Genomic DNA, 113465 nt, shown 5'->3' on the forward strand with positions numbered 1-113465 from the left:
GGCCTCCGGCAGGATCAACCGGAATGTATAACCTCTGAACCTGGTTCCCGGCTCAGAGGGGGTGTTGGCGGGTTTTGACTTGCGATAAGTCAAAACACCATTGCATGGTCTATGTGGTGTCCGGGTCAGCCAGCGATCTGGATGACACCGAACTACCACGGCTCACATCAGATTTCCTCTTACGCCGGAGCGCAGGGGGCGAAATCCTCATATCGGTGAGTCGGACGAACCGACTCTACGAAACCGGGCCGAGTTGAACGGCCCGAATCCGCGATGCGTTCTTCGCGTCTTGACCGAACGGGCTTATACACTTAAGCACGTCGGAACGCTTCGACCGGCCGCGGTGCGGCCGGCCGTCGTCCCCCACGCCGGGGGACCTTCGCATTCATCACGAACCCCGGCTTGTACTTAACCCCGTCGAACCATCGCCGCCACGTCATGCGGTTTCATTGGGATCGGTTGCCACGACGAATCGTGGACCGAAAGCGTTCGGACGGGTTCATCCGAGGACGTTCGGTCGAGCTGCAAAAGGCAGATCCGCTCGAACCTATCTGGATTCTGTCAGTGGGTGGACCGGAGATCGCGGACGGATCACGGGGACCGTCTCACGCCCGCGAAGACGAGACCGGTGTTCTCTATTTCGCGTCGGACGCGACCCGCATCGCTATTTCGCATCGGACGCGACCCGCATCGTTCCGATCCCAAAGACGAGCGCTCCGATCGCGGAAGGACGGAGCGAAACCGGACGAGCGGTTCGTTCTCGGCGGAGAGACGCCACTCGTCTCGGACTCGTCCAGTACTCGTCCCCGGTCGCGTGCGCGCGATCAACGACGATATTGCCGCTGGAAGGTGGATTGAGACGACAGAGACCCGCGAGCGAGCAAAAGGAAAGTAACCAGAAACACGCCGCGAGCGAGCGGTCGTTTATACCACGGGCGTTTATAAGGGAGGGGGACGCATATAAAAGCGAACGATGACGAACCCTGCTGATTCGATCGAGATCCAGAACGTCGTTGCATCGACCGGGATCGGCCAAGAGCTCGACTTGGAAGCGCTCGCAGAGGACCTCCCGGGCGCCGATTTCAACCCGGACAACTTCCCCGGACTCGTCTACCGGACCCAGGAACCGAAGGCGGCCGCGCTCATTTTCCGGTCAGGGAAAATAGTCTGTACGGGCGCGAAGAGCATCGACGACGTGCACGAGGCACTCGGGATCATCTTCGAGAAGCTTCGCGGACTCCAGATCCCGGTCGAGGAAGACCCGGAGATAACGGTGCAGAACATCGTATCGAGCGCCGATCTCGGTCACAACCTCAACCTCAACGCGCTGGCGATAGGGCTCGGCTTGGAGGACGTCGAGTACGAGCCGGAGCAGTTCCCCGGACTCGTCTATCGAATGGACGAGCCGGAGGTCGTCATTCTGTTGTTCGGCAGCGGGAAGATCGTCATCACCGGTGGGAAGCGGACGGACGACGCCGAAGAGGCCGTCGAGGAGATCGTCGAGCGGATCGAGGGACTCGGCCTCCTCGGCTAATCGCTCGCTCGATCGGATCGGCTCGATCGTGATCGGCTCGATCACGCCCGGACGACGACGGGTAAACCGGTTGATCGTCGGCACCGCGGCGGCTACGCCGCGCTGTCCTCAGTCAGTACCTCCTTGACGACGCTCGGATCCTCGAGCAGTTGGTGTTTCGTGTAGCTCCCCTCCGCGCTCCCGCCGCTGTGTTTCGACTGTTCGATGATATCGAGGAACGCGTGCTCCTTGAGGAGATCGCGGACGCGTCGGAGAGAGAGACTGTCCGAGCCTTCCTGCCGGCAGATGTTCTCGTAGATCTCGTACACGTGACTGGTTCGGAAGCCGTCCTGTCGCCCGTTCGAGAGGGACAGCAGCGCGAGCGCCTGGAGGACGTACCGGGAGTGCGGCGTCGATCCGCGAATAAGTTCGCGGAACCGGTCCGTTTCGGCGCGCTGGCGCGCCTGCGTGACGAACTCCTCGCGGACGGTGGGCTCGTCGTTCCCCTGTGCGATCTCGCCGGCGTATCTGAGGATGTCGATCGCTTTCCGCGCGTCCCCGTGCTCCCGCGCCGCGAGCGCCGCGGCACGCGGAATAGTGGACGGGTCGAGAACGTCGTCGTGGAACGCGTCCGCCCGCGCCTGCATGATCTCTCGGAGCTGGTTCGCGTCGTACGGCGGGAACACGAACTCGCGTTCACAGAGGCTGGACTTGACTCGTTCGTCCATTCGGTCTTTGTACTGGATCTTGTTGCTGATCCCGACGACGCCGAGCTTGCAGTCGGTGATCTTCCCGGCCTCGCCCGCCCGAGAGAGCTGCATCAAGATCGCGTCGTCGTCGAGCTTGTCGATCTCGTCGAGGATGATGAGCACGACGTCGTATCGCTGGTCGAGGATGCGCCAGAGTCGCTTGTAGTAGGTCGACGTCGACAGTCCCTTGTCGGGGACGTTGATCCCGGTGGCGTCGGGATCGTTCACGCCGTCGGCGATCGTCTGTACGGCCTGCGTCTCGGTCGTGTCCTGCGCGCAGTCGACGTACGCGAAGGTGGCGTTGACGCCCTCCTCGCCGGCGGTCGAGACGAGCCGCTTCGAGACGTACTTCGCGCAGAGCGACTTCCCGGTCCCCGTCTTTCCGTAGATGAGCACGTTGCTCGGGCTCTGGCCGAAGATGGCCGGGTTGACCGCGTTCGCGAGGTCGGCGATCTCGTCGTCTCGACCGACGATCCGCCCCTCCCCGGGGAGATGACTGATCTCGAGGAGTTCCTTGTTCGCGAATATCGGGTCCTCCCGAGTGAAGAGGTCGTCCGCTGCGTCCATGGGATCGACACCGGGTTTCCGGTGAAATGCGTTCCGTTTCGAGCGTGTGCCGAAGTAGGGCGATTGAGACACACACCGTGTTTCCGGTGAAATGGGGTGGATGGGTGGGTGGTGTTCGGCGGGGGTGGGATGGAGGAGCGAAGTAAGAGGCGGGACCGAAGTAAGAGCCGGGAGCGGAGTAGGTGTGAAGGAGCGGAGGAGCGGAGTGAGAGACAGAAGTGGAGTAAGGAATGGGTGGAGTGAGAGACGAGAGCGAAGCGAGGATCGGAGCCATCGTGACGTTCGAATTCACCGGAAACACGGTGTTCGCTCATAACCTCTTGCCGTCGGGACAGAGATTTAAACGCCAAAGAGCCGGAACTGACGACTTCATTTCCGGTGAAAAGTCTCTCCACATTCTGTGGTGATGTCTCTCCACTATTACTGGCAATGGACTGTACTCAAAACTAGTTTATAATTCTTTATAGAGTGGTTGAGACGAATGTCAGTGGGTCGGGAGATAGTCCGGAGCCCTCCCCCGACCGCATCCGCCACACTCCCCGTTTCACCGGAAACCCGGTGTGTCACTCCCCTCCTTGACGGGAATCCCTCTGGACCGAGCGACCACGACGGTCGCCGGTCCCCCCAGACCGTCAATTGTAACGAACAGAGCCTCAGCGATCGGAGGGATCGGCGGCGTCCGACTGCGACGATCCGGAAGCCCCCGGATCGAGATCTCTGTGAAGGAGTGCGAGTTCGGGATCGATCCCGCCGAGCGTCGAGACCTCGTAGGCGATGCGGTACGAACGGGTGAGAACCTGTACCGGCAACAGGAGAACGAGTAGGGTCACAACCCCCACAAGCGCCGTGATTGCGAGCGCCGCCATCCCGGCCGTGGTCCCGACGAGCGCACCGAGCCCGCCGAGCGCGGCGGCCACGAGCAGGAGCACAAGGCCGCCGACCGTAGCCACGAGCGCGAACGCGAACGCGGCCGCGATTCCCGCGACGACCGAGAGCCCCAGCGAGACGACGACGTGGACGAGGAGATACACCAGCAGTTCCGTCCACTCCGCGCGCAGCATGTCCCAGAATCGACTCCACCCCCCGAGGACACCGGTCTCCCCGACGATCATCGTCGGCACGACGAACTCGTAGGTGAAGCGGAGCGCGAGGACCGCGACCGCGACGAGCACCGCGCCGAGGAACCCCAGAACGATCGTCGTACCGACCGACAGCGAACCGAACGTTCCGGCGAGCGCGTCGACCGGCCCCCACCCCATCGGAGCGTCCGCGGCGACCGCGACGAGGACCGCGAGCGCGACGGGCGCCGCCGCCGCGACACTGAGCGCCGCGGTGAACAGGAACAGCCCGACCGACTGACGGAGCCGCGCGAGGAACGGCCGCCAGATTCGGACCTCGTTCGTGCGGAGGGCGTCGTAGAAGACCAGTCGCAGCGACAGCGAGGCGACCGAGAGAGCGACGACCAACAGGACGATTCCGACGGCGACGACCGCGAGCGTCTCCGAATCGACCGCCCCGACGATCCCCTCAGGGGTCACCGCGCCGGGATCGACGCCGCCGGAACCCGGACCCACGCCGCCGGAGCCCGGACCGACGCCGCCGAGGCCCGAGTCGGTCCCCCGAGGCGGCGTCACGCCGGCGTCGGAGACGACGGAGACGGAGGCGTTCGCGCTCGCGCCGCCGCCGCCCATCAGGAGCACGAGGAGGGCGAGCTTCGTCCAGCGAACCAGGCTGAACGGGAACAGGAACCGACGCGTGGCGTCGACCGCGTCGTCGAGGGCGTCGATGGCGTGCCAACTCATGTCCGGCGGTTCTCACGGATCGCCTATATAATATGTCGGAGGAGCGGGTCGGGGCGTCGCACTCGGCCCGACCACAGCCCTTTACGCCGGACGGTGCGAGGCTCCGAGTATGAAAGTCCGCGGCGAACGGGAGTGCCAGGAATGCGGCGCCCGGTGGTCGTACTACGAGACGGGAAGCGTCGAGTGCCCGGACTGCGGGAGCCTCCGGAGCGTCGGCGTCGACGACCGCACGGCCCACACCGACGCGCCCGCGTCCCTCGACCTCAGCCCCCATCGCACTCGGTTCGGAGACGCGAGCGGGACCCTCCCCGCGGAGGGAGTCGACGACCTCAAATCGGACCTCCGCGAGTACGTCCGCAAGCGTGGGTTCGTTCGCGGCGGCGAGCTGCTCCCGCTAGACACCACGTACCTCGCGGCCCGAGAGCTCCTAGAGGCGGTCGACTGCTACGACCGGCTCCGCGATCCCACCGACGCCGACCGCGAGTACCTCCTCGATCTGCTCGCCGGCGCCGACGCGGGTGACCGCCCCGAGACCGAGCGCGTCCCCGAGCGACTCCGCGAAGCGCGCGGTATGGCGGCCGCGCGCGCGGTCGACGAGTATCGGAGCGATCTCCTCGCGTTCCTCGACGAACTCGACACCGAGACAGACGACGAACTCGACTCCGAGACAGAAACTGACTCCGAGGCTGAACCCGACCCCGAGACAGACGCGCCAACGGTCAGGGTCGCCGGCGGCGACCCGCAGTCACGGATCGCTCCGGCCAGGGAGCTCTTGGAACGCCTCCGCGACCGAGCGAAACGCGTCGAGGCGCTCAACGGCGACGTTCCAGCGGCGGACGCCGACGCGCTCGTCGACGCCGCCGACGCGCTCGGCGAGTACGTCCGGACCGGCGACGACACCCCGATCGAACGGGCTCGGTCGCGACTGGACGAACGGGACGTCTGAGGGCCGAACGAGACGTCTGAGAGCCGAACGAGACGTCTGAGAGCCGAACGAGACGTCTGAGGGACGAACGGGACGTCAGAGGGGCGTCGGACACGCCGGAATCACCCATGATACTCGCGGGGGCACATTCAACCTCCGCCTCGCCGACCCCCAACCATGTCGCGGTTCGACGTCCACAACCACCGCCACGCGCTGAAACAGCTCAGAGACACCGGCTCGACGGGACTCTGGGAGAACCGAAAAGACGTCCCGTGTCCCGTCTGTAACGACCCGTTCGATCGGCTGTTCACGACGCGAGAGACGGGAACGACGTTCCCCGAGAACGACGGGGCTCGCTTCTGTCTCCTCCGCGACCACGACGCGATCCACCTGTTCCGGCACTGACCGTCCGTCCGGCCGAAATCCGGCCTGACGGGACACAGACGCTCAGTCGCTCGCGCGACGGAATGCCGACGCTCAGTCGCTCGCGACCGGGTCGACGTCGTGCTCCGGCTCGTCGATGTACCGCTCGGTCCACGTCCCCCGGGCGAACCACGCGACGCCGATGACCGCGCCGAGGACGTTCCCGAGCGCCATCCCGACCCAGATACCGGTCTCGCCCCACCCGGCCACGAAGACGAGGTAGCCGACGCTGGCGACGCGGCCGACCCAGAGGGTGAGTATCGATATCACCATCGCGGTCTTCGTGTTACCGGCGCCGCGGAACGCCCCGAGGATCACCTGCGAGACGCCGATGAAGGCGAACTCCACCGAGCGGATCCGGACGTACTCGACCGCGTAGCCCACCGTCGCGGGCGCGTCCGGCACGTCGCCGAGGAAGACCCCGACGATCGGTTCCGTGAACGTCACCGCGACGACGGCGACGAGGAACATCACGCCCGCCCCGGTCGTGGCAGCGATCTTCACCGACCGCCCCGCGCGGTCCGCCCGGTCCGCGCCGAGGTTCTGCCCCACCATCGTGTCGATCGCGCGCCCGAGCCCCATCGCGGGGAGGAAGACGAGCGAAATGAGCCGGTTCCCGAGGCCGTACGCCGCCACCACCGGCGGCGAGAACGTGACCACCATCGCCGTGAGGGTGATCATCGCGAGCGCGCTGGTCGTCTGCTCGACGCTGGAGGGGAGCCCGAGACGGAAGATGTCGCGGATGAACCCGATGTCCGGAGCGAGGTGGCTCACCGAAACCGCCGGACCCAACTCGGTGCCGAACAGCAGCCAGATGCCGATCGCGGTGGCGACCCCTCGCGAGAAGATCGTCGCTATCGCCGCCCCCTCGATCCCGTAGCCCGTGAATCCGGTGAACGCGAACAGCGAGGCCTCCAGCGCGACCGGGTCGAACGCGCCGACGCCCGGGACCCCCGCGAGCCACTCGAACAGCGGGTTGTCCGCGAACCCGAAGATGAGGAACGGGTCGAGGAACACGTTCAGGACGACGGAGACGAGCATCACCGCCATCGGCGTCCGGGTGTCGCCGTAGCCGCGCATCAGCGCGGAGAAGACGAAGAAGCCGAACATCAGCGGGATGCCGGCGAAGATGACCTCCATGTAGTCGGCCGCGAGGGGGATCACCGTCGCCGCCGTCGCGGGGTCGCTCGGGAGGAGCTCCAGGGCCGGCCGCGTGTAAAAGTACCCCGCGATCCCGATGAACACCGACAGCACGGAAACCGTGAAGAGGGTCTGTCCCGCGACGAGTCCCGCCGACCGGTCGCCGTCGGCCCCCGTGTACTGCGCCACGAGGATGGCGCCCGCGGTGGTGAACCCGCCGGCGACGGCGATGAGCAGGAAGATCAGCGGGAACGCGAGGCTGATCGCCCCGACGGCCTCCGCCGACAAGCGACCGAGGTAGAGCGTGTCGACCACGTTGTACGTCACCTGTAACAGCTGGATGACGACGATGGGCCACGCCAGGTGGAACAGCGGTCGCACTAGGCTCCCCTCGGTGATCGACTCCTCGGGAACGCGTTCGTCGCCGTCGCCGCCGCCGGAATCGCCGGTATCGTCGAACCCGTCACCGCGGCCGGAACCGTCGCCGCCGCCGGAACCGTCGTCATCGGGGAGATCGCTATCGTGAGAACCGTTTCCGTCGACCCCGGGCGGGGAATCCGGTCGGTCCTCGGAGGGCTCGTCGCTCACTGATTTATAAGTGAACGGCTCCGTCAATCAGGCTTCCGATTCCGGCGGCCTGCGTGGCACGACGGTATCAGACCCCGTCTCCCCCGGTCGCGCGGTCGCTCTCGGGAGCGTCACCGACGAGGCCCGTACCGCCCGCCCGATCGTCTTCGGGACCGTCGGCCGGAGAATCGTCGGCCGGAGAATCGTCGCCCGAGGGGCCACCGGCCGGGGAGTCGGCGTCGGCCGTCCGACCGCCCCGCGTGCCGTCGTCGTCCGGCTTGTCGCCCGCCCGCTCGCCCGGCGGGCGTCCGTCCTCCGGACCTCCAACCCGCGCGACGCCGGAGGTATCGTCGAAGACGAGGTGGCGGTGGGGGTACGCCATCTCGACGTCGGCGTCGGTGAGACGCTCGCGGATGCGCGTGTTCACGTCCGACTGCACCTTCGCGAGCTTGTACGGCTTCTTCACCCAGTACCGGAGCCGGAGCAGGATACCGTCGTCGCCGAACTCGTGAAGGCGACAGTCGGGGCTGGCGGTGTAGCGCGCGACGCCGACCCGAATGTCGGGGCCGCCGTTGATCACCGCGTCGCAGTCGCGAGCCGCGCGCTCGATCAGCCGGCGGCCTTCGGAGATGTCGCTCTCGTAGGTGACGAGCACGTCGATAGTCCGCCGCGTTCGCTCGTCCTCGGCCGAGAAGTTGGTCACGTCGCGCTCGCGCATCGTCCCGTTGGGAACGACGATGAAGGTGTTATCGAGCGTGAATATCTTCGTGTACCGGATCGTGATGTCCTCGACGAATCCCGTCGTCCCGTTCTCCAGCTCGATCATGTCACCGATCTCGAACGGCTGGTCCGCGAGGATGAACACGCCGTTGATGAAGTTCCCGACGAGCGGGGCGAGAATGATACCGATAACGGCCGAGAACACCGCCGTCCCGACGAGCAGGTCGGTGAACTGGAACCCGGCCGCCCTGAGCCCGAACAACAGCGCGATGACGACCGTCCCGACCCGGACCCCGCGGACGATCGTCTGCGCGACGCTCTGTCTCGACACCCGCCGAGCCACCGGGCGGCCGATGAGCCGGACGAGGAACTTCGAGAGGAGCGCACCCAGCGCGACCGACAGAATCACTATCAACAGTCGCGAGCCGGGAAGCGACGCCAGCCGCGAGACGGCGTTCGTCACCGGATCGAGGACCTGTCCCACCGCGGGGCCGAGGACCCGTCCCAGCGCCGGATCGGGGGTGGTCCCCGAAACCGATGCCGCGCCCGCGGACTGTGCCATAGCCAATCCGGCGTCGCCCACCGGAAAAAGGGTTTCTCCCTCCGGGCGAAGTCCGGACGGTGTTCGGGTCGATCGAGGTCGCGAACTGGGCAACCACTATCACCCCGCCGAACGAACTGGGTAACATGTCCGAGACGCCGCCCACCAGACCCTCTTTCAGCGTCGCGCACGATTCCACGCCGAGCGACGTTCTCGTCGCCGGCTTCTCGTCGTTCGGCCTCGCCGGACTGACCGCCGTGGACTACCTGGTCGACGACCTCGACCTCGAGGAGACCGGACACGTCGGGACCGAGGGCCTACCGTCGATCACCCCGTTCGCCAAGGGTCGCCCACGCCACCCGATCCGACTGTACTCCGCGGAGGACGTCGACGTCACCGTGCTCGTGGCCGAACAGTTCGTGCCGCCCGCGCTCGGCGAACTCCTCTCGACGTCGATCCTCGACTGGACGGAAGGGGCCGGCGTCTCGGAGATCGCCGTGTTGTCGGGGGTGCCGATCCCACACGGTCCGGACGCTCACCGGACCTTCTACGTCGCGACGGACGACTACCGCGAGGCGCGGCTCGCGGACGAGACGGTTCCGCCGATGGAGGCGGGCTTCCTCGACGGGACGAACGCCTCCCTGCTCGAACGGGGGATGGGATCGCCGCTCGGCGTCGGCCTGTTCATCACGCCGGTCCACGCGCAGGCGCCCGACGTTGAGGCCGCGGTGCGGCTCGTGGACACGGTCGACGACACCTACGACCTCGGCGTCGACTCCGAGCCGCTGGCGTCGTTCGCGGAGGAGATCCGCAAACACTACGAGGGGCTCGCCGAACGGATGGAGGAGCGCGAGCCGGAGGGAGGGTACGACCGGATGTACATGTGAGTACGACCGGACGTACATGTGAGTACGACCGGATGCACATGTGACGGCGACCAGTTCGGCCCGTCGTCTCGAGGGATCCGGCTCTGAAAACGCGTGCAACTCGTCTCATAGTAAAAACCTATATCCGAGGGACGTGTCGGCTCCTGCATGACGGACGACCTCCGCGACACCCTCGACCACGTCGGGGACCGGTTCAACCTCGGCGAGTACGAGATAGACGCCTACCTCGCGGTGTTGGAACACGGCGAACTGACGGCGAGCGACATCGCCGACCGAACCGACATCCCGCAGCCGCGCGTGTACGACACGGTTCGGAGCCTCTCGGACCGCGGGCTGGTGGAACTGCGCGAGTCGCGGCCGATGAAGATCGTCGCCGTCGACCCGGACGACGCGTTCGGCGATCTCCGGTCGTCGTTCGCCGAGATGGTCGACGAGCTGGAGGCGCGGTACACCGCGCCGACCCGAGAGACCGAAGCCGTCTCGCTCGTGAAGTCGCGGTCGACGATCCTCCGGTACCTGGAGGAGGTCATCGCGGGCGCGGAGTACGAGCTCGCGCTCTCGCTCACCCCCGGCCTGCTCCGTCGCTTCCGCGACGACCTCGCGGCGAAGGTGGCCGCCGGCGTCAGCGTCGAACTCCTCGTCACGCCCGCCTCGAAGGCCCCGGATCCGGACGAGTTCGACTACCTCGAGGTCGCGACCATCGCCCGCGCGCGCCGCGGGATCACCACGCCGATCCTCGCGGTCGCCGACGGCGAGTACTCCGTCTACGCCACCCAGGACGCGCTCCGCGACGACCGCGAGCGCTACGGCGTCATCTTCAACCGTTCCGCGCTCGGCTTCCTCGTCTCGGGGTTCTTCGGTACCGTCCTGTGGACGACGGCCGAGACGCTCGCGACCGACGGGGCCGCGCGCCCGTTCCCGCGCCGCTACGCGTCGATCCGCCGGGCGGTCAAGGACGTCAAGGAGTTCGGCGACGAGGAGTTCTACGCCACCGTCGAGGGGCGCGACATCGAGACGGGCGAGTCCGTCACCGTCCGCGGCCGCGTCGTCGACCTCGCGTTCGAGGAGTCCGAGGAGGTCGCCTCGCTGGTGGTCGAAACGACCACCGGGCGCGTCGAGATCGGCGGCCGCGTCGCCGCCCTCGAGGACGTCGAGGGACAAGAGATCGTCATCGGCCGCGGCGAACCGCCGGCGCTGTAGGGCGGCCGGCCGGTTCCGCTCGGGAACCCGTCGCCGCGCAGTCGCCCCGATTTATTAGTCGGGCGACCGCCCGATCCGTATGGAGTACACGACGCTGGGCGACACGGGAGCGAGCGTCAGCGAGCTCGCGCTGGGCTGTATGAGCTTCGGGAGCGAGCACGACTGGATGCTCGACGAGGATGAGGGACGCGAGCTCGTCGAGCGCGCGATCGAGCTCGGGATCACGTTCTTCGACACCGCGAACGTCTACTCGAACGGCGAGAGCGAGGCGATCCTCGGCGACGTGCTCGCCGAGTACGACCGCGATCGGTTCACCGTCGCCACCAAGGTGTACGGCGAGATGGACGAGTCGAACCCGAACGCGAGCGGGCTCTCGCGGAAGGCGATCGAACAGGAGCTCCAGAACAGCCTCGATCGGCTCGGGATGGACACGGTCGACCTGTATCAGATCCACCGGTGGGACTACGAGACGCCGATCGAGGAGACGCTGGCGACGCTCGACGACGCCGTCCGCCGCGGCGACGTGCGATACGTCGGCGCCTCCTCGATGTGGGCCCACCAGTTCGCCGAGGCGCTCCACGCGAGCGACCGCGAGGGGTACGAGCGGTTCGTCACCATGCAGAACCTCTACAACCTCGCGTACCGCGAGGAGGAGCGCGAGATGGTCCCGCTGTGCGAGAGAGAGAACGTCGGTATGATCCCGTGGAGCCCGGTCGGCGCCGGCTACCTGGCGCGCCCGTACGAGCGCGATGACGCCACCACGCGCGGGGAACACGAGACCGCGCTCGGGCGCCCGTACCGCGAGGGCGGCGGCGAGGAGATCAATCGCCGCGTTCAACAGCTGGCCGACGAGAAGGGCGTGAAGATGGCCCAGATCGCACTCCGCTGGGTGGCCGGAAAGGACGTCGTCGACGCCCCCATCGTCGGCACGTCGAGCGTCGAACACCTGGAGGACGCGGTCGAGGCCCTCGACGTCGACCTCTCCGCGTCGGACGTGGAGTGGCTCGAGGAGCCGTACGAGCCGGTCCGGGTCTCCGGTCACGAGTAGTCTCGACGGGCGCGGTCGATTTTCGCACCACGGCGTCCCCGATCTCACCCCTGTGTCAGCGTAACACACTTAACAGATCGCTCTGTAGTAGGAGTCAGTGGCATCCCGACAGGGCGGGCCGGGAGACGCGGAGTCATCCCGTCCCGGATCGACGGAGCGTCGGACCGCGTCCACGACCGCGCCGGGGGGATCTCGTCGGCGGACGGCGAGGGCGGACTCCCTCCCGTTCGACCCCGAAACGGGCGGCTCGCGGCGCCGCGACCCCGCACCGGACCGGCGGTCCGCGGTCGCGCGAACCGCGGAGGACCCGCCGATCCGCGACCCCGGGCTCTACGCCCTCACCGATCACTTCCGCGAGCGGCTCGAACAGCCCGGACGCTACGTGTCGACCCGCACCGTGAGCGACGCGATCCGCCGGGGGCAGCTCCGCTGGAACCGCACCGACGGCTGGCGGTTCGCCCTCGTCGAGGGCGGGATCCGGTTCGTCGTCGTCGTCGGCGACACGGAGACCAACTCCCCCGTCGTCGTCACCGGCTGGACCGAGGTGGCCGACCGCGAGGCCGCCCTGGACGCCCGCCGGTGGGACCCCGTCGACGTCGACACCATCGCCGTGCGGGCGGCGCTCAGCGAGTCCGCCGCGACGCCGATCCCGGACCGGATCCGCCCCCGAACCGTGACCCGGCCGTTCGTCGTCGGCGACCACCGCCTGAAGACCGACCCGGGCGAGCCGTACGTCCGGTGCGCCGACTGCGGCTGCCGGTTCCGCTCGAAGGACGCGATCACCTCTCGCGGCTGTCACGGACGCTCCGGTCGGTGAGATCGCGCCCCGTCTGTCCCCCTCCTCTCCTCCGGCCGCGGACGCTACCCATTTCAGCGTCGCGGCCGAACCGGACGCAATGACCGACGACCCCGGCGAGTCCGGCGAATCGGGGGACTCCGGCGACGAGGCCCGTACAGCGGCCGCCGCCGACCTCTCGCTCGACCGCTTCCACGAGGCGCTCGAGGCCGAGGAGCGCCCGATCGCGACCGCCAGCGAGGTCGCCCGCCGGCTCGGCACGACGCAGTCGGCCGCCCGCGACGCGCTGGCGGCGCTCGTCGACCGCGGCGACGTGGACAGGCTCGACGTCGAGAGCGACCCGGTCGTCTTCTACCCCACCGACTGGGGCCGGCTGGCGAGCCGCGAACGCGTCGTCGCGTTCCCGAACCGCCGCGAGATAGTCGTCGACCGCCCGACGCAGTACACCCGGGCGCGGCTCTCGCAGTTCGCGCACCTCGTCGACACCACCGGGACGGAGCCCGGCACCCGCGGGTACCTCTACCGGATCCGCCAGGAGGACGTGTGGGCCGCGCCGTTCGACGACGCCGACGCGCTAATCGCAAGCCTCCGGTCGGTGCTCCCGCGTCGGTACGAGCACCTCGAGGAGTGGATCCGCGACCAGTGGCGCCGCGCGCACCGCTTCCGCCTCTACACCCACGAGGACGACTACGTCGTCCTCGCGGCCGCCTCCGAGAGCCTGATGGGCAACGTCGCGGACCAGCACCTCGACGACGACCACCTCCGGGCGCCCATCTCGGAGACGGAGGCGTGGGTGAACGAGGGCGCCGTCGCCGAGGTCAAGCGCGCCCTCTACGACGCGGGCTATCCGGTCGAGGACGACCGCGACCTCGACGTGGGCGACCCGGTCGACGTCGAGCTCACTACCGACCTCCGCCCGTATCAGGAGACGTGGGTGGAGACGTTCCTCGAGCGCCGATCCGGGGTGTACGTCGGTCCGCCGGGATCGGGGAAGACCGTCGCCGCGATCGCGACCATCGCGGCGGTCGGCGGCGAGACCCTCATCCTGGTCCCCTCCCGCGAGCTCGCCGGCCAGTGGCGCGAGGAGCTGCTCGAACACTCCACGGTCGATCCCGCCGACGTCGGCGAGTATCACGGCGGCGAAAAGGAGATCCGCCCGATCACGATCGCGACGTACCAGACCGCCGGGATGGACCGGCACCGCTCGCTGTTCGACTCGCGGAAGTGGGGGCTGATCTGCTTCGACGAGGCGCACCACATCACGGCCCCGGTGTTCTCGAGATCCGCGGAGCTACAGGCGAAACACCGCCTCGGTCTCTCCGCCACTCCGGTCCGCGAGACCGGCAGCGAGGAGGAGATCTACACGCTGATCGGCCAGCCGATCGGCGCCGACTGGGACGAGCTGTTCGAGGCCGGCTTCGTCCAGGAGCCGGAGGTCGAGATCCGCTACGTCCCGTGGCGCGACGAGATGGCGCAGAACGAATACGCGAGCGCCGACGGCCGCGAGCGACGACGCCTCGCCGCCGAGAACCCCGCGAAGATCGAGGAGATACGGTACCTCCTCGCGGCTCACCGCGACAAGAAGGCGCTCGTCTTCATCGAGTTCCTCGATCAGGGCGAGGCGATCGCGGACGCGCTCGGCGTCCCGTTCATCAGCGGCGAGACGCCGCACCGCGAGCGCGCGGAGCTGTTCCGACGGTTCCGCGAGGAGGGGGGCGGAGACCGGAAACAAGCCGGTTCGGACGGCGACGACCTCGACACTCTCGTCGTCTCCCGCGTCGGCGACGAGGGGATCGACCTCCCGAACGCCGAGGTCGCCATCGTCGCCAGCGGGCTCGGCGGCTCCCGCCGGCAGGGCTCGCAGCGCGCCGGGCGGACGATGCGTCCCGCCGGCTCCGCGCTCGTCTACGTGCTCGCCACGCGCGGGTCCAGCGAGGAGGAGTTCGCGCAGCGCCAGATGCGACACCTCGCGCGCAAGGGCGTGCGGGTGCGCGAGACGAACGTCGCGGAGTAGGTCGCGGCGGAATAGGTCGCGACGGAGGAGGAGAACCGTACGCCGAATCACTCCAGCGCGTCGCGGAGCACTCTCGCGCCTCGTTCGATCGACGCGATCGGGTCCGCGGGCTCGTCGTGCTCGTAGACGAGCCACTCCGCGTCCGCTCGCCGAGCGCTCGCGACGACCGCGTCGAGGTCCACGTCGCCCTCGCCGAGCGCGACCGATTCGCCGCGGTCGACGTCGACGTCCGCGGCGTGGACGCGCGTGATCCGGTCGGCGTGGCGGTCGATCAACGCGGCGGGGTCCGCGCCGCCGGCCAGCGCCCAGCCGGCGTCGACCTCGAAGCCGACCCGATCGTCGGTCCGATCGATCAGCCGCTCAAACGCGGGCTCTCCGTCGACGGTCGCGAACTCCTGGTCGTGGTTGTGGTACGCGAGCCGGACGCCCTCGTCGTCGAGGGCCGCCGCGAGGTCGTCGAGCCGCGTCGCGACCGCGTCGACCGCGGCCGCGCTCTCGAACTGCTCCGGGTCGAGCCACGGGACGACGAGCGTGTCGACGCCGAGCCGGTCGTAGCGGTCGACGGTCTCGTCGAACTCGTCTTCCAACGCCTCGGCCGGAGTGGCTTCCAACGCCTCGATCTGGACGTGCGCGGACGCCGCGTCCAGATCGTTCCGGTCGAGCGCCGCGAGCACCTCCTCGGTCGGCGACTCGCGCACCCGGTAGGCGAACTCCACCCCGTCGTAGCCGACCTCGCCCACGCGGTCGAGCAGCTCCGGAAGCGGCGCGTCGAGCGAGCGCAGCGTGTACAGCTGGACCGCGATGTCGACCATATCAGCCGTCTCTCGCCGAGCGACGTATCGGTTCGGATGCCTCGCGCCCGCGACGATACCGAGTGGCCGGAGGCCCCGGCCCCGCCGAAGCTTTCAACACCCGCTCAGTCGACTGCGCGGTATGGACACTAGCGACTCCCCGGGCGGTACGGATCCGGGCGCCCCCGCCGCCCCGACCGTCGCCGAGGCGGTCGTCGACCACATGCTCGACCGCGGGGTCGACGTCGCCTTCGGGATCCCCGGGAAGCAGACGCTCCCGCTCAACCGGGCGCTCGCCGACCGCGACGCGCGGTTCGTCGTCGCGCGCCACGAGACGGCCGTCACCCACCAGGCGTGGGGGTACGCCGAGACGAGCGAACCGGGCGCGATGGCGGCGACGGTGGTCGTCCCCGGCCCGGGCGACACCAACGCGATGAACGGGCTGAAGAATGCCCTGAACGACTGCGTCCCGCTCCTCCATCTCGCCGTCGAGACCGAGCGCGAGGTGCGCGGCGGCGACGGGATCCACGAGACGCGGCCCGAGACGTACGACACGGTCGTCAAGGAGAACGTCCTCGTGGACTCCCCCGCGGGCGCCGTCCCCGCCGTCGCCGACGCGATCCGCGTCGCCCGCGAGCACCCGCAGGGACCCGTCCGCGTGGGAATCCCGAAGGACGTCCTCGCGAGCGAGACGCCCCAGCCCGCGGTCGGGAAACGCTCGCCGAGCGCGCCGCCGGCCCCGCCCGCCGAGGCCGTCGAGCGCGCCGCGGAGCTGCTCGCGGCGGCCGACGCGCCCGTGGTGCTCGCGGGCGGCGGCGTGCGGCGCGCCGGCGCGAGCGACGCGCTTCGGTCGGTCGCCGAGGCGCTCGACGCGCCCGTGGTGACCACGTACAAGGGCAAAGGGACGCTGCCGGAGGCCCACCCGCTCTCCGCCGGCGTCCTCTGCGGCGGGTCGAGCACGGCGCTCCGCGAGTTGCTCGCCGACGGCGACGTCGGGTTCGTCGTCGGCTCCGACCTCGACGCGGTCGCGACCGCCTCGTGGTCGGCCCCGATGCCGGACCGGCTCGTCCACGTCACCCTCGACGGCGACGACATCGGGTTCGGCTACGAGACGGACCTCGGGGTCGTCGCCGACGCGGACGCGTTCCTCCGGGCGCTTCGCGACCGCCTCGACGCCGACGAGATGGCGGATCCGATGGCGACGGCGGAAGCCGGCGCCAAGCGCGCCGGGGCGGTCAGGTCGGCCGACGAGGAGCGGTTCGCGGCGCTCGCCGACGACCGCGCCCCCGACGGGCCGCTCCGCTCGGTCGAAGTCCTGAACGAAGTCCGCGAGGCGCTCCCCGAGGAGACGGTCGTCACGGCGGACGCGGGCGGCTTCCGGCTCTGGACGCTCGTCTCCTTCCCGGCGGCGGGCCCCCGCTCGTACGTCAACCCCGGCTCGTGGGCGACGATGGGGACGGGTCTCCCGTCGGCGATCGGCGCGAAGCTCGCGAACCCCGACCGCGACGTCGTCGCGCTCACCGGTGACGGCGGGCTCATGATGTGCGTTCACGAACTGCACACGCTCGCCGCCGAAGACGTCGACGTGACGGTCGTCGCGCTCAACAACGACGACTACGCGATCATCAGCGAGGAGGCGTCGCGCTCGTACGGCTTCCCCGAGGGCGCCTACGGGTGGGAGGACGCCGGCCTCGACCTCGTCGCCGTCGCGTCCGGCATGGGCGTCCCCGCGGAGCGCGTGACCGACCGGGACGCGGTCGGGGACGCGGTCGACGCGGCCCGGCGACGCGACGGCCCCGCGCTCGTCGAGGTGGTCACGGACCCCGCGGAGCCGCAGGCGAGCGAGTGGATGACGCGGGACCGGTGAGCGAAACCGACGGCGCGGTGACGTCTCGCGCCGGTATCGTTCGCGTGAATCGGAACGTGAACCTTAACAACTTTCGTTGTGAATCGCGTCTATGACTCACGCGAACGACGTCGCCGTCGGCATCGTCGGACTCGGCGGGATCGGAAACCACCACGCGACGAAGCTGACCGAGCGCGACGCGAACCTCGTCGGCGGCATGGACATCGACGGCGACGCCCGGCGTCGGTTCCACGAGGAGTTCGGCGTCCACGCGTACGGGGACGAGGCGGCCCTCTACGAGGAGTGCGACGCGGTCCTGATCACGACGCCGAACCGGTTCCACGAGGAGTACGCGGTGTCGGCGCTGGAGGCCGGACTCGACGTGCTCTTAGAGAAGCCGCTCGCGCACACGGTCGAGAGCGCGGAGCGCATCGCGGCGGCCGCCCGCGACGCCGAGGGGTTCTGCATGGTCGGGTTCAACAACCGGTTCGCGGAGCCGGTGCAGGTGATCAAGGGGTATCAAGACGAGGGACGGTTCGGCGAGACGACCCACGTCGAGGCGAACTACGTCCGCCGCCGCGGGGTCCCCGGCCGCGGCTCGTGGTTCACGTCGGGCGACGTCGCCGGCGGCGGCGCGCTCATCGACATCGGCGTCCACGCCATCGACCTGGCGCTGTACTTCCTCGATCACCCGGAGGTCGTCGAGGTGTCGGGCGAGACGCGCACCGAGTTCGGGAACCGCGACGACTACGCGTTCGTTCACATGTGGGGCGACGACAACGGCGCCGACGGGTTCGACGTCGAGGACTCGGCGTCGGCGTTCATCCGCGACGCCGACGGCAACACGGTGTCGCTGGAGGTCGCGTGGGCGACGAACCGACCGACGAACGACGAGTTCGTGATCCGGGGGACGGAGGCGGGCGCGACGTTCGACCGCGGCAGCGACGAGCTCGCGATCCACGAGGCGCGGAGCTTCGACGGCGACCAGCACCACTTCTCCGACACCGAGATCGAGACCCGCGAGGGGAACAGCCACGGCGCCGAGCAGGCGGCGTTCCTCGAGGCGGTCGCCGCGGGCGAGGCGCCCGCGATCAACACGATCGACGAGGCGCTCTCCGTCCAGCGCGTCATCGACGCCATCTACCGTTCCTCGGAGCGCGGCGAGGCCGTCCGGCTGGACTGATCGGACGGTCGGACGGGCTGCCGGTTCGCTGCGTCGACCGCTCACGCTATCCGAACCTATTCGGTCCTCCGGTCCCTCCTCGGAACCAATCCGTGACACGCGACGCCGGCCCGACCCCGCCCTCCGAACGCATCGTCAGCCTCGACGCGCTCAGAGGGTTCGCCCTCCTCGGCATCTTGGTCATCAACATCTGGGTGTTCGCGATGCCCGAGGCGTCGCTGTTGAACCCCACCGTCTACGCCGACACCGCCGTCTACGGCGACTTCACCGGCGCGAACTACTGGGCGTGGTTCGCCGGCCACGTGTTCGCGCAGTCGAAGCTCATCACGCTGTTCTCGGCGCTGTTCGGCGCCGGAGTCATGCTGTTCGTCGAGAGCAAAGAGGAGAAGGGCCAGGACGCGGTCCGGCTCCACTACCGACGGACCGCGGTGCTCATCGCGATAGGACTCGTGCACGCGTACCTGCTGTGGTACGGCGACATCCTCGTCGCCTACGGCTTCACCGGCCTGTTCCTCATCACGGTTCGCGACATGGAGGCGAAACGGCTCGCGGCGCTCGGCGGGCTCTTCCTCCTTTTCGTCCCGGCGACGGAGCTGTTCGCCGCGGTCAGCATCGGCGGCGACGCGATCGCGGCGCAGTGGGCGCCGAGCGAGGCCGCGCTCCGCCAGGAGGTGGCGACCTACCGGAGCGGCTGGCTCGAGCAGATGGACCACCGCGTTCAGTCCTCCTTCCAGCGGCAGACGACCGGCTTCATCGGGTCCAGCTTCTGGCGCGTCGGCGGCGTGATGCTGCTCGGGATGGCGCTGTACCGCTGGGGCGCGCTGACCGGCGAGCGCTCGGCGCGGTTTTATAAGCGGCTCGTCGCGGGCGGGGTCGCCGGCGTTGCGGTCGTCGTCGCCGGCGTCGCCTACATCGAGGCGAACGACTGGAGCGCGGGCGCGGCGCTGTACTGGCGGCAGTTCAACTACTGGGGGAGCCTCCTCGTCGCCGGCGGCTACCTCGGGCTCGTCATGCTGTACGCGAAGCGGCGGCCGGACGGTCCGGTAACGAGGACCTTCGCCGCGGTCGGCCGGACCGCGTTCACGAACTACCTGCTCCAGACCGTGCTCGCGACCTCGATCTTCTACGGCCACGGGCTCGGCCTGTTCGGCTCCGTGACCCGCGTCGAGCAGTACGGGATCGTCCTCGCGATCTGGGTCGTACAGGTCGTGTTGTCCGTGGTGTGGCTCAAGTACTATCGGTTCGGTCCGGTCGAATGGGTCTGGCGGACGCTGACGTACGGGGAACGGCAGCCGATGCGAAATCCGGAGTGATCGAGCTATAGGGAGCGTCTCTTCGTCGGTTCACCTGCAGTTCGTTCTGTTACTGCCAGCGACACGGTGAACACCGCCAAAGCCCCGGCCGCTCGCTTATAAATAGTTGACTAGAGATCGCCGACGAACGCGTCCAAAGCCCCAGTCGCGACGGCTCGCGTGACTCGCTGTCGTTCGAGACGCCAAAGGCGTCTCGTGATGACGAGAGAGCGAAGCTCTCTCGAACCACGGTCCTCGGTCGCTCGTTTCACTCGCTCCCTGCGGTCCTTGCGTCGTCATGCGTCGCCCTCGCGACTGCCCCTTTGAGTCCCGCCCCGTACCGCACCGCACAGCACCTCACGCCTCCCCAGCCTCGTCAGTCGCCGTCGCTCCGCTCGGCGACTGACTCCCTCGCGCGTGCTCCTCGGCCGCGAGGCGGCCTCACAGGCACGCGCCACCGCACACTCGATTTTAAAATGTCCCCGCTTACGCCTCGTCGACGACCCGATTCGACAGCGTCCCGACGCCCTCGTAGGTGATCTCGACGCGCTCGCCGGGCTCGACGAGCCCCGGGTTCGCCGGGCTGCCGAAGGCGACGCAGTCGCCGGGCTCGAACGTGAACCGCTCGGAGAGGTACGAGACGATCTCGTGGGGGCCGAACAGCATCAGCTCGGTGTTGGCGTCCTGGCGCTGCTCCCCGCCGACCGTCGTCGAGATGTCGAGGTTCGTCGGGTCGACGTCGGTCTCGATCCACGGGCCGAGGGGTGCGGAGCCGTCGAACGCCTTGCGCGCGGTCCGGCCCTGCTGGTCGAGCGCGTCGACGTCGTTCATGACCGTGTAGCCGCGGACGACGTCGGGGACCTCCTCGGGGTCGAGGTCCCGACAGCGCTCGTCGATGACGGCGACCAGCTCGCCGGCGTACGTCAGCTCGTCGGTCCACTCGGGGTACGCGATCGACTCGCCGTGCGCGAGCAGGCTCGCCGGCGGCTTGATGAAGAAGTCGGGCTCCTCCGGGCGCTCGTACTCCATCTGGTCGAGCGTCTCGACGTAGTTCCGCCCGACGCAGTAGAGCGCGCTCGGGTCGCACGGCGGGAGGAGCCGCCCGTCGCGCCCGACCTCGTAGCGGCCGTCGTCGGCGACGATCGTCCCGTCCTCGTAGCGTCCGGAGACCGGTCCGTCCGGCGTGAGCAGGCGTGCGAGTCGCATGCCGGCACGTCCGCGCGGGGGCGTCGAAAAGGCGTCGGTCGCAGTCGGTCGTCGTCGCGCTTAGTCGCAGTCAATGGTCGTCCCGCTCAGCCGCGGTCAGTCGTCGTCGCGCTCGCTCGCGGTCCCGATCACGACCCCCGACCGGATCTCCAGCGCGGTCTCGTACTCCTCGCGCCGCGTCCGTCCCGACCCCGCGCGCTCGACCGCCGTCTCGTGGGCGCGTGCGACGGCGTCGCGCTCCCGGTCCGAGAGTCCCAGCCGATCCCCGATCTCGTCCCAGTGGTCGGGTTCCACGAGGAACGTCTCGCGGTCCGGTTCTTCGGCGATGCGCTCGTACCGGCGGCGGTAGTCGTCGATCCGCGGGCCCAGGTCCGCCTGCACGCGGGCGAGGAGGGCGGGGAGCCGCTCGGCGGGAACGCTGGCGAGGGCCGCCGTCTTCACGAGGGCGGGGCCGTCGATCGGGTAGTCGCCGTCCGGCGACGCCGACTCCGCACTCGGTGACTCCGCGCCCGACGACTCCTCGTCGCCGGCCATCAGCCGCCGGCCCGCATCGCCTTCTGCCTGTACTTCGGGAGGAGCTCCGACAGCGCCTCCGGGTCGCCGACGAACTCGGCGGTCACCTCGGTGAGCTCGATCGCGGCCGCGGCCGTCACCTTCTCGGCGCTGAGCGCGACGCGCCACCCGTCGCCGTCGATGCGAGTCGCCTCCGCCGGGTCGTCCGTGCCGACGAGCTCCCCGCCGAGATTGACGAGGTAGTGGGCCGCGAGCCGCCGCGAGATCCCCCGGTACGCGACCGTCTCGTGCTCCCACCCCTCCTCCGCGGGGGGCAGGCCGTCACCGGGATCGCCGCCGGCTTCCGTCTCGCCGTCCGCGGTCATGCGCCACCCGCGACCGGCGGGAACACCGAGAGGCGGTCGCCGTCCTCTAAGCTCGTCTCCAACCCGTCGAGGTGGAGCACCTCGCGACCGTTCTTCAGCACGTTGATCTGGGGCGCGAGGCCGCCGTCGACGATCAGGCGACCGGCCATCCCCTCGTACTCGCCCTCCAGCTCCCGCAACACGTCCCCGACGCTCGAGCCGTCCGCGAACTCCGCCTCGACGATCTTCCCGCCGGCGGCCTCACGAAACGTCGCGAAGAACCGCAGTTCCAGTTCCATACCGGTGTATCAAGCCCCCACGGCTTAAAAACGGGCGGCTGCGGGGATCGCTGCGGGTCCGACCGGATCGCCCGCAACGAAAAACGGCGGGTCTCTCGCGGCGAAAAACGGCAAGTCGCCTACAGATCCGAGAGCCGGATCCCGTCCTCGACGAGCCGGAAGTTGCGCTCGCGACCCAGTTCGTCGCCGAGCCACTCGTGTTCGTACAGCTGACCGATCAGCTCCACGTAGAGGTTCCGCCACGCGATGGCGTAGATCGGCGACTGCCCCCACGCGCGCAGCTCCGGGACGAACTCGTGGTACGTGCTCGCCTGCGCCTCCATGCGCTCGACCGCGTCGGCGACGACCTCGGCCGCCTCCGCGGGCTCGGTGTCCTCGATCTCCTCGTTGATCCGCGACTGGATGCCGGCGATGGCGCGCCGCATGTCCTGTTCGGCGGTGCCGTCCTCCTCGGGGAGCGACTCGACGACCCCTCGCGGCACGCCGAGCTCTATCTCTGGCATGTCCGCATCTCCGGTCGGGACGGTCAAAAACCCACCCGACTCACGGCGTCGGCGCGGCCTTCTGGAGGGCCGTCTCCGCGATGTTGCCGCCGTAGTCGGCCGACCGGAGCACGGAGTCGACCACGAGCCCGAGCAGTTGCGCGCGCGCGGGGTCCAGGTCGCGGAGGAGCTCGTCGATCGCGCGTACCCGCTCGTCGATCGCCCTGACGCCGGTGCGGGCGTCGTTCGCCAGCCGCGTCGCCTCGTCGCTGTCGTCGGCGAACAGCGCGTCCATCGCGGTGTCGATCACCTCGACGGCGTCGCCGTGGAGCTCGCTGACCGCCTCGACGACCTCGTCGGGCAGCGGCTCGTCTATGCTGAGCGTCAGGTGGCCGATCTTCGTCGCGTGGTCGCCGATCCGCTCCAGCTGGCGGGCGCTGGAGTGGTAGTCGAAACACTCCTCCCGCGGGAGTCCGAGCTCCTCGGCCGCCTTCGGCGTGCGCAGCGTCGCCCGGAAGATCCGGGAGACGACGAGCCACAGCCGGTCGAGGTCGTCGTCGCGACCGATCACGTCGCGGGCGAGATCGTGGTCGAGGTCGGAGAGCGCGGCGATGGCGTCCTCCAGCATCGACAGCGAGATCAGCCGCATCCGGGTGACGGCGTTGTGGATCGACAGCTCGGAGGAGTCGAGCAGGTCCTGGATGACGACGCGGTCGCGAGTCTCCTCTAACACCTCCAACCCGACGAGGCTCTGGACCGCCTCGCGTATCGCGGAGCGCTGCTCCGTGGTGATCTCGGCGCCCTCCAGCTCGATCACGTCGAACCCGCTGACGTACATCGTCGTCACCGCGCGGGTGAGCGCCTGTCCCGAGAGGTCGCTGACGTCGAGGGTACCGCGGGTGCGCTCCTCCTCCGACCGCGGCGTGAGGAACAGCGAGTCGCCGTCCGGGAAGAACTCGATCTCGGTGCCGGCCTCCACGTCGTTCTCGGTCGCCCACGTCTTCGGGATCGAGACCGTGTACGTCGAGCCGCCGGTGACCTGCACCTTCCTCGTTTCCATGCCTACGTGTCGCACGCGATCTCCCTTAAGCTTGTCCAAGATATATACTAGCGTTCAGATAACCACAGGTGGCCTCAGAAGGCATTTTTGTACCGCTCGTACCAAATTTCGGCCGACGACGGAGCGTCAAAACGAGTCGAGACCACTGATTTATATATTCCTATATATTCTCTCGGAGAGGCGTTCTCCCGTCGGCGTATCCCGGCGGCGACGCGTCCGAATTCGGAGACCGGAACCGTGCCGATACGTCCCACGGTGACGGGAGTTGAGAAGAGTTAAATCGGATGCGGCACAAGCGGAAATCGCGCTCGGTTGGTGTAGTCCGGCCAATCATGTTGGCCTTTCGACGGATGCGGCGCGACGGTGCGCCGGTTCGGAAGTCAGCCGACGACCAGGGTTCAAATCCCTGACCGAGCACTTCTCGCGAACCCACACAGCGAGCAGCGGTGCCGCCGTCTCGTCTCTGCCTCCGATGCCGTCGGTTCGTCCCTGCTCCGAAGGGGAAGAATCACGGCGCTCGCCGACGACGCTCCGGTATGACCGAGCAGTCCGACGACGACGCGACGGTACGCGACGGCGACCGTTCTCGCTTCGAGACCCGCGCGATCCACGCGGGGCAGGAGCCGGACCCCGAGACCGGCGCGCTGATGACGCCGATCCACGCGAACTCCACGTATAAGCAGGACGCGCCGGGCGACCACCGCGGCTACGAGTACAGCCGGACCGGAAACCCGACCCGGACCGACCTGGAGGCGAACCTCGCGTCGCTGGAGTCGGGGAGCCACGCGCGCTGCTTCTCTTCGGGGATGGGGGCGATCAACACTGTGTTGAACCTGTTGTCCGCGGGCGACCACGTCGTCGCCGGCGACGACGTGTACGGCGGCACCCACCGCATCCTCACGCAGGTGTACGACGAGTACGACGTCGACACGACCTTCGTCGACACCACCGACCACGACGCGGTCCGGGAGGCGATGCGCGAGGAGACGGAGCTGGTGTGGGTCGAGACGCCGACGAACCCCCTGATGAACGTCAACGACATCGGCGCGCTCGCGGAGATCGCCCACGCCAACGACGCGCTCTGCGCCGTCGACAACACGTTCGCGACGCCGTACCTCCAGCGCCCGCTCGAACACGGCGCGGACGTCGTCTGCCAGTCGCTGACGAAGTACCTCGGCGGGCACTCCGACACGATCGGCGGCGCGCTGATCGTCGACGACGACGGGCTCGACGAGCGGCTCGGCTTCTACCAGAACTCGGTGGGCGCGACGCCCGGCCCGTTCGACTCCTTCCTCGTGCTCCGCGGGACCAAGACGCTCCCGGTGCGGATGGACCGCCACTGCGAGAACGCCATGGCGCTCGCGGAGTGGCTGGAATCCCACGACGACGTGAGTCGCGTCTACTACCCCGGCCTCGAGAGCCACCCGGACCACGAGCTCGCGGCCGAGCAGATGGACGCCTTCGGCGGCATGCTCTCCTTCGAGTTCGACGGGACGCTCGACCAGGCGTCGACCGTCGTGAGCGAGACCGACGTGTTCACGCTCGCGGAGTCGCTCGGCGGCGTCGAGAGCCTCATCGAGCAGCCGGCCGCGATGACCCACGCCGCGATCCCGCGCGAGGAGCGCCTCGCGGCCGGGCTCACGGACGGGCTCATCCGCGTCTCCGTCGGCCTCGAACACGTCGACGACATGAAGGCCGACCTGCAGGCCGCCTTCGACGCGGCGCTGGAGTGAACGAGGGCGGGCCGTCGGGTCCGTCTCGCGTCGGCCGCCGCTCCCCGCGCCGAAGCCGGCACCCTTCGCCGCACGGGCACCCTTTATAAGGGTCGCGCCGAGTGGCGTCGCCATGAGCGATCCAGACGTACTCGTGCTGCGACAGACGATCCACGGATCGGACGCGTCGGACCTCGTCGCGTCGCTCCGCGAGCGACTCCCCGACCGCGAGATCGCGCTGGCGCGGACGCCGGCGGAGGAGCGCGAGCTGATCGCGAGCGCCCGCGCCGCGGTCGGGCTCCACATCGACGAGGAGCTGCTGGCCGCCGCCGAGGAGCTCGAGCTGTTCGCCTGCGTGTTCGCCGGGACCGGCCACCTCCCGAGCGACGCGCTCGCGGACCGCGGGGTCGCCGTGACGAACGCCTCGGGCGTCCACGGGCCGAACATCGCCGAGTACGTCGTCGGGTCGATGATCACTCACGCCCGCCAGTGGCCGCGCGCGCACCGGCAGAAGGCCGAGCGCGAGTGGCGCACCTACGAGACGACCGAGGTGTACGGCTCGACGGTCGCCGTCGTCGGGCTCGGCGCCATCGGCCGGACGGTCCTCGACCGGCTGGAGGCGTTCGACGTCGACAGCGTCGGCGTCCGGTACTCCCCGGAGAAGGGCGGGCCGGCAGACGCGGTGTACGGCTTCGACGAGTTCCACGAGGCGATCGCGGACGCGGAGTACGTGGTGCTCGCGTGCCCGCTCACCGAGACGACGCGGGGGCTCGTCGACGAGGAGGCGCTGAAGACGATGCGCTCCGACTCCGTCCTGATCAACATCGCGCGCGGGCCGATCGTCGACACCGACGCGCTCGTCTCCTCGCTCCGGAACAGCCGGATCCGCGGGGCCGCGCTCGACGTGACCGACCCCGAGCCGCTCCCCGAGGACCACCCGCTGTGGGGGCTGGGCAACGTCACGATCACCCCGCACAACGCGGGGCACACCCCGTACTACTACGACCGCGTCGCCGACATCCTCGCCGGCAACCTCGACCGGCTCGACGGCGGCGAGGAGCTGGAGAATCGGGTGGTGTGAGAAGCCCGCCGGGGCGGTTAGTGCCAACGCTTCGCACGGATCTCCTCGACAACGTCGACGGGACGCTCACGAACCAGTCGGTCGCCGAACGGTGCGCGCCGGCCGCCTCGCGCGCCGCCAGTTCGGGCGGACGGGATCGTGGATAACTTATACGCTCGTGGCGTCCAAATCGCGATTCGATGAGAGGCGACTCCCTCCAGCGGCTCGCTATTCTGTTGGGCGTGATTGCTTGCTTCGGGGCGATCCGGGTCTATGGGCAGGGGTTCGGCCTCGTCTGGCCGTATACGGTCCTCCTGTGGATCTCGGGGATCGTCGGACTGTACGGGTACTACCTGTCCCGTGGAGAGGCGTCGACCCGGTGAACCGCCCGAGCGCGACATCGGCGATCGTCGGCGGTCGCGCTCGGGAACAGTCGCTGACGCGCGCGACAAGCCGATTGGCTCGTTCGAAAACGGGGGAGGCGGATCCCCCGACGGGGATCTCCGCGGAGACGACTCCGCGAACGGAGTCCTACTCGTCGACGGTGAGCTGCTCGATCTCGACCGTGTCGCGGGGCTCGTCGCGGCGGTCGGTCGGCACGGCGCCGATCTCCTCGACGACGTCCATCCCGTCGATAACCTGGCCGAAGACGGCGTGCTTGCCGTCGAGGTGCGGCGTCGCGTCCAGCGTGATGAAGAACTGCGAGCCGTTGGTGTTCGGGCCGGAGTTCGCCATCGAGAGGATCCCCGGGCCGTCGTGGGTGAGGTCGTCGTGGAACTCGTCGTCGAACTGGTAGCCGGGGCCGCCGCGGCCGTTCTCCTGCGGGTCGCCGCCCTGGATCATGAAGTCCTCGATGACGCGGTGGAAGACGTTCCCCTCGTACAGCGAGTCGCCGCGGACCTCGCCCGAGTCGGGGTCCGCCCACGTGTTGGTGTCGCGCGCGGGGTCGGCGTCCGCGGCGGGGTCGTGACGCGCCAGTCCGAGGAAGTTCTCGACCGTCTTCGGGGCGCGGTCGGCGAACAGCTCGACGACGACGTCGCCGTGGTTCGTGTGGAGCGTCACCTGCGGGTTGTCGGGATTGGAAACCTCTCGTGCCATGTCGCCGTGGAGGGACGCGCGTCGGAAAACCCTACCCATCCGAGTCGTCGCGGGCGCCGCCGGGAGCCTCGGCTTCCGAACGCCGATCCGGCCGGTATCGTTTTGCACCCGGCCCGAGCAGTGTCGCGTATGTACGACGACATCCTCCTCCCCGTCGCGCCCGGCGGCGAGGCGAACGACGCGGTCCCGCACGCGGCCAGCCTCGCCGAGCGCTACGACGCGACCGTCCACGTCGTGAGCGCGGTCGACACGCTCGCCCGGACGCTCCGCGGACCGCACGCCGGCGCCTTCGCCGAGCGCGTCGAGTCCGCGGCGCAGGAGCGCGTCGAGGCGGTGACCGCGGAGCTGGAGGCCGCCGGCGTCGACGTCGTCGGCTCCCTCCGACAGGGGGAGCCGGTCGACGTCATCGAGAACGCCATCGCGGACGCGGGCGCCGACATCGTCGTGATGCCGAGTCACACCCGCAGCGGCCTCCGGCGAGTCCTCCTGGGGAGCGTCACCGAGAAGGTGGTCCGGGTCTCGCCCGTTCCCGTCGTCACCGTTCCGATGGCCGACCCCGACGACGAAGTGGACGAAACGGCCGCGAGCGCCGACGACGGGCAGGCCGCCGACGGGACGTGACCGCCGCCGCGACGACCCGCGCGTTCCGGGTCGCGTACGACGGACGCGAGTACGCCGGCTTCCAGCGTCAGCCCCACGCGACGACCGTCGAGGGGACCCTCCTCCGGGCGCTCGCCGAGCACGGGATCCTCGACCGCGGCGACGGGCCGACGCACGCGACGCCCCCGGGGTACGCCGCGGCGGGACGCACCGACGCCGGGGTCGCCGCCGTCGCGCAGACGGTCGCGTTCGAGGCGCCGGCGTGGCTCACGCCGCGGGCGTTCAACGGCCACCTCCCCGGATCGGTGCGGGTCTGGGCGGCCGCCGACGTCCCGAACGGGTTCCACGCGACCCACGACGCGGTCAGGCGAACGTACCGGTATCACCTCTACGCGCCCGAGTCGGGGACCGCGTCGGCGGACCCGACCCACTCCGTGGAGGACGACCGCGTCCGCGACGCCCTCGACCGGCTCTCGGGGCGACACGACTTCCACAACCTGACGAGCGACGACGCGGGAACCGTCCGGGACCTGACCGCGACCGCGACGCGGGACGGCGATCTGCTCGTGATCGAGGTCGCCGCCGACGGCTTCCCGCGCGCGCTCGTCCGGCGGCTCGTCGCCGCGGTTCGGTCGGTCGGTCGGGGGCACACCGAGCCGTCGCGGATCGACCGCCTCCTCGACGCGGAGCCGGTGCCGGGCGAGATCGGAGTCGGTCCCGCGCCGCCCGAGCCCCTGGTGCTGTGGGACGTCGCGTACGACGGGGTCGCCTTCGGCGTCGACCGGGAGGCCGCCGAGAGCGCCCGCGTCGCCTTCGGGGAGCGGTACCGAACGGCCCGCCACGTCGCGGCGGCGACGGGATCGATCCGCGACCGGATCGCGGTGAGGGGCCGGGGCGGTCCCGAGGAGCGACGCGACGACGACACCGCTTAATCGGCCGCGCTCACGTCGGCCGCGTCGGCGGCCGCGGTCTCCATCCCGTCGACGCGCAACAGGAGGGTGTTGCCGTCGACGTGCGTGGCGTCGACGGTCCCCGAGAGCCGGAGCCCGGCGGCCGGCGTCGGGCCCACGGTGACGCGGTCGCCGGCCTCGAAGGAACCGACCGGGCCCCGGATCACGAGCTCCGCGCGGCAGAGCTCGGGGTTGGCGACGCTGGAGAGGTCTATATCCTCGACGTTCACCCCCTCTACCGGCTCGCCGTCGACGGCGACCGGGGTGGTCTCGGCGTCGTCCATCCGCTCGACGCCGAGGGCCTCGTAGGCGCCGTCGGTGGGGACGTAGCCGCCGTTGGGACCCGGAACCCCCTCGACCAACCTGAGGTCCCGGAGGCTCTGCATTCGATTTCGGACCGTGCCCGCGTTGCGGTCGATCGAGTCGGCGATCTCGCTCCCGGACACCGGCCGATCGGTGTTCTCCGCGAGGTTTACGAGCGCGGTCAACACGCGTTTCTGACTCGACGTGAGCCGTATCGTCGACATGACCGAAAGCAGCAAACATAGATTGATAAATGTTTTCTTCTCCGCACCTTATATTCTCGTTACAGTAAATTTCTAGTTCATAACCTGACGAACGTCTTGTATCTGGCGGCGAGAATATGTGAATAAGAATCTTGATGGGGTTCGAGAGGATCAGTAACGTATGTGTGCGGTATTTCGGGCTATAAATCTGCATTTGGTCAGGCTAAATCCAGAATTATGACGTATATAGAAAAGAAAGCGTAATACCTTATACAATCTACACAGTGAGTATTTACCCGTTCGTTCGGAAGCGGCGGGTGATCATGAACCGTCGAACCGACGACCGACTGCGGCCGCGTCGCCCCCGATGCGCGGAACCCGACCGCACCGTACGGTGGAGTCGCCGAGCGACGACCCGAGCGACCGACCGGGGTGCCGGCGGATGAGCGAGCGCGGATCCCCGGCCTTCGAGGGCGACGCACTGGACGACCGGGTCGCGAGCGCGGTCCCGTCGAGAGCACGCGACGAGGGCGGAACGGCCGACGGAACGTCCCCCGACGCCGCCGCCGACCGCGACCTCGGGCTCCGGAACCCCGGCGGCGAGCGCGACCGCATCCGATCCTTCGTCGAGTCGTCGGTCGCGGCCGCCGGCGCGGAGGGGGTCGTCGTCAACATGAGCGGCGGGCTCGACTCGACGGTGACGGCGGCGCTCGCGGTCGAGGCGCTCGGCGCCGATCGAGTCTACGGTCTGATCCTCCCGTGTAACAAGGTCGGCGCGCACCACGCCCGCGACGCGGAGGCGCTCGCGGACGCGCTCGGGATCGACCACGACACGGTCCACCTCCACCCGCTGTTCGCGCAGCTCGGCGCGGTCGCCCCCGACCGCTTCGATCTCCACGACGAACCCGTCCTCTCCGGCAACGCGGTCGCGCGGCTCCGGATGACGCTCGCGTATCTCGCCGCCAACGCGACGGACCGGCTCGTCTGCGGCACGGCCAACCGGAGCGAGCTGCTGCTCGGCTACTTCACGAAACACGGCGACGGCGGCGCGGACGTGCACCCGATCGGACACCTGTACAAGACCGAGGTCCGCGCGCTCGCGGCCGAGCTCGACGTCCCGGAGTTCGTCGTCGAGAAGCCGCCGACCGCGGGGTTCCTCCCCGGCCAGCGCGACGCCGACGACCTCGGCGCCCCGTACGAGGTCATCGACCGCGTGCTCCGACTCGGCGTCGACCGCGGGCTCGACGCCGCGTTGATCGCGGATCGGCTGTCGGAGGGCGAGGACGCCGGGGTCGACGTCGACGAGGGGACCGTCGCCGACCTGCTCGCCCGACACCGGGCCACGGCCCACAAGCGCACGACTCCGGACGTGCCGACCGGTCGCGGGCGGTAGTCGCTCCTTCGGTAACCGGCGCTACTCCCAGCCGTCGGGCCAGAGGTCGGCCGCGCGCATCCCCGTCTCGAAGTCGGCCTCGCGGAACTCGGCGACGAGACCGTCGCGGTCGAGCCGGGGCACGTCGCGCTCGGGCGCCGCGAACTCGCAGACGAGTAGGGCCGTCAGCATCGCGTGCTCCCGGACGTTGCGGTCGTCGACCTTGTCCCGCGTGTCGGCGCGCGTGTGGCCCCACCCCCGACCGCGGTCGCCGGAGTCGCTGTGGAGCTGGAGCGCCGGCACTCCGCGGCGGACGAACGGCCACTGGTCGGAGAACGGGTGCGGCTCCGCCTCCACCGCGATCGGCTGGTGGGTCGCCGTCGACACCGCCTGCGCGACCGACGCGGCCGCGTCCGAGGCGTGCGCGAGCGCGACGAGGTCGCGGAATCGCCCCGCGCCGTCGACGTTGACGACGCCGCGGATCCGGTCGAGGTCGACCGTCTCGGCCAGGTGCTCCGCGCCGAGCAGACCCACTTCCTCGGCGCCGACGGCGACGACGTCGACGCCGATCGGGAGGTCGGCCTCGGTCAGGATCCCCGCCGCCGTCGCGACGGTCGCGATCCCGCAGCCGTTGTCGAGCGCCCCCTCGGCGATGTCGTGAGCGTCGTAGTGGGCGAGCAGCAGGAGACGCTCGTCCGTGTCGGGCCCCGCGCGACCGACGACGTTCCGGCTCTCGCCGGGGGCGGTCGTCGCCTCGACCGCGATCTCTGCCTCGGCCGCGGGGTCTCCCGCGCCGGGCGTCCCGCCTGCGCCGCCCCCGCCGGCCGCGTACTCGCGGAGCCACGCGCCGGTCTCCTTGGAGACGCCGACGGCGACCGCGTCGGCCTCGTCGCCGAACGTCAGCGAGCCGGTCGGCGGGAGCTGGCCGTCGAGGTGGTTGACGAAGACGAAGCCGACCGCGCCGGCGTCGATCGCGTAGCCGAACTTCTCCATCCGGTGGACGAACCGCCCGCCCGGCGTCGTCGTCGAGGCGACGACGATCCGCCCCTCGACGTCGCGCTCGTCGATCTCGGCGGGGGTGCCGTACCCGACGTCGACGAGCTCGCCGGCGACCTCCCCGGCGGGCGAGTACGGGAGCGCGATCGACTCGAACTCGCGGGCGGTCCCCTCACCGCCTCGGTCGGGGACCCGAACCCGGAGCGCCGCGCTCCCGCGCTCCCAGGCGTCAAGCTCGAACGGCTCGGTGTCGACGTCGGCGAGTCCCGCGCGCTCGAACGCCTCCGCGACGACTCCCGCCGCCCGGCGCTCCCCGTCGCTGCCGGCCATGCGGCTCCCGATCGCGGTGAGGTCGGTGAGGAAGCGCCACGGCTCGTCGTCCGTCCACGTTCGGCCCAGCGCCGGGGCGAGCGCGTCGCGTCGCTCGCGGACGCGCTCGACGGCCACCGGATCGGCTGACACGTCGGTTACGGTCGGCTGTGAGTGCATGCAAACGACTCCGTCGGTGTGCGGATAAGCGTGTGGCTCCCGGCACCGGAAACGCTATGTTAAAGTGTGGCCGTCGGGTAATTCCGGCCGAGCACCGTTGGTCCAGTGGTAGGACATTAGCTTCCCAACCTAATAGCCCGTCGGTTCAATCGGGTACTGGTGCGTTGGGAGCTAAGACGCGCGGTATACCCACTTTCCTCCGAATTTGGTAGTGAAAATAGGTCAGTAATATACTGGTCTAACACTAATCCGGCAATCCCCACGCAGTACTGCGGTTTGCCAACCCCTCAGGGCTACTACATGAATCAGCCATGTTCGACACGATTGACGACGACGATGTAGAATTGCCTGTCTCACCAGTTGCAGAGTCAACCGTAGAAGACCTCGAAGAATACCCTCCACTACACCGAGAGAATTACAAGGGGTTCAAAACCGACCTCCTCAAGTGGTTACTCCGGACTGGCAAAGCTCCAGATAAGGGAGATGGATATGCGATAGAGACGGTTCGGCAGACACACTATCGCATTGAGCACGCATACCGCTGGAAATGGGAGAAAGATGGAATCACGACGGATTTCACACCTGATGACGCCGACGACCTCATCAAACTACTCAATGCACGAACGACAAAGCCCGAGTCAGAGGTAGCAAAGTACCAGAAGGCGATCAAGCGACTGTTCAAATATTTCAATCGCGCAAAAGGCCGCGATTACGAGTGGGACCCTGGATACCTGAACAGCAAGGGTGGCTCTTCAATGAGTCATAGCTACTTCAAAAAGTACGAACTCGGTCGACTGTATGAAGCGGCGCTGGAAATCTCTGATTTTCGCAGTTATAACAACAAGTCACTGACCCCGATTGAGCGCGAACGGCTGTCCCATCACCTTGCAGATCGGAATGGGGGTGAAAGTTGACGAGATTGGTCCGGAGGATTTCAAAGAAGCCGGTTCTTGGAAGTACCCGTCAATTATCGCAGTCTGCTGTGACACGGGACTCCGACCCATTGAGGTCAAGCGGTCGAACACAGAGTGGATCAACCTCCGCGATCAAGAACTCGTGATCCCCTCCAAGGAATCGAGTAAGGGAGATTCAATGTGGGAAGTCGTGCTGTCAAGTGAGGCAACACGCGCCCTGAGTAACTGGATGGACGAGCGTGATGCTCTGAAAAAATACGACGATAGCGATGCGATCTGGCTCACCAAATACGGGAATCCCTACAGCTCTGGGTCACTGAACAGTCTGCTAAATAAACTCATTGAGCGGGCAAACATTGAGCCGCGGAATCGGGATCTCACTTGGTACTCAATCCGGCGGGGAGTTGCAACTCTTTGGGCAAACGAGGAGGGTATTCACAACGCGAAAGAGCAGCTACGTCACAAACAAATTGAGACAACAGAGCGATATGTTCACTCGGGATCAGAGGAACGTGGTAAACTGGCTGACTCAAAGTGGTAATAACAAATCAAAACGATAGTTTTCTGTACTCTCGATCCTTCAGCGCAAGAGAGTCACGGATTGCTCAATACAGCTCAGGTAGATAACGGTCGGTGATTAGTGAGCAGGCTGAGATTCAGGGCGTGAGTCCTCCTGTGTAGATCCAGACGGGGAGGTTGATAGAGAATCATCCGCACCGGTCGGTGTGACCGGTCGCTCCTCATCCGTCCGGAACGTGACGATTGCGCCTCCAGCAATAGCGCCGATTGTGATGAGAAGTGCCACTTCAACGAGCATCCTGACGACGGTTGCGACTAATATGATGCCGGTAATGAGATTCATCGACGTTATGCCCGACATTTGGAGTAGTATCGGAACGGCGGCGACGAGGACGCCGATTGTACTCCCGATAGCGATTGCCCCACCGACCCGCCGATACTCCGTAGAGAGATCGACTCGTCGGGCAACGTACAAGCCGAGACCGACTGCCATAGCGAGCGTCACCAACGGCCCAACGATTCTGCCCATGTCATTGTAGACTGTCACGGTCTGCCCGACACTCCCTATCATCGGGATTGCGCCCTCAAATCCACGGTCAATCCCCCGACCGAGAATAATATCCGGTACGGACTGAATGACAAGTCCGAAGACGCCGACAAGTCCAGCTAACACTCTAATTCTATTTCTATCCATGATTATATATATATATGGTCGTTGTAGTGAAAAGTGTTCGTAGGAGATATGCCTATGTTATCGGAAGCCATTGCTAAATTCGCAAGCGCGATCTCGCGGTTGATTCAGTCTCGCAACCCTGGAAATATTTACTGTAGATCGTTCAGTACAGGTGAACTACTGAAGATTTCGGGTGTTTACTTAGTGGAGGAGTGCTTATACTTCTATTTCTTCTCAGATACTACAGGGGATTGGCTCGGGGAAAATCGCCGTAAAGCAAACGCAACAGTAGATGATACAATCCCTATTGGGACGCCATACAACATTGCTCCCCCCACGCCGGTTAAAAGTCCATAGTCAGGTTGAGGGTGATTAAGCGAGATGACACTATACAGGGCAAAGCCGCTTATGACGATCACGGCGACGGCGATACTCACGAGTATTCCGTCGTTGCGATATGTGTGTATCCCTGCCAGAATAATCGCTGATACCGTGACTCCAAGCGGGCTCATAAGCAAACCAAATGAGTTTCCGATCTCGAAATTCCCAGTAAGATAGAGCTGGCCGAAGAACAAGGCCATGAGAATGACTGAGTACCCGAGATACCGAAGTGATAGGTTCAACGACTTCCCGAGAAGAAGCGATTCTAGCCGTGAGTCCATACACCATGGGGATTCTCTGGTTGTATAAGATTTTCACCGAGAAGGTCGCGGGAAATTAGAGATATAGATAGTACCCAAAACGAGCAGGTACTCTATGACCGGGTTCAATAAGCACTCTTTAGCGACCAGCTGTTTCATCCTGTTTTGAATCGGAAGAATAGGATTTCAACAGATCTGACCGCTTATAACAATTCTTTGAGCGGAACAGATGTTGTGTTTCCTTGAGATACTGTACTGCCCCTCGTGGTAGCACAATGAATGAGTTTATACCAGAGGATACGTTTTAGCCAAATGCGAGATCAAACAGGGGCAACATCCGGAACTTGTTGCCGATTGTAAGCACCGTTGGTCCAGTGGTAGGACATTAGCTTCCCAAGCTAATAGCCCGGGTTCAATTCCCGGACGGTGCATACCCGTGGCGAGCAATATCGCGAGCCACGGGTATGCCAGGTGAATTGAACCCTATCAGTCGCGCGCAGCGGAGCGAGCACGTCTGATTCCGGTTCAATTTCCGGACGGTGCACTCCCTTCGGTCGTGCACCGTCCGTTGTCACGCTCGCTCCGCTCGCGTGACTCCCGGACGGCGCATTCCTGCGGCGACCAGCGTCGTGAGCCGCAGGTGTGCCGGAGAATTGAACCCTATCAGTCGTGTCCCGCGCGAACGCGCCCGTCAGAAGATGTTCGCCTGGCCGTAGACGGAGATCCCGGTGTCGGTGATCTCGTACGGCTTCGTCTCTCGGGAGTGGTTCGCGTCGCGGATCTTCTGGATCTCGACGGCGAGCCGGGTCTCGCGGAAGTCGGAGCCGCGGACGTACTGCAGCACGAACACCGCGTCAGTGAGGTACTCGACGATCCCGTGTCGGGAGGCGTACGGCGTCTCCTGGCTCGCCTCCGAGGTCAACAGCGTCGTCACGCCGGCCTCCTTCAGCGACCGAGTGAACCCGAACACCTCCGAGCGCCGCTTCGCGGGGTGGTCGTACATCATCTCCAGCAGGGAGACGGAGTCGAGCACCAGCCGGTCGGCGTCGAACTCGGCGATGAGCCGGACGAGGTCGTTCCGGATCGAGGCCAGCGAGTTCGCCATCTCGATGGGGTCGATGGCGACGACGGCGAGGCGGCCCTCGTCGGCGTGGTCGCGGAACGCCCACCCCTTCTCCGACGCGGTCGAGAGGATCGACTCGCGCGTCTGCTCTAACGTGATGTACACGCCCTTTCCCCCGGATTCGAGCGCCTCGTTGAGGAACTGGAGCGCGAACGTCGTCTTCCCCGTCCCCGCCCCGCCGATGACGGAGAGCAGGGAGCGACGCGGGACGCCGCCGAGGATCATCTCGTCGAGCCCCTCGATGCCGACGTCGGTGCGCTCGATCGACGACTCGAACTCGTCCGGGTCGACGTCGAATCCGGGCTCGGTCCCGTCTCCACCGCCGCCGCCGAAGTCGCCGAACCCGAAGTCGTCGGATCCGAAGTCGTCTGACCCGAAGTCGTCGGATCCGCCCTGAGCGCGGTTGCGATACCCGCCGAACGGGTCGTCATCGCCGAACGACCCGTCGCCGAAGGGGTCCCCGCCGGACCCGTCGGAGCCGCCGTCGAAGTCGCTACCGCCGAAATCGCCACTACCGAAGTCGCTACCGCCGAAATCGCCACCGCCGAAGTCGCCACCGGTCGGTTCACCCGACGAGTCCGTCTCACTGGATCCCCCTCCGCCGAACGGATCGTCGTCGCCGAACGACCCCGCGCCGAACGGATCGCTCTCGGCGTCGTCGTCTCCGTCCTCGGGCGCCGTTCCGCCCGTCCCGTCAGTTCCGCCCGTCTGGCCCGTCTCGTCAGTTTCGTCGCGGACCCCGCCGAACGGGTCGTCTCCCTCCGTTCCGTGGTCGGGGGCCTCGTCGCTCCCGGAACCGTCACCCACGCCCTCTCCCTCGTCGGCCTCTGCGTCGTCGGCCTCGTCGTCGATCGAGCGGTCGGACTCCTCGTCGAGGTCGCGCAACGCGCGCTCGAACCAGTCGTCCTCCTCGCTCATCGTTCCAGTCGGCCGTGGGGGGTCGACATGTGTCGGGCAACGCGGGCGGCCGGCTTGAAACTTTCCGGAACCCGGAGCCGAAGTCCGCATCCTTTTGTCCGGCGGGGAGAATCGGTGGCGCATGGAGGTCGGCATCGTGGCACGGAAGGGGAGCGAGCGCGCGGCGAGCCTCGCGGCCGAGCTGCGCGACGCGGTCGTCGCCGCCGGGGGGTCCGTCTGGCTCGACGCGGAGACGGCCGACGCGCTCGGCGAGGGCGATCGCGGGCGCTCGGTCGACGCCCTCGTCGACGCGGACCTCGCCGTCGCGGTGGGCGGCGACGGGACGTTCCTCTTCGTCGCGCGCAACGCCGGCGACACGCCGATCGTCGGCGTCAACCTCGGCGAGGTGGGGTTCCTCAACGCGGTCCCCCCGGCGGACGCCGAGGAGGCCGTGCTCGCCGAGGTCGAGGCGTTCGGCCGCGGTGAACTGGACGTCCGGGAGGCGCCGCGGCTCGCGGCGCGGGCGGGCGACTGGACGTCGGTGCCGGCGGCGAACGAGATCGTGATCCAGAGCGGCCGCCGCGGTCCCGGGGCCGGCCTCGACTACGAGGTGCGCGTCGACGGGAGCCGCTACTCCGGCGGTCACGCCGACGGTGTCCTCGTCGCGACGCCGACCGGCTCGACGGCGTACAACCTCTCCGAGCGCGGCCCGCTCGTCGGCCCGGGCGTGAGCGGGCTCATCGTGAACGAGATGGCCGCCGAGTCGGGGATGCCGCCGCTCGTCGTCGACGTCGACGCCGCGGTCACGGTCGCGGTCGAGGGCGTCGACGAGGCGACCGTCGTCAGCGACGGGCGGAGCGCGACGACCCTGGAGGCCCCGGTCGAGGTGACCGTCGAGCGAACGACGCCGCCGATGCGGATCGCCGGCCCCCCGTCGGACTTCTTCGAGGCGCTGGGGAAGCTCTCCTGACCGGGGCATCCCCCTCGTGCGTCGCCCGCCCGCGACGCCGACAGCCCTCACGGCGGAGTCGGCCCACAAAGCGTTTATCCCCCGAAGCGAACCGTCGGCCGTGAACCGTCGGTTCGCGCTGTTCGGATACCTCGTCGCGGGCGTCGCGGTCGCGGGCGCGGCCGCGGTCGCCTGGCTCGCGTCGCCCGAGGCCGCCGTCGATCGGCTCGCGCTGCTCGCGGACGACCCGGTCCGGTTCGGCGTCGCGCTCCTCGCGCTGACCGCCGTCAGGCCGCTGTTGGCGTGGCCGACGACGCTGCTCGCCGTGGCCGTCGGATTCGGGTACGGCTGGGTCGGCGTCCCGCTCGGCGTCGCCCTGTTGGTGGCGACGGCCGTCGTCCCTTACCGGCTCGCGCGGGCGGGGCGGCTCCGGGTCCGCGGCGCCTCCCGGACCGCGGACCGGCTCTGCGACGCGGGCGAGCGACTGGCGACCGCGGCCGGAGGCCTCCGGACCGTGGCGGCCACTCGCCTGCTTCCGCTTCCCTCAGACGCGGTCTCGGTCGGGGCGGGGGCCGCCGGGATCCGCACGCGACCGTTCCTCGTCGGCACCGCAGTCGGCGAACTCCCTTGGGTGATCGTCGGCGTCGCCGTCGGCGTCTCGCTGGACCGGCTCGCGGCCGGCGACCTCTCCGCGGTCGATCCGACCGTGCTGGTCGCGATGGCCGGCACGGGGGCGCTGCTGCTCGCCGGGCCGCTGTATCGAACGCTCGTCCGAGAAGAACCCGCTACGACGGCGTGACCGCCTCGGCGGGCGACCGCGGGATTCGACCGCAGTCGCCGGCGTATCGCGGCAGGGCGTGTGCCGTCCCGGCCGCGGGGTAGACGCCGCGGCGGGCGGTCGTTGCGATCTCGCGGTCCCGATCAGAATCGCGACTGCGGGCGGAACGCGCCGATCGTCCAGAGGCACGGTACCTCCGGACGGTCGAGGCGACTCGTGTGCCTCTCCGATAGCCGGTGCGGACGTGCATTCCCATGACCCCGGATCCCGGGACCGTCCCAGCCCTAACCCCGAAGCCGCGGCGGCGCCCCGACGGCGCCGATCCGAGACGGCTTCAACGGGGGTCCACGGGTGACACGCCGGCCGTCCTCACGAGTCGTCGTCGGTCCCGTTCGCGTCGTCCCCGCTCCCGTCGGACTCCTCGTAGGAGACCTCGATCCCGCGCGGAACCGGACGCAGGAGGTACGAACCGTTGCCCCGCCGGACCGGCGCGAAGTCGGCGGTGAAGCTGGTTCGGGTGTTCTCGCGGACGTCGAACTCCTCGTTGAACGTCAGCGGCGCGTTCCCGGGCAGGTCGACGTCGGCCTCGTCGCCGCCCTCCAGCGTGCCGTCGACGTTCGAGACGTCGAGCTGGAGGAACCGGTACGTGCCGACCGACAGCTCTCGCTCGTCGATCAGCTGCGTCTCCCCGTTCTGCAACTGGACGAGGTCCGCCTCCTGCGGGTCGTCGAACTCCAGGTACTCGCGGCCGGCGGGCTCGTCGCCGTCTCCGTCGTCGGTCTCGTTGCCGTCGGCGTCGTCGCCCTCGGTCGCGTTCTCGTCGTCCCCACCGTCATCGTCCGTCTCGTTCCCGTCCACGCCGCTCTCGGCGCCTTCGGGTCCGAGCCAGATCCCTTGAATGGTGACCACGAGCGACTCGAAGTCGCCGATGTCGGCCGGCTGGTCGGTCACCCGCGTCGCGAGGGTTCCGGTCGCGCGGCCGACGCAGCCGGCGAGCCCGGCGACCCCGAGCGCGGCGGCGCCGGTCGCCTGCAGGTAGGTCCGGCGGGAGACCGAATCGGTCTCGGACGCGTCGGCCTCGGGCGTGCGGTCCGTCACGTTACGCGGCCCCCGAGTCGTCGCCGTCGCCGGATTCGGCGTCGTCACCGTTTCCGGCGACGTCGCTCACGGTGTCACCGAGGTCGTCGACGCCGCCCGAGAGGAAGTCGTTCACGCTACTCAGGACGTCGCCGACGAAGTCCGGCACCTGATCCGGCAGGTCGCTCGGCGGTCCCGCGTCGCCCGCCGGGTCGTCCGGACCGGACGTCGCCGCGACGGCACCGGCGGCCGCGCCGGTCCCGATCAGTACCACCGTGGCCAGCGCCACGATCAGGGTCGTTCGGATCGCGTTCATGACGGTTTCCTCTCGGGGCGCTACCCCCTTTAATGGCACAAGCCGTTCAGCCCATTTGCCCCCGATTTAACTCGGTTTAATCGTCCGAAGGCGGGATGAAGAGCGGATTCCGTCTCTATTCGGACCTACTTATAAAATAGCGCGTCGAACGGCCGGGGCGATCCGGCTACGGCTCCAGCCGGTTCGGGTCGCGCGGGAACATGATCGCCTCCTTGATGTTGTCGAGGTCGGCGACCTTCTGGACGAGGCGGTCGATGCCGAGCCCGTAGCCGCCGTGGGGCGGGGTACCGAAGCTGAGCGCCTCGATGTAGAACTCGAAGTTCGCCGTCTCGACGCCCTCCTCCTCCATGACCTCGACCATGCGGTCGACGTCGTGTTCGCGCTGCCCGCCCGAGGAGAGCTCCTGGCCCTTGTAGATGAGGTCGAACTTCCGCGAGGCGATCTCGTCGCCCTCGACGTCCTGCATGTAGTAGAACTTCTCGTCGGGGTAGCCGACGACGAAGAACGCGGGATGCCCCTGCTCCTCGAAGTGCTCGCCCAGCAGCTTCTCGCCCTTCGTGTCGAGGTCGGTCGGGTCGTCCGGGAAGTGGCCGTACTCGCGCTCGAGGATGTCGAGCGCCTCGTCGAAGGTGATCCGCGGGAAGTCGTCCTCGGGCACGTCGAGGTCGACGTCGAGCAGGTCGAGCTCGCGCTCGGCGTTCTCGGCGGCCGCGCGGAGCGCGTACCGCAGCGACTCCTCTTGGACGTCCATCACGTCGTCGTGATCCTCGATGTACGCGAGCTCGACGTCGAACATCGCGATCTCGGAGACGTGCCGGGAGGTCGCGAAGTCCTCGGCGCGGAACGCGGTGCCCGTCTCGTAGACGGCCTCGTAGCCGGAGGCCATCAGCATCTGCTTGTACAGCTGCGGGCTCTGCGAGAGGAACGCGTCCTTGTTGTAGTAGAGGATCGGGAACAGCTCCGCGCCGCCCTCGGCGCCGCCCTTCGAGATGAGCGGCGTCTTGATGTCGACGAACCCCTCGTTGTCGAACCACTCCTCCATCGCGGTCATCAGCTTCGAACGGAGGGTGAAGACGGCGAGCGTCTCCGGCTTGCGGAGGTCGAGCGCGCGGTTGTCGAGCCGGGTCGAGAGGTCGACCTCGATGTCCTTCGAGATCTCTAAGGGGAGCGGGGAGTCGGCCTCGTCGATGACCTCGTACTCGGTCGGCGCGATCTCGACGCCGCCGGGCGCCTGGTCGCTCTCAAGCGGCTCGCCGACGACGCGGACCACGTCCTCGGCGCCGACGTCCTGCACGGCCTCGAACAGCTCCGGCTCGCGCTCCTCCTTGAAGACGATCTGGATGAGCCCCTCGCGGTCGCGCACGATGAGGAAGACGAGCCCCCCCAGGTCGCGGATCTCGTGGACGTGGCCGGCGATGGCGACCTCGTCCGCGTCCGGTTCGACGTCCGACGTGTGGATTCGCTCGATCATGACGGTGGCTGCGTTACGTGGGTCTGGTCGGGCGTTCGGCATAGGCCTGTCGTCTCGCCGTCGACGGAACCCGTCGCGCGCGGCGGTCTCACCGCGGATTCGCGGCGGTCGCGCGGTCGGCGCCGCAGTCGGATCCCGACGTGTGCTACCGAGGCACACCCTCGCCACAGATTTAATACACGTCCGACATATCGAGCGAGCAACGGCGCACTCGCGCCGCGGAGTCCACGTATGACCCGCTTCCGTTCCGTCGCCACGGCGTCCGCCGCTATCGCCAGCGGCGCGCTCCTCGGCTGGAACGGCTACGGGACTCCGGACACACGGTCCGTCCGGCCGACCGCGTAACGCGCGTCGGCTGGGGAGGGTTCCCCCGCGGGACGGACCGCACCCGTTCTCCCCAGCCGTCGCCGTATCGACCGCGGAGCCGCCGGACGCGACCGTGTCACCCTCGCGAGCGCCGAGGCCGCCCCGCCGCCCGCTCCCGCGGGCGTCGACGGCGGAGTCCGGCGTTCGGGGCCGCACCGCGTTCGATTCGCGGCGAGGGATTCATGGCAGCAGCCATCCGCACGCAGACGGTGGAAGCGACGGTGAGCGTTCGCGTCTCGCAGGCGGCCGGCGGCGACCTCGCGGCCGGCGCCCGCCGACAGCTGGAGCGCGTCGACGGGGTGGCCGTCGAGGGGCTGACGATCGCCGGCGTCAGACCGGGGCTCAACGACACGACGGTGGAGGCGGTCGCGACCCTCTCGGTCGACGGCGAGGAACCGGTCACGGACCCCGAGCATCACACCGACGCAGACGCTCCCGGCGGCGTCGCCGACCGTGTCGCGGAGCGACTGAGGGACGGGTTCGGAGTGGAGCCGGAGCGCGTCGAACTCGTCGACGGCGCGTGACCGGGTGGGTCTCGCTCCGTTTCCGGCGGGCGCCGACGGTCACTCGCCCACCCGATCGCGCACCTGCGCCTCCGCCCGCCGGAGCACGTCTCGGACCGGGATCCCCGTGGCCTCCGCGACCATGGCCGCGTCGTCGTACTCGGCGCTCACGTCGTAGACGTCGCCGTCGGCGGTCGACGCCACCTTCACCGACACCTCGTACGCGTCGCCGTCGACCGCGAGCGTCGCCGTCTCGAAGTCGCGCTCCGCGATCCACCGGTGGCTCGCGCCCGACTGTCGAACGCCGAGGGTCCCCGTCTCGCGGGCGAGCCGTTCCGCCACCGCCTCGGCGTCCTCCGGCTTGCAGACGACCTTCACGAGGTGGCCCGGCCGCGACTTCTTCATCGTCGTCGGGACGACCGTCACGTCTCGGGCGCCGGCGCGCGAGAGGCTCTCCTGGAGCCCGCCGAGCACCTCCGGCGAGGCGTCGTCGAGGTTCGTCTCCAGCACCGCGATCTCGTCGCGGACGAGTCCGTCGTCGACATCCGCTCCCGCGGTCTCGTCGCCCTCGTCACCGCCGTCGCCGACGAGGACGCGGAGGACGTTCGGGTGCTCCGGGAAGGTCGCGTCGCCCGCCCCGTAGCCGGCGTCCTCGACGTCGAGGGGAGGCAGCCGGTCGACGCCCTCGGCGACCGCCGCCAGTATCGCGGCCCCGGTCGGCGTGAGCAGCTCGCGGTCGACGGGGCCGCCGACCACCGAGAAGTCGGCGCCCGCCGCGATCTCGGTCGTCGCCGGCGCGGGGACCGGGTAGACGCCGTGGCTCATCGAGACCTCCCCGCCGCCGGTCGCGACCGGAGTCGCCACGACGCGGTCGGGACCGAGGTCGTCGAGGAGGAGCGCCGCCCCCACCACGTCGGCGATCGCGTCGTCCGCGCCGACCTCGTGGAAGTGCGTCTCGTCGAGGTCGGTCCCGTGGACCGACGCCTCGGCGCGACCGAGGCGCTCGAAGGCGTCGAGCGCGACGGCCTCGACGGACGCGGGAAGGTTCATCGACTCGACGAGCGCGACGACCTCGGGGTAGCTGCGGTGGACGCCCGATCCCTCGGCGTGATCGCCGTGCTCGTGGTCGTGAGCATGTCCGTGGTCGCGCTCACTCTCGCCGTGTTCGTGGTCGTGGTTGTGGGCATGTCCGTGACCGTGGTCGTGTCCGTGGTCGCCCTCGCCGTGACCGTGGTCGTGTCCGTGATCGGGATCGCCCCCGGCCCCTCCGCCGTCCCTCTCGTCGAGGAGCACGTCGACGGTCGTCGCTCGGATCCCCTTGTTCGTCGTCTCCCCGATCTCGTACCGGACCGGGAGCCGATCGGTCACGGGCGAGAGGACCTCCGGGTCGGCGCCGGCCGCGATCAGCGCGGCGCAGATCATGTCGCCGGCGGCGCCGGTCCGGCCGTCGAAGACGAGCGTTCGCATGGCGGACCGGAGGCGAGCGCGGGACAAATACCTCCGGATCCGTCGCCGGACCCCCCGGAACCGCCCTGCGACCGCGGCCGGAGCCGGCGTCGCGATCCCGACCGGGTCGACGGCGAAAACGCACGCTTACGACGGCGTTTTAAGCCGGGGGTCCGTACCGTGCCACATGATGACACAGTCCGCCGCGGGTCCCGGTTCTCCCGGACGGACCGGCGGCACGGGCAGGGGCAACAGGCTTATTCCCGAACCGGATGGAGATACGGGTAACCCCCGCGAGGAACCATGAACGAAGTCCAACTCGAAGTGGCGAAGGCGTACCCGAACGACTCGGGACGCGGCATCGCCCGCCTCGACCCCGACACGCTGTTGCACCTCAAGCTCTCGCCCGGCGACATCATCGAGATCGAGGGCGCGGAGACGACCGCCGCGAAGGTCTGGCGCGCCGACCGCCAGGACTGGAACACCGACACGGTCCGCGTCGACGGGTTCACCCGCCAGAACGCCGACGTCGGCATCGGCGAGCGCGTGACCATCCGAAAGGCAGAGGCGGAGAAGGCCGAAAAGCTCGTCTTGGCCCCGCCGGAGGAGGCGTCGGTCCAGTTCGGCTCGGACGCCGCCGGCATGGTGAAACGCCAGATCCTCAAGCGCCCGGTCGTCGAGCGCGACATCGTCCCCGTGATGTCCTCGACGAACCACCCGTTCATGCGGTCGCCCGGGCAGGCGATCCCGCTGATCGCGGTGGAGACCGAGCCCGACGGCGTCTGTCTGATCACCGAGGACACCGACGTCGAGCTCCGCGAGGAGCCGATCTCCGGGTTCGAGAAGACGGGCGGCGGGATCACCTACGAGGACATCGGCGGCCTCCAGAACGAGATCCAGCGCGTCCGGGAGATGGTCGAGCTGCCGATGAAACACCCGCAGATCTTCTCGAAGCTCGGGATCGAGCCGCCGCAGGGCGTCCTCCTGCACGGCCCGCCGGGCACGGGGAAGACCCTGCTCGCGAAGGCCGTCGCCAACGAGACGTCGGCGTCGTTCTTCTCGATCGCCGGCCCGGAGATCATCTCGAAGTACTACGGCGAGTCCGAACAGCAGCTCCGGGAGATCTTCGAGGACGCGAAAGAGGAGAGCCCCAGCATCATCTTCATCGACGAGCTCGACTCGATCGCGCCGAAGCGCGAGGACGTCACGGGCGAGGTCGAGCGCCGCGTCGTCGCCCAGCTGCTGACGATGATGGACGGCCTCGAGACGCGCGGACAGGTGGTCGTCATCGGCGCCACCAACCGCGTCGACAGCGTCGACCCCGCGCTCCGCCGCCCGGGGCGGTTCGATCGCGAGATCGAGATCGGCGTCCCCGACGAGACGGGCCGCAAGGAGATCCTCCAGATCCACACCCGCGGGATGCCGCTCTCGGACGACGTCTCCCTCGACCACCTCGCCGACGAGACGCACGGGTTCGTCGGCGCCGACATCGAGAGCCTGACGAAGGAGGCCGCGATGAAGGCGCTCCGGCGCTACCTCCCCGAGATCGACCTCGACGACGAGGAGGTCCCGCCGAGCCTGATCGACCGGATGATCGTCAAGCGCGACGACTTCTCGGGCGCGCTCACGGAGGTGGAGCCGTCGGCGATGCGGGAGGTGCTCGTCGAGCTCCCGAAGATCTCGTGGGACGACGTGGGCGGCCTCAACGACGCCCAACAGCAGGTCCAGGAGTCCGTGGAGTGGCCGCTCACCTCGCCGGAGAAGTTCGACCGGATGGGCGTCGACGCCCCGAAGGGCGTGCTGCTGTACGGCCCGCCCGGCACCGGGAAGACGCTGATGGCGAAGGCGGTCGCCAACGAGACGAACGCGAACTTCATCTCGGTCAGGGGGCCGCAGCTGCTCTCGAAGTGGGTCGGCGAGTCGGAGAAGGCGATCAGACAGACCTTCCGGAAGGCCCGGCAGGTGAGCCCGACGATCATCTTCTTCGACGAGCTCGACAGTCTCGCGCCTTCGCGCGGGCAGGAGATGGGCAACAACGTCTCCGAGCGCGTCGTCAACCAGCTGCTCACCGAGCTCGACGGACTGGAGGAGATGGGTGACGTGATGGTGATCGGCGCCACCAACCGCCCCGACATGATCGACCCCGCGCTGCTGCGCTCGGGCCGGTTCGACCGGCTCGTGATGATCGGCCAGCCGGACCAGGAGGGCCGCGAGCAGATCCTCGACATCCACACCCGAGACACGCCGCTCGCGCCCGACGTGAGCCTCCGCGAGATCGCGGAGATCACGGACGGCTACGTCGGCTCCGACCTCGAGGGGATCGCCCGCGAGGCCGCCATCGAGGCCCTGCGCGACGACGACGACGCCGAGGAGGTCGAGATGAAGCACTTCCGGCGCGCCATGGAGTCGGTGCGTCCCACGATCAACGACGACATCCTCGCGTACTACGAGGAGGTCGAACAGCAGTTCAAGGGCGGCAGCGGAAACGCGATCCGCGACACCGGCGGCCGGATCGGGTTCCAGTAAGCCACGGAGCCGTCTCCGGAGGCCGTCCGCCCGCGCCGACCGTTTTTTCGGCTGGGAAGCGTATTGACGCACGGCTATGTCCGACGACGTCACCGTCGACGTGGAGGTCGAAGTGGAGGTCGACAGCGACGAACTGGAAATCGAGCGCGACGACGCCGAGGTCGTGGAAGCGAGCTACGAGGCGAGCGGCGTCGAGATCGGCATCGAAGCCGAGGTGGAGACGCACGGGGGCGACGACGAGGAGCACGGTCGCGATGAGGAGGGGAGCGAACAGCACGAAGGGGACGATCCCGAAGCGGACGACGACGAGTAGCCCCGCGTCGTCGACCGCGACCGCGACTCCCGAGCGTCTCGTTCCGCGTCTTTTAACCCCGACAGCGACCAAGCGGAGGCATGTCCCAGCCGCGCGTCCCGGGCGGTGACGAGAACACGCTGGAGCTGCCCTGCGGGCAGACGATAGCGGCCGGCGAGCTGGACCTCGGGATGCGCGAGTTCGAGTGCGACTGCGGCGAGACGCACGCGGTCGTGATGGACGTGCATCCCCCCGAGCGGTTCCTCCCCGACTTCCTCGTCGAGGTGCTCCGCGAGGCGATCGAGACGACCAGCGAGGAGATGCCGGAGTTCGACACCCCGCACCTGCTCGGCGTCGTGTTAGAGGAGTTCCCGGAGGCGGTCGTGGCGTACGACGCCAGCGAGAACGCGGACGTCGGCTACGCGATGGCGTGGGTGACGGACTTCGACTCCCGGCGCCTCCACGAGATCGTCGTCGAGCTCGTCGTCGAGCTGATGGAACACGCCGTCAGTCACGCCGACGACGACGAGGCGCTCTCGGCGTTTGAGTCGGAGATGGTCGAGTTCGACGTGAGCGAGTTCGTCGAGCAGTACCGCGCCGAGCGCGACCTCGAGGCGGAAGACCCGTACGCCTGACGACCAACGGGAAAGAGTCGGGACGGCGTCGGGACGCCCGATTCACTCCGAATCACTCCGAATCCGCGGTCTGCACCCGTTTCAGCGGTCCTGTCAGACATTTGTCCGACTCGCGTCTCACTGAACCCTATATATACGGCTGTCGTACGTATGACGTATGAGCGGCGGTGAATACGACCGCTACGACCGAATTCGCAGCGTGCTCGCCGAGGCCGACGAGCCGCTGACGGCGCGGGAGATCCTCGCGCTCGCCGACGAGTGCGAGGAGATCGACAGCCCGCACCGCGTCGCGACCGTGCTGGGCCGGTGGGCCGAGCGCGGCGAGGTCGAGGTCATCGCGGACCGCCCGTACCGGTACCGGCTGGAGACCTGACCGCGGCGTCCCGGCCCCGGCGACCCGGTCGCGGCGTCCCGGCCCCGGCGTCCCGGCCCCGGCGACCCCGCCGGCGACAGACGCCGTCACTCCGACCCGAACCGGAGCGCGCCGTCGGCCGGATCGAGCCTCGCGACCGCGCCGAGAGGGAGCGGGAACGACGGGTCCGTGTGGCCGAAGTCGTAGCCGAAGCCGGCGACCGCGTCCGGGGCGTAACGCTCGAGCTCGCGAGCCGCGACGTCCTCCAGCTCGGCGGGGTACTCGTACGGGTCCGGATCCCACTCGAGGGTCGGCGCGTTCGTCCGCGGGCGACCCACGAGCACGCCGTCGAACCGCTCCAAGAGCCCGCGCTCGCCCATCGCGCGGAGGGTGTAGCCGACCTCGCGCGGCGGCGGCACGTCCTCCGAGGTCTCCAGCGCGAGGACGGCCCCGTCGAGCCGCTCGGGGTCCGGGAGGTACCGGTCCGCCTGGAGGTGCCACTTCACTATCGCGAACGAGCCGCCCCACACCCGGCCCCGGACCGGCTCGTCGGGGTCGGCCTCCGGACCGATCAGCGTCGTCGGGCCGGGGTTCTCGCGCCACGCGCGCGGCTCGCCGGTCTCGAAGTCGAACCACTCGTCCGTCCACTCGTCGGCGGGGGCGACGGCGCCGAGCGAGTCCCCGAACAGCGCGCGCCGGAGGTACCGCTCGGTGTAGGGGCGGAGCTCCGGATCGCAGACGAGGTCCGGATGGATCCCGAGCCCGTAGCTGACGATCCCGCGGTTCCAGAGGAACAGCCGGAGGTTGTCGCTGTCGCTGTACCCGAAGAAGCGGGTCGGGTTCGCCGCGAGCGCGTCGCCGTCGAGGTGCCGGAGCACTCGTATTTGGTCGTCGCCGCCGGTGTACGCCATCACGGCGCCGATCTCGGGGTCGGTGAAGGCGTCCTCGATGTCTGCCGCACGGGCCGCGGGCGACGCCGGCTTCTCGCGGTCGGGGTCCGCGGTCGGGAACACGCGCGTCTCGACCCCGAGCGCGGCGAGTCGCTCGCGGCCGATCCGGAGCCGCGTCGCGTCGGCCGGTCGCGAGGGCGCCACGACCGCCAGCTTCTGATCGTCCCCGAGCGGCGGGGGCGTCGTAAACGCCATGTCGGCGGCTTGCGTCCGACGTCCGCATAAGTCACCGGGTCACGTGTCACTCTTTCTCGTTCGCCATGTCTCGACGTACCTTGCGAAAATCGCAAAGTCGCTGCGAGATTCGTATTCTATCGTCGGCCTTATTACGATGAGCGTACTCCGTCGCGATAATGAGCGAGGACCGGACCATTCTACTCATCGGTAGCGGGCCGATCCAGATCGGACAGGCGGCCGAGTTCGACTACTCCGGCGCACAGGCGTGTCGCGCCCTCCAGGAGGAGGGGGCCCGCGTCGTGCTGGTGAACTCGAACCCGGCGACGATCATGACCGACCCGGAGACCGCTGACCGGGTGTACATCGAGCCGATCACGCCGGAGGCGATCGCGGAGGTCATCCGGATCGAGGAGCCCGACGGCGTCATCGCCGGGCTCGGCGGCCAGACCGGCCTCAACGTCACCGCCGAGCTCGCCGAGGAGGGCATCTTAGAGGAGCACGACGTCGAGGTGATGGGGACGCCGCTCGACACCATCTACGCGACGGAGGACCGCGACCTGTTCCGTCAGCGGATGGAGGGGCTCGGGCAGCCGGTGCCCGCCTCGACCACCATCTCGCTCGACGAGGGCGAGTCGGTCACCGACTTCGACGAGGCGGCGTTCCGCGAGCGCGTCCAGGACGCGGTCGACGCGGTCGGCGGGCTCCCCGTCATCGCCCGCACGACCTACACCCTCGGCGGCTCCGGCTCCGGGGTCGTCGACGAGTTCGAGGAGCTCGTCGAGCGCGTCCGCAAGGGGCTCCGCCTCTCGCGGAACAGCGAGGTGCTGATCACGGAGTCCATCGCGGGCTGGGTCGAGCTCGAGTACGAGGTGATGCGGGACGCCGACGACTCCTGTATCATCATCTGCAACATGGAGAACATCGACCCGATGGGGATCCACACCGGCGAGTCGACGGTCGTCACCCCGTCGCAGGTGATCCCCGACGACGGCCACCAGGAGATGCGCGACGCCGCGCTTGAAGTGATCCGCGATCTGGGCATCCAGGGCGGCTGTAACATCCAGTTCGCGTGGCACGACGACGGGACGCCCGGCGGCGAGTACCGCGTGGTGGAAGTGAACCCGCGCGTCTCCCGCTCCTCGGCGCTCGCGTCGAAGGCGACCGGGTACCCGATCGCGCGCGTCACGGCCAAGGTCGCGCTGGGCAAGCGGCTCCACGAGATCGACAACGAGATCACCGGCGAGACGACGGCCGCCTTCGAGCCCGCCATCGACTACGTGGTGACGAAGGTGCCGCGCTGGCCGATCGACAAGTTCGACGACGTCGACTTCGAGCTCGGCACGGCGATGAAGTCGACCGGCGAGGCGATGGCGATCGGGCGGACGTTCGAGGAGAGCATGGTGAAGGCGCTCCGCTCCTCCGAGTACGACCCCGCCGTCGACTTCGACGAAGTGTCGGACGGGGAGCTCGAGTCGGAGTACCTCGAGCGCCCGAGCCCGGACCGCCCGTACGCGATGTTCGAGGCGTTCGACCGCGGCTACACCGTCGACGACGTGATCGGGCTGACGGGCATCTACCGCTGGTACGTCGAGCGGTTCGAGAACATCGCCGAGGGGACCGCCGCGGCCGCCGAGGGCGACTTCACCGAGGCCGCGATGGTCGGCCGCACGGACGCGGAGATCGCCGCGACCGCGACCGCCGGGGGCGTCGAGGCGGACGTGAGCGAGGTCGAGACGAGCGTTCCCGACCGGACGTACAAGCAGGTCGACACCTGCGCGGGCGAGTTCGAGGCGTCGACGCCGTACTACTACTCGGCCCGTCTGCCCCAGTTCCTGCGGGGCGACGACACGGCCGGCGCGACGAACGAGGTCCGCGTCGACCCCGACGTCGAGAGCGTCGTGGTCGTCGGCGGCGGCCCGATCCGCATCGGGCAGGGCGTCGAGTTCGACTACTGCGCGGTCCACGCGGTGCGCGCGCTCCGCGAGCTCGGCATCGACGCGCACGTCGTCAACAACAACCCCGAGACGGTGTCGACCGACTACGACACCTCCGACGGGCTCTTCTTCGAGCCCATCTCGGCCGAAGAGGTCGCCGACGTGATCGAGACGACCGGCGCCGACGGCGTGATGGTTCAGTTCGGCGGGCAGACCTCGGTGAACGTGGGCGAACCCCTCCAGGCGGAGATCGAGCGCCGCGGGCTCGACTGCTCGGTTCTGGGAACGAGCGTGGAGGCGATGGACCTCGCCGAGGACCGCGACCGCTTCAACGTCCTCATGGACGAGATGGGGATCGCGCAGCCCGAGGGCGGCACCGCGACGAGCGAGGCGGAGGCGCTGGAGCTGGCGCACGACATCGGCTACCCCGTACTCGTGCGCCCCTCCTACGTGCTCGGCGGGCGCGCGATGCGGGTCGTCGAGGACGACGCGGAGCTGGAAGAGTACATCGAGGAGGCGGTCCGCGTCTCCCCCGACAAGCCGATCCTCGTCGACCAGTTCCTCGACGACGCGGTCGAACTGGACGTCGACGCCGTCGCCGACGGCGAGGACGTGCTGCTCGGCGGCGTGATGGAGCACGTCGAGAGCGCGGGCGTCCACTCCGGCGACTCCGCCTGCATGATCCCGCCGCGCTCGCTGGGCGACGAGACGCTGGCGCGGGTTCGCGAGGTCACCGAGGACATCGCCCGCGCGCTCGACACGGTCGGCCTGCTCAACGTCCAGCTCGCGGTGACGGGCGTCGGCGACGACGTCGACAGCGAGGTGTACGTGCTGGAGGCGAACCCGCGCTCCTCGCGGACGGTCCCGTTCGTCTCGAAGGCGACGGGCGTCCCGATCGCGAAGCTCGCCGCGAAGGTGATGACGGACGACCTGACGCTCGCCGACCTCGACGCCGACGAGCAGATCCCGGAGCACCGCAGCGTGAAGGAGGTCGTCCTGCCGTTCGACCGCCTGCCGGGCTCGGACCCGCGGCTCGGCCCGGAGATGAAGTCGACCGGCGAGGTGATGGGCACCGCCCGGTCGTTCGGTAAGGCGTACGACAAGGCGCAGGACTCCACCGGCAAGCCGATCCCGGAGTCCGGCACCGCCGTCGTCGACCTCTCCGCCGAGGAGTTCCCGGACCCCGACACCGAGGCCGGCGAGGCGCTGGTCGAGGGGTACGCCGAGCACTTCGAGCTCTCGACGGCGACGGACCTGATCGAGGCCGCGAGGCGCGGCGAGATCGACCTCATCGTCTCCCGCCAGCGCGACCTGCTCGAGGTGGCCGTCGAGGAGGAGATCACCTACTTCTCGACGCACGCCTCCGCGAAGGCCGCGCTGGAAGCGATCGAACACGCCGGCGACGACATCGACGTGATGGCCGTCTCCGACCGGCCGAAGCGCGTCGAGCGGTGGGGCGGCGCGGAGTGAGCGCGGAGTGAGCACAGAGTGAGCGCGGCGCGGAGGCGGCGCGGGGTGGGCTCGGCCCGGTAGGAGACGGGGGACGGGATCGCCGCACGCCCGGAGGGGGAACGCACAAGCCGCCCGCCGCCCTCCGGGTCGGTATGAACGTCGATATTCTGCTGTACGACGGCTTCGACGAGCTGGACGGGATCGGCCCGTACGAGGTGTTCGACTACGCGCTGGAGTACGCCGGAGAAGGGGACGACCCGGCCGGGCGCGTCCGGTACGTGACCCTCGACGAGCGCGAATCGGTGACCGCGAGCCACGGGACGCGCGTCGGGGTCGACGGGATCCTTCCCGAGCCGGACGCGGACGACGTCCCCGACCTGCTGCTCGTCCCGGGCGGCGGCTGGAACGCGCGCGACGAGGAGGCGAGCGCGTGGGCGGAGGCGCGGAAGGGGGACGTGCCGCGCGCGCTCGCGGCCCACCACGCGGCCGGCACGCGGATCGCCTCGGTGTGTACCGGCTCGATGCTGCTCGCGGAGGCCGGCGTCACCGACGGTCGGCGCGCCGTCACCCACGCCGGCGCGATCGACGAGCTGCGCGAGTCGGGGGCCGAGGTCGTGGACGCGCGCGTCGTGGACGACGGCGACCTGCTCTCCGCGGGCGGCGTGACCTCCGGGATCGACCTGGCCCTGTACCTCGTCGAGCGGGAGTTCGGTGGAGCCGTCGCCGACCGCGTCGCGACCGTCATCGAGTACGAGCGCCGCTACGAGGTCGCGGGCGAGAGCGACTGACGCCGGTCAGTCGTCGCCGTCGTTGGGAAGCGGGGCGTCGGCCTCGCTCTCCCCGGCCTCGTTGCTCGTGGTCTCGCCGTCGGCCTCGACCGTGATCACGGTGCAGTCGAGCTCGCTCCGGAGGAACGAGTCGATGTCCGGGTCGGAGAGGAGCTTCTGGACCATCCGCCGCCAGCGACCCGCCTGCTTCGAGCCGATGACGACGACGTCGGCCTTCTCGGCGACGATCTCTTCGAGGATGGTCTCCTCGACGAGGAAGCCGCGCCGGACGACGTACCGCGCGCGGTCGACCGTTCCGATCTGTCTCTCCACGGCGCGCTTGAGGTCGCTGCGGGAGACGCCGCCGGAGTTCTGATACAGGTCCACGTGGAGGATCGTGAGGTCGGCGTCGCGCTCCTCGGCGACGCGGACGGCCTCCCGCAGCGTCGCCGCCGAGTGCGACGACGGCGGGAATCGGACCGGGACCACGACGAGAGTCATGACGGGAGGGTTGTGGTGGAGGGATAAATACGCTGTCGGTGCGAATACTCGCGTTGAGAATCGAAGACGCTCTCCTCACGCGACGGGAGCGCCGGTCACCGCCGCGAACTGCTCCGGATCGAACCGAACGCCGCCGATCGTGTCGATCCACGGGAGCCGCCGCAGTCTCCGAGCCCGGTCGTGCGACACGCGGACGACCGCGAACCCCGACCGGTGGTGGAGTACGAGCCGGCCCGACGTCCCCACGAGCCCGAGCAGCCCGGTGACGAACGCGTCGTGATCGACCGGTTCGGCGCGTTTCACGAAGAAGAACGCCTCCGCGTCGGGGTCGGGTCCCGAGACCTCGATCGACGCGCCGAACCGCTCCGCGAGGGTCACCGCTCCTCCGTCATCCGGACCGCCTGTTCGATCCAGTCCGCGGCCCGGCTCGTCGACGCCCGCGCGATCTCGGCGACCGTCTCCGGGTCGAGCGCCGACAGCTGCGCGACGTTTTCGATCCCCTTCTCGCGCAGTCGACTCGCGTACGTCGGGCCGATGCCGGAGACGGATTCGAGCCCGGGCGACTCCTCGCGACCGCCGAGCTCGTCCTGTAACGCGCGGACCCGCTCGACCGGGATCGACAGCCGCTCGGCGAGCTCCGCCGGGTCCCGTTTCACCAGCGACTCGAGGTCGGTGACGCCGGCGCGGTGCAGCCGGTCCGCGACGGCCGACCCGTTCTCCGGATCGACTTCGACGATCGCGCGGCGGAACGCCTCCATGCGCGCCTTCTCGTCGGCGTCGGTCGGCTCGTCGGGCTTCTCCTCCGGGGTCTCGTCGGCGGACGCGTCGTCCGCGGTCTCGTCGACGCTTGCGTCGCCGCCCCCCGTCGCGTCAGCGTCGGTCGAGTCGGTCGAGTCGTCGGTATCCTCATCCGCGTTCGATTCGTCCGTCGTCTCCGTACTCGATCCGTCTGTCGCCTCCGGACCGGCGGCGGGCTCCTCGGCGAGGACGAGGTCGACGGGCGATCCGGGCTCGGCGACCGCGTACGCGTCGGGGAACTGCTCGACGACGGCTCCGGGGGTCGTCGTCGGGTCGGGGGCCCGTTCGACCGTTCCGACCGCGAGGTCGGCGGCGGTCAGTCGGCGGACCGCGGCCTCGCGCGACAGCCCTCGCAGCGCCGGCACGTCGACGTACTCCGTCTCCGGTCTGTCCGGCTCGGTGCGGGGCGCTCGCAGCCGGAACGAGACCTCGCTGAGGTTCGCCGAGAGCGACGACTCGTCGAGCGAGGGGAGATGCATCCGGACCCCTTCCTCGGTCTGGGTCACGTTCGCCTTGAGCGTGAAGTCGACGTCGTCGACGCGGTACCGCTCGCCCGACAGGTCGTCGTCGGCCGCCTCCAGCGCCGCGCCGAGGTTCGAGAAGACGGTCTTCGGCTCCAGCGCCGGCCGCTCGGCCTCCAGTTCCCGCACGCGCTCCTGCAGCCGATCGCGGTCGTCGCTCAGCGTCGAGAGCCGATGTTCGAGCGCGTCGCGCTCGCTCCGCACGTCGAGCACGTCGGTCTGGAGCCGGACGAGCGACTCCTGCCGCTCGGTGATCACCCGCTCGAGCGCCGCCCGCTCGACGGTGTCGAACTTGTCGACGTCGATCTGGGGGATCTCCTCCAACTGAAACGTCTCGGTGATCCGATACGGGTCGCTTTTGACGTCGAACCCGTCGCTCATGGTCGACGCGTCTCCGGCGGCACGGGCGCGATCTTGAGGCGGACCTCGCTCGCGATCTCGGCGTCCACCTCGTACTCGTCCGCGACGCGATGGTTGAGCGGCACCGCTTTCACGACGGGCTTGTACCCGCGGATCTCGTCGGTCTCCGGGTCGCGGATCTCCTTGCCCTCGACGGAGAGCGTCACCTCCAGATCGGCCTCGACCTCGGAGAATCGGAGCCAGGAGGCGTCGAGCTCGTACGCGAGCTCTCCGCTCTCGATCTCCCGTTCGAGCGCGCGCTGGGAGGCCATCGACCGGCGGTCGAGCTCTTCTTGCCCCTCCGCGACCGAGAACGCGACCGACCGAACGAACTCGGAGAGCGGTCGCGCGAGCCACTCGTCAGTCGGCACGGTCGCCTCCGCGCGCCGCGTCGATGTCCGCCGAGGGACCGGTCCGCACCGGCAGCGGCGTCGGTTCGAGACGCGCCGCCAGTCGGGCGTTCGCGCCGGTCTCCCGGTCGAACCGCCGCCGGTCGATCACCGACTGCGTGCTCGCCGTGAGCCCGTCCGCGGGGTCGGCGGGGTCACCGTTAGTGCTCCCGTCGTCGCCCTCGCGTTCGGTCGCGCGCACGTCGACGTCGACCTCGATCGTCGCCTCGCTGAACCGGTACCAGGCGGGCGTGATCCCGAGTTCCAGCAGGGGTCGGCGCTCCGCCGGAGCCGGCGTCGCGGTGACCGTCCCGTCGGTGTCGATCGTCCGCGTGACCGACGGGACGACCTCGAGTTCGGTCTCCGCGAGCGACGCCCCCGTCTCCGCGCTGTGCGCGTCGAGCGCGGTCTGCGCGTCGGCGACGCCGGCGGCCAGCAGGTAGACGAGGTCGTCGAACGGGACGTCCGCGACCGGCTGGTCCGGTCGGCGGCGGGCGGTACTGGGCAGACTCACGTGATGGGCGCGTAGTGGCATAGATGACGGTGTCGCGGGTGCGGTTCGATTGTCGCGAGTGCGGTTCGGGCGTCGCCGTCGGGAGCCGCTCTCTCGACGGCGGGACCGCGAACCGATTCGATCACTCCTCGGGCGTGGTGCGGTTGTCGACGGTCTCGACCTCGGGGAAGAGGTACGGCGGCTCCGGAACCGGGACCATCGTGGTCTTCAGCTTGCTCGTCCCGTGGACCTCCTTCCCGAACTTGCGGTTGTGGCTCACGTCGGTCTGTATGCTGCCGCCCCACAGTCCGAATCCGGCGTGCGCCTTGGCGCTGACGTCGATGTCCGTCTCCCGTTCGGTGGTCGTCTTGATGTCCATCTCGACCTCGATGACGGCCTCCGAGAACTGGTAGAACGTCGGGAACAGCCCCGCCTGGAGCAGCGAGACGTCGATCGCGTCCGCCGAGGAGTAGGTGACGTCGCCGTTCGAGTCGATCGTCCGCGTGATCGCCGGGACGACCTCGATCTCCGTCTCCGCGAGCGTCTTGGCGACCTCGACCGAGTTCATGTCCAACTGGTTCTGCGCGTCCGCGATCCCCTGACCCATGCTGGCCACCATCTCGGGGAACGGTACGTCGAGTAACTCCTGTCCTACGGACATTCTTAAGTAATGATCACAATAGATATTAAACTGGTATGTAATAAATTAGGGGAGTTGTCGACGGTTTTTGAGTGGTATTCGCTGGTCCCTCACTGATCTCTGATATACGTCTGAAACGGTTTTAAGACGTCTTTACGGGCGTCTCACGGACTCTTACCGAGGACCGCTGATTCGGACCATTTAAATAGTTGATGATCGAGAGTTCCCGCGGTCCGACGGCCTATCGTTTTTTCGTCGGGTTCGTGCGGTAACTCACGCTCAGTACCGATCGCTGTCGCTCAGCGATATTTAAATCCAGTCTCAATTCCCGGTCAGCAACCTTCGCTACCGCTGACGGTTGCTGAGGTTCAGTCCGCCCTCCCCGAATTGAACGCCGGAAGACGTGCTCGCTCCGCTGCGCGCGCCTTCCGAGCCCTCGTTCGCTTCGCTCACGAGGACGGGGGACAAGTCGGTCTACAGTCGACCATGAATCGGCTTGAAAACGAGTCCGCCCTCCCCGAATTGAACGGGGGACAAGTCGATCTACAGTCGACTGCTCTACCAGGCTGAGCTAAGGGCGGTTACCGTATTCTAGCCGCCGGATTCAACTTAAGGGTTCCCTTTCAGCGCAGGTGTGATCCGCCGTACCGCGGGCGCTTCGGGAACCGTCCGCCTCGCTCCGACCCCGCCCGCCGCGCGCGGTTTTTAAGTCGCTCGCGGCGGGAGCAGAGGTATGGCCGACGGCGACGACAGACAGGCGACGTTCGGGTCGGACGGGAGCCTGGAGACCGACACGACGCCGGACGCGACCGGCGAGAACGACTTCGGCGAGCCGAAGGAGCCGAACGAGACCGACGGCGGCTACAACCGCTACGCCGTCTCCAGCCTCCTCCAGAAGGCTGTGCGCCGCTCCGACGAGGAGGTCGCCGCGTGGGCCGCCTGGGAGCTTGCGCGCTCCGGCTACGCGTGGAACCTCTGGGACAGACTGACCCTCTACGTCGTCGAGGACCTTCGCGCCGGCAGCGACGTCGCGCTGACGATCGAGCGCTACGAGGAGCTCGCGACCGAGCGCTGGGAGCCTGCCGAGTGGAAGGGCCGCCTCTGTGCGATCCACGCCGCGTTGGCGGCCGCCCGCGCGCGGTCGACCCGCGAGGGCCCCAACGCCGACGAGTACTTCCGGGCCGTCGCCGACCTGCGCGCCGAGGCCCGCGAGCGCGGCGAGGAGCCCGCCCACGACTTCCCGGTCGGCGACCTCGAACCCGGCGGCGAGTTCGACGCGATCTTCGACGGCCACACCGGGGAGGGGGCCAAGCTGGGGCGCGGGACGCGCTTCTTCAAGACCCGCGGCGCGCGGGTCGGACCGGAGGGCGAGGGCGAGCACAGCGCTCGCTGGCAGCGCCTCGCGATGCTGCTCGACGACGAGCGCGACTACTCCGCCGCCGAACTCGACCGGGCCGTCGAGCCCGTCGACCCGGACGACCCGTGGCACGAGCCCGAGACGATCGGCGAGGGCGGAGACGACGAGAGCGCGCGGGAAGACCGGGCAGATGGCGAAGGTCGAGACGACGACGACGCCGACGGGTCGCTCTCCGACTTCTCGCCGTAGTCGTCGGCGGGTCCGTTCCGCCGAGGGTCACCGAGCGCACGGTTCTCCGCGAACACCGACGGGCGGCGACTACCGCACCCGCGTCGCCGGTTCCGCCAACCCTTATCACTCCGGCTCGGGAAGTACCGCCATGGCAGACGTGGCAATCGTCGGCGGCGGACCGGCCGGACTCAGCGCGGGACTGTTCGCGGGCAAGAACGGTCTCGACGCGGTCCTGTTCGACGCCGACAAGACGTGGATGCACAAGGCGCACCTGTTCAACTACCCCGGCATCGGCTCGGTCGGCGGCAGCGAGCTCCTCGCGACCATGCGACAGCAGGCCGACGACTTCGGCGTCGACCGGAAGCAGGGCGAGGAGGTCACCGGCGTCGCCGAGTCGGGCGACGGGTTCGCGGTGACGACCGAGTCGGGCGAGTACGAGGCCGACTACCTCGTGCTCGCGACGGGCGCGAGCCGCGACCTCGCCGAGTCGCTCGGCTGCGCGTTCGGCGACGACGACACGGTCGACGTCGACGTCTCGATGGAGACCAGCGTCGACGGCGCCTACGCCACGGGCGGGATGGTCCGCGCCGAGGAGTGGCAGGCGGTCATCTCGGCCGGCGACGGCGCCGCCGCGGCCCTCAACATCCTCTCGAAGGAGAAGGGCGAACACTACCACGACTTCGACGTCCCCGACACCGCGACCTCGGTGTTCGGCGGTCTGATCGACGACGAGTAACGCTCGCTCGCGGTCGCAGGGCTCGCTTTTAACGTCCTCTCAGTCGTCGTCGGTGGCCACGACGCCGGCGTCGGTCGGGTTCGCGTCGCCGTACCGCGCGACGAACTCGTCGAGCCGGTCGGGGTCGTCGGCGCCGGGGAGCCGCTCCGTCGCGGTCTCGCAGGCGGCGTCGACGCCCAGCCGCTCGCAGACGCGGTCGGCCGTGACCTCGGCCATCTCCCGGTAGGTCGTCAGCTTCCCGCCGACCACGGTGTGGAGGCCCGCGACGCCCTCGTCGGCGTGGTCGATCACGGTGAACCCGCGCGAGATGCCTCGCCGGTTCGATCCGGCCTCGTCCGGCGCGTACAGGGGGCGGACGCCCCACCACCGCCTCACCTCCGGCGCGTCTGCGACCGCGGGGAGCATCGCCGCGCACTCCTCGACCGACCGCTCCACCTCCCAGTCGGCGGTCTCGTACTCGTCCGGGTCGTCTACCGGCACGCTCGTCGTGCCGAGCACGGCCTCCCCCTCGTGGGGGACGACGATGTCGCCGTCGTCGGGGTCGCGACACCGGTTCAACACCGGGTCGAGCCCGTCGTACTCGACGGAGACCATCACGCCGCGGCTCGGCGCCATCCCGACCTCGACGCCGGCCATGTCGGCGATCCGGTCGGCCCACGCCCCGGTCGCGTTGACGACGTGGGTCGGTTCGAGGGTCGCGTCGACGTCGCCCCCGACGCGGACGCGGATCGCGTCGTCTTCTCCGCCACCGTCGATCTCGAGCGCCTCCACCGGCGCGTGCGTGTAGACGTCGGCGCCGTGTCGCTCGGCGTCGGCCGCGTTGGCGGCGACCAGCCGGGAGGGGTAGATCACGCCGTCGGGCACCCGGAACGCCTCGACGACGTTTTCGGAGAGCCCGGGGACGACCGCCCGCGCCCCGTCGCCGTCGAGCCGCTCGGTCTCGATCCCGATCTCCTCGCAGGCCGCGAGTTTCTCCTCGAGGTAGCTCGGGTCGTCGCCCTCCAGCCGGACGAACAGCCCGCCGGTCTCGCGGACGCACGCCCCGGCGATCTCGCGCAGCGTTCGGTTCTCGCGGAGGCACTCCTCGGCGCCGGGGGCGTCGGCCTCCGCGTAGCGGGCGCCGCTGTGGAGCAGGCCGTGCGAGCGTCCGGAGGTACCGCCCGCGAGCCCGCCCCGATCGACGAGCGTCACGTCGACGCCGCGGAGCGCGAGGTCGCGGGCGACCCCCGCTCCGGTCGCGCCGCCACCGATCACGAGGACGGTCGGATCGCGGTTCACGAGCGGTCACCTCGGTCGGCGAAGCGATTCGCGTGCACGCACACGGAAGTCGTCGGTCTGTCTCGCAGACTCATGTCACACGTTACGACTAGCCACACTTGAGGCTGCCGTCGCCGGTGGTTCGAAAACGCCGAGAAACACCGTCTCAACTCTTCTATGCATGAAAGAGAGAGCCCGTCGATAGCCCTATCGCGATCCGCCGACGGAGGCCGGACACGTGTCGACGCCGAGCAGCGAGTAGAGGAGACAGGTACCGGTCGCGGCGGTCCCGAGCATGAGCAGCGACGCGACGCCGAGGAGGGGCGCGGCGAGCGCCGGCAGCGGAACCGCCCCGGCGAGGGTCGCGAGCGAAGCGGCCCCGAACACCGCACCGAGGGCCGTTCTGACGAGCTTGTCCGCGGATCCGACGTTCTGGTTCATAATACACAATACTACACACAAACATATATACGTTCGCACCCGGCCGAGTCCGGTCGTCGGAGCACCGGTCACATCGGATCAGCGCGGAGCGGACCGCGGGCGTCTCGGTGGAGTCGCGAAAAATGTGAAATATCGACGAGTCGGCCGGCGACCGCGATCGCCGCTTACTCGCCCGTCTCGATCGGCGCGCCGACGAGGTTCCCCCACTCGGTCCACGAGCCGTCGTAGTTGCGGACGTCGTCGTAGCCGAGCAGTTCGTGCAGGAGGAACCACTCGATCGACGAGCGCTCACCGACGCGGCAGTAGGTGATCGTCGACTCGTCGCCGTCGACGCCGGCGTCCGAGTACAGCTCGCGGAGTTCGTCCGCGCTCTTGAACGTGCCGTCCTCGTTCAGCGTGGTCGAGATCGGAACGTTGCTCGCGCCGGGGATGTGGCCGCCGCGCTGGGCGGTCTCGTTGAGACCCTCGGGCGCGATGACCTCGCCGGAGAACTCCTCGGGGGAGCGCACGTCGACCATCGGGATCCCCTCCTCGATCGCCTTGTCGATGTCGTCCTTGTAGGCGCGGACGCTCTCGAAGGGGCCGCGGGCCTCGTAGTCGCGCGGCGTGAAGTCGGGCTCCTCCGTGGAGAGCGGGTAGTCGTTGGCGACCCAGTACCCCTTCCCGCCGTCGATCACGCGGACGTCCTCGTGACCGTAGTACTTGTAGATCCAGTAGCCGAACAGCGCGAACCAGTTGGGGACGCGACCGCCGCCGTACACGACGACCGTCGTGTCGGCGTCGATGCCGCCCTCGCCGTTCCGGGCCGCGAAGTCCTCCTTCGAGACGATGTCGCGCTCCGTCTCGTCGGTGAACACCTCGTCCCACTCGAAGTTCAGCGCGCCGGGGATGTGGCCCTCCTCGTAGGGCGTGTACTCCGACTCGTCGGTGACGGTCGGATTGTTGATCTCGACGAGCCGGAGGTCGGCGTCGTCCTCCTGAAACGCGTCGAGGTTCGATTCCACCCAGTCCGCCGTGACGAGTACGTCCTCGGACATCGCTTTCCGTTACGCGGGCGACGCTTTTGAACTCCCGGTAATGGTGGTCCTTGCCGTGGTCTCTGACGCGGGGGGTGACGGGTCGCTCCGGATGCTCGGAGCGAACGCTACCGGATCACCGTCACCGGCACGTCGGCCTTGTCGACGACGCTCTTCGCGACGCTGCCGACGACCTGCTCGCGCTCCGCGCTCAGCCCCCGGTGCCCGACGTAGATCGCGTTGACGTCCGCCTCGGCCGCGTAGTTCGCGAGCGCGTCGGCCGGACGCCCGGTGAGCAGCTGCGTCTCCACGTCGATCGACTCGTCGCCGACCGCCTCCTCGGCGATCGTCTTGGCGTTGGCGAGGACGCTCTGGCCGGCGTCGACCGCGGCCTCCTCGCCCGGGAGGACGATCGTGCCGTCGACGAGCTCCGAGTCCGGCGTCAACACGTGGGCGATCTCGAGGGTCTCGTAGAACGCGACCGCCTGCCGCGCCGCGTATCTGACGGCCTCGTCGCTCTCCGTCGATCCGTCGGTCGCAACGAGATAGCTCATACCCGGAGATGGCGCCGGCTCGCATATAACTCCTGTCCGGCGTTCTCACGTCCTGCGGTTCCGGGTCGGTCTCAGTCTCGGTCGACCGGTCGCGCGACCATCTCGCCCCACGGCTCGAAGCCGTGCCGGTCGTAGAAGGCCCGAGCGCGCTCGTTCGCGGGGTCGACGTCGAGCACGATCCGGTCCAACGGGAGATCTTGATCGCCCACGAGATCGACGGCGGCGGCCATCAGATCGTCGGCGACGCCCGTGCCGCGGTGGTCGGGCGCGACGTACAGCTCGTTTACCACCGCCGCGTCCCAGACCATCGCCAGTCGCGCGGGAAGCACGAAGACGTAGCCGACGACCTCGTCGCTTCCGGCGGTCTCGCCGCCGTCGTCCTCCCCCTCGCCGCTCTCTGCGACGGCGACCGTCACGCACCGCTCGTCGTCCGCGACGCACCGATCGACCCACGCGAGCCACCGATCGCGGTACTCGTCGGTGAGCTTCCCCTCGTAGGCGGCCGCCTTCGCGTCGCCGCCGGTGTTCGCGCCGAGCCCGCGCTCGAAGGCGACCTTGCAGTCGTACAGGTCGTCGGCGTCGGTCGCGGGGTCGTACGGACGGAGCGAGACGCTCACGCCTCCTCGCCCCCGCTCTCGGACTCGATGTCGTCCCCTCCCTCGATGTCGTCCCCGTCCTCCAGCACGAACTCCGCGAGCTTCGGGACGAACGTCCCGATGTCGGTGACCATCCCGACGGCCTGCGCCGAGCCCCGGTCGAGCAGTTGGGTGACTGTCGCGGGGTTGATGTCGACGCAGACGGTCTTCGTCGTCGACGGCAGGCAGTTCCCGACGGCGACCGAGTGGAGCAGCGTCGCGAGCATGATCACGATGTCGGCCTCGTGGGCCTGCCCGCGGATCGCGTCCTGCGCCTCGACGGCGTCCGTGACCGTGTCCGGGAGCGGGCCGTCGTCGCGGATCGACCCCGCGAGGACGACGTCGACGTCGCGCTCGACGCATTGGTACATCACGCCCTCGGTCACGATCCCCTCCTCCACGGCGGCCTCGATCCCGCCCGCGCGGATGATCTCCGAGATGGTCCAGATGTGATGTTTGTGTCCCTTCCGCGGGTGTTCGAGCGTCTCGACGTTCATCCCGAGCGACGTGCCGTACAGCGAGCGCTCCAGGTCGTGGGTCGCGAAGCCGTTCCCGGCCGAGAGCGCGTCGACGTAGCCCGCCGCGACGAGGTCGGCGAGCGCGGCGCCGGCGCCCGAGTGGATCACCGCGGGGCCGGCGACGACCATCACGGTCCCCCCCGAGCGCTTCACCTCGCGGAGCTCCGCGGCGACTTCTCGGATGGTGGACTCCGAGGGGCGCTCCGCGGAGACCCCGCCCTGCATGAAGCCGAACGCGCCGCCTCCGCTTCGCGGCCGCTCCGGCGGGTGCACCCGGATCCCCGACCGGTCGGTCGCGATCAGGTCGCCCTCCTCGACGGCGTTGAGCACCTTCGTGTACGCCCGCGGCTCGTCGTTCGGGCCGCCGTCCGGTTCCACGACCAGCGCGCAGTCCATCTCGATCCGCTCGACCTCGATCCACTCCCCGTCGTACAGCACCTCGGTCGGGTGGTTCGTGGTGGAGTAGAAGTCGGGCGGCACGACCCTGTTCGCGGGGGCCGCGACGAGGTCGACGTCGGTCGGGTCCTCCAGCACCGCGCCGTTCTGGTGGAGCTCATGGAGGATCGCCCGGAGCGTCTCCTCGTCGTCGGCCGAGACCGTCATCCGGCAGTACGACTCCTCGTCCTCGTGTTTCCCCACGTCGAATCGTTCGACGTCGAAGGAGCCGCCCAGGTCCATCACCGCGCCGAAACAGCGCTGCATCGTTCCGCTGTCGATGATGTGGCCCTCGATCTCGACGGTGCGTTCGTGGCTCATACCGCACCGTTTCGGCCCGCGGAGAAACCCGTTTCCCCTGCCGTCGACGATCCCCCCGTCAGATCAGCCCGAGCGCCGCGAGGATCTGGTTGCCGAACACCATCGCGATCAGCCCGGCGAGCATGACGAGCCCCGACGAGACGGTGATCGTCCGGACCGCGGCGTGGCGGTCGGAGAGCGGGATCCGGCTGATCACCGCCTCGGCGACCATCCGGAGGATCCGGCCGCCGTCGAGCGGGAACGCCGGCAGGCAGTTGAACAGCGCGAGCTGGATGTTGATCCAGCCGGTCCAGAAGAGGAGGTTCGCGAGCAGGAAGACCCCGCCGGCGAGCGCGCCCGACGCCCCGTCGACGACGAAGAAGTTGGTCACGTCGCCGGTGAACCCCGCGAAGTTGAACGGGAGCCCGAACAGGCTGCCGAGCGGGAGGATGAGCGAGACGAACACGAGCCCCAGCGGCGAATCGGTCAGCCCGCCGATCGCGACCCCGTCGCCCGCGGTCTCGCCGCCGTCGCCGCCGAGCAGTTCGAGGTAGGCGCCGGCGGGGTACTCGGAGACGCCGAAGTCGTCGAGCGCGAGCCCGCTGGAGCCGGGGAACACCGTGACGCCCACGAACCCGCCGTCGCGGTTCGGGTGCGGGGCCAGCTCGACGTCGTACGCCCGCCGCTCGTCGCCGCCGTCGTACGCGATCACCTCGACCGTCGCGCCGGAGTCGCGCTCGCCGAGCACCGTCGAGAGGTCCTCGGCGTCGTGAATCCGCTCCCCGTCGATCGAGACGATCGTCAGCGGTTCGCCCGGTGTCGCCCCGGCGTCGTCGAGCGGCCCGTCCGCCTGCACGCCGAGGGCGTAGGCGCCGATCGGGATCTCAGCGGTCGTGGCGTTCGCTCCCCCGTCGCCGGCGTTACCGGTGGGCCGCACCGACACCGTGGCGCGCTCGGCGTCGCCGACGGCGTCGTAGAAACCGCTCTCGGTCGCCACCGGCTCGCCGTTCACCGACTCGATCGTCAGCGGCGCCTCCGTGATCGTCACGCCGAGCGGGTTGCCGCCGGCTGAGCCGACCGCCTGTAACTGCCGGTCCACCTCGACCGTGCGCTCCCCGTCGCCGTCGTCGGCCGTGACCGTCACCGTGTCGCCCGCGTCACCGATCGCGGCCTCGAACTCGGCGGCCGTGTCGACCGGCGTCCCACCGACCTCAACGATCCGGTCGCCCGCCGAGAGCCCGGCGGCCTCGGCCGGCGAGTCGGGGTTCACCTCGCCGACGGCGTAGCCCGGCGCCGGCGAGATGGCGCCGACGACGGGGCCGAACAGCAGCGCGAACACCAGCACCGTGAGCAGCGTGTTGGCGGTGACGCCGGCCGCGAACATCCGGGCGCGGGCGCCGCGGGAGGCCGCCTGCGTCGCCTCCTCGTCCGGCTCGACGAAGGCGCCGACTGGCAGAATCGTAAAGAAGACGAGCCCCATCGACTCGATGTCGATGTCCTCGACGCGGCACAGCAGGCCGTGCGCGCCCTCGTGGACGACCATCGCGACCGCGAGCCCGGCGATGATCTCCGGCGCGACCGACAGGGGGAGGAAGTCGTTGACGCCGGGGATGATGAGGAAGTTCTGCGGCTGCTGGATCGCGGAGGGCTGGGCGGTGTTCAGCGCCGAGGCCGCCGACGAGAGGATCAGGAAGAAGGACCCGACCATCGCGACCAGGGCCCCGCCGAGGCCGAGGTTCGCGAGCCCGCGCCAGAAGCGTCTCGGGGCCGCGAGCCGGTTGAGGAACGCCCGGCCGCGGAGCGTGCGGAGCGTCAGTATCGGGCCGGAGACGCCGACCGACTCCGGGAGGATCCCGCGGTCCCGGAGCCACAGCGCGGCCGCGGAGTACGCGAGGACACCGGTGAGGACCCACAGGAGCGTGTTCTCGGCGAACAGGTCCGTCAGCGCGTTCATTACCGACACGTCCGTGTCCGTCGGGTGTAAGGCGTTCGGTTACCGGAACCGCCGCGGTGCGGGATCGCTGCCGAGGCGAGCCGATCCGACGCGGCCTCGCGACCGCGCCCCGGGCGAGGAACGGCCGGGAACTCAACACCCAAGTACCCCCCGGAACAACCCTTCGCCATGTTCGCGCTCATCGACTTCGTCTCGCGGGTCGTCGGCGACATCGGTCGCTTCGTCGACATCTTCCTGAACGACCTCATCCTCGGCGCCGGCGACCCGCTCTCGGCGCTGCTCGTCGCCGTCGGCCAGGTCCTGATCGTCGCCTCCGTGGCCGCGCTCGGCTACGCCGCGGTCGGCGCCCTCTTACAGGAGATCGGCGTGAAGCTCCCCTCGCTCGGCGGACGCGGCCGGTCCGAGTAGGGCTGTTTTAAAATAATCCGTCGACGGCCTCGGCCGCGAGGTCGACCGCCGCCTCCAGATCGGGGCCGAGCGGCGAGCCGACGACGAGTCCGTCGGCGTGCTCCGCGACGGCGGCCGCGCGCTCCCGAACGGTCTCCGGGGAACCGGCCATACAGAAGGCGTCGATCATCCCCGGCGTCACGAGGTCGAACGCCGCCGAGAACTCGCCGGCGGAGACGCGATCGCCGATCGCGGCGGCCGCGTCGGGGTCGATCCCGTGACGCTTCAGCACTGGGGGCGCCGCACCCCCGACGATGAACGCGACCGGGGGCCGGGCGGCCTCGCGGGCCGCTTCCTCGTCTTCGTCGATCGAGACGGCGGCGTACGCGATGAGGTCGAACGCCCCGCGATGCTCGGGCCGGTCGGCGAGCCCGTCGTCCACCTGCTCGCGGGCCCACGCCAGGTCCTTCGGGTGCGAGCCGTTGTACAAGAGGCCGTCGGCGTGCTTCGCCGCCATCCGGCACATGTGCGGGCCCTCGCCGCCGACGTGGACCGGAATCGCGGCTCCCTGCGGGGGCTCGTAGTTGAGCCCCGCCTCGCTGGCGTCGAAGGTGCCATCGTGGTCGACGCGCTCGCCGGCCCACAGTTTCTGGGCGGTCTTGAACGCCTCTAGCACGGGGCGGAGCCCGCGCTCGTCGGCGAGCCCGAGGTTCGCGAGTGTGGAGGGATCGCCGGGGCCGAGCCCGAAGACGGCGCGTCCCTCGGAGAGCTCGTCGAGGGTGGCGACCTTCGAGGCGAGCGTCGCGGGGTGGGTCTCGTACGGGTTGGCGACGCCCGGGCCGAGCCGGACCGAGTCCGTGGCGGTCGCGAGCTGCGAGAGGAACGCCCACGGGTCGCGGTTGTTGTAGTGACACGTCGAGTAGACGGCGTCGTAGCCGGCCGCCTCGGCGCGGACGCCGAGGTCGACGAGGCGATGCAGGTCGTGTTCGGGGGTGAGTTCGATGCCGAGCATGTCTGTGGTCCTCGTGGTTTCGGATCAGCGGTCCTCGTAGCTCCAGTCGCGCAGCGCCTGGCGGACGAAGTCGCCCTCGACCTCGCGGAAGTGGTTGTCAGACCCGTCGTGGTCGCCGAACGCCCAGTCGCGGACGACGACGACCGGGGTGCCGCCCGCGCCCTCGCCGGCGACGAGGTTCGCCGCCGACGCGAGCTCGTCGATCACGTTCTGGACGGTGACGCCCATCTCCCGGCCGTCGCGGTCGCGCTCGCCGCGCCAGTCGCGGCTCGCCGGCAGGCCGGCCCAGCCGATGGCGACCCCGCGCTGGCCGTGGCGGAACGGGCGCCCGCAGGTGTCGCTGACGACCACGCGGTCGGCCGCGACTCCCTCGCGGATCCGTTCCGCGCTCTCCGAGGGGCGCTCCGGGAGCAGCAGCAGGTCGCCGTTGGGGACGTTCGACCGGTCGATCCCGGCGTTGACGCCGATGTGGCCGAACCGCGTCGCCGTCAGGAGGAACGGCGCCTCCATGATGAGCTCCGTCGACTCCTCGACGACGGCCTGCGCGAAGCGCGGGTCCTTCTCCTCGCCCGAAATTGCCGCGAGCCGGTCGGCGACCTCGTTCGCGCGCGGGCCGGCCGGGAAGTCGGAGAGGTCGAACGTCCGCCCCTCGGCCTTGGAGACGACCGTGCTGGCGACGACGACGACGTCGTCCTCGCGGAGGTCGACGCGCTCGTCGATCATGGCCGCGAGGTCGTCTCCCTCCCGGATCTCCGGGAGGTCCGGGACGGCGAACAGCTCCATACCACCACCTGGGGTGCGACGAGGAAAAACCCCGCCGGTACCGGGTCGGCTTGACGGTATCCGGTGGATGAGACGGGGAGACCGAAGCGCAGACGGCGGTACCCTATTCAACCAGGTAATTAGGATGTATGGAGATATACGCTGTTGTATATCGAATGAAAGCGAACGGATATTAGGACAGACGCTGAATAATGACACTTACGCCCGAACAGTTATCAGCGACGAATCGCGAACGTCGCCCGCAATGTGCGAATCCACCGCAGAAGGCGAATCGGAGCCGATCGGGACGCGGACGCGCGTCCCGCCGGAAAGCGACGAGCGCGACTCCCTCGTGACGCGGACCCGCGCCCCGTGACCGGTCGGGGGCGACCGCAGCGACCGTTTTTCGCCGAGTTCCGTCCGCACGGCTTATACGCGGCTCTCGCGAACGCCGGGTGTGGATCTCCACGTCCGGTACGAGGGCGACGACGACCCCGACAAGTGCACGGCCCGGAAGCTCGCGCGGTTCGACCTCGCCGAGCTGCACCGCTCGGACCGCGCGACGCCGTACGGCGTCGTGCTCAACCCGCACGCCGAGCGCGCTCTCTCGCCGGCCGACGCCGACCTCGCCCGCGAGAACGCGCTCGTCGCGCTGGACTGCTCGTGGGAGTCCGCGGGCGAGAAGATGTTCAGCCTCCCAGGTGAACACCGCGCGCTCCCGTACCTCGTCGCCGGCAACCCCGTGAACTTCGGGCGACCGATGCGGCTCACGACGGTGGAGGCGTTCGCGGCCGCGCTCGCGATCCTCGGCGAGCCCGACCACGCCGAGCGGGTCATGGCGAAGTTCACGTGGGGCGAGACGTTCCTCGACCTCAACGAGGAGCCGCTCCGGCGGTACGCCGACTGCGAGGACTCGGCCGAGATCGTGGCCGTTCAACAGGAGTACCTCGACCGGGAGTAGCGCCCCTCGGCCGACGCGGGTACCGGATCCGAACGGGTTCGCGGCAACCTTTTTGAACGAATCTAACGTATCAACGGACGATGGTTTCCACTGGTGACACCGCACCCGGTATCTCCGCGACGATCGGCACGAGCGACCACGAATCGTTCGAGCTCGACGACCACCTCGGCGACGGGCCGGTGGTGCTCGCCTTCTTCCCCGGGGCGTTCACGCCGCCGTGCACGAACGAGATGGTGGCGCTCCAGGAGCACGCCGACGAGTTCGAGGCGGCCGGCGCGACCCTCTTCGGGGTCAGCGCCGACTCCCCGTTCTCGCAGGGCGCGTTCCGCGAGGAGCACGGCCTCGAGTTCGACCTCGTGAGCGACACGGCCGGCGACGCGATCCGGGCGTACGGCCTCGAGATGGACATCGCCGACCTCGGGCTCTACGGCATCGCCAACCGCGCCGTCTTCGTACTCGACGAGTCGGGCGAGGTCGTCTACGATTGGGTCGCCGACGACCCGACGAACGAGCCCGACTACGAGGCGGTCCTCGACGCGGCGCGGTCCGCCTGAACTCCGGCGAGCGCCCGCGGTCCGCTTCCCGAACTGTCCCGGTACCGAACGCGCGTTTTTCAGTCGCCGAGCACGCCGCCGATGGCCCCCGCCAGCGCCGAGTCGATCGCGAACAGGAAGGTCAGGAACAGGCCGACGACGAGGACCCCGGCGCCTCCCAGGAGGCTTCCGATCGGTCCGCCGGCGAGCCCCACGAGCCCGCCGAACGCGGCCAGAAGCAGGGTGACGGCGACGCCGCTCACGGAGCCGGCCAGCAGGCCGTGCCACGTCCCGGAGAGGAGTCCCCCGCCGGCGACGTAGCCGGCGACGAACCCGCCGATCAGTCCCGCACCGACGTGCCCGACCACCGGCGCGAACGTCGCGAGCAGTCCGGCGATCAGCGTCACGACGAACCCGTAGCCGACGGCACGCCAGTCTGTCATGCCCGACGATAGCCGGTCGCGAGGTAAGTATTCGCCGGGACGGCACGGCCGTCGGGATTTAAGCCGCTCAGACCGCTATCTCCGCGGCGTGCCCTCCGATTCGCCCCCTTCGGCCGAGGAGACCGTCTCGGGGGTCGCCGACGGTGACGCCGGCGACGCGCCCGACTCGGCCGTCTCCCCGGAGTCGACCGACGCTGTCGAGTGGGGGCCGGTCCGCTTCGACCGCCTGCGTTCGCTGGCGCTCGGCGCGACCGTGACCGCGGGCGGGCTTCTTCTCGCGGTGCTCGCGGTCGCCGCGTTCGGGGTCGGCGCCTCGCTGCTCGGCGGGGGCGGACCGCCGGCGTCGACGTGGGCGGTGGCGGTCGTCCTCCTGGTCGGAGGTCCGGTGTCGCTGCTCTACTGGGTCGTCGCCTACGACCGGACCTCCCCGGAGCGACGCCGAGAGCTCCTTTCGCAGTTCGGCGACTACTCGTTCGACCCCTCGCGGTTCCGCCCCGGTTGGACACTCGCCGGGGTGGGGGCCGTGCTCGCCGTTGCCATCGCGGCGACCGGGGTCGGCCCGCTTCCGGCCCTCCCGTCGCTGTCTCCGGGGCTCGCGCCGTTGGTCGTCGCGCTCCTCGCGTTTACGCCGGCCGTCGCGGGCTCTCGGGGGACCGACGTGCGGCTCGATCCGGGCGCGCTGAGCGTGGAGCGAACCTACCTGAGCCACGAGCGAACGCGTACTGACGACCTCGGCGCCGTGGTCCGGACGCGCCGGATCGACCTCCCGTGGACGACCGTTTTCCTGCTGGCGTACCGCGGGAACGCGTGGTACCGCTCGACGCCGTGGCTGTTCGTTCCGACCGAACTCGCGGACGACGTCGAACGGGGACTCGCCGAGGCGCTCGCGCGGAGCGACGGTCCCGACCGGGCCAGCGTCCCGGAGCGCGTCGTCCTCGCCATGCTGGGCTCCGCCTCGCTCGTCGTGGGGCTCACGATGGCCGTCGCGTCCGGCGAGACGGCGGCCGGGCTGCTGTTGACGCTCCTGACGGCGCCGTTCAGTCTCCTCTTCCTCGCGCTCGCCGCGCGGCTGTGACCGCCGACCGGGATGCCGGAACGCTCCCCCGTCGACACCGGACGTGCCACCCCCTACCACGCGACTCATATACTCGGCTCTCCTAGCGACGCACATGGACAGAACCCGTCTGGAAAAGGCGCTGGCGGAGGCGTTCGGCGGTACCGAGGCCGATCGGCGGGCGGTCGCCCGCGCGGCCTGCGACCTCGACGACTCCGGTCGTCCCTCCCGGGACCGCGGGCACGCGCTCACCGTCCCCGGCGTGATCGACCACCTCGAGGACGCGCCCGACGGCTCCTCGCTCGTCGAGCGCTGGAACTGGTGGCTCGGTGCGCTCGACGCCGCCTACGGTGGATACGACTACTTCACGGTCCGCTTCGTCGAGGGCGACGAGGAGGCGGGGCTCCGTCGGTAGATCCGCGTTCGTTCCGAAGGCGATCGAGACGAGATCGGCGGCGTTCGACGGCGATACGTTTACTTTCACTTTCACTCCGGACATGGCTCGCTTATACGGGCGTTCCGCTCGCAGTCGGAGGTATGAGCGCGAGTACCCGCGACCGACCCCAGTACGCGACGCCGACGCGCGTGGACGTCACCGACTGTCGAACGGACCGGATCGCCGACCGCGTTCGCGTGAACCGCGTGCGCGGGAGCGAGGTGGCGCTGGAACGCCGCGGCGGACGGACGTTCCTCGTGACGCGGCCGTCGGAGTAAGAATCGCCGTCGCCGGCACAGACCGACTCAGTCGTCGGCCGTGAGCGGGCTCCGCGTGCTGCCGCCGTCGGAGAGCAGGCTGTCGAGGCCGATCCCGAGCGACTCGTCGGTGCGCGCGACCGACTCCTCGCGGGGCGTGTCGGTCGCCAGAGCCCGGATCGCGTCGACGTTCTCGGGGACGACGTCGGCCTCCTGGTGGACGTTCTGGAACAGGTAGAGGTCCCGTCCCTGGACGCTTATCGACTCCTCCCAGACGCAGTTCTCCCAGAGGTCGCCGCGCGGGCGGCCGACGTCGGCGGCGTAGTCCTTCAGCGCGCCGGCGCCGTCGATCCCGGCGCGCTCGGGGATCAGGAACACGCGGCCCTCGCCGGCGAGGAGGTCCCTGACGGCGGCGGCGCTCGGCTCCTCCTCGAGCGTCACGTTGACGCTGTGGGTGTGCATCGCGGTTACGGGTGCCTTCAGCGCGGCCGTGTCGACGTCGACGTCCGGGAGGATCGTGTTCACGTCGGGTCCGTGGTGGGAGGGGACCGTCCGCGGGTCGGGCACGACGTCGTTGATCGGCCCTCGGTCGGTCTCGCTCGGGTCGCCGCCGCGACGGACGAGCGTCACGCGCGCCTTCTCGACGCCGTACGTCTCGTCGAGCGGCGCGAGGAGCCGGGAGAGCCCGGTGGTGTTACAGGAGACGACGCGGAGCGAGTCGGCGCCGCGAGCGGCGTCGTAGCTCCCCCGGGCGTTGAACGAGGCGTCGGCGACCGCGGCGTCCTCGCCGCCCTGGTAGATCGCGGACACGCCGTGGGCCTCGTAGGTCGGTCGGTTGCGCTCGCCGATCCCGGAGGGACAGCAGTCGACGACGACGTCGATCTCGTCGAGCAGGTCCGCGAGGGTCCCCGACACGCCGAGGCCGGCGGCCTCGAACTCGTCGACCCGGTCGTCGATCGCGGCGTAGAGGTCGTAGCCGTGTCGGACCGCGGCCTCGGCGCCGTAGTTCGGGCTCGTCTTCGTCACGCCGACGAGCTCCATGTCGGGCTGGGCCGCGACCGCGTCCGCGACCCGCTTGCCGATCGTGCCGTAGCCGTTGACGCCCACTCGTATCATGTCGTTCACTGGATTCCGTAATGGCATAATGTTTTCGAGTATTTTGGTGAGAAATTAACTACGGCGTGAGTAACGGGTCGGTAAATTCGCGTGACGCGACGTTGTAACTGAGTTTCGAAAGAGAGTAAATAGAGACGGATCCGAAGGTCTAACGCCCGCGAGCACCGATCGTCGCGTATGTCACCGGCCCTCTCCGAGGCGGCAGCCACCGCCGTGAACCAGTGCCTGAACGTCGCGCCCGACGAGTTGGTCGTGGTCGTCACGGACGACGAGCGCGAACTGATCGGCGAGGCGCTGTACGAGGCCGCGGTCGCCGTAACCGACGACGCGACGGTCCTCCGATACCCGCCGGCCGAACAGCACGGGACCGAGCCGCCCGCGCCCGTGGCGGCCGCGATGGCCGAGAGCGACGTGTTCCTCGCGCCGACGACGAAGAGCCTCAGCCACACCCGCGCTCGCGGGGCCGCCTGCGACGCCGGCGCCCGCGGCGCGACGCTCCCGGGGATCACCGAGGACGTGTTCGCCACCGGGCTCGACGCCGACTACGCCGCCATCGAGGCCGCGTGCGACGACGTGCTCGCGCAGGTCGCCGGCGCCGACGAGGTGCGCGTCACCTCGCCCGCGGGCACCGACGTCACGTTCGGTATCGGCGACCGCGAGTGGCTCTCGGACACCGGTATGGTGCGCGACCCCGGCGACTTCTCGAATCTCCCGGCCGGCGAGGTGTTCGTCGCGCCCGAGACCGCGACCGGGACGTTCGTCGTCGACGGGACGATGATGCCCCACGGGCTGCTCGACGAGGACCAAGAGCTCACTTTCGAGGTCGACGACGGGCTGGTCACGAGCATCGACGACGACGACATCCGGGCCGACGTCGAGGCGGCCGCGGAGTCGGTCGGCGACGCCGCGTACAACCTCGCCGAGCTCGGGATCGGGACCAACGTCGGCGTCGACGAGCTGGTCGGCTCCGTCCTCCTCGACGAGAAGGCGGGCGGCACCGTCCACATCGCGATCGGCGACAACGCCGGGATCGGCGGGGAGACCGACGCCCCGATCCACCTCGACGGGATCCTCCGGAACCCGACCGTGTACGCCGACGGCGAGGAAGTCGAACTGCCGACCGCGTAGACCGGATCGGAGCAGGAACAGTCGCTCATTTATAAATCACTATGGCGGTCGGCGCGTGCCTCCGAGCGCCCACCGGGCGCGAGTAGCGAGGGACCGAAGGTCCCTCTGACAGCCGGCGGCTTCGCCGCCGGCAAGAGCACGCGCGAGGGACGCGGCGACCGGAGGGAGCCGCGAGGCTGGGGAGGCGTGAGGTCGCGGTGCTGTGCGGGGCGGGACTCAAAGGGGCAGCCGCGAGGCGGCCACAGGCGACGTAAGCACCGCGGGAACGAGCGGAGCGAGTGACGAGGAGCGTGGTTCGAAACGGCGAAGCCGTTTCGTCATCGCCGGAAATCAGCGATTTCCGGCTAGCAGTCAGAACGCGGAGCCTTCTGACGACATCACGAAAGGCGCGTAGCGCCTTTCGAACGACAGCGAGCGTGTGACCGACTCGCGGCTGGGGCTTTGGAGGCAGTCACCGCCGATCCGCCACCACCAGCCACTCATATGCGAGCGCTCGAAACACTAGCAGTATTCTTCGCGAGACCGATCTCGCATCGTTGATCGACGCTCTATTCGACGACCGCGAGCGCGACGCCCGCGACGTCTCGCACGCCGACCACCTGGTGTCGCCAGCCGTCGCCCGCGTCGACGCAGAGCGTCCCCGCCGCGGTGACGATCACGGAGATCCCGGGGCCGTAACCGAGCGCGACCGCGACCTCGTCAACGGGCAGATCGGTCTCACCCCACGTCGCGCCGTCCCACGCGTCGGTCCCGTTGTCTCCCTCCTCGCCCCCGTGAACCCGGATCTCCCCGTCGACCACCGCCATCGCGTGACCGTCGCCGTCGGCCGCGACCGCCTCGGCGGTCCCCTCCAGCGCCGTCATCCACCCGTTGCCGAGCCAGTAGAGCCCCGAGCCGGTCGCCGCGAGCGGCATCCCCGCGCCGGCGACGTCGCGGGCGTCGTCGAGGCCGACGGCGGTGAGCGCGGGGTTGCCGCCTCCGCCGCCGTTCCCGGTGACCTGATAAACCCCGTCGCCGGCGGCGACGAGGGGGCCGTCGATCGCGCGCGGTTCCGAGACGGTCCCGATCGGGGTCGCGGTCGGATCGGAATCCGCGCCGCCGACAGCGACCCGGTCGATCCCGCCGTCTTCCGCGGCGACGAGGAACGCGCCGTCGTGGACGCCGACCGCGACCGCCGGGTCCGCGTCGGCCGCGATCGGATCGAACTCGGGGTCGTCACCGACGGGCGCGACGCGCAGGCCGTCCGGGGTCGCGATCCCGACGAGGTCCGGGGCGTCGTCGCGGGGGAGGACGGCCACGTCGCGGGCCGGCTCGCGGGCGACCATGTCGAACGCGCCCACCTTGTCGGCCGACAGCGCCACCCGGACGACGCCGCTTCCGGTGGCGACGTACGCGTCGGTGCGGCCCGCCGTCCCGGCGTACACGCGCTTCTCCTCGATCGAGATGTCGTCCTCCGCGGGTGCCATCGGCCGGGGATTCGGGCGGCGCTCTCATAAGCCCCGCGAGCCCGACGCCCCGGGACCGAGGCGTCGTCCGAAACCCGACCGAGGACCCGCCCGTTTCGACGCGCATTAGGTCGGCGGCCGCGTACCACCCGTCGTGCAATCGGTCGCCGCCGAGGTCGTCGCCCTGCTCGCCGAGGTCGCCCCGCGGCTCGCGCGGATCGCGGCGTTCATCGCGGTCGGCGTCTTCGCCGCCAACGTCGCGGTCGCGTTCGGGCTGATCCGGTACGTCGCCGGGCTGGCGGGGTGGCTCACCCGGCCCGCGAACCTCCCCGACGAGGTCGGCACCGCGATCCTCACGACCGCGGCGTCGACGACCGCGGGCTACGCCACGCTCGCCGAGTACCGCGAGTCGGGGCTGCTGGACGACCGGGCGACCCTCGTCGCCGTCACCATCAACACGTTCTTCGGCTTCGTCCAGCACGTGTTCACCTTCTACGTCCCCGTGCTGATCCCGATCCTGGGCGTCGAGACCGGGACCGTCTACGTCTCAGCGCGCGCCGGGATCGCCCTCGCGATCACGGTCACGGGCGTCCTCGCCGGCGGCGTCCTGCTCTCCGAGCGCAACGTGGACCGCGCCGCGCTCGCCGACGTCGACGCGAGCGGGCCCGAGGCCGACGACCGCACGAGCCGCGAGCGCGTCCGCGAGGCCGGCGAGAAGTCGTGGTCGACCCTCCGCCGGATCGTCCCGCGGCTCGCGGTCGTGTACACCCTCGTGATCGCGTTCGTCACCCACTACGACGTCGAGGCGCTGACGAGCGTCGCCGAACCGGTCACCGGTCTCCTCGGGCTCCCGGGCGCCGCGGTCCCCGTCATCGCCGTCTACACCCTCGACACGACCGCCGGGGCCGTGACGCTCGCCGGGACCGAGGCGGGCGTGTTCACCACCCGGACCGCCGTCGCGAGCCTGCTCATCGGCGGTATCCTCTCGTTCGCCGTCTCCACCTTCCGTCGCTCGATCCCCTTCCAGTACGGGATCTGGGGCGCCGGGTTCGGCACGAAGGTGATCGCGGTCAACACCGCCCTGAAACTCGTCTTCATCTCGGCGACGGTCGCGCTGCTGCTCGCGCCGGTGTGGTGACGCCTCTCGGGGCCTGGAAGACGAAAAAACACCGCCGCGAGCGGGTGGAACCGCGTTACTCGAGGTCGAAGCGGTCGAGCCGCATCACCTTCGTCCACGCGTCGACGAAGTCGCGCACGAGCTTCTCCTCGGCGTCCTCGCTCCCGTACACCTCGGCGATGGCGCGGAGCCGGGAGTTCGAGCCGAAGATCAGGTCGAGGCGGGTGGCCTCCCACTCGACCTCGCCGGTCTGGCGGTCGATGCCCTCGTACACGTCCGCGTCCTCCGCGCCCTCCTCGACGGGCTCCCACTCGGTGCTCATGTCGAGCAGGTTCACGAAGAAGTCGTTCGTCAGCGTTCCGGGGCTGTCGGTGAAGACGCCGCGGTCCGTGTTCTCGTAGGTGGCGCCGAGCGCGCGCATCCCGCCGACGAGCGCCGTCATCTCGGTGGCGGTCAGGTCGAGGAGGTCCGCCTTGTCGACGAGCAGCTCCTCGGGCGGGTGGTCGACGCCGTCGCCGAGGTAGTTGCGGAACCCGTCGACGCGCGGCTTGAGCGCCTCGAACGAGTCGGCGTCGGTCTGCTCCGGCGAGGCGTCGACACGCCCCGGCTCGAACGGGACCGTCACGTCGTAGCCGGCGTCGGCGGCCGCCTGTTCGACCGCGGCGGCGCCGCCGAGGACGATCAGGTCGGCGAGCGAGACGCGCACGTCGTCGGTGCGCGAGGCGTTGAACTCCGTCTGGATCTCCTCGAGCGTCGCCAGCACCGTCTCGAGCTCCTCCGGCTCGTTCACCTCCCAGTTACGCTGGGGGTCGAGCCGGACGCGCGCGCCGTTCGCGCCGCCGCGCTTGTCGCTGTCGCGGTAGGTGGACGCGGACGCCCACGCGGTCTTGACGAGCTGTCGGGTCGTCAGGTCGGTGTCGAGGATCGCACCTTTGAGATCACTTGCCTCCGCGTCCCCGATCAGGTCGTGGTCGACCTCGGGGAGCGGGTCCTGCCAGATCATCTCCTCGTCCGGGACCTCCGGGCCGAGGAACCGCTCCGGCGGCCCCATGTCGCGGTGGGTCAGCTTGTACCAGGCCTTCGCGAAGTTGATCCCGAACTCCATCGGGTTCTCCTGGAACTCCTCGATGATCTCGCGGTAGTCGGGGTCGCGCTTCAGCGCGACGTCCGTCGTGAGCATCATCGGCGTGACCTCCTCGTCGGGGTCGTGCGCGTCCGGGGCGCTCTCGACCTCGTCCGCGTCGACCGGGAGCCACTGCCAGGCGCCGCCGGGGCCCTTCTGGGCCGCCCACTCGTGCTCCAGAAGGTTGTCGATGTACCCCATGTCCCACTCGATCGGCGACCCAGTCCAGGGGCCCTCGATCCCGCTCGTGATCGTGTCGCCGCCCTTCCCGCTGCCGTGGTCGTTCTCCCAGCCGAGGCCCTGCGCCTCGATGGGGGCGGCCTCGGGCTCGGGGCCGAGGTGCTCGTCGGGGTCGTCCGCGCCGTGGACCTTCCCGAACGTGTGGCCGCCGGCGATGAGCGCCGCCGTCTCCTTGTCGTTCATCGCCATGCGGTCGAACGTCTGGCGGATGTTCTTCGCCGACTGCTCGGGGCCGGGGTTGCCGTCCGGCCCCTCCGGGTTCACGTAGATGAGCCCCATCACGGACGCGCCGAGCCCCGGCTCCAGCTCGCCGGGCTCGTCGAAGCGCTCCTGCGTGTCCATCTCGGTCTCCGGGCCCCAGTAGGTGGAGTCGTCGGGCTCGAAGGCGTCCTCGCGACCGCCGGCGAAGCCGAACGTCTTGAACCCCATCGACTCGATGGCGACGTTCCCGGCGAGGATCATCAGGTCGGCCCACGAGAGGTTGCGGCCGTACTTCTGTTTGATCGGGAGGAGCAGCCGGCGCGCCTTGTCGAGATTCGCGTTGTCCGGCCAGCTGTTGAGCGGGGCGAACCGCTGTCGGCCGCCGGCCGCGCCGCCGCGGCCGTCCGCCGTCCGGTACGTCCCGGCGCTGTGCCACGCCATCCGGATGAACAGCGGCCCGTAGTGACCGTAGTCGGCCGGCCACCAGTCCTGTGAGCTCGTCATCAGCTCCTCGAGGTCCGCCTTCACCTCGTCGAGGTCGAGCGACTGGAACGCCTCGGCGTAGTCGAAGTCGTCGTCGTAGGGTCCGACGTCGCGGGCGTTCTTGTCGAGTATCTCCAGGTTCAACTGGTTCGGCCACCACTCGCGGTCTGTCTTCTGAATCATGCAGGTCGTCCGAACCTTCCGTCACCTCGAATAAAAAGGTGTTCACTTTAGAGAGAAACACCCGGTAAAAACAACCTGTATTTTGAGATTATGAATATTCGTTTCCATTCCGCGAAAATGGTGTGAATTCGTTACATGTGCTCGGCTCACACTGCTGGACGCACTCGGCTCACACCGTTACATGCGCTCGGCTCACACGGGGCTACGTCGACGCCGACCGGTCGTCCGTCTCGGGTTCGGAACCCACCAGCACCCGTGCGACCGCTCGTCCCGTCCCCGCGAAGGTCAGCGCCCAGACGGTCAGCGCGAACCACCCCCAGTACGCGGGGACGACGGAGAGGAGTTCGAACGTCCCGATGCCGGCGAGGTTCAGCGTGCTGGCGGTGTACATCCCCATCGGGAACACTCGCCCCCACGCCGTCGGCGCGTAGGCGTGCAGGCGGTCGCCGAACGCCAGTCGCGACCACGGCAGGACCGCGACCCACGCGGGAGGGCGGTCGTCGATCCCGTCGGCGAGGAACGCCCACGCGTCGAGGACGAGCAGCAGCGGGATCCACCACGAGGCGATCGCCCACGCGAGGAACGTGGCGCCGACGACGACGGGGACGTACGGCTCCCAGCCGGGAACCGTCCCCAGGCGCGGACCGAGCGTCGCCCCCGCCAGCGTCGTGATGGCCGCCGCGCCCATCGTGATCCAGTACGGTCCGGTCCAGTCGCCGGGCCGGATCGGGCCGTCGAGGAGCCGATAGGCGACGACGGTGACGACGACGAAGTAGAGGACGTACCCCGACCCGAAGTAGCTCATGCTCAACAGGACGAGCGCGTTCGCGCTCTCGGTCAGCGGTTCGGCCAGCAGGCCGCCGAGGACGGCGAGCGACTGCATGCAGACGATCACCAACAGGAAGGCGCCGTCGATCCGCTCGCTCACGTCCGCCTTTCCCGCGCCGACGATCTCTGTCGCGAACAGGTAGTAGAGGAGCGCGGGCGTGGCGACGACCGCGATTCCCCAGAGCGCGGCGGCGACGCGGACCGCGTCGAAGAAGAGCAGGAACACCGTCCCGACGGTGTTCGTCGCGACCGCGAACGTCAGCGACCCCCAGTGTCGCCGACGGTCCCGGAGGTCGGCGAGCATCCGTCTCGGAAACGAAACGGTTCGGACCGCGAACAGGCCGATAAGCAGCGCGTAACAGGCCGCGGAGAGGACCGCCAGCGGTCGGGCGACCGCGGGGACGCCGAGCTCCCGGAACGCGATCGAGACGATCGCGGTCGACATGACGAGCCCGAAGTACGCCGGATCGAGCTCCCGGAGCGCGGCGCCGACGCGTTCCGGGGCCGTCGAATCGGCCGACGTCTCATCGGTTCGAGGTGACTCCGTCATCGGTGGTACTCGCGAGCGGGCCGTTCTCCGACCCGATCGTCCCCCGCTGGTCGCGCCGCGGGTAAGTGAGTACCGCTATCGGGCGGTTCGCCGCGGGGGGTTCCCGAGGCGGACCGAACGGCTCACTCGTCGGATCCGGGGTCGAACACGTCCGGGTTCGGCTCGCCCTCGACGTCGACGACCGCGAGCGCACCGCGCCGGCCGGCCCGCGAGAGGGCGTGGTCGACGATCTTGATCGGCCCCGGAACCACGAGGTCCATCTCCCCGACGGTCGCCGTGCCCGGCGCGACCGGCGTGGTCTCGACGTATCGCGCGGGCGGCGAGACGAGGTCGCCGTCGCGGTACAGCCGCGACCAGACGTTGCCGATCGGGTGCCACGAGCTGGACTGGTTCGGTCCGCCGTTGACGAAGAACACGCGGACGGTCTCGCCGACGTCGGCCCCGATCGCACCGAGGCGGTCCGCCGTGAAGCCGTGGTGTTCACCGTTGAAGACGACGTACGTCGGCTCCTCGTCGACCATCGCGCCCTGGTCGAACGCGTGGTGTCCCTTCTCGCCGAGGTCGCCGGTCGTGTACAGCTCGTGCTGTCCGAGGTAGAGTTCGCGGTCCACCGCCGGCAGTCCCGCCTCGGGCTCGACGAGGATCGCGCCGAACATCCCGGAGCTGACGTGGTGGTCCATCGCCGGTACCGCGCAGTGGTAGGTGAACAGCCCGGGGAACTCGGCGCGGAAGCTCAGTTCCGCGGCGTCGTCGCCGGGCACGAGCGTCGTGTCGACGGCGCCGCCACCGGGGCCGTACACGGCGTGGAAGTCGACGTTGTGGATGTCGCTGTTGTCGTCGGCCGGCACCTCGAACCGGAGGTTGACGGTGTCGCCCCGCCGGACGCGGATCATCGGTCCGGGGGCCTGCCCCTCGAAGGTCATGTACTTGAACGTCACGCCGGGCTCGATCTCCGCGACGAGTTCCTTCGTCCGGAGGGTGATGTCGTGCTCGCGGGGCTCGTCCCAGTCGACGGGGGCCGGCACGTCGGTCGGGTCCGCCGCGATCCGGTCGACGTCGACGTCGCGTGCGGGGTCGAGTTCGGGGGACTCGTCCGGGCTCGTTCCGGCGGTGGACGCGGGCTCCGCGTTCACCGGCGCGCCGATACACCCGGCGAAAGCGCCGACCGCCCCCGCACCGATCGCCTGTACCGCCCGCCGCCTGCTGAGGTTCTGTGTCATCGTCTTTCTCCGTTCGAACGGAGGCGACGTCACATCATATATCGTATATACTGTTCTATAATACCGGGACGGACATCGCAGTTCTCCCCCATATACTGGTGTTTAAATACTGTGTTCGACGTGAGGTGACGGCCGAGTGCGGCGGTCGATCCCCGCGGCGATCCTCACTCCCATCCCCCGCGGCGATCCTCACTCCCGTCCGTCCCGCGGGTCGAACTCGCCGCGTCGGATACCCTCCCGGACCGGATCGTGTTCCGCGTCGGTCAGGGGCGGCGCGGTGACGAGAACCGCTTCGAGGCGCTCGCCCTCGTCCGCCTTCACGCCGCGCTCGGTCCCCGCCTCGACGACGACGACGTCGCCGGGGGCGACGGCGTGGTCAGTGTCACCTTCCCGGACCGTTCCCGTGCCGGACTGGACCGTGACGACCACGTCGCTCTCGGGGGCGTGGACCGGGATGAACTGTCCCGGCTCGAAGTACCCGCAGACGACCTTCGCCCGGTCGCTCCGGAACACGCCGCTCGTCGAGAAGCGCTCCTCGTCGTACGTTCGCTCCGCGTCGAGGCTCGTCGCCGGCACGTCACTCACCCCGGCGGTGCGGGCCGTGTCGCCCGGCCGAGCGGCGGTTTCTGTCCGTGCTCCTTCCGATCGACGGCGTCATCGAGCGTGTCACGTCCGGATCCTCGGGCCCGTGCGGGGAGTGACTGTACCCGAACGTGTTCGTCTCAAGGCGGATGCGGACGCGCCCGCAACGGTCACCCGCATGCCGAGACTAGACGTGCGCGACATTCCGCCGGTGAACAGGCACGACCGGATCCACGACGAGTTCGACGGGATGGACCCCGGCGAGACGCTCACCATCGTCAACGACCACGAACCGAAGCCGCTGTACTACGAGATGGCCGCCGAGGTGCCCGCCTTCGACGAGGAGGGGTACGAGGTCCGGCAGGACGCGCCCGACGAGTTCGTCGCCGAGTTCCCGAAGGTCGAGACGTAGGCGCCGGGTCGCGGCTACTCGCGCTCGACGTCGAACAACCGCGCGACGGCCCGAACGGTCGCCGGGTCGTCCCGCGCGGTTCGATCCAGGGCCGACTCGGGAGCTGCCGTCAGTCCCCTGGCTATCGCCGTTCCGAGGAGACGGACCGTCTCGCGCTGCTCGTCGGTGAGGCCGCCGCGCGCCTCGAGCGACGAGATCGCCTCCCCGACCTCGCGGCGCTCGATCCGCTCCGCTCGGTCCCGTATCCGCCGTCGAACGCGGTCCGGATCGGGAGCTCCGTCATCGGTCGATCCGTCGCCGCTCGGTCCGCCGTCGGGCTCGCGAACGGCCGGTCGCGGTCGCGCGTCGGGCCGTTCGTGTCTCATATCGGATCGCCGGCCGCCACGCGGGTCAGCGTTCACCCGAACGTGTTCGCCGCGGACGTCCGGTCCCCGCGAGTCGCGAACGACGTCCCCGAACATATTCTTTCGAACCGATTTTAAGTCGCAAGAAACACGGTCGAACCGATGACAGAGAGTCAATCGATCTACGCCGACATCGGCGGCCGCGAGGCCGTCGAGGCCGTCGTGTCCGACTTCTACGACCGCGTCTTCGACGACCCGCTCCTCGAGCCGTACTTCGAGGGCGTCGACCGGGATGCGCTGTACGCCCATCAGGTGCAGTTCGTCAGCGCCGTCGCCGGCGGGCCGGTCTCGTACGAGGGCGCCGACATGCGGGCGGCGCACGAGGGGATGGGGATCACGGCGGAGGCGTTCGGCCGCGTCGCGACCTACCTCGGCGAGGCGCTCCGGGAGAACGGCGTCGCCGAGGGGGACGCCGAGGCGATTCTCGAGGAGGTCGGCGCGCTCGAACCGGACGTCGTCGGACGGTAGCGGGCGGGGTCGACACCCATACTCAAGTTCTCGTCGGGAGATACCGACGTATGGACTCCGCTCGCTTCCTGTTCGTCTCTGCCGACGCCGCGCTGATCACCGACCTGGCCTGGCAGGTCCACCGCGAGGGCCACGACGTGAAGTACTACATCGAGGCCGAGAGCGATCGAGAGATCGGCGACGGCTTCGTCCCGAAGACCGACGACTGGGAGGCCGAGGTCGACTGGGCCGACGTCGTCGTTTTCGACGACATCTGGGTCGGCTCCGACGTCGGCACCGGCGCGCTCGCCGAGGAACTCCGCGAGCAGGGGAAAGCCGTCGTCGGCGGGACGCCGAACACCGATCGCCTCGAAGAGGACCGCGGCTACGCGATGGACGTGCTCGAGGAGCACGGCGTCACCACGATCGACCACCACGTCTTCCACGACTTCGACGAGGGCATCCGGCACGTGCAGGAGAACCCCGCGCCGTACGTCATCAAACCCCTCGGCGAGGTCCAGAACGTCAAGCGGCTGCTGTACGTCGGCAACGAGGACGACGGCAGCGACATCGTCGACGTTCTCCGAGCGTACAAGAAGGCGTGGGGCCACCGCATGAAGGGATTCCAGCTTCAGCGGAAAGTTGAGGGCGTTGAGATCGCTATCTGCGGATTTTTCAACGGCGACGAGTTCATCGACCAGGTAAATTTCAACTTCGAGCACAAAAAACGTGATTTAGTACACAATTGTCCAGTAAGTCTCGCTGCGTAAACACTACAGCCCCAAACATAAATATTACACTATGGAATCGAAACACTTCCTGTTCATCTCGGCCGACGCTGCACTGATCACCGACCTGGCCTGGCAAGTTCACCGCGAAGGCCACGACGTGAAATACTATATCGAAGCCGATAGCGATCAGGAGATCGGGAACGGTTTCGTCCCGAAGACCGACGACTGGCGCGCAGAAGTCGAGTGGGCGGATGTCATCATTTTCGACGATATCTGGGTCGGTTCCGACATCGGCACGGGTGAACTCGCCGAGGAACTCCGTGAGAAAGGGAAAGCCGTCGTCGGCGGGACGCCCAACACCGATCATCTCGAAGAGGACCGAGGATACGCGATGGAAGTCCTCGAAGAACACGGTGTGAACACCGTTGAACATCACATCTTCGATAGTTTCGACGCGGGGATACAACACGTCCAAGAGAACCCTGCCCCGTATGTGATCAAACCACTCGGCGAAGTCCAAAACGTCAAGCGCTTACTGTATGTCGGGAATGAGGACGACGGGAGTGACGTCGTAGACGTCTTGAAGGCGTACAAGAAGGCGTGGGGTCACCGGATGAAGGGCTTCCAGTTGCAACGCAAAGTAGAGGGTGTCGAAGTCGCTATCTGCGGGTTCTTCAACGGGAACGAGTTCATTGACCAGGTCAATTTTAATTTTGAGCATAAGAAATTATTCCCAGGGAACATCGGGCCCTCCACCGGCGAGATGGGGACCTCAATGTTCTGGGCGGGCCAGAACAAACTCTTCAAAGAAACGTTCGGGAAAATCGAAGACTGGCTCGCCAACGAAGGCTACGTCGGGAGTATCGACATCAACTGTATCGTCAATCAAAACGGGATTTACCCATTAGAATTCACGCCGCGGTTCGGCTACCCGACCATTGCGCTGCAAGAAGAGTCGATCGAGTCGTCCACCGGAGAATTCTTCTACGATCTCGCGCACGGCAACGAGCCAGAGGTAGAGGTTCACAACGGGTACCAAATTGCCGTCCGAGTCGTCTTGCCGCCGTTCCCGTTTGACGACGAGAAGACGTACGACGAGAATTCCCGGAACGCGGCCGTGGTGTTCGAGACAGAGAGCCGCGAAGGCATTCATCTTGAAGACGCTAAGAAAGTGGACGGTCAGTGGCGCGTCGCCGGGGACAACGGGATGCCCATCGTCGTGACCGGCAAGGGAGAGACAATGCAAGCGGCACGGGAGCAAGCATACGACCGCATCGATGACATCGTCATGCCGAACATGTACTACCGCGACGACATCGGTGAACGGTGGGTCAACGGTGATGGCGATCGACTTCAGGCGTGGGGGTACCTGGGCCCACAATAACTCGGTTACTATAGCCCGAATTTGTAGATTTCTTCAAGGTATCGTTCGCGGATGTCTTCGAAGTACGGGTGGACGTAGTCATCGAGCGAATCACCGTCTTTCCCTTTGATTGAGTCGCCGCGCATGTATTTCACGAGTTCGCGGTTCCAGTCTTTCTCTTTCTTGAACCACGTCGTGAAGTAGTGCCGACCGAAGTGTGAGGTGATCGAGTCGTACTTCTCGTCGTCGCCGTACTCGTACTGCGGGTGGAAGTAGTCCTTCCAGATCTCGTTGACTTTCGAGTTTCCCATCTGATTGTGCCGGGTGTGCGAGAGGAGCAGCCACGGCTTCCCGTTATCCGGGCGAACCATGAGGTACCGGACGAGCGCGACTTTCAACTCGTCAGGGATCGGCATGATCCGCTCGTTTTTTGACTTGTTCCCTTCCCTGTCGTACCGCGTCGGGAAGTAAACCGCGTCCACGCCGTCTGGCAGGCGATCATGGGTACCGAGTTCCGGGTACTGTTGTTGGAGCTCGTCATGCTGGATGTTCAGTTCACTGAGTTCGATGTTACATGCTTCCTGCGCTCGGATGCCAAGGAACAGCATCAGCAGGATGATGACGCGGTGTTTCCAGTGTTTCACGGTGACGAGTACATCTGCGACGTCATCGACGGACAAGTTGGGCGGTGTTTTCGTGTTGTCTTCCTCCCACTCTGTGTCGTCGAGCACCTTTTTAAACGGGTTGTAGCTACCGTCTTGGGGGAGTGAGTCTTCACTCACCCAGAATTTGTACACCCGATTCAGGTGAATGAGTTTTTGCTTTGTCGTCTGCTTCGAGTTCCCCAGTTCGTTACGCTGGTAGTCTACGAATCCCTCCACATGTCGTTTCCCAGGACAAGCGGGATGTCGCCCCGCGTCCTCCATGTACTCTGTCCACTGATCAATCGGGATCGTGTAGTTGTTTCTCGTGTTGCTCTTACCCTTCTGATCGAGGATCTCCGTCGTGAACAAGTCGAACGGGTTCGCACTGATCGATCTGAACCCCTCTTCGTACTTTTGTAACGGGTCGATCTCCTGATCGAACGTCTCAGCGAACTCTTCGCGTGAATCGTGTTTGTCTGTCATTTGAAAGCCGTTTTAACGTCGTTCATGACGTGATTCCAAACCCGTTCGCTCGTCGGATGCTCAACACACGCCATCAGTACCGGGTTGTACCGATGGGGGTAGTCGGTGTGCCACGCCATCCAGTGATAGAAGCGCTTCAAGAACAGCCAGTACGGCGTGTACACGCGTTCGATTTGGACGTCGTCCGCGAGGTCAGCGAGGAATGCTTCCACGTCAGCAGGGGTTGCGAGGGCGTGGTGACGGCCGCGAGCATCCATGTGGCTCTTCCATCGTCGTTCGACACGGCCGGCCTCTTTGAGCGCCCACTCAGCATCGATGTTCTCCGTTTCCCACGCGGCGTACGCATCACGCCCCGCAAACAATCGGTCGTGTCGACACAACCGGTACTCTTCGGGGACTTCATCGAGCGTTTTGAACACGCCTAGCCGGTTCGTGACGTCATCAGACACCATTACGCGTCCTCCAACGGGTAGTACGTCCCGTCTCGTTTCACGAGCTTCCGGCCTTCCAGTGAGTCTAACTGATCTGGAATCCGGTCGCTCGCTGTCTCGATGATCCGCTGATGGATAGCTGTCTCATCGGCACCCGGGTTCTGCTGTACGAAGTCGATGATTTCCTGTCGCTCGTCGTTGAACAGCTGCCGTTCGAGTTCAGTGACTCGTTTCCGCTTCCGGTCACGTTCTCGTCGGAGCTGGTTCCGTTGCTCTCGGAGTTCGGAACTCGTCTCGTCAGGGGTGACTTCGATTTCGAATTTCTTCTGTCCAGCTTCGACCATGTGCGACACCCACTGTGACAGCGACATTCCCCGCTCATCCGCTCGGTTCTTCCAACGGGCGAGCTGCTCATCTGTCGGGTACGTTGCGACCTGATTCGTCATCCGTCACCACCCGAACTGTCATCCTGTAAGGCGTGGACTTGCGCCTCCAACTCTCGTACCCGGTCTCGTGTTCGATCGAGTTCTCGTTTCAACTCGTTCCGTTGCTGCCGAAGGGCACGCGCTGATTCATCCGATGTGATGTCGGCATCGAATTTCTTGAGTCCGGCTTCAGTCATCGCCTGAACGAACTCGGACAACGACATGTCCATGCTCTCAGCTTCCTGCTTCCAGCGTGCGTGTTGCTGCTTAGAGGGATACGTCATCGTGGGCTGTGTTTCGGAGCTATGTCCTGGCATGCGTGCGATTTCTACGTGGCTCGCTGTCAGTCATCATATTAAACAGTTGGAAAATTACTCAATTCACTCAACTCCCGACGAGACAGGAACGAACACGATGTAGCCGTCCTCAACGCGGATCCCGATCTCATCGATGTCGGTCGGATCAAGTCCCTGTTTCTCGATGTCGGCCGCCGAGAAGAACACCGGGACGCCGACGGTCTCCCCGTCGCCCGACTTCGTGACTTTGGCCGTCACGACTTCGTCAACTTCCCGCGTCTTCGGCTCGACGTAGGCATCTACGTGGCGTGTCATAGGTGTTCCAACTCGATTCGAACGGTGTCAGTCGTTTGTGTTGAATCACACATCGGTGCACTCGTCGACTAACCTGGTTACTTATAAACACTATGCTCATTTGAGCCGAAATTCTACTGATCTCAACCGCCTATTTTGATAGTTAGAAACAATTAGCCTCCCGGATGGCGATTTTCAAGATTTCATTGATCTCCGGTCACACTCGACTTCAAAGGCGAGCCAACACGCGCATCATGAACGCACATCAACCGAGCCGACTACGCCCGAAAATCCACCTTCAGATGAAATGAAATCTCCAGAATCGATTGGGGCCGTGTAATTGAGGCCACAGCCTGCAACTCCGACTGAAGAGTGTCTAATCCCAAATCAACTGGGTCAAGAGGAGATAGGAGCGGGTATCCGTGAGATCGATCGTGGAGACGGAGCGATCAATTCAAATCACGACTCTCTATCTGCTCTCGGAATTTCTGAGACAGGTACTGAACCGCTGTCTCTTTGTCTATAATCCCCTCAAGAACTAGATCAAAAGTACATTCGAGTAATATCTCGTTCCGCAACTCGCAGTCCTGGGCTGCTCTGTGTCCATCATCAACTCGTCGGGACGTATCATTACAGTCAGTTTCTCTACCAAGAAGATCCGATACTGGATACTGTTCCGTTTCTTTCGATTCAGCGATTGGGATTATCTCCGTCTCTCCCATCGGGAGAACATGAGGATCGGGGTGAGTTCGAAAATATTTCTCGGAACACATCGGGAGCCACCGCCCGCAACCAAGACAGAATCTCCGAAATTTGTTCCCGGGACGCGACAATTGGTCTGTCTTCTCGTCAAGCACTGGAACCACCTGGCTCTTACTGCAGTATTTACAGTTCTCCATGGGGCGGTGTCAGTAGGGGGAGAAAGTCATATAGCAGTAGTTGATGTCACGATCGTATTGTCCAGTGCCTGTAACTGCTGTTAGGGGTAATATCATATCTACCGAGTCCGGACAAAGAGGCGTGACACATCCCACCGGTCGGAATCGGGAGTGATTGAGAGTTAGCAGCGAACGCGTCTGGAATAGCGTTAGATACCACCGCCGAGAGTGAGCACTCCGAATAAGATGAGTCCAACCAGAACGACCATGCCGACAGCGATTGGCATGTTCTCCATCGCTTTCTTGTAGAACGGCATTGAAGCGTACTCCTCGCGGAACGCGTCCCGGTTCTCGTCGTCGTAGAAGTACTTCGTTTTGAACGCGAAGCGCTCGGTCACCGCGCACCCGGTACAGACGGGAGTACCCTCCAAGCGCTCAGTCTTGAGATGCGAGTCGCAGTTGATACTCCCGCAGTTCGCACAGTACGTGAAAGTCGTGTTGTCCCCAACTGTATCGCAGTGGACACACCGGTGAATCCCGTCCTCGCTCGTGACGCGCGATGGTCCCGCCGCGAAGTACTCGTACGGGTACGTGTACTCTCCTAGGTCAGTCATATGCCGAACCTGCGGAACGTACACCGGTTCGATCGATTGGACTGAAACGTCGGAGCGCTTCGGCTCACACGTTTTTGTGTACGTGACGTTGTTGTCCCCCGTGTAGGAGACCGTCGTCGTGTGGCGTTCTCTGACCCGGTCTACGGCCCATTCTTTGTACTCGGTCTGCGTCTGCCCGAACCGTCGCTCTTCGACTACATCGAATTGATCTTTGAACCGGTCCGCTTCGAGATCGACGGTCGCGTGGAGGTTCTCTATCACGAGGTTCGAGACGTCACCGGATGCGGTTTGCGGGCGGCCGCGTTCGGCGTGGACGACGAACCGGGACCGATCGTTGACCCGGTGAATCACACCGACCGACGTCTCGAATACCGCGTTCGTGTCCGCTGTCACGGCGACGACCGGTTGGAACGTGACGCGAGAGTGCGGCGCGGGGAGGTCCGCTGACTCGATGTTGTCGATGTCCTGGAACGCCTCCTCAACGGGTGCAGCCACCGACGTCGCCGGGTCGAACGGCCGAAGCGTTTCGTCGCACAGGATTTCGATCCGACCGTTGTAGAGATCGAGTCCGATCTCGTCGGCGATCTCGCGGAGGTCCTCGCCGTCGATCAGTTCGATCGGGTACGGGTCGTTGTTCCGTCGCAGTCGCTCGGCGTACTCGACGGCCGGGCCGGTGAACCGGCCGGTCGTCGCCACCATCCCGCGTTTCGGCCCGTCGAACTCGAACGTCGCAATCGCCGAGTGTAACTTCTGGACCACCGGCCGCCCGACCGTCCCTGTGTGCTTACACTCGACGACGACACCGCGCCGCGTCCCGTCGACGACCTCTTCCATCAGGACGTCGCGCCCCTCGTCGGCCGTCCGTTCCGCCTGCCGGACGTTCTCGTACCCGAGGTTCCGGAAGACGTCCTCCATCACGTCCTCGAACTCGAACCCGGAGAGATCGTCCAGGACGGGCATCGGTCGTACTCCAAGTGTGCCGGTTCCGATATAAATGCTATACTGACCGTGATGCCGCACGTGACGCAGTGCGACGTTTCGATCGCGTCCGTCTGAGATCGTGCCGTCCTCGGACTCGGTCGTCGGGTCACGATGCCATTGAGAGCCGAAGACATTGACACAACGGTTAACCCGTTACCCCGTGAGTCGCCGTGACATGTACGACCAGCGGGTGACCATCGCCGAGGCTGTTCGAGAAATACAGCAGGAGAACTACTTGTTACCGGCCATCCAGCGTGAAATCGTCTGGAAGCGAGACCAGATAACCGACTTGTTCGACTCGGTCCTCCAGGGGTACCCGATCGGGACGTTCCTCTACTGGGACATCGAGGACCGGAACCGCGACCAGTACACGATGTACGGGTTCATTCAGGACTACATCACGACCACAAAATACATCAACACGAACGCGCAGACGCGTAATTCACAGGTCGTGCCCGACGGGTCCGGCGATCTGAAACTCGTTCTCGACGGGCAACAGCGACTCTCGTCATTCTACATCGGACTCAAAGGAACGTACACGTACAAGCAGCCGTACAAGTGGTACCGGAACGAAAGCGCGTGGAACAAGTCTCGGCTCTACCTGAACATCACATCGGACCCGAACGAGGAGCTGGAGGAAGGCGGGGACCGAACCACCCGGTACGAGTTCCAGTTCCTCCCCGTCAACGACTACGACGGACGAGTCGTCTCCCGAGGCGACGACCTCTGGCTGAGAACCGGTACGATCCTCAATCATCCGACACACGAGGAACAGGAGAACCTCATCCACGAGATCCAAAACGAGCACGTCGATGCCGAGAACGTGACGCGGCGGCGTCACGTCGGGAGCAACGTCCGTGCGCTCTGGCGCGGTATCCACGACAAGTCGTACATCACCTACTTCGAGGAGAAGGAACAGGACATCGACCGGGTCCTGGAGATCTTCATCCGGACGAACGACGGCGGCACGCAGCTCCAGAAATCCGACCTTCTGCTCTCGATCGCACAAGCGAACTGGACGGAGTACAACGCCCGCGAGGAACTCACCTCGTTCGTTGACCACCTGAACACACAACTCCCGGCGACGAACAGTTACGGAAAGGACTTCCTGCTCAAATCGTGTCTGGTCCTCAGCGATCTTCCCGTCAGATACCGTGTCGGACAGTTCAACCGAGAGAACGTCTCGAAAATCGAAGACGAGTGGCCCGAGATCAAACGGGCGATCGAGACCGCGGCGACGCTGATCAACCACTTCGGGATCAACGAGAAGACACTGACGAGCCGTAACGCCGTCATCCCCGTCGCGTACTACTTCAAACGGACCGGGTTGACCGTCGATAAGCTCCGACGGAGCGACGAGACCTACTATCAGACGAAACAAGACATCAAAAAGTGGCTGATCACGTCGCTGCTGAACGGCACGTTCACCGGAAACGCTGACACGGTGCTTCGAACCGTCCGCGAGGTGCTCCAAGGAACGGACGGCGAAGAATTCCCGCTGGAAGAACTCAACGAGGAGGTTCGGGAACTGAACAAGGTCGTCGGATTCACCGAGGACGTCGCAGACAACGTGCTGGAGTACACGAAGGGGAGCAAACGAACGTTCCTCGCGTTGTCGCTACTGTACCCCGAAAACGACTGGGGGAGCGTCAAACCGCACCAGGACCATATCTTCCCATCGTCGCAACTACAGGAGTCGGCCCTCCGGGACAAAAGGTTCTTTGAGGAAACGATACAGACGTTCACCGAAGAGCGCGATAAACTGGCGAACTTACAGCTCCTCACCGAAGGCGAGAACACCGCTAAACAGGACGCCCCCTTCGAGGAGTGGGTCACCGACCAGAATGAGAGCTTCTATGACCGACACTTCATCCCGACCGACCCCGAGTACCACAAGTTAGAGAACTTCGACAAGTTTGTAGAAGAGCGCCGAAAGCGGATCAAGGCACATCTGACCTCGGTACTCGGCGAGTAACTCACCACGCCCCATTCGCTGAATCACTCTCTTTCAGATAGCACCCATCCCAAACACGTGTAGCTGGGCCTATCTGCCGAGAAGCCGGGAGAAGAATCCGCCGGGGTCCTCGCCGGTACTATCATCGGATTCGGATCCTACTGCGCTTTGCGGCTCCGCCCCATTTTCCGCGGGATCCCCAAGGAGTTCTTCGACAGAGTACCCGATCCACTCTGCGAATTCATCGGGTGCGCCGATGTAGACGCTCGTTGAGGACTTTTCGGACATGAACCGCTTGGGGAGACGCTTCTCGTAGTCGTACACCTCGTACTCTTCCCGATCGAAATCCGCCGTGATCGCGTCGGGCTCCGATTCGAACCTGACGCGGCCACCCTGAATGTCACGCTGCCATTTGAGCCGCCCCGTGTCGTACGTTTTCTCAGCCGGCTCGTCGGCGGGGAAGTATTCGGGTTGCTTCCTCCCGGCTTCTTCGTAGAACTCCCGAACGATACGGCGAACGTCTTCGATCGTGCCGTTTCCGTCGGTCCAGGGTTTCTCGGTGAGCATGCGTCGGGCGACGTAACTGAAGATCGGGTTCCGTCGTTCGAGAACCTCCGCAAGGTCGTCTTGCGCCTCGCGGAATCCCGGGTCTTCCGGATTCGACGGGAACGACACGTCCATGCTGAGGATCTTCATCCGGTTCCGGAACTCTGACTTCGGGAGCGCGTCGTTCGTCGTGAAAATCAGGCACGGCTGATCGACGCTCGTCGGCGTCCAATCGCCCCAGTAGTTCCGGATCGGACTCCACCGCTGTATCTTCTCTTTCTCTGCGTCGATGATAGCGTACGGGAAGCTCGTGTTCCACTCCCGAATCCCACGGATCTCTTTGACACCGACATCATCGGCGTCCACCCCGGAAATCACGGTGTTGTCGGACACCAGTCGGAGGATGTACTCGGTGAGTTTGTCCTTCCCGGCGTCACTTTTCCCTTCGATGTACAGGTGCTGTAGAACGTTATCGAGCGTGCGTGATGGCGATGATAACGCCTCGGCGTACTGGTTTGCGAACGGGGCCCAGAACCCGTAGAGGAACGCCTCGTACATCTGTGCCATCACCGCCGTCTCGGACTGCGTGTGCCCGTGGTTTTCGACGGTCTCGATGTAGTCCTCGATCGTTTCGAGGCAGTGATCCAGCACCGCCGGGGTCGGTTCCTCGGTAGCGACGAGAATCATCTCGTCTTGCTCACCGATCACGACTTGCTCGGCGTCCGGCAACACCGTCATCGTCGGGATCGCCGTCGATTCCTTCACTTGCGTGTTGTACGCGCTGAGCGGCGCGGTGATGCTGTGATCCTCGATTGTCGCGCCGCGATCGCGGAGACTTGCTCCGAACTCGTCCGCCGTGTCCTTATCGACCTTACTCGTCCCCATCCGTATCCGCTCGTCAGGCGTCCTGACACGAGGGCGATCGAGCGTGTCCGTCAACCCCGTCTCGTGCTCGGATTCGACGAGCCCCACGTCTGGTTCCGTCTCCTCGTCGGCGGGTTCGTCGGACTCCTCGCTTTCGGTCTCCTCTGGTTCGACGACGGTCCGATCAGCGGTGTCCGGATCTTCGACGAACGCGACCGTTTCCTCGGCCTCGTCAGGGTCATTGACGACCGCCGTAACTTGATCTGCGACCGCTTTCAGGTCCTCGACGGCGTCCTGATTCAACGCGGCCGTGTCACTCACGTCAAGGTCACCGGCTCCGACCCAGTACTCGATCCGGTTTTCACGCTCTTCGGGAGAGTCCGCATCTTCGAGCGCTTCGACAAGGCCTTCGAGCAGCGTCTGGCTGCTGTACCCGTCTCGGTACTGATCGATGAACTGTTCGAACGCCTCGTCCAACTCCGTGCCGAGCTCCGCCGTCATCACGGAAATCTGGTTCGTATGGTACTCCCACGAATTCCGCGACAGGTTCGCCGACCCTTGAACGAGTTTCACCGTGTTGTCCGGCATGACAATCCGGTATATTTTCGAGTGCACCGTCTTCCGATTCTTCAAGCGAACAACGAGCCGGTCATCCTCTCGCAGCTGTACCAACGACCGGGCCGTCGCCACTTCGTTCACCTGATCCGCGTAATCGTCGGCGTTCCCGATCAGCACGTCAAGCGACCCGATACCGTACTCGGTCAACATCTGTACCATCAGTTCAGGCGTCTCCGCATACGTCACCGCATCTACGTGGGCCGCGCCTTCGAACAACTCCAAGAAGTCATCCCGGCTTTTCACCATCGCTAACCGATACTCCGCCTCCCCTGATCCGTAGAATTCCGGCATATCCGCGAACCGGTCAAACGAGATGTTCGCCGTCAGTTCGTCCATGGAGGAAACAGTGTGATGACACGAATAAAAGCCGGCCACACAGTGATAGTGATACGTCGTGCTCACCAGCGAAGCCGACATCTGATCAGCGTAATTTGGTCGTGCTGTGAGTCGGGGATAACTGTTGTGAGTGCGGGTTAGAGGCGTTCTATCTCGGTTTGAGGCGATCTATTTTGGTGCTGTGGGTTCTCTCTTTGAGTATGCGATTAAGCCCGTTCGAACCGACATATGATGATCACTGGTTGAATGACGCCCCACTGTATGGGAAACCTAGACCACGTGATCCACGTGGAAGTTGTTCATTTGAAGTGTTCCCAACCTGCGAAACTGACGACCTGAGTGACTGCCATCGCATCCCCCGGGACGAAGACGACTGTGACTGGTCCGAAATCGGGTTTGACGTTCCAAGAGCAACGTCGCGGAGTGACCACGTAATGGTGATCAACACACATGGCCGCCCAACGCTACAATGGTACTCACTCGAAGAATTCGAAGACCGGTTCTTGTATGATCCACTCAACCCGCCTCGGCCACAAGGTGTTGATACAGACACGTGGAAAAGAAGAGCAAAAAACCAGGTATGGGGGCAGGATGAGCCGCCCATCCGGATGGCAGAAGATCGGCGAACGCTGCTAAGCCGGATTGCGAGACTCTGGAACGGTGAGACCGTCTGTGGTGTTCACTTACTCGCTGACCAGTGTCCGCCCATCAAACACATCACTCATGATCTCGATGAAACTGAACTCAACCGTCTGTGGTACAATACGAGGCTCGGCCACGATACGCTGATCGCATTCAGCGATGCCGACTGGTTCGACACCGCGACTGGGTTCCTCAAACCAACGACCCTGTTCCGAAAGCGAGCCTGGTTCGATATCAACGGTAAAGCTCGCACTCACATCAATAAGAGCGACGACTACCCGAACCTACACGGCGATCCACGCGAAGGACTTACCCATCGTGTTACCGTCGGTCTCGTCCGGCTCCGAGATCTCATTCGCGGGTGGAACGGCGCAAGCTACTACGATTGGAACGACTACACGATAGACGCCTTTGCCACTGACCAATACGGCCAGCGGTACGCACGTGAAATTCTAACTGATCACCACGGCTGGGAGCTTCACCGGTCCACGTACCGGAAGCTGGAAGAATTAGACCGTCACGGGATCAAACCGATTGCCGTCTTTGACGGGCGGGACACAGCATACACTGTATTTAATTACTGGCACAACTGGGACGGCCTCGGCAACCTCCCGAACGGTACATTCGATTCCGACTTCAGTATATCCGCAGGCCGAGGTCGAATCCAAGACGCGTACGATAGCGACGAGCACGACTGGGCCGTCGCTGACTGGACGACTACGTGGCGGCTCAAAGAAGACATCCTCGGGGCAGACGCCCCGGAGCTCAACCGAGACCAAATCACGTCACTTAACTGGTAATTCGATTTCCACACACCCTTACCACTTTCCCCTAAATGGGGTACACAACAGTACTATTACTGGTCTGATTTTGACACCCAGAAATAGTGAATTTGAGTGCTACACCCGATTCCGGAGCCCAAAATCACTCCGGAATTCGCCAGCGGGTACACACCACTGACAATCTTCGTATACATTAAAATCGACAACAGCCTCCCGAAAATCGAGGGACCGGAGCATGGTACCCCGTAATGTAATTCTGCAATGATCCGCTCAAAACCCACGGGCGGCTGAGCGATCTTGACTCCATTCGAAATAATATAATTACACTTCTCAATTTTTGTATTATATTCCGGTAATGTAAACTTGTAATGCTCAATCCAAAACCGCACCCAGGCATAGTAATTGAAAACCGGAATGCTCTATCGAGAACTCGGCGATACCATCGAGATGGTCTATTATACTATAGGACCCTACTACACCGGACCCAGAAAATTATCCAAGTAATCATTATCGAGATAATGGTGTCCGAGGAGGTGACCTGTAATCCGGTATTGGCTACTGGGTATCAGTATCTCGGTCTGGAAAAGAACGAAGCCCGATTCTGGAACTTCTCAGACTGATTCAGCTAGGAGGTCCGCAAGGTGATCGTTGATTAGCTCGAAGTCCGCCGGGTCAAATCCAAACATCCCGAAGTGCCCCCAGGGAGTCGGGATCGGACGGAACTCGCTGTCGGGTATCATCTCTTCCTCGCGGCGACAGTCTGTCACCGTGAACACGTTATCTTTCTCGAAGGGCATGACGTACACCTTCGCCTCAATCCGGTCTAAGGCCGCTTCAAGGTCGCCGTGCGTGTTCCGACTCACATCGGCGTGTTTCCATTTATTCGCGGTACAGTGCAACACGTTCGGGTCCATCGGCATGAACCAGTCATCCCAGAGATTGAGTAGGAAGTCTTGGACGGATGAGAAGCCGGCGGCGGCCCATTCGCTGTCACGCCATAATTCGGCGGACGTTCCCATGAGTGCCCAGGTACGGGCAAGGTGGCGAAGCCCATGACGGACGTCGCTCGGGTCGTCATAGTGTCCATCTTGGAAGTTCGGATCCGTTTCAAGACACATGATGAGGGCGTCGACGAGAACCCCACTCAACACAGGGTTCCGAGCAGTTCCGCCGATCGGAGCCGCACGGTTGACCATATCCGGGTAGCGAACAGCCCATTCGTAGGTTTGCTGTGCGCCCATTGACCACCCGACGATGAGTTGGAGTTCGTCGATCCCGAACTCTTCTGTGACGAGTTTGTGCTGTGCTCGGACATCGTCTCCGATCTGAACGGCAGGGAAGTCTCCCTGTCCCATCGGCCCATGTGTGTTGTTTGGGGACGTCGACAGTCCGCCGCCGAGCTGGTTGGGCATGATAACAAAATACTCACGCGGGTCAATAGCGAGGTCCTCACCCACGTACATCTCCATGTCCTTGCTCGTCCCCGAATACATATGGGGAAACAAGATTGCGTTGTCCTTCGCCTCGTTTAGCTCACCGAACGTCGTGTAGGCAACCTCGCAATTTCGGAGTGTCTCCCCACCTTCCAGTTCGAACGCGTCGATCGTGAAATACTCTAACGGTCCGTGAATCTCCTCAGTATAATACGCTGCTTCGATACCCCCTTCGAGTCCGCTCGCCCCAGGCGACGGTGCATCGGCTGGACTATAATCCTTGCTAGACATGCACACAATATGTTTCAAGCAAACAGTATTAATGCACCGACAAGAACTGTAGCAGGTCTACTACGCAGAAATCGCATCGAACACATCGCTACAGATGCGGTCAGTAACGGAATTCAACACGGAATCTCAACTCCAGGCTGAAAGCGTTTCACCGTGGTTTTTAATTGCCAGCCACTTCCTCCAGTGTCAGTGGATTCAGCAAAGGACAATCATCTGAACCGGTGTTTTCGATCAGTCACTGAGCCCCGTGTTGATTGACTGGATCACCGGGGTACTGTCAGTCCGGTCGTGTTCGTTCGACCGCGCGGTTGACGATGGTATCGATTCGGTCGATGACTTCACTGTCCGACCCGTCCTGTCCAAGGTCACATAAATCGTCAAACGCGTCAGCGAGCGCCTTCACCTCTGAGTCCGGGAGTGTTCGCGGATCAATAATTGGGAGCTTCTCGGTAACCTCAACACTCATCTTGTACATTCCACTGCTGCGACGTCCGCTGTATTGCCTTGCGATCTCCCCAACGAGGCTGCTATTCAAGTACGCAAGTAGCGCTTTCTTATTGACTCCAGTCAGGTCAATCCTGACTGCGAAGAAGTTGTTCGTCGTTCGCAGTTCAGCATCATTCAGGATAAATCGCGGCTTGCCATCGAATCCGTGGTTGACAACAACGGATGTCACATCACTCCGTTTTGGACGGTACCACAATGGCCGGTTTTGAAGCGTTCTATTGTTTCTCAAGTCGTGCTCAAGGATGCCGTCGTACAAGTACTCGAAGAGATTCTCATGATCACTCACCGTCGCGTCTGTGGTGAGTGCCTCAGCGTCGTACTCCTGAGAGAGCGTCGCTTGTACCCTTGTGACGCCGTCAGCGACGAGTTCCCCACTCTCATATTGTTGCGCGAATGCGTCGGCGGTGTCAGGAATCGCGGGGATTTCCTCAGGATCGAGAAGCCACACTTCCTTACCGGCATCACGCGCAGCAGCCCAATCGCTTTCATCGTAAATGTACCCTGGCACCCGTTCTGGACGTCGTAAGAGGCGTGACACATGTTGCCTGCTAATCCCGTACTCACGAAGAATTTCGTCGGTGAGACAGAACATCCCGATGCATCCAGTTTGCCGAGGAACGCTAACGGACGCGATCCGTGACAGTGTCGGTAAGTGATCCACATCCGTCTCAATCGGATCGAAGCGCGCCTGCCAGTTCTCCGTATTCGTGAGCGCGGACTGTTCGACAGTGTTGATCATCGCCCAGTCAGTGTCGTCAGTGGCCGTAGTGTGTATTGCCTTCTGGAGTGTTGAGAACTCCATGTCATCAATGGTGATGAGCCGTGTTTTACCGGTAGGGTCCGGATCGTTTCGGACTTCAAGCAATGTGAACACGGCTGTCGTGTCGGCACTAGGGAACAGTGATCCTTGTTCCGGATTCACTTGGATCAGCGCCTTGATATCGAACCGATCTTTCAGGAACTGCTTGAGTTCGTGCGCGTATTGTTTTTGTAACCATGCTTGCGGGGTGAGGAACGCGACTCGGCATCCCTCATCAAGCAGCGCTCCCGCGTGCAGCATGAAGTACACGTACAACGGTGCCTGCCTGCTGATGTCAACACCCACTGATTGCCGGACTTGCTCACCCCAGCGGTCTTTATCAGCATCAGTAAGCCGCTCGCTACTCGTGAACGGCGGGTTAACTACCATCCCATCAGGACGAGCTGGAAGGTCCGCAGGTTCTGTATCTAAGAAATCCGCTTCGACCATCGAGTGTGGCTGGTTGCTGAGCGTTAGCGCTGTTTCTCCGAGGAGGACCGAAAGGCTGCTCCGGTCAATCCCAATGACGTCGCGTGGTTCCGGGTAGAGCTGCCACGTTGGGTGGAGCGGTGTCGATAATGCTCCAGGACCAATCCCAGCATCAAGCAGCGTCTCACCATCGTTCACCGCCCACGTCCGCATCGCGCGGCCAGCCCATCGCGGCGTCCTGAACTGACTGAGTGTCTGCCGAGCAGCCGCATCAACACTTTTCGCGTACAGTTCACCAAGATCTGCCGATGGTGCTGTTGAACGGGAGAGATCCTGACTTGCGTTGATGACGGGTGTGAGGTCTGCCGCGTCGGTGAGCCACGCAACATCGTCAACAACACTCCAGTCCACTACACTCGTTTTTTCCGCCGCCGCGTTTCGAAGGAGGCCCTCAGCGGTCGGAGGACGCACCTCGCACTCGTGACGCGACTCATACAGTGTGACTCGCAGCAGGACAGCAATCGCTGCTTGCCGAGCAATACTCGTCATCCGAACAGACTCGTCAAGCTCATCGAACCCATGCAGGTCAGCCCAACTCTCAACTCGATCTCGAAGCTCCTCAGTAGCCTTCGCAGTGAACGCATCCAGAATCCGAGCGGCAACCGTCGTAACCTTCTCAAGGAGTGCCGCGACGTCTGCATGGTCCTCCAACGGCGGTGCGGTCTTTCTTGAAATCTCCCCAGATGCGGCGGGATCACTGGGCTCGGGTGCGTCGAGTTGGTTACTCGGCGGAGTCAATTGCTCCGGTGCTGGAGACCAGTACACGCTTCCCTGCGTCGTTACTATGTGTAATCCACTGGTATCGTGGATTTGAACGTCTGAACCTGCTGTTTCCATTTTGATTCAAACAAGTACAGTAACCACCTGCTTTTAAAATTCTGCCCTCAGCAGAAAATCGAGTAAAACGCGGGACAGAACCCCGAAATACTGACCTCGAGCGTGGATTCAAAATCTACTGAACTTCGAAATAGACCCGGTCGTCCGTAGTGGATTTCCTTATGCTATGTACTGTTCTACCGTTCGTATTCGTACTCTGAAATTAACTTCCGGCATAACAACGATTTATTGAGAACACGGGGACATCAGCACGACTTCAGTACCCGCTGTCCGTGTTAATCAGCTAAAATCGGCCGTTCGTATCAATATGAATGAGTTCGATCCAACTTTCCAACTGTTTAAGTCAATAAGTTCAATGTCCAAAACCGCAGTGATGCTAACTGACGAAACACAACAGCGGTTACGAGACCGGAGACGCAGCGAGAAAGAAACCATCGATGAAACCATCAATCGCTTGCTCGATGAGACGCTCATCGAACTCACGCTCGAAGAAGCGATTGAAACCGCGATAGACACGTACGACGACATCACCGCCGTCACAATCGATCATCCAGGCCTCCAGAACCCGGGGTTCATCTTCATCAACGTCTGGTCACCGGACGTCCCTATGCCGGGCGAAGAACCTGATGTGTTCACACCCGCACACCGCGTGACTATTGAACGAGAGGACCACACCATTCACACCATCCCGGTCGTACAGGGATGCGTTGACGGACCTGAAACAGCGGACTCTCGTGAAAAAACGACGATCCACGTCACTGGCACAGTTCACGGCGAGGAACCGATCCCGCTAGACGACGGCATTGAACACCTCCAGAACAAACTCCAGCGACCAGCCGAATGGGAAGCAGAATTCGGCTCCAACCCGCTCGAAACCTACCTACACAACAAGTAATCGGTATCTGTCTCGGGGTCGGCACGGTTCAGAACCGAACCGACGCGTATTCCTCGCCACGAAAGATCCTCGGCGATCCACCCTTCCACGCACTGACAATCGTCTGTAACCGTTTCAAGGGGAAACTCCAGTAGTTCCTCTTGGTCGATACGAAGCGGTTCAGAAACCGCACCGGTAACCTGGAGTGTCCAATCGCTCTGGTCGATCTCGTCGGGAACGTTGTGTGTTCGTAGCTGGGACATCGTGCTATTCGATGCTGTGTACCGACGCGCTATATGTTATATGCCGAACAAGAGTAGTGTCAAGTCCGCGGTATCGATCGATGACGTACGTGATGGCTCCAGCCTTGACTTTGCGTTTCGACTACTCAGTGTTGTTGTTCAGAATGGTTCCGGCTCACCTGCAGTCCACGGTCGTCGTTCCCATGTGGTAATGGATTCATCGTCAATACACTCGTCGCACAGAAGCGCGTTTTCGCGCGCCGCATCGAAGTCGTACTCGCGGAGCACGTCAATAACACGTCCTTGATACCAGTCTGCACGGCCACCGCACTCGTCACACACAGCGTCACTCCGCGGAATCCCGCGGTATTGTAATACTTTACTGACGCTTTCGAAGTCCGCGTCCATATCTAAGTGTAAGATGACAACCGGAGTGTTCACTTGTCCTCGGAGTCCTTGCCCGTCATCATCTGGATTGAACGTTGACGGGAGGTCACTATCCGTTAACTCTTCGTCCGGTGTCCACGGCCAGTCGCGCCATGTATCAACCAACGCGTCAGGCATACACTGATCACACCAGCACCGCGTAACACGTCCTTGATTGCTCGTGAACGCCCCCTCCGTTTGGATCTCGGACGAGTACCACACAGCCCGTCCACCGCACATCACGCACTTATCCGTTATCTCCGTGTCATGCAATTCACGAAGTGATTCCGCCGCTTCTGATTCCAGTATCAGGTGATACACCACTTCTTCGAGATTCTCATCAAACGCCGTTGGTTCACCTGTGTACACACCGCCGTTTCGATCCATAGCACACCTGGATACGTCCAGTCACCTTTAACGGTAAGCCCTAATTCACCTATCCGGCATTTCCACCATTCTCCGACCGACTCCAAAGTCGATTATCAGCGCGAAATGGCCGGTATAACGTTGAGAGTGTGGGAAATGCTGTTTGAACGAGCTGTAACAGACCACGAACGCGATCCATCTCACTCGCCCAATCAACGATCTCACGGTACGTCGCGTCCATGTGAACCCGCAACAAGTGGAGCGTGACATGCTTCCAGCCGAGAAATCCGTAGCCAGTCGGATCACTCACCGCCGTTGACTGGCGGCACAGCGCTTTTGAGCCGGCGACGCGGCTTGCTTAACGAAGCGGAAGAGGTGTTTAGGCATATTCGGCTCTTCCGCTTCGCTTCCGGCTTCAGAAGACGCTATCTCGCCGCCTTCTGCGGATTCAACAGAGTGGAATAGTCCTGTCTCCGAGATCGATACCGTTGTAGAAAAAGAAGAGGCTTTAGCTGGAGAAGTTTAGCCCCTGAGTGCTATCTTTGCTGCGTAGCTTGGCTCTTTGGATCGACAGTCGCAGTGATCTGTAACAGCTATGAGTAACGCTTGCTCACAGATGTTGCGAATGGTTCCTGCTGCGTCGTTACTCACATCGCACTCCGTATACTCATCGGTCAATATTGTCGTTACTTTGTCTGCCGGAACAGACACAGCATCTTCGTCTGTGGTCCACGCAGTACTGCCAACCCATTCAGCGTTCCCTGCCTCAACTTCACGTTTCACCGAGGAGTCCGCCCTTTCTTGCCACCTACCAACGAGCCCATCTGTCACACCGCCAGCGAACTGGACAAGGGTAGTGAACGGTTCCACGGATCGCTCGTCCTCACTGCGATCGTCAATCAGGTTAATTGCCTCACGGCAAATATAAACCGCGACACGGTTTCGATCAAGTTCCAGCGGGTCTGTTATCAGGTTCTTACCGTTATCTGTGACTCTCAGGCCAGTTTCTCCGCTCGCCTCGGACCACGTTCGAACCGCAATCCACTCCTCCCAAGTATTAATGAGGTGAGTAGTCACATCCCGCTTCGAGTCATAAACACGATTATGAGCAAGAACGTTCACGTCACAACTCTGTTCCGGATCATCGTGTTTGAGCGCCTCCCGCGCTTTCGCTTCAATTGTTTCGAACTGCACGCTGTATTCATCGCGCTGGTCGCCGCTGTCGTCACCGTCTGGTGAATATTCTCGTGTCATGCGTATCGCGTGCTAATCGCTATCCGCACCGCAAACACGCGACGTCCGCCGGCGCGCTGGCCCCGCGCCGGTGAGGAACTATGATACCAAGAGTGTGGGTATCGAGTGAGCTTGCCAGAGAGGTCTACCCATCGTCAGACTACAGATGCAGATCTTCTCGGGCGTCGCATACTTACTCGACCCACCCGGTCAGGGATAAAACCTTGTCCCGGTGATCTCAAACAGACCGTTAGTACGATGCGTAGTGACCACACAGTAGGTTGGAGAGTTTACTGCCACCGTGGTTGATGTCAGTATGTGATCCGGACAGAGAGCACACGCCTAATTCGCACTGGACCACGGCGAATCCCGCTTGAACAGCCGGTAATGAGCGAGTGGTGGGTCCTCAATACAATCGTCGGGTATCTCCGATGGCGTCTGTAACAAATCGATAACACCGGTCAAATGCTGTACGCCAACGGCCGCGACGATGCTGTTGATGTCCTCGTCGCTAATGAGTGCGTGTAAATGCCCTGCCATCACGGCATCCCGATCGGCCAGTACGGCGGCGAACGCGTCTGGCACTTGATTTTCCGTCATCGATCGCCATTGCCGGATGGTCTGTAAGTCCAAGTTGAAGTACGTCTCTTCCGTCAATTCGTCGGGTGAATTGATGATCCCGAGTTCAGTGAAAATCTCTCTGTCAAGTTGTTCAAAATCCACCGAATACTCGCACTCTTGCGTGTCGATGCCAGCGATAAGTAAATCGTAGCGTCTGTCAGTCACGTATGCAGCAGCCTCCACCTCATCTCGTGGCGGCCAGCAAGCATCTTGAACATCCGGATGATACTGCGAAACTGCCTCAGCACATGCTTCGACCGCAACGATATCCGGTTCGTACCGCGTTAGCGACCCTGTCAAGCGAGCGATCGTTAGCGGATGGCCATGTAACCCACCAAGGACGTGGATTCCACCAACTTGGGCAGCGACATCACCGTTCGTGACCCCGGTTTCCCGAATGACTCGCTCCGACTCACTCATCGAGCCACCCCACTGCTACAGTGAGAAACGACTCGATGCTGTATCAGGGCGTTATTACTGTCGCCCGCTTTCCTACTGAACTCAAACCGGCTTGTACAGTACGTCACACGAGCGATAATCGAGAACCCTAATAAAGAGTTGGAAAGTTGTGACGCCTGTTTTGTGTTCGGCGGGCAGCGCAAACTACAGTTCGGCCCCCGGCAGTGATGCGTCCAGTAAATACAGTATATAGAACTGGCACAGATCACCAACGGGCAAAGCGGAAATCATGACTCCAGTAGTGAATCACCGACGTTAACACCAACTCGGCGAACTCGCGGTACCGCAGATGAGGATAGACAACAGGTCCGAATCAGTGTTTAATGACCGAAATACCAGTCTTGATCATCCAACGCGGGCCGTATCACTCAGCGTTTAACTGTACATTTTGGTGGTTCGGTGCTGTTGGTTAAGATTAGTGGGATTCCACATCACCTGTTTCAACTCGTCCATGTCTCTCATCGATCTCATCAAGCATATCGAGTGTTTTCCGGATTGATGCGCGGATCGCGTCACTTCGATTGACGAACTTCCCCTCGTCACCGACGTGCTCGTCTAAGTCATCAAGCAGCTCCTGGGGGATCTCAACGCTGACCTTCGGCATACACTAGTATTCGCAGAGGAATATCTTCAGCGTGTTGAACGCCGTACCGGACTTGTTCGTAGTTCTCTCGGCAAGACACGCTCCATAGCGAGCTCGGCAACCTCACTTCGCGTCTCATCGAGTTAGTCAGCGAACTATTTCTCACAACAATAATGAATAGCCGTAATCACTGGCATGTAGTTACTTTCTTGATATAATCGCTGCGTTCGAAGAAGCGTGAGTTTCGTTTATACTTAGGTCACATTAATCGAGACTCTGAACGCCAGTTGAGTCTCCTTCCCCGAAATCAGCCGATTCGGACTGTGTCGGTTCGCGTTGTCGTTCGTCATATACTTCGCGCCATTCTTCGATGACAGGCCTGCTTCCGGCACCGTGTGGTGTGCGTCGCTGTCGAACCTGAATCAGTGCCGGCGTGTTCATTGCGTCACCAGACACGACCGCTTGCCCGGGGGTTAAACCGGGCAACTCCCGAAGCACATCCTCGCCAGCGGCCTCCACGGAGTTTTTGATCGCGTCTTGGTCACTCGGGTTCTTGATTTGCATCGAAATCTGAGTTCCACACTGCGACAATACGTCTTGATCGATTTTTGACGGGCGTTGACTAATAATCCCGAGTCCAAATCCGAACTTACGGCCTTCAGACGTTATCGTTCGCATGATCCCTAGCGATGGGGCTTCACCGGAGGCCGGAGCAAACCGGTGCCCTTCTTCGAACAAGGCAAAAATAGGATGCTCGATATCTGAATCCCGGTTCCGCACGTCACCGAGTCGTTCTCGATACATCCGCCGCAGAAGAACGGTCGTAATCAGTTGCTGATCCCGCCGATCCAACGTATCCATCTGAAGGACGGTACACTGCCCAGAATCCACGATTTCATCCAGCGGCACGTTCTCTTCAGGGTGGAAGAGGTCATTCCGCTCGATCGATCGGCGGAGCCGCCACTCTAATGCGCCGACACTTGCGTCATCATTCCCGAACTCGTCCTCCATTTCCGCAATGAGCGCATCGATCCCCCACGTCCGGCTTTCACGGTTCTGCATCGATCTCCACGCCGTCGAGAGACGATCTTGCATTCGGTTACTCGGGTTATCCAACACCGCCATCACATCGCCGATTTCCAACTCGGAAATCCGAACGCGAAGCCGCTCTGGATCGTAATAGACGACATCTGGTTCGTACCCATCTGCACCTTGGAACGCCTCTTCGCCCTGCATTTCCGCCAGCGTGTCGTACTCCCCGTGCGGATCAAACACGAGCAGTGATGCACGCGAGCTCGGACGCATCATCTCCTCGATTAGGACCGACGCTGTGTAGGATTTCCCGCTCCCTGTTGAAGCGAGAATCGCTAGGTGTGTCGAAGCGAATTCTTCGATCGGAATGTGTAGATTTGTCGCCTCTGCCGGTCGATTCAACAGCCATCCGACGTGCGCGACTCCGTCAAGTGTTGTGACATCCGTGCTGTCAGTTTCACAGCCGAGGTTCGGCAACACGGTTTCGAGTTGCTGGTGTGGTGCAATCGACAGTGGCGTCCCCGGGTCAGGCAACTGGCGAGGATTAGCGAACGTCGTCATGTTCGTGTCGTAGTACCCGATGACCGTTGCTGTCAACCGATACAATTCAGTGTCATCAGTCGGCACACCGAGTGTTGCCGCAACTGTCTCCGGCCCGACCTCTGGATCCGCAAGGAACCCTTCAGGAAGCCCCCGAATTAGTTCTCGGTTTGTCACACGAGCGAACACCGATCGTGGCTCAGCTTCAACCGGGACAGTGTACGTGATGAACTCACCCGTCTTGATCGACTTATCCGACGGAGTCACGAACACGAATTCGTTCGGATCGTCACCCGGTCCAGCAACGGTTCCGACCACGTCTGATCGATCAGCCATCAGACCATCCCTCGCTGTTCCCGCGCTTGCCACTGCACGTTCTGTTCCACCACGTCTAGTACTCGCTGGTTTGGATCGTCTTCCGGGAGCATCCCTCGTAACCGGTCGATCAGTGCGACAATGACCTCCGACCCGAGGTCACCAGCAATGTCTAAGAGTCGATCCATGTACGCCAACTGAATCTGATCGTCGACGGTATGGAAGGAACCCGTGACCTGATCAGGACACTGGAAGACAGTATCCTCGACTTCTAACGTCCACCGCGGCATTTGATGCGTTGGCTCTTGTATTCCCCCGTCTTCGGCGATTTCTGCGGTACCGAGAAGCGCCACGCCAGCGAGCGTGGTGCGCTCTTCGATATATCCCGGCGTGAATTGGGCCTGGTCGTCCTGCGCTAATCGCGGTCCGGTTCGCCCCTGGTCAGGATCGACTAACTGCGTATCATAAATCACGCCCATGACTGCGTGCTCAGTTCCGTCGACAGTTTTCTTGATGAAGACTGGTTGCCCGAACTCGCGCTCGTGCAGTTCCGGTGGACGATCACAGTCCCGTTCCTTGTACACCTCGACGACGTAATCCAAGTGGCTGTTCGAGGACACGATGCTGCCAATCCGAACGCACGAATCAAGATCTTGACTGTCTACGTTAGTTGGTGTGTCTGTCATAGCTTCGTCTCCGTACTGTTGTCTGGTCGTCGAGCGGTGCATCCTACTGGTGCGTGTGAGGTGGGGTGAATCATCGTCGTCGAAGTTCCTTGCTTAGTGCTTTGGCGTCCCATTCCAGCGGTACGTCGTTCGATTCAGCCCAGCGTTGGACGACGCGCTGGAACTGTTGACGGTCCTGATGGTCTAACACAGCGTCGCTGTCGGCCTGTTGCAGGATTTCTGGATAGCCACGTCCGATGCCTGCTTCTGCCCGCACAATGTCGACGGTGTACTCGTACATCGAATCGTAACCGTCAGGACCGTTATTGCGGCACAACCACCCGGGGAATTCGATTCGATCGAGTCCAGCGCCTGGCGGCACGTTCAGGTACGAGAACAAGATGTCATCGCGGAATTCGTACGCTTGCCCGTTGTACGTTGTCTGCAACGCGTCGATGCTCCCATCACGTTTCGAGATGAATGGGATCGTCGTGTCACCCCACGGGCTCATCAACTCCGTCAAGACGTGCGCATCCGGAATGACGCGATCTGTCCCGAACTCCTCACGTAACAGGAGTCGCATCATCTTCACGAGTTCAGTCGCGCTCGACCCGGCAACGTACCCGACCAGCGGGATTTCGTGGTGCTGACTCGCTGCAATAACTCGGCTTAGCGTCGAGATGTACCGCTCTCGGGTCTCCGGCTTCAACGGATTCGCAAACGACGCGATCAACGGCCCGTCATAGAACACGACCGGCGTGTTGTCGATGTTACCTGCATCACGCGCGTCAGCTAACTCCGAGAGTTGGTCGATGAGTAGCCGTCCTTCGTGTTCGAACCGGTGATGTCCAACGAGTTGGGAATCAACGAACCGATAGTCTCCGTCTTCTGATTCTTGTGTGACCTCGTCAGGCGTCAAGAGTCGCCCCTCAACGCCGCGGTCAAGCCGCCCCTCGGCGTGATGGTGATTGACTGCCCATGCCGCTTGGACGTACGCGAGCGGAACGTTGAATTGCGTTGTCGGCGGGAGTTGTGACCCATCGACAGCCATCACCGAGACATCACGAATAATCTCGCGCGCCCACTCGTTAACCTGCTCGTGATTCTCCCACCCGTCACTCTCCGGGTACGGAACGATGATGCTGTCCACGTCATCGAACTCATCTGTCGGATACGCCCCGGGGTATGACGCGTCCTGAAGCGAGGCTCGAATCTCAGCACTCGTCCACTCATTCGGCAACCGCTGAAACGCCTCCTGATACCGCTCCACAATCCCCGTATCGTCTTCGAGATACGTCTTAATCGTGTCAACGTTCGCCTCCAATTCAGACGCGACACCGCGTTTATCGATCGGCATTAATTGACTGACACCTCCGACGTCTGCCGGTCTTTCTCGATAGTGATCGTGTAGTCAGTCATCGAATCGAACGTCTGGTCGTGACTAATGACCGTGAGTTGCTCGAAGCTATCCAGCTGTTTGAGCTGGGTGACGAGGTTCCGCTTCTTTTGCCGGTCAAGGTTCGCCGTTGGTTCGTCCAAGAACGCGATCCCCACAGACGCTAACTGTTCGAGAATCGCCAGTCGCACCGCAAGTGCAGCCGCCATCTTCTCCCCGCCACTCAGGGTCGAAAACGACTTTCGGACATCTGCATCGTGCACGACGATTTCGTAGTCGCTCGTCCACTCCAGCGTCTCAGCCGACGCGCCGCGAATCGACCGGAACAACTCATTCGCCCGGGATCCAATCCGGTCGGTAATGATCTCCCGCATTTTCGGCCCGGCCTCGCGGACATTCTCCCGCACCCAGTCAGCGAACTGCTGGTCCGCTTTCAGTTCCTTCACCTGCTGGAGTTTCTCCTGGCGCTCCTCTAACTTCTCCTCTAACTCCTCGATCGTTTCACGAACCTCCTTCAGATTCTCCTTCTTATGCTCTAATGACCGCCGATCACCTGCCAGTTCCTCCCTGAGATCCTCGATGTCTGACTCCAGCGTCTCGAATCGCTCTTCATCGAACGACGCTTTCGTCTCCTCCAGTTCTGCCTCCGTCTCTTCGAGATTCGTTTCGAGGTCTGCAAGCTCGCTCTCCAGGTCTTCGACTCTCTCCTGCCGCTCCTCCACTTGCGAGGCTTGCTGCTCGTGCTTGATGTACGTCTGATGTGCCGACTCCGTCTCTTCCAGCGTTTTCTTGACATCTACCAAGTCTTCATCCAACCCCTCGAACTGCTCTAACTCGTCTTCGATCTCCGCCAGCGCCGACTGTTCTTCCTCTAATTCCACCCGCTTTGCCTCCAACTCACCAGGGACATCAGCATGCTCCTTCACTCGGAATTCAGCAGTCTGGTACTCGTCGTACGCCTCCTCCAAGCCGTCTCGCTCGGTTTCGAGATCCGGGAGCTCCGCCAATTCGTCTTCCAAGTCCGCTAACTCCGCTTCCCACTCTTCCTTCTCGGCGCGCAGGTCTTCGATCTCACCTTCCAACGACTCGATTTTCTCCCGATGAACAGGGATCTTATCAACGCGCTGCTTGACCCCTCTCGCGGTGTCCCGCCGCTCACGCAATGCATCAAGTTCCTCGGCGAGTTCCTCACGTTCCGTCTCAATTTCTTCGATCCGGGCTTCACGCTGTTCGATCGTCTTCGACCGGTGATCCTCGTCTAACGGGCGGTCACACGTTGGGCACGGCGCATCAGCATCCGCGTCACGCAACCTGCCCAGCTGTTCTTCAAGCCGCTCCTGTTCGCTCGCCAGTTGCTTCCGGCTCGCCTCCCGGTCGTTGATCTCATCGGAGAGCGCTTCCGGGTCCGTCGTCGCTTCCCACTCGTCCTCTATCTCCGCAATCGTCTCCTCTTTCGCCTCGATCTCGCTCTCCTTCGATTCGATCTCCTCGGCCAACTGCCCGATTTCCTGCTCTAACGCCTCCACGTCGTCTTCGCGGTCTTTCAGCGATTCAATACGGTCATCGAGTTCCTCGTACCGCTCCTTCTCCGCTTCACGCGCCTCCAACGTCTCCCGAGCAGCCTCCAGTTCTTCCAAGTCCTCTTCCAGCTGTTCGACCTCAAATTCGATCGCCTGGATCGTATCTTCCTGTTCGTCTCGATCCTCAACGAGAGCGTCCCGTTCGGCCTTCAGTTCCTCTAACTCGTCCTGTCGTTCGCGCGCTTCCTTGTACCGGCTGTACCCCTCACGGTTCGCCTCGCACTTCTCCTGTGCCTCTTCGGCAGTCGCGAGTTCCTCCTTCGCCGTCTCCAAACTGTCTTTAGTCGAATCGATTTCCCCTTCCAGCGAGTCAGCTTCCTGGTCCAGGCGGTCGATATCCTCTTCAACGGCTTCCAGATTCTCGTACTCCGACTCTTTCTCCGTCAATTCGCCGGTTTTCCGTTCGATTCGCGCTTCAATTGTCTCAGCGTCATCGGCCAACGACTCCGCTTCCGCTCGCTCATCCGGCAGCCCCTGTACCTCGCCGGTGAGCGTATCAATGTCCCTGCGGAGATCCTGCTGCTGACTCTCGATCGCGTCCGGCACGTCCTTGAGCGTCTCCCACGACTCCTCGTATGCATCCAGATTCAGGAGCGCATCGAACGTCGCCGTGCGATTCCGAGGCGTCTGCGAGAAGTCCGATAGGAATCGCGTTTGGGGTACCCCAATGCTGGAACTCCAGAGACTGCTAAGTTCATCTCCATCTTCAACATCGAAGCGTACGCACAACCACTCCACCAACTGTTTCTTCGAATCGATATCCTGATCGATCCACTCGCCAGCATCGGGATCATACCGGTGCACGCCGTACTTCGACCGGCCGACCGACCGAACAACTCGGTACCGTTCCGTCCCACCTGGCGTGTCCTGCTTGAACGTCACTTCGACAGTTCCCGAACTCGCACCTTCCCGCACGAACTCCTTGTTGTTGAACGGGAGCGAGTCGAACAACGCGAAACCGATGGCCTCCTGAATCGTCGATTTCCCCGCGCCATTCTCACCGAGAATCGCCGTCACGCCGCCTTCGATCGGCACGACAGTCCGATCCTCATACGACTTGATGTCTTCCAACGCAACCTCCGTGATTCTCATTGTTCTACCACCTCTCCTGCCTCCGTCTCGACGTCTGCTTCGTCGCCGCCCGTCGTGTCACCGGACGCCTCTTCGTCCGTTTCGGCATCGGCGAACGGGTCTTCCTCGATATCCAGCACCACGTCATCCGCCAAGTCCGGGAACAACTCCTGGCGCGCCGAACTCACCGAGTCACGAATATCCTCAACGGCTTCGTCAGCCTGCGCCATCTGATGCGCGTTCCCTAACACGTCAGCGACATCGCCTGCATGATCATCGTAGATCGATTCCTTCGCAATCGTCTCGAAAACACGGTGTTCTAACGCAGCCGTGTTCAGCTGCCCATCTTTGAACACCTCGTCCTCGTCGATCTCCGAGAGAAGTTGCTGTACGTTCGCCGTCCGAATCCCTGTATTCACCTGTACGTACAACGCATCGCACGTGTCTTCCACCCACGCCGCAAGTTCATCGGTTCGGAAATCTCCACGGCTAAACTGCAACGTGCCCGTGAACCGAAGATCGATAATCGGTTTTCGCGGCTCGCCTTGTGCCGTGAACTCGTCCTGACTGCAGTACTCTGTCATCGCAGCCTGCTCATCCCGAACGTGCTCCTGAAACGCGGTTTCGAGATCACCGGGTGACTCATGCGCAGTCACGTCGAATTCAATCCGGTAGTACGGCCGTCGCTTCGTCGGATGATGCTTCACGTCGAACCCAACCGCGTCACCACCAGCCCTGGAGCCTCCGACATCAAGCGCGACCGAGTAGTAGCCGTGCTCCCACTCAGGTCGCCCTTCCCGCGTGTTATGCGCTTCCGGTGACCCAGGATTGTATATCCACTCGCCCGACTCGTACCGCTTGTGAATGTGCCCAAGC

General features: G+C 65.6%; 108 protein-coding genes, 3 tRNA genes and 1 pseudogene (1 of these 112 running past the window's edge). 47 read left to right on the forward strand and 65 right to left on the reverse strand.

What is annotated here, in order from left to right; translation table 11 throughout:
• Positions 1 to 973 precede the first annotated feature (973 nt).
• The gene (locus B4V04_RS16895; protein ID WP_015910251.1) at positions 974 to 1534 is read left to right on the forward strand and encodes a TATA-box-binding protein; all 561 of its coding nucleotides are present in this window, start codon (positions 974 to 976) and stop codon (positions 1532 to 1534) included.
• A gap of 92 nt (positions 1535 to 1626) precedes the next feature.
• On the opposite strand, the gene B4V04_RS16900 is transcribed toward B4V04_RS16895, so the two are convergent.
• On the reverse strand, positions 1627 to 2829 hold the full coding sequence (locus tag B4V04_RS16900) for a Cdc6/Cdc18 family protein (RefSeq protein ID WP_498232835.1): 1203 nt from the start codon (positions 2827 to 2829) through the stop codon (positions 1627 to 1629).
• A gap of 653 nt (positions 2830 to 3482) precedes the next feature.
• On the reverse strand, positions 3483 to 4631 hold the full coding sequence (locus tag B4V04_RS16905) for a DUF7544 domain-containing protein (RefSeq protein ID WP_498232836.1): 1149 nt from the start codon (positions 4629 to 4631) through the stop codon (positions 3483 to 3485).
• Positions 4632 to 4740: 109 nt separating this feature from the next.
• Here B4V04_RS16905 and B4V04_RS16910 point away from each other — a divergent pair, with 109 nt between their 5' ends.
• Together B4V04_RS16910 and B4V04_RS16915 are read left to right on the forward strand one after the other, a co-directional pair.
• Positions 4741 to 5577, forward strand: coding sequence for a DUF7117 family protein (locus B4V04_RS16910; RefSeq protein ID WP_498232837.1), 837 nt, complete (start codon positions 4741 to 4743; stop codon positions 5575 to 5577).
• A 156-nt stretch (positions 5578 to 5733) separates the two neighbouring features.
• A complete protein-coding gene (locus tag B4V04_RS16915) occupies positions 5734 to 5961 on the forward strand; it encodes a DUF7385 family protein (RefSeq protein ID WP_498232838.1) in 228 nt (75 codons plus the stop codon).
• Positions 5962 to 6033: 72 nt separating this feature from the next.
• Here B4V04_RS16915 and B4V04_RS16920 read toward each other — a convergent pair whose 3' ends face one another.
• Positions 6034 to 7707 (reverse strand): MATE family efflux transporter, encoded by a 1674-nt coding sequence (locus B4V04_RS16920; RefSeq protein ID WP_498232839.1) that lies wholly within the window; start codon positions 7705 to 7707, stop codon positions 6034 to 6036.
• Positions 7708 to 7774: 67 nt separating this feature from the next.
• Positions 7775 to 8968 carry a mechanosensitive ion channel family protein gene (locus B4V04_RS16925; RefSeq protein WP_498232840.1) on the reverse strand — a complete coding sequence of 398 codons (1194 nt, stop codon included), beginning with the start codon at positions 8966 to 8968 and terminating at the stop codon, positions 7775 to 7777.
• Between the two features lie 125 nt (positions 8969 to 9093).
• On the opposite strand from B4V04_RS16925, the gene B4V04_RS16930 reads away from it, so the two are divergent.
• From B4V04_RS16930 to B4V04_RS16950, 5 genes are all read left to right on the forward strand, one after another.
• Positions 9094 to 9834, forward strand: a complete 741-nt coding sequence (locus B4V04_RS16930) for a proteasome assembly chaperone family protein (protein ID WP_498232841.1) — start codon at positions 9094 to 9096, stop codon at positions 9832 to 9834.
• Between the two features lie 147 nt (positions 9835 to 9981).
• Positions 9982 to 11034, forward strand: coding sequence for an HTH-type sugar sensing transcriptional regulator TrmB (trmB, locus tag B4V04_RS16935; RefSeq protein ID WP_498232842.1), 1053 nt, complete (start codon positions 9982 to 9984; stop codon positions 11032 to 11034).
• Between the two features lie 79 nt (positions 11035 to 11113).
• On the forward strand, positions 11114 to 12082 hold the full coding sequence (locus B4V04_RS16940) for an aldo/keto reductase (protein ID WP_498232843.1): 969 nt from the start codon (positions 11114 to 11116) through the stop codon (positions 12080 to 12082).
• A gap of 97 nt (positions 12083 to 12179) precedes the next feature.
• Positions 12180 to 12899 (forward strand): hypothetical protein, encoded by a 720-nt coding sequence (locus B4V04_RS16945; protein WP_498232844.1) that lies wholly within the window; start codon positions 12180 to 12182, stop codon positions 12897 to 12899.
• A 79-nt stretch (positions 12900 to 12978) separates the two neighbouring features.
• Complete coding sequence (locus tag B4V04_RS16950) at positions 12979 to 14892, forward strand: DEAD/DEAH box helicase family protein (RefSeq protein ID WP_498232845.1); 1914 nt, start codon at positions 12979 to 12981, stop codon at positions 14890 to 14892.
• 47 nt (positions 14893 to 14939) lie between these two features.
• On the opposite strand, the gene B4V04_RS16955 is transcribed toward B4V04_RS16950, so the two are convergent.
• On the reverse strand, positions 14940 to 15704 hold the full coding sequence (locus B4V04_RS16955) for a sugar phosphate isomerase/epimerase family protein (RefSeq protein WP_498232846.1): 765 nt from the start codon (positions 15702 to 15704) through the stop codon (positions 14940 to 14942).
• 121 nt (positions 15705 to 15825) lie between these two features.
• Here B4V04_RS16955 and B4V04_RS16960 point away from each other — a divergent pair, with 121 nt between their 5' ends.
• The 3 genes from B4V04_RS16960 (at position 15826) to B4V04_RS16970 (ending at position 20025) form a co-directional block, all read left to right on the forward strand.
• Positions 15826 to 17550 (forward strand): thiamine pyrophosphate-binding protein, encoded by a 1725-nt coding sequence (locus B4V04_RS16960; protein ID WP_498232847.1) that lies wholly within the window; start codon positions 15826 to 15828, stop codon positions 17548 to 17550.
• Between the two features lie 91 nt (positions 17551 to 17641).
• Positions 17642 to 18712, forward strand: coding sequence for a Gfo/Idh/MocA family protein (locus tag B4V04_RS16965; RefSeq protein ID WP_498232848.1), 1071 nt, complete (start codon positions 17642 to 17644; stop codon positions 18710 to 18712).
• Between the two features lie 92 nt (positions 18713 to 18804).
• The gene (locus B4V04_RS16970; RefSeq protein ID WP_498232849.1) at positions 18805 to 20025 is read left to right on the forward strand and encodes a DUF418 domain-containing protein; all 1221 of its coding nucleotides are present in this window, start codon (positions 18805 to 18807) and stop codon (positions 20023 to 20025) included.
• A gap of 465 nt (positions 20026 to 20490) precedes the next feature.
• Here the strand turns inward: B4V04_RS16970 and B4V04_RS16975 are convergent, their stop codons facing one another.
• The 6 genes from B4V04_RS16975 to B4V04_RS17000 form a co-directional block, all read right to left on the reverse strand.
• Positions 20491 to 21210 (reverse strand): fumarylacetoacetate hydrolase family protein, encoded by a 720-nt coding sequence (locus B4V04_RS16975; protein ID WP_144796268.1) that lies wholly within the window; start codon positions 21208 to 21210, stop codon positions 20491 to 20493.
• A 96-nt stretch (positions 21211 to 21306) separates the two neighbouring features.
• Complete coding sequence (locus B4V04_RS16980) at positions 21307 to 21744, reverse strand: DUF8048 family protein (RefSeq protein ID WP_498232850.1); 438 nt, start codon at positions 21742 to 21744, stop codon at positions 21307 to 21309.
• Complete coding sequence (locus B4V04_RS16985) at positions 21744 to 22088, reverse strand: MoaD-like domain-containing protein (RefSeq protein ID WP_498232851.1); 345 nt, start codon at positions 22086 to 22088, stop codon at positions 21744 to 21746. The genes B4V04_RS16980 and B4V04_RS16985 overlap by 1 nt, the downstream gene beginning before the upstream one ends.
• Positions 22085 to 22366, reverse strand: a complete 282-nt coding sequence (locus B4V04_RS16990; protein WP_498232852.1) for a ubiquitin-like small modifier protein 1 — start codon at positions 22364 to 22366, stop codon at positions 22085 to 22087. The genes B4V04_RS16985 and B4V04_RS16990 overlap by 4 nt, the downstream gene beginning before the upstream one ends.
• A 119-nt stretch (positions 22367 to 22485) precedes the next feature.
• Entirely contained in the window at positions 22486 to 22869 is a 384-nt protein-coding gene (locus B4V04_RS16995; protein ID WP_498232853.1) for a DUF7971 family protein, read from the reverse strand.
• 40 nt (positions 22870 to 22909) lie between these two features.
• Positions 22910 to 23908 carry a PhoU domain-containing protein gene (locus tag B4V04_RS17000; RefSeq protein WP_498232854.1) on the reverse strand — a complete coding sequence of 333 codons (999 nt, stop codon included), beginning with the start codon at positions 23906 to 23908 and terminating at the stop codon, positions 22910 to 22912.
• Positions 23909 to 24214: 306 nt separating this feature from the next.
• Between B4V04_RS17000 and B4V04_RS17005 the strand changes: the two genes are divergently transcribed.
• The 4 genes from B4V04_RS17005 (at position 24215) to B4V04_RS17020 (ending at position 27063) form a co-directional block, all read left to right on the forward strand.
• A tRNA-Glu gene (locus B4V04_RS17005) sits at positions 24215 to 24325 on the forward strand.
• Between the two features lie 119 nt (positions 24326 to 24444).
• The gene (locus B4V04_RS17010; protein ID WP_498232855.1) at positions 24445 to 25641 is read left to right on the forward strand and encodes a cystathionine gamma-synthase; all 1197 of its coding nucleotides are present in this window, start codon (positions 24445 to 24447) and stop codon (positions 25639 to 25641) included.
• A gap of 112 nt (positions 25642 to 25753) precedes the next feature.
• Positions 25754 to 26701 carry a D-2-hydroxyacid dehydrogenase gene (locus tag B4V04_RS17015; protein WP_498232856.1) on the forward strand — a complete coding sequence of 316 codons (948 nt, stop codon included), beginning with the start codon at positions 25754 to 25756 and terminating at the stop codon, positions 26699 to 26701.
• Positions 26702 to 26880: 179 nt separating this feature from the next.
• On the forward strand, positions 26881 to 27063 hold the full coding sequence (locus B4V04_RS17020) for a hypothetical protein (RefSeq protein ID WP_498232857.1): 183 nt from the start codon (positions 26881 to 26883) through the stop codon (positions 27061 to 27063).
• A 148-nt stretch (positions 27064 to 27211) separates the two neighbouring features.
• Here the strand turns inward: B4V04_RS17020 and B4V04_RS17025 are convergent, their stop codons facing one another.
• Positions 27212 to 27778, reverse strand: coding sequence for a peptidylprolyl isomerase (locus tag B4V04_RS17025; protein WP_498232858.1), 567 nt, complete (start codon positions 27776 to 27778; stop codon positions 27212 to 27214).
• A 129-nt stretch (positions 27779 to 27907) separates the two neighbouring features.
• On the opposite strand from B4V04_RS17025, the gene B4V04_RS17030 reads away from it, so the two are divergent.
• Together B4V04_RS17030 and truA are read left to right on the forward strand one after the other, a co-directional pair.
• Complete coding sequence (locus B4V04_RS17030; RefSeq protein ID WP_498232859.1) at positions 27908 to 28399, forward strand: universal stress protein; 492 nt, start codon at positions 27908 to 27910, stop codon at positions 28397 to 28399.
• Entirely contained in the window at positions 28396 to 29310 is a 915-nt protein-coding gene (gene truA, locus B4V04_RS17035) for a tRNA pseudouridine(38-40) synthase TruA (protein WP_498232860.1), read from the forward strand. The genes B4V04_RS17030 and truA overlap by 4 nt, the downstream gene beginning before the upstream one ends.
• Here the strand turns inward: truA and B4V04_RS17040 are convergent.
• On the reverse strand, positions 29307 to 29855 hold the full coding sequence (locus B4V04_RS17040; RefSeq protein WP_498232861.1) for an Rrf2 family transcriptional regulator: 549 nt from the start codon (positions 29853 to 29855) through the stop codon (positions 29307 to 29309). The genes truA and B4V04_RS17040 overlap by 4 nt on opposite strands.
• A gap of 421 nt (positions 29856 to 30276) precedes the next feature.
• On the opposite strand from B4V04_RS17040, the gene nadE reads away from it, so the two are divergent.
• Complete coding sequence (gene nadE, locus B4V04_RS17045) at positions 30277 to 31227, forward strand: NAD(+) synthase (RefSeq protein WP_498232862.1); 951 nt, start codon at positions 30277 to 30279, stop codon at positions 31225 to 31227.
• Between the two features lie 21 nt (positions 31228 to 31248).
• Here the strand turns inward: nadE and B4V04_RS17050 are convergent, their stop codons facing one another.
• Positions 31249 to 32691 carry a M28 family peptidase gene (locus B4V04_RS17050; protein WP_498232863.1) on the reverse strand — a complete coding sequence of 481 codons (1443 nt, stop codon included), beginning with the start codon at positions 32689 to 32691 and terminating at the stop codon, positions 31249 to 31251.
• Positions 32692 to 33002: 311 nt separating this feature from the next.
• Between B4V04_RS17050 and B4V04_RS17055 the strand changes: the two genes are divergently transcribed.
• The gene (locus B4V04_RS17055) at positions 33003 to 33605 is read left to right on the forward strand and encodes a hypothetical protein (RefSeq protein ID WP_498232864.1); all 603 of its coding nucleotides are present in this window, start codon (positions 33003 to 33005) and stop codon (positions 33603 to 33605) included.
• Positions 33595 to 34146 carry a tyrosine-type recombinase/integrase gene (locus B4V04_RS17060; RefSeq protein WP_498232865.1) on the forward strand — a complete coding sequence of 184 codons (552 nt, stop codon included), beginning with the start codon at positions 33595 to 33597 and terminating at the stop codon, positions 34144 to 34146. Before B4V04_RS17055 ends, B4V04_RS17060 begins: the two co-directional genes overlap by 11 nt.
• Positions 34147 to 34242: 96 nt before the next feature.
• Here B4V04_RS17060 and B4V04_RS17065 read toward each other — a convergent pair whose 3' ends face one another.
• Together B4V04_RS17065 and B4V04_RS17070 are read right to left on the reverse strand one after the other, a co-directional pair.
• Positions 34243 to 34818, reverse strand: a complete 576-nt coding sequence (locus B4V04_RS17065) for a hypothetical protein (RefSeq protein WP_144796299.1) — start codon at positions 34816 to 34818, stop codon at positions 34243 to 34245.
• A gap of 203 nt (positions 34819 to 35021) precedes the next feature.
• Positions 35022 to 35459, reverse strand: a complete 438-nt coding sequence (locus B4V04_RS17070; RefSeq protein WP_144796301.1) for a hypothetical protein — start codon at positions 35457 to 35459, stop codon at positions 35022 to 35024.
• 339 nt (positions 35460 to 35798) lie between these two features.
• Here B4V04_RS17070 and B4V04_RS17075 point away from each other — a divergent pair.
• Positions 35799 to 35869, forward strand: a tRNA-Gly gene (locus B4V04_RS17075).
• A gap of 260 nt (positions 35870 to 36129) precedes the next feature.
• Here the strand turns inward: B4V04_RS17075 and B4V04_RS17080 are convergent.
• Entirely contained in the window at positions 36130 to 37479 is a 1350-nt protein-coding gene (locus B4V04_RS17080; protein WP_498232866.1) for a KaiC domain-containing protein, read from the reverse strand.
• Between the two features lie 121 nt (positions 37480 to 37600).
• Here B4V04_RS17080 and B4V04_RS17085 point away from each other — a divergent pair, with 121 nt between their 5' ends.
• Together B4V04_RS17085 and B4V04_RS17090 are read left to right on the forward strand one after the other, a co-directional pair.
• The gene (locus B4V04_RS17085) at positions 37601 to 38428 is read left to right on the forward strand and encodes an NAD(+)/NADH kinase (protein WP_498232867.1); all 828 of its coding nucleotides are present in this window, start codon (positions 37601 to 37603) and stop codon (positions 38426 to 38428) included.
• Between the two features lie 100 nt (positions 38429 to 38528).
• Positions 38529 to 39206, forward strand: a complete 678-nt coding sequence (locus B4V04_RS17090) for a TVP38/TMEM64 family protein (protein ID WP_498232868.1) — start codon at positions 38529 to 38531, stop codon at positions 39204 to 39206.
• Between the two features lie 348 nt (positions 39207 to 39554).
• On the opposite strand, the gene B4V04_RS17095 is transcribed toward B4V04_RS17090, so the two are convergent.
• From B4V04_RS17095 to aspS, 3 genes are all read right to left on the reverse strand, one after another.
• Entirely contained in the window at positions 39555 to 40283 is a 729-nt protein-coding gene (locus B4V04_RS17095) for a DUF4382 domain-containing protein (protein ID WP_498232869.1), read from the reverse strand.
• Between the two features lies 1 nt (position 40284).
• Positions 40285 to 40578: a hypothetical protein gene (locus B4V04_RS17100; protein WP_498232870.1), complete on the reverse strand. Its 294-nt coding sequence runs from the start codon at positions 40576 to 40578 to the stop codon at positions 40285 to 40287.
• A 166-nt stretch (positions 40579 to 40744) separates the two neighbouring features.
• Complete coding sequence (aspS, locus tag B4V04_RS17105; protein WP_498232871.1) at positions 40745 to 42049, reverse strand: aspartate--tRNA(Asn) ligase; 1305 nt, start codon at positions 42047 to 42049, stop codon at positions 40745 to 40747.
• Positions 42050 to 42597: 548 nt separating this feature from the next.
• On the opposite strand from aspS, the gene B4V04_RS17110 reads away from it, so the two are divergent.
• Positions 42598 to 42939 carry a hypothetical protein gene (locus B4V04_RS17110; RefSeq protein ID WP_498232872.1) on the forward strand — a complete coding sequence of 114 codons (342 nt, stop codon included), beginning with the start codon at positions 42598 to 42600 and terminating at the stop codon, positions 42937 to 42939.
• Positions 42940 to 42978: 39 nt separating this feature from the next.
• Here the strand turns inward: B4V04_RS17110 and larC are convergent, their stop codons facing one another.
• The gene (gene larC / locus B4V04_RS17115) at positions 42979 to 44385 is read right to left on the reverse strand and encodes a nickel pincer cofactor biosynthesis protein LarC (RefSeq protein WP_498232873.1); all 1407 of its coding nucleotides are present in this window, start codon (positions 44383 to 44385) and stop codon (positions 42979 to 42981) included.
• Positions 44386 to 44667: 282 nt separating this feature from the next.
• On the opposite strand from larC, the gene B4V04_RS17120 reads away from it, so the two are divergent.
• From B4V04_RS17120 to B4V04_RS17135, 4 genes are all read left to right on the forward strand, one after another.
• Complete coding sequence (locus B4V04_RS17120; protein WP_498232874.1) at positions 44668 to 46890, forward strand: CDC48 family AAA ATPase; 2223 nt, start codon at positions 44668 to 44670, stop codon at positions 46888 to 46890.
• 76 nt (positions 46891 to 46966) lie between these two features.
• A complete protein-coding gene (locus B4V04_RS17125) occupies positions 46967 to 47203 on the forward strand; it encodes a hypothetical protein (RefSeq protein WP_498232875.1) in 237 nt (78 codons plus the stop codon).
• 80 nt (positions 47204 to 47283) lie between these two features.
• Entirely contained in the window at positions 47284 to 47817 is a 534-nt protein-coding gene (locus B4V04_RS17130) for a DUF5815 family protein (RefSeq protein ID WP_498232876.1), read from the forward strand.
• A 157-nt stretch (positions 47818 to 47974) separates the two neighbouring features.
• On the forward strand, positions 47975 to 48190 hold the full coding sequence (locus B4V04_RS17135; protein WP_144796328.1) for a hypothetical protein: 216 nt from the start codon (positions 47975 to 47977) through the stop codon (positions 48188 to 48190).
• An 86-nt stretch (positions 48191 to 48276) separates the two neighbouring features.
• Here B4V04_RS17135 and B4V04_RS17140 read toward each other — a convergent pair whose 3' ends face one another.
• On the reverse strand, positions 48277 to 49314 hold the full coding sequence (locus B4V04_RS17140; RefSeq protein WP_498232877.1) for a S66 family peptidase: 1038 nt from the start codon (positions 49312 to 49314) through the stop codon (positions 48277 to 48279).
• 158 nt (positions 49315 to 49472) lie between these two features.
• On the opposite strand from B4V04_RS17140, the gene carB reads away from it, so the two are divergent.
• Both carB and B4V04_RS17150 read left to right on the forward strand, forming a co-directional pair.
• Positions 49473 to 52700: a carbamoyl-phosphate synthase large subunit gene (carB, locus tag B4V04_RS17145; RefSeq protein ID WP_498232878.1), complete on the forward strand. Its 3228-nt coding sequence runs from the start codon at positions 49473 to 49475 to the stop codon at positions 52698 to 52700.
• A 134-nt stretch (positions 52701 to 52834) separates the two neighbouring features.
• Positions 52835 to 53470 (forward strand): DJ-1/PfpI family protein, encoded by a 636-nt coding sequence (locus tag B4V04_RS17150; RefSeq protein WP_498232879.1) that lies wholly within the window; start codon positions 52835 to 52837, stop codon positions 53468 to 53470.
• 6 nt (positions 53471 to 53476) lie between these two features.
• On the opposite strand, the gene B4V04_RS17155 is transcribed toward B4V04_RS17150, so the two are convergent.
• The 7 genes from B4V04_RS17155 to B4V04_RS17185 all read right to left on the reverse strand — a co-directional run bounded on the left by B4V04_RS17155 (position 53477) and on the right by B4V04_RS17185 (position 57771).
• Complete coding sequence (locus tag B4V04_RS17155) at positions 53477 to 53950, reverse strand: universal stress protein (protein ID WP_498232880.1); 474 nt, start codon at positions 53948 to 53950, stop codon at positions 53477 to 53479.
• A gap of 75 nt (positions 53951 to 54025) precedes the next feature.
• Positions 54026 to 54328 (reverse strand): hypothetical protein, encoded by a 303-nt coding sequence (locus B4V04_RS17160; RefSeq protein WP_498232881.1) that lies wholly within the window; start codon positions 54326 to 54328, stop codon positions 54026 to 54028.
• Entirely contained in the window at positions 54325 to 55650 is a 1326-nt protein-coding gene (locus B4V04_RS17165) for a helix-hairpin-helix domain-containing protein (RefSeq protein ID WP_498232882.1), read from the reverse strand. Before B4V04_RS17165 ends, B4V04_RS17160 begins: the two co-directional genes overlap by 4 nt.
• Complete coding sequence (locus B4V04_RS17170; protein ID WP_498232883.1) at positions 55647 to 56039, reverse strand: hypothetical protein; 393 nt, start codon at positions 56037 to 56039, stop codon at positions 55647 to 55649. The genes B4V04_RS17165 and B4V04_RS17170 overlap by 4 nt, the downstream gene beginning before the upstream one ends.
• Complete coding sequence (locus B4V04_RS17175; protein WP_498232884.1) at positions 56029 to 56571, reverse strand: hypothetical protein; 543 nt, start codon at positions 56569 to 56571, stop codon at positions 56029 to 56031. The genes B4V04_RS17170 and B4V04_RS17175 overlap by 11 nt, the downstream gene beginning before the upstream one ends.
• Before the next feature lie 121 nt (positions 56572 to 56692).
• Complete coding sequence (locus tag B4V04_RS17180; RefSeq protein WP_144796344.1) at positions 56693 to 57211, reverse strand: hypothetical protein; 519 nt, start codon at positions 57209 to 57211, stop codon at positions 56693 to 56695.
• A gap of 486 nt (positions 57212 to 57697) precedes the next feature.
• Positions 57698 to 57771 (reverse strand) — tRNA-Tyr (locus tag B4V04_RS17185).
• Between the two features lie 152 nt (positions 57772 to 57923).
• Here B4V04_RS17185 and B4V04_RS17190 point away from each other — a divergent pair.
• On the forward strand, positions 57924 to 58796 hold the full coding sequence (locus B4V04_RS17190; RefSeq protein ID WP_498232885.1) for a hypothetical protein: 873 nt from the start codon (positions 57924 to 57926) through the stop codon (positions 58794 to 58796).
• A 130-nt stretch (positions 58797 to 58926) separates the two neighbouring features.
• Complete coding sequence (locus tag B4V04_RS17195; RefSeq protein WP_144796348.1) at positions 58927 to 59514, forward strand: NAD(P)/FAD-dependent oxidoreductase; 588 nt, start codon at positions 58927 to 58929, stop codon at positions 59512 to 59514.
• Between the two features lie 39 nt (positions 59515 to 59553).
• Here the strand turns inward: B4V04_RS17195 and B4V04_RS17200 are convergent, their stop codons facing one another.
• From B4V04_RS17200 to B4V04_RS17230, 7 genes are all read right to left on the reverse strand, one after another.
• Positions 59554 to 60792, reverse strand: coding sequence for an FAD-dependent oxidoreductase (locus B4V04_RS17200; RefSeq protein WP_498232886.1), 1239 nt, complete (start codon positions 60790 to 60792; stop codon positions 59554 to 59556).
• Between the two features lie 186 nt (positions 60793 to 60978).
• Entirely contained in the window at positions 60979 to 61212 is a 234-nt protein-coding gene (locus B4V04_RS17205; RefSeq protein WP_498232887.1) for a YgaP family membrane protein, read from the reverse strand.
• Positions 61213 to 61376: 164 nt separating this feature from the next.
• Positions 61377 to 62249, reverse strand: a complete 873-nt coding sequence (locus B4V04_RS17210) for a sulfurtransferase (protein ID WP_498232888.1) — start codon at positions 62247 to 62249, stop codon at positions 61377 to 61379.
• 107 nt (positions 62250 to 62356) lie between these two features.
• The gene (locus B4V04_RS17215) at positions 62357 to 62782 is read right to left on the reverse strand and encodes a universal stress protein (RefSeq protein WP_144796354.1); all 426 of its coding nucleotides are present in this window, start codon (positions 62780 to 62782) and stop codon (positions 62357 to 62359) included.
• A 71-nt stretch (positions 62783 to 62853) separates the two neighbouring features.
• Positions 62854 to 63399: a GNAT family N-acetyltransferase gene (locus B4V04_RS17220; RefSeq protein ID WP_498232889.1), complete on the reverse strand. Its 546-nt coding sequence runs from the start codon at positions 63397 to 63399 to the stop codon at positions 62854 to 62856.
• Positions 63396 to 64691, reverse strand: coding sequence for an ornithine cyclodeaminase, nickel-pincer nucleotide-dependent (locus B4V04_RS17225; protein WP_498232890.1), 1296 nt, complete (start codon positions 64689 to 64691; stop codon positions 63396 to 63398). The genes B4V04_RS17220 and B4V04_RS17225 overlap by 4 nt, the downstream gene beginning before the upstream one ends.
• A 58-nt stretch (positions 64692 to 64749) precedes the next feature.
• Complete coding sequence (locus B4V04_RS17230) at positions 64750 to 66624, reverse strand: site-2 protease family protein (RefSeq protein ID WP_498232891.1); 1875 nt, start codon at positions 66622 to 66624, stop codon at positions 64750 to 64752.
• Positions 66625 to 66792: 168 nt separating this feature from the next.
• On the opposite strand from B4V04_RS17230, the gene B4V04_RS17235 reads away from it, so the two are divergent.
• The gene (locus B4V04_RS17235; protein WP_498232892.1) at positions 66793 to 67032 is read left to right on the forward strand and encodes a DUF8024 family protein; all 240 of its coding nucleotides are present in this window, start codon (positions 66793 to 66795) and stop codon (positions 67030 to 67032) included.
• 7 nt (positions 67033 to 67039) lie between these two features.
• Here the strand turns inward: B4V04_RS17235 and B4V04_RS17240 are convergent, their stop codons facing one another.
• The gene (locus tag B4V04_RS17240) at positions 67040 to 68023 is read right to left on the reverse strand and encodes a 5,10-methylenetetrahydromethanopterin reductase (protein ID WP_498232893.1); all 984 of its coding nucleotides are present in this window, start codon (positions 68021 to 68023) and stop codon (positions 67040 to 67042) included.
• Positions 68024 to 68047: 24 nt separating this feature from the next.
• Positions 68048 to 68806, reverse strand: a complete 759-nt coding sequence (locus B4V04_RS17245; RefSeq protein WP_498232894.1) for a coenzyme F420-0:L-glutamate ligase — start codon at positions 68804 to 68806, stop codon at positions 68048 to 68050.
• Positions 68807 to 69242: 436 nt separating this feature from the next.
• Between B4V04_RS17245 and B4V04_RS17250 the strand changes: the two genes are divergently transcribed.
• Positions 69243 to 69746 carry a DUF367 family protein gene (locus B4V04_RS17250; protein WP_498232895.1) on the forward strand — a complete coding sequence of 168 codons (504 nt, stop codon included), beginning with the start codon at positions 69243 to 69245 and terminating at the stop codon, positions 69744 to 69746.
• A gap of 80 nt (positions 69747 to 69826) precedes the next feature.
• Complete coding sequence (locus B4V04_RS17255; protein WP_498232896.1) at positions 69827 to 70300, forward strand: redoxin domain-containing protein; 474 nt, start codon at positions 69827 to 69829, stop codon at positions 70298 to 70300.
• Between the two features lie 59 nt (positions 70301 to 70359).
• Here the strand turns inward: B4V04_RS17255 and B4V04_RS17260 are convergent, their stop codons facing one another.
• Complete coding sequence (locus B4V04_RS17260; RefSeq protein WP_498232897.1) at positions 70360 to 70722, reverse strand: DUF5518 domain-containing protein; 363 nt, start codon at positions 70720 to 70722, stop codon at positions 70360 to 70362.
• An 88-nt stretch (positions 70723 to 70810) separates the two neighbouring features.
• Here B4V04_RS17260 and B4V04_RS17265 point away from each other — a divergent pair, with 88 nt between their 5' ends.
• From B4V04_RS17265 to B4V04_RS17275, 3 genes are all read left to right on the forward strand, one after another.
• Complete coding sequence (locus tag B4V04_RS17265; protein WP_498232898.1) at positions 70811 to 71797, forward strand: hypothetical protein; 987 nt, start codon at positions 70811 to 70813, stop codon at positions 71795 to 71797.
• Between the two features lie 94 nt (positions 71798 to 71891).
• Positions 71892 to 72191, forward strand: coding sequence for a WNWW family protein (locus tag B4V04_RS17270; protein ID WP_144796374.1), 300 nt, complete (start codon positions 71892 to 71894; stop codon positions 72189 to 72191).
• Positions 72192 to 72313: 122 nt separating this feature from the next.
• Positions 72314 to 72490, forward strand: a complete 177-nt coding sequence (locus B4V04_RS17275; protein WP_186310933.1) for a hypothetical protein — start codon at positions 72314 to 72316, stop codon at positions 72488 to 72490.
• Between the two features lie 27 nt (positions 72491 to 72517).
• On the opposite strand, the gene B4V04_RS17280 is transcribed toward B4V04_RS17275, so the two are convergent.
• Positions 72518 to 73585 (reverse strand): type II glyceraldehyde-3-phosphate dehydrogenase, encoded by a 1068-nt coding sequence (locus B4V04_RS17280; protein ID WP_498232899.1) that lies wholly within the window; start codon positions 73583 to 73585, stop codon positions 72518 to 72520.
• 177 nt (positions 73586 to 73762) lie between these two features.
• Here B4V04_RS17280 and B4V04_RS17285 point away from each other — a divergent pair, with 177 nt between their 5' ends.
• Positions 73763 to 74713, forward strand: coding sequence for an aminopeptidase (locus B4V04_RS17285; RefSeq protein ID WP_498232900.1), 951 nt, complete (start codon positions 73763 to 73765; stop codon positions 74711 to 74713).
• Positions 74714 to 75261: 548 nt separating this feature from the next.
• Here the strand turns inward: B4V04_RS17285 and B4V04_RS17290 are convergent.
• Positions 75262 to 76179, reverse strand: a complete 918-nt coding sequence (locus tag B4V04_RS17290) for an HVO_0234 family beta-propeller protein (protein WP_498232901.1) — start codon at positions 76177 to 76179, stop codon at positions 75262 to 75264.
• A 133-nt stretch (positions 76180 to 76312) separates the two neighbouring features.
• Here B4V04_RS17290 and B4V04_RS17295 point away from each other — a divergent pair, with 133 nt between their 5' ends.
• Entirely contained in the window at positions 76313 to 77296 is a 984-nt protein-coding gene (locus B4V04_RS17295; RefSeq protein WP_498232902.1) for a nucleoside recognition protein, read from the forward strand.
• A gap of 55 nt (positions 77297 to 77351) precedes the next feature.
• Here B4V04_RS17295 and katG read toward each other — a convergent pair whose 3' ends face one another.
• The 4 genes from katG to B4V04_RS17315 all read right to left on the reverse strand — a co-directional run bounded on the left by katG (position 77352) and on the right by B4V04_RS17315 (position 82679).
• Positions 77352 to 79505: a catalase/peroxidase HPI gene (gene katG, locus B4V04_RS17300; protein ID WP_498232903.1), complete on the reverse strand. Its 2154-nt coding sequence runs from the start codon at positions 79503 to 79505 to the stop codon at positions 77352 to 77354.
• Between the two features lie 202 nt (positions 79506 to 79707).
• Positions 79708 to 80883, reverse strand: a complete 1176-nt coding sequence (locus B4V04_RS17305) for a tellurite resistance/C4-dicarboxylate transporter family protein (RefSeq protein WP_498232904.1) — start codon at positions 80881 to 80883, stop codon at positions 79708 to 79710.
• Between the two features lie 122 nt (positions 80884 to 81005).
• A complete protein-coding gene (gene nirK / locus B4V04_RS17310) occupies positions 81006 to 82103 on the reverse strand; it encodes a copper-containing nitrite reductase (protein ID WP_498232905.1) in 1098 nt (365 codons plus the stop codon).
• A gap of 189 nt (positions 82104 to 82292) precedes the next feature.
• Positions 82293 to 82679, reverse strand: a complete 387-nt coding sequence (locus B4V04_RS17315) for a cupin domain-containing protein (protein ID WP_498232906.1) — start codon at positions 82677 to 82679, stop codon at positions 82293 to 82295.
• A gap of 184 nt (positions 82680 to 82863) precedes the next feature.
• On the opposite strand from B4V04_RS17315, the gene B4V04_RS17320 reads away from it, so the two are divergent.
• Entirely contained in the window at positions 82864 to 83097 is a 234-nt protein-coding gene (locus B4V04_RS17320; protein ID WP_498232907.1) for a DUF2249 domain-containing protein, read from the forward strand.
• A 14-nt stretch (positions 83098 to 83111) separates the two neighbouring features.
• On the opposite strand, the gene B4V04_RS17325 is transcribed toward B4V04_RS17320, so the two are convergent.
• On the reverse strand, positions 83112 to 83462 hold the full coding sequence (locus tag B4V04_RS17325) for a glutamyl-tRNA reductase (protein ID WP_498232908.1): 351 nt from the start codon (positions 83460 to 83462) through the stop codon (positions 83112 to 83114).
• Between the two features lie 141 nt (positions 83463 to 83603).
• Here B4V04_RS17325 and B4V04_RS17330 point away from each other — a divergent pair, with 141 nt between their 5' ends.
• From B4V04_RS17330 to B4V04_RS17340, 3 genes and pseudogenes are all read left to right on the forward strand, one after another.
• Positions 83604 to 83969 (forward strand): group I truncated hemoglobin, encoded by a 366-nt coding sequence (locus B4V04_RS17330; protein ID WP_498232909.1) that lies wholly within the window; start codon positions 83604 to 83606, stop codon positions 83967 to 83969.
• 50 nt (positions 83970 to 84019) lie between these two features.
• Positions 84020 to 84676: pseudogene (locus tag B4V04_RS17335) on the forward strand (phosphoribosylamine--glycine ligase); the annotation flags it as partial.
• 73 nt (positions 84677 to 84749) lie between these two features.
• A complete protein-coding gene (locus tag B4V04_RS17340; RefSeq protein ID WP_498232910.1) occupies positions 84750 to 86063 on the forward strand; it encodes a phosphoribosylamine--glycine ligase in 1314 nt (437 codons plus the stop codon).
• An 8-nt stretch (positions 86064 to 86071) separates the two neighbouring features.
• Here the strand turns inward: B4V04_RS17340 and B4V04_RS17345 are convergent, their stop codons facing one another.
• From B4V04_RS17345 to B4V04_RS17370, 6 genes are all read right to left on the reverse strand, one after another.
• Positions 86072 to 87169, reverse strand: a complete 1098-nt coding sequence (locus tag B4V04_RS17345; RefSeq protein ID WP_498232911.1) for a tyrosine-type recombinase/integrase — start codon at positions 87167 to 87169, stop codon at positions 86072 to 86074.
• Positions 87166 to 87621 (reverse strand): hypothetical protein, encoded by a 456-nt coding sequence (locus tag B4V04_RS17350; RefSeq protein ID WP_498232912.1) that lies wholly within the window; start codon positions 87619 to 87621, stop codon positions 87166 to 87168. Before B4V04_RS17350 ends, B4V04_RS17345 begins: the two co-directional genes overlap by 4 nt.
• Positions 87621 to 88046, reverse strand: coding sequence for a hypothetical protein (locus tag B4V04_RS17355; protein ID WP_498232913.1), 426 nt, complete (start codon positions 88044 to 88046; stop codon positions 87621 to 87623). The genes B4V04_RS17350 and B4V04_RS17355 overlap by 1 nt, the downstream gene beginning before the upstream one ends.
• A gap of 359 nt (positions 88047 to 88405) precedes the next feature.
• Positions 88406 to 88636: a hypothetical protein gene (locus tag B4V04_RS17360; RefSeq protein WP_498232914.1), complete on the reverse strand. Its 231-nt coding sequence runs from the start codon at positions 88634 to 88636 to the stop codon at positions 88406 to 88408.
• Between the two features lie 428 nt (positions 88637 to 89064).
• Positions 89065 to 89337, reverse strand: a complete 273-nt coding sequence (locus B4V04_RS17365; protein ID WP_498232915.1) for a hypothetical protein — start codon at positions 89335 to 89337, stop codon at positions 89065 to 89067.
• Between the two features lie 365 nt (positions 89338 to 89702).
• Positions 89703 to 91067: a restriction endonuclease gene (locus B4V04_RS17370; protein ID WP_498232916.1), complete on the reverse strand. Its 1365-nt coding sequence runs from the start codon at positions 91065 to 91067 to the stop codon at positions 89703 to 89705.
• Between the two features lie 196 nt (positions 91068 to 91263).
• Here B4V04_RS17370 and B4V04_RS17375 point away from each other — a divergent pair, with 196 nt between their 5' ends.
• Positions 91264 to 93063 carry a GmrSD restriction endonuclease domain-containing protein gene (locus B4V04_RS17375; RefSeq protein ID WP_498232917.1) on the forward strand — a complete coding sequence of 600 codons (1800 nt, stop codon included), beginning with the start codon at positions 91264 to 91266 and terminating at the stop codon, positions 93061 to 93063.
• Positions 93064 to 93132: 69 nt separating this feature from the next.
• On the opposite strand, the gene B4V04_RS17380 is transcribed toward B4V04_RS17375, so the two are convergent.
• Complete coding sequence (locus B4V04_RS17380) at positions 93133 to 95406, reverse strand: Aq_aa27 family P-loop NTPase (RefSeq protein WP_498232918.1); 2274 nt, start codon at positions 95404 to 95406, stop codon at positions 93133 to 93135.
• A 434-nt stretch (positions 95407 to 95840) separates the two neighbouring features.
• Between B4V04_RS17380 and B4V04_RS17385 the strand changes: the two genes are divergently transcribed.
• Complete coding sequence (locus B4V04_RS17385) at positions 95841 to 96848, forward strand: hypothetical protein (RefSeq protein WP_498232919.1); 1008 nt, start codon at positions 95841 to 95843, stop codon at positions 96846 to 96848.
• Positions 96849 to 97441: 593 nt separating this feature from the next.
• Here B4V04_RS17385 and B4V04_RS17390 read toward each other — a convergent pair.
• Entirely contained in the window at positions 97442 to 98554 is a 1113-nt protein-coding gene (locus B4V04_RS17390; RefSeq protein ID WP_498232920.1) for an alpha/beta fold hydrolase, read from the reverse strand.
• A gap of 277 nt (positions 98555 to 98831) precedes the next feature.
• Positions 98832 to 101114: an Eco57I restriction-modification methylase domain-containing protein gene (locus B4V04_RS17395; RefSeq protein WP_498232921.1), complete on the reverse strand. Its 2283-nt coding sequence runs from the start codon at positions 101112 to 101114 to the stop codon at positions 98832 to 98834.
• A 445-nt stretch (positions 101115 to 101559) separates the two neighbouring features.
• On the opposite strand from B4V04_RS17395, the gene B4V04_RS17400 reads away from it, so the two are divergent.
• Positions 101560 to 102081, forward strand: a complete 522-nt coding sequence (locus B4V04_RS17400; RefSeq protein WP_498232922.1) for a hypothetical protein — start codon at positions 101560 to 101562, stop codon at positions 102079 to 102081.
• Here B4V04_RS17400 and B4V04_RS17405 read toward each other — a convergent pair.
• The 10 genes from B4V04_RS17405 to B4V04_RS17450 all read right to left on the reverse strand — a co-directional run.
• Positions 102063 to 102323, reverse strand: a complete 261-nt coding sequence (locus B4V04_RS17405) for a molybdopterin-dependent oxidoreductase (protein ID WP_498232923.1) — start codon at positions 102321 to 102323, stop codon at positions 102063 to 102065. The genes B4V04_RS17400 and B4V04_RS17405 overlap by 19 nt on opposite strands.
• Positions 102324 to 102461: 138 nt before the next feature.
• Positions 102462 to 103115 carry a hypothetical protein gene (locus B4V04_RS17410; protein ID WP_498232924.1) on the reverse strand — a complete coding sequence of 218 codons (654 nt, stop codon included), beginning with the start codon at positions 103113 to 103115 and terminating at the stop codon, positions 102462 to 102464.
• 501 nt (positions 103116 to 103616) lie between these two features.
• Positions 103617 to 104348, reverse strand: coding sequence for a hypothetical protein (locus B4V04_RS17415; protein ID WP_498232925.1), 732 nt, complete (start codon positions 104346 to 104348; stop codon positions 103617 to 103619).
• A gap of 321 nt (positions 104349 to 104669) precedes the next feature.
• Positions 104670 to 105368, reverse strand: coding sequence for a TraB/GumN family protein (locus B4V04_RS17420; RefSeq protein WP_498232926.1), 699 nt, complete (start codon positions 105366 to 105368; stop codon positions 104670 to 104672).
• Between the two features lie 454 nt (positions 105369 to 105822).
• Positions 105823 to 106011: a ribbon-helix-helix domain-containing protein gene (locus B4V04_RS17425; protein WP_498232927.1), complete on the reverse strand. Its 189-nt coding sequence runs from the start codon at positions 106009 to 106011 to the stop codon at positions 105823 to 105825.
• Between the two features lie 243 nt (positions 106012 to 106254).
• Positions 106255 to 107898 (reverse strand): ATP-binding protein, encoded by a 1644-nt coding sequence (locus B4V04_RS17430; protein ID WP_498232928.1) that lies wholly within the window; start codon positions 107896 to 107898, stop codon positions 106255 to 106257.
• Positions 107898 to 108563: a DUF8166 family protein gene (locus B4V04_RS17435; RefSeq protein WP_498232929.1), complete on the reverse strand. Its 666-nt coding sequence runs from the start codon at positions 108561 to 108563 to the stop codon at positions 107898 to 107900. The genes B4V04_RS17430 and B4V04_RS17435 overlap by 1 nt, the downstream gene beginning before the upstream one ends.
• 70 nt (positions 108564 to 108633) lie before the next feature.
• Positions 108634 to 109899 (reverse strand): DNA double-strand break repair nuclease NurA, encoded by a 1266-nt coding sequence (locus tag B4V04_RS17440; RefSeq protein ID WP_498232930.1) that lies wholly within the window; start codon positions 109897 to 109899, stop codon positions 108634 to 108636.
• Entirely contained in the window at positions 109899 to 112610 is a 2712-nt protein-coding gene (locus B4V04_RS17445) for an AAA family ATPase (protein WP_498232931.1), read from the reverse strand. The genes B4V04_RS17440 and B4V04_RS17445 overlap by 1 nt, the downstream gene beginning before the upstream one ends.
• A protein-coding gene (locus B4V04_RS17450; protein WP_498232932.1) for a metallophosphoesterase family protein crosses the window boundary here: on the reverse strand, positions 112607 to 113465 show its 3' portion. The gene runs 659 nt beyond the window's last position; only the last 859 of its 1518 coding nucleotides appear in the window; its start codon lies beyond the right edge, outside the window; it ends in the stop codon at positions 112607 to 112609. The genes B4V04_RS17445 and B4V04_RS17450 overlap by 4 nt, the downstream gene beginning before the upstream one ends.

The sequence above is a fragment of the Halorubrum sp. B52 genome (assembly GCF_059752555.1).

Coding starts and splice junctions, on each gene's coding strand:
- B4V04_RS16895 (WP_015910251.1), top strand. CDS start 974: ATGACGAACCCTGCTGATTCGATCGAGATCCAGAACGTCGTTGCATCG.
- B4V04_RS16900 (WP_498232835.1), bottom strand. CDS start 2,829: ATGGACGCAGCGGACGACCTCTTCACTCGGGAGGACCCGATATTCGCG.
- B4V04_RS16905 (WP_498232836.1), bottom strand. CDS start 4,631: ATGAGTTGGCACGCCATCGACGCCCTCGACGACGCGGTCGACGCCACG.
- B4V04_RS16910 (WP_498232837.1), top strand. CDS start 4,741: ATGAAAGTCCGCGGCGAACGGGAGTGCCAGGAATGCGGCGCCCGGTGG.
- B4V04_RS16915 (WP_498232838.1), top strand. CDS start 5,734: ATGTCGCGGTTCGACGTCCACAACCACCGCCACGCGCTGAAACAGCTC.
- B4V04_RS16925 (WP_498232840.1), bottom strand. CDS start 8,968: ATGGCACAGTCCGCGGGCGCGGCATCGGTTTCGGGGACCACCCCCGAT.
- B4V04_RS16930 (WP_498232841.1), top strand. CDS start 9,094: ATGTCCGAGACGCCGCCCACCAGACCCTCTTTCAGCGTCGCGCACGAT.
- trmB (WP_498232842.1), top strand. CDS start 9,982: ATGACGGACGACCTCCGCGACACCCTCGACCACGTCGGGGACCGGTTC.
- B4V04_RS16940 (WP_498232843.1), top strand. CDS start 11,114: ATGGAGTACACGACGCTGGGCGACACGGGAGCGAGCGTCAGCGAGCTC.
- B4V04_RS16950 (WP_498232845.1), top strand. CDS start 12,979: ATGACCGACGACCCCGGCGAGTCCGGCGAATCGGGGGACTCCGGCGAC.
- B4V04_RS16955 (WP_498232846.1), bottom strand. CDS start 15,704: ATGGTCGACATCGCGGTCCAGCTGTACACGCTGCGCTCGCTCGACGCG.
- B4V04_RS16960 (WP_498232847.1), top strand. CDS start 15,826: ATGGACACTAGCGACTCCCCGGGCGGTACGGATCCGGGCGCCCCCGCC.
- B4V04_RS16965 (WP_498232848.1), top strand. CDS start 17,642: ATGACTCACGCGAACGACGTCGCCGTCGGCATCGTCGGACTCGGCGGG.
- B4V04_RS16975 (WP_144796268.1), bottom strand. CDS start 21,210: ATGCGACTCGCACGCCTGCTCACGCCGGACGGACCGGTCTCCGGACGC.
- B4V04_RS16980 (WP_498232850.1), bottom strand. CDS start 21,744: ATGGCCGGCGACGAGGAGTCGTCGGGCGCGGAGTCACCGAGTGCGGAG.
- B4V04_RS16985 (WP_498232851.1), bottom strand. CDS start 22,088: ATGACCGCGGACGGCGAGACGGAAGCCGGCGGCGATCCCGGTGACGGC.
- B4V04_RS16990 (WP_498232852.1), bottom strand. CDS start 22,366: ATGGAACTGGAACTGCGGTTCTTCGCGACGTTTCGTGAGGCCGCCGGC.
- B4V04_RS16995 (WP_498232853.1), bottom strand. CDS start 22,869: ATGCCAGAGATAGAGCTCGGCGTGCCGCGAGGGGTCGTCGAGTCGCTC.
- B4V04_RS17000 (WP_498232854.1), bottom strand. CDS start 23,908: ATGGAAACGAGGAAGGTGCAGGTCACCGGCGGCTCGACGTACACGGTC.
- B4V04_RS17010 (WP_498232855.1), top strand. CDS start 24,445: ATGACCGAGCAGTCCGACGACGACGCGACGGTACGCGACGGCGACCGT.
- B4V04_RS17015 (WP_498232856.1), top strand. CDS start 25,754: ATGAGCGATCCAGACGTACTCGTGCTGCGACAGACGATCCACGGATCG.
- B4V04_RS17020 (WP_498232857.1), top strand. CDS start 26,881: ATGAGAGGCGACTCCCTCCAGCGGCTCGCTATTCTGTTGGGCGTGATT.
- B4V04_RS17025 (WP_498232858.1), bottom strand. CDS start 27,778: ATGGCACGAGAGGTTTCCAATCCCGACAACCCGCAGGTGACGCTCCAC.
- B4V04_RS17030 (WP_498232859.1), top strand. CDS start 27,908: ATGTACGACGACATCCTCCTCCCCGTCGCGCCCGGCGGCGAGGCGAAC.
- B4V04_RS17040 (WP_498232861.1), bottom strand. CDS start 29,855: ATGTCGACGATACGGCTCACGTCGAGTCAGAAACGCGTGTTGACCGCG.
- nadE (WP_498232862.1), top strand. CDS start 30,277: ATGAGCGAGCGCGGATCCCCGGCCTTCGAGGGCGACGCACTGGACGAC.
- B4V04_RS17050 (WP_498232863.1), bottom strand. CDS start 32,691: ATGCACTCACAGCCGACCGTAACCGACGTGTCAGCCGATCCGGTGGCC.
- B4V04_RS17055 (WP_498232864.1), top strand. CDS start 33,003: ATGTTCGACACGATTGACGACGACGATGTAGAATTGCCTGTCTCACCA.
- B4V04_RS17065 (WP_144796299.1), bottom strand. CDS start 34,818: ATGGATAGAAATAGAATTAGAGTGTTAGCTGGACTTGTCGGCGTCTTC.
- B4V04_RS17070 (WP_144796301.1), bottom strand. CDS start 35,459: ATGGACTCACGGCTAGAATCGCTTCTTCTCGGGAAGTCGTTGAACCTA.
- B4V04_RS17080 (WP_498232866.1), bottom strand. CDS start 37,479: ATGAGCGAGGAGGACGACTGGTTCGAGCGCGCGTTGCGCGACCTCGAC.
- B4V04_RS17085 (WP_498232867.1), top strand. CDS start 37,601: ATGGAGGTCGGCATCGTGGCACGGAAGGGGAGCGAGCGCGCGGCGAGC.
- B4V04_RS17100 (WP_498232870.1), bottom strand. CDS start 40,578: ATGAACGCGATCCGAACGACCCTGATCGTGGCGCTGGCCACGGTGGTA.
- aspS (WP_498232871.1), bottom strand. CDS start 42,049: ATGATCGAGCGAATCCACACGTCGGACGTCGAACCGGACGCGGACGAG.
- B4V04_RS17110 (WP_498232872.1), top strand. CDS start 42,598: ATGGCAGCAGCCATCCGCACGCAGACGGTGGAAGCGACGGTGAGCGTT.
- larC (WP_498232873.1), bottom strand. CDS start 44,385: ATGCGAACGCTCGTCTTCGACGGCCGGACCGGCGCCGCCGGCGACATG.
- B4V04_RS17120 (WP_498232874.1), top strand. CDS start 44,668: ATGAACGAAGTCCAACTCGAAGTGGCGAAGGCGTACCCGAACGACTCG.
- B4V04_RS17125 (WP_498232875.1), top strand. CDS start 46,967: ATGTCCGACGACGTCACCGTCGACGTGGAGGTCGAAGTGGAGGTCGAC.
- B4V04_RS17130 (WP_498232876.1), top strand. CDS start 47,284: ATGTCCCAGCCGCGCGTCCCGGGCGGTGACGAGAACACGCTGGAGCTG.
- B4V04_RS17135 (WP_144796328.1), top strand. CDS start 47,975: ATGAGCGGCGGTGAATACGACCGCTACGACCGAATTCGCAGCGTGCTC.
- B4V04_RS17140 (WP_498232877.1), bottom strand. CDS start 49,314: ATGGCGTTTACGACGCCCCCGCCGCTCGGGGACGATCAGAAGCTGGCG.
- carB (WP_498232878.1), top strand. CDS start 49,473: ATGAGCGAGGACCGGACCATTCTACTCATCGGTAGCGGGCCGATCCAG.
- B4V04_RS17150 (WP_498232879.1), top strand. CDS start 52,835: ATGAACGTCGATATTCTGCTGTACGACGGCTTCGACGAGCTGGACGGG.
- B4V04_RS17155 (WP_498232880.1), bottom strand. CDS start 53,950: ATGACTCTCGTCGTGGTCCCGGTCCGATTCCCGCCGTCGTCGCACTCG.
- B4V04_RS17165 (WP_498232882.1), bottom strand. CDS start 55,650: ATGAGCGACGGGTTCGACGTCAAAAGCGACCCGTATCGGATCACCGAG.
- B4V04_RS17180 (WP_144796344.1), bottom strand. CDS start 57,211: ATGTCCGTAGGACAGGAGTTACTCGACGTACCGTTCCCCGAGATGGTG.
- B4V04_RS17190 (WP_498232885.1), top strand. CDS start 57,924: ATGGCCGACGGCGACGACAGACAGGCGACGTTCGGGTCGGACGGGAGC.
- B4V04_RS17195 (WP_144796348.1), top strand. CDS start 58,927: ATGGCAGACGTGGCAATCGTCGGCGGCGGACCGGCCGGACTCAGCGCG.
- B4V04_RS17205 (WP_498232887.1), bottom strand. CDS start 61,212: ATGAACCAGAACGTCGGATCCGCGGACAAGCTCGTCAGAACGGCCCTC.
- B4V04_RS17210 (WP_498232888.1), bottom strand. CDS start 62,249: ATGTCCGAGGACGTACTCGTCACGGCGGACTGGGTGGAATCGAACCTC.
- B4V04_RS17215 (WP_144796354.1), bottom strand. CDS start 62,782: ATGAGCTATCTCGTTGCGACCGACGGATCGACGGAGAGCGACGAGGCC.
- B4V04_RS17225 (WP_498232890.1), bottom strand. CDS start 64,691: ATGAGCCACGAACGCACCGTCGAGATCGAGGGCCACATCATCGACAGC.
- B4V04_RS17230 (WP_498232891.1), bottom strand. CDS start 66,624: ATGAACGCGCTGACGGACCTGTTCGCCGAGAACACGCTCCTGTGGGTC.
- B4V04_RS17235 (WP_498232892.1), top strand. CDS start 66,793: ATGTTCGCGCTCATCGACTTCGTCTCGCGGGTCGTCGGCGACATCGGT.
- B4V04_RS17240 (WP_498232893.1), bottom strand. CDS start 68,023: ATGCTCGGCATCGAACTCACCCCCGAACACGACCTGCATCGCCTCGTC.
- B4V04_RS17245 (WP_498232894.1), bottom strand. CDS start 68,806: ATGGAGCTGTTCGCCGTCCCGGACCTCCCGGAGATCCGGGAGGGAGAC.
- B4V04_RS17255 (WP_498232896.1), top strand. CDS start 69,827: ATGGTTTCCACTGGTGACACCGCACCCGGTATCTCCGCGACGATCGGC.
- B4V04_RS17260 (WP_498232897.1), bottom strand. CDS start 70,722: ATGACAGACTGGCGTGCCGTCGGCTACGGGTTCGTCGTGACGCTGATC.
- B4V04_RS17270 (WP_144796374.1), top strand. CDS start 71,892: ATGGACAGAACCCGTCTGGAAAAGGCGCTGGCGGAGGCGTTCGGCGGT.
- B4V04_RS17275 (WP_186310933.1), top strand. CDS start 72,314: ATGAGCGCGAGTACCCGCGACCGACCCCAGTACGCGACGCCGACGCGC.
- B4V04_RS17280 (WP_498232899.1), bottom strand. CDS start 73,585: ATGATACGAGTGGGCGTCAACGGCTACGGCACGATCGGCAAGCGGGTC.
- B4V04_RS17285 (WP_498232900.1), top strand. CDS start 73,763: ATGTCACCGGCCCTCTCCGAGGCGGCAGCCACCGCCGTGAACCAGTGC.
- B4V04_RS17290 (WP_498232901.1), bottom strand. CDS start 76,179: ATGGCACCCGCGGAGGACGACATCTCGATCGAGGAGAAGCGCGTGTAC.
- katG (WP_498232903.1), bottom strand. CDS start 79,505: ATGATTCAGAAGACAGACCGCGAGTGGTGGCCGAACCAGTTGAACCTG.
- B4V04_RS17305 (WP_498232904.1), bottom strand. CDS start 80,883: ATGACGGAGTCACCTCGAACCGATGAGACGTCGGCCGATTCGACGGCC.
- nirK (WP_498232905.1), bottom strand. CDS start 82,103: ATGACACAGAACCTCAGCAGGCGGCGGGCGGTACAGGCGATCGGTGCG.
- B4V04_RS17320 (WP_498232907.1), top strand. CDS start 82,864: ATGCCGAGACTAGACGTGCGCGACATTCCGCCGGTGAACAGGCACGAC.
- B4V04_RS17325 (WP_498232908.1), bottom strand. CDS start 83,462: ATGAGACACGAACGGCCCGACGCGCGACCGCGACCGGCCGTTCGCGAG.
- B4V04_RS17330 (WP_498232909.1), top strand. CDS start 83,604: ATGACAGAGAGTCAATCGATCTACGCCGACATCGGCGGCCGCGAGGCC.
- B4V04_RS17340 (WP_498232910.1), top strand. CDS start 84,750: ATGGAATCGAAACACTTCCTGTTCATCTCGGCCGACGCTGCACTGATC.
- B4V04_RS17345 (WP_498232911.1), bottom strand. CDS start 87,169: ATGACAGACAAACACGATTCACGCGAAGAGTTCGCTGAGACGTTCGAT.
- B4V04_RS17350 (WP_498232912.1), bottom strand. CDS start 87,621: ATGGTGTCTGATGACGTCACGAACCGGCTAGGCGTGTTCAAAACGCTC.
- B4V04_RS17355 (WP_498232913.1), bottom strand. CDS start 88,046: ATGACGAATCAGGTCGCAACGTACCCGACAGATGAGCAGCTCGCCCGT.
- B4V04_RS17360 (WP_498232914.1), bottom strand. CDS start 88,636: ATGACACGCCACGTAGATGCCTACGTCGAGCCGAAGACGCGGGAAGTT.
- B4V04_RS17365 (WP_498232915.1), bottom strand. CDS start 89,337: ATGGGAGAGACGGAGATAATCCCAATCGCTGAATCGAAAGAAACGGAA.
- B4V04_RS17370 (WP_498232916.1), bottom strand. CDS start 91,067: ATGCCCGTCCTGGACGATCTCTCCGGGTTCGAGTTCGAGGACGTGATG.
- B4V04_RS17375 (WP_498232917.1), top strand. CDS start 91,264: ATGTACGACCAGCGGGTGACCATCGCCGAGGCTGTTCGAGAAATACAG.
- B4V04_RS17380 (WP_498232918.1), bottom strand. CDS start 95,406: ATGGACGAACTGACGGCGAACATCTCGTTTGACCGGTTCGCGGATATG.
- B4V04_RS17385 (WP_498232919.1), top strand. CDS start 95,841: ATGGTGATCAACACACATGGCCGCCCAACGCTACAATGGTACTCACTC.
- B4V04_RS17390 (WP_498232920.1), bottom strand. CDS start 98,554: ATGTCTAGCAAGGATTATAGTCCAGCCGATGCACCGTCGCCTGGGGCG.
- B4V04_RS17400 (WP_498232922.1), top strand. CDS start 101,560: ATGCTAACTGACGAAACACAACAGCGGTTACGAGACCGGAGACGCAGC.
- B4V04_RS17405 (WP_498232923.1), bottom strand. CDS start 102,323: ATGTCCCAGCTACGAACACACAACGTTCCCGACGAGATCGACCAGAGC.
- B4V04_RS17410 (WP_498232924.1), bottom strand. CDS start 103,115: ATGGATCGAAACGGCGGTGTGTACACAGGTGAACCAACGGCGTTTGAT.
- B4V04_RS17415 (WP_498232925.1), bottom strand. CDS start 104,348: ATGACACGAGAATATTCACCAGACGGTGACGACAGCGGCGACCAGCGC.
- B4V04_RS17420 (WP_498232926.1), bottom strand. CDS start 105,368: ATGAGTGAGTCGGAGCGAGTCATTCGGGAAACCGGGGTCACGAACGGT.
- B4V04_RS17425 (WP_498232927.1), bottom strand. CDS start 106,011: ATGCCGAAGGTCAGCGTTGAGATCCCCCAGGAGCTGCTTGATGACTTA.
- B4V04_RS17430 (WP_498232928.1), bottom strand. CDS start 107,898: ATGGCTGATCGATCAGACGTGGTCGGAACCGTTGCTGGACCGGGTGAC.
- B4V04_RS17435 (WP_498232929.1), bottom strand. CDS start 108,563: ATGACAGACACACCAACTAACGTAGACAGTCAAGATCTTGATTCGTGC.
- B4V04_RS17440 (WP_498232930.1), bottom strand. CDS start 109,899: ATGCCGATCGATAAACGCGGTGTCGCGTCTGAATTGGAGGCGAACGTT.
- B4V04_RS17445 (WP_498232931.1), bottom strand. CDS start 112,610: ATGAGAATCACGGAGGTTGCGTTGGAAGACATCAAGTCGTATGAGGAT.